Origin of the sequence: Spiroplasma endosymbiont of Labia minor, from assembly GCF_964019845.1 — a bacterium.
In the GTDB taxonomy this organism is placed as follows: domain Bacteria; phylum Bacillota_I; class Bacilli_A; order Mycoplasmatales; family Mycoplasmataceae.
In genome coordinates this window covers 749,730-865,072 of record NZ_OZ026465.1, presented here as the reverse complement: position 1 = coordinate 865,072, position 115,343 = coordinate 749,730, and the positions used below count along the sequence as shown (strand labels likewise).

Here is a 115,343-nt window from a genome sequence, read left to right as displayed (position 1 = left end):
ATTATAAATGTTGAGGTCAAATGGGTGGTTCTGATCAATGAGGCAATATTACATCTGGAATAGATTATATATCATCACAAATAGGTCATGAAAATTCTAACGCATTTGGATTAACGATGAATCTACTAACAAAAAAGGATGGCATGAAGTTTGGTAAGACAGAAGCAGGCACTGTTTGACTGGATAAAAATAAAACTTCATATTATGATTTCTATCAATTTTGATTTAATCAAGAAGATGATGATATTGAAAAATTATTAAAATTCTTCACTTTTATGAATAAAGAGGAAATAGATGCAATAATAACTGCTCATAAAAAAGAACCATTCAAGAGAATTGCTCAAAAAGAGTTAGCAAAAAGGGTAACTCTATTTGTTCATGGAGATAATGGATTAAATGAAGCTGTAAAAATAACAGATGCAATATTTTCTGGAGATATTCTAGCTCTAGATAAAGATTTTATATCTAAAATTATTTCAACTTTAATTATAGGAGAATCTAAAAAAAATGTAAATGTAGTTGATTTACTGGTTAATTCAACTATTGCATCTTCAAAAAGACAAAGTAGAGAATGAATTCAAGCTAAAGCAATTTCCTTAAATGGTATTATTGTTAGTGAAGATTATGTAATTTCAGATAAAGATATAATAGTTAACGATTTAATATTAATTAAACGTGGTAAAAGAAAAATTATGTCAGTTAAATTAACTAATAATTAATTTAAAGCTAATTGGCAGGTGATTTAAAAAAAACTAATCAAAATAAATTGATTAGTTTTTTTTAAATCATGATTTTTCATACGGATAATAAAAACATCCATCAATCAATCTGTCATAAATTTTTTTATTAATCATATTTTTGTAAATATTAGTTTTATCTGAATCTGGATTATTAAAATGAGAATAAATAACATGATTTAGTACATCGGCAAATCTAATGACATCTGTTTTGGATGATTCCAAATAATATGAAGTAACAGTTCAAGGATGTTCTATAAAATTTGATTTTAATAGAACTTCTAAGTCATTAACTTCAACTTCTTTTAAATTTCTTTCATCTATTAATAACGTTAATTCATCTATTTTATTATCAAAATTCAAACGTTTTTGTCAGAAATTGACTAGGTTATTAACAAAAAAATTATAAGCAATTGATTCATTAATTGTAAAACCCGAAACAACTTGTTTTCTTGAAACAACTGAAAAAATTGGAGTTACGTAAGTATCGTCTAAATTTAATAGTATTGCATTTATGTAATCTGCAATAATATGAGCTGGTGTATTATTACCTTTAATTTCAGAAAAATTTTTTAACTTATATTTTTTTCTTAACGCCATTTCTACAATTCTTATAGCTGATTTAATTTCTTCTTTATTAGAATACATAATTCCACCAATAATAAAACAATCACCAACATCGTTTGCATTAAATTTACCAGATTCGTCTAGTGCGATAAACACTTTTCTATTTAAAAATTCCAATATTTATTCACCTCAAATTTAAATGTAAAAAAAGTATTGAATGTTTAAAATAACCATACAATACTTTTTGCTTCTTATTTAATAAGTCTGTTGTATCATTCAACAATTAATGCTTCATTAATTTCTTGATTTAATTCGCTACGTTCTGGCAATCTTACAAATTCGCCTTGAAATTTAGCTTTATCAAATTTAACAAATGAAACTAATGATGCGTTTGATGCCATAGCTTCTGTAACTATAGTATTTTTTTTCATTGATTCTTTTAATTCAATTTGACTACCTGGTTTAACAATAAATGAAGGGATATCAACTTTTTTTGAATCCACTAAAATATGACCGTGGTTAACTAATTGTCTTGCGCCACGTCTAGTCAAAGATAATCCCATTCTATAAACTACATTATCTAATCTAGATTCTAATAAACATAAAAAATTTGTTCCTGTAATACCTGTAATTTTTTTTGATTTTGCATAGGTATTTCTAAATTGTCTTTCTGTTAAACCGTACATGAATTTAACTTTTTGTTTTTCTTGCATTTGTTGTCCGTAACCAGATAATTTAGTACGTTTTGATCCGTGTTGACCTGGTGCGGTTGAACGTTTTTTACCTTTTGAAAATTCTTTTCCTGATTCCAAAATTGAAAAACCGTAACGTCTAGCTTTTTTAAACGTTGAGCCTGTGTATCTTGACATATAAAAACCTCTCTTAAATATAAAAATGATTGTTACAAAAGTTTTCTTAATAAGTCCTTTATGAATGAGTTTAACTTTTCGTTCTTACTGCTAAGAATTACTATTAAGTTTAAATATTGTTAAACATACAATTACTATAAATACTTATTCGCAGATAAATCTTAAATAACCATAAAAAATTATACATTATTTATTTGTAAAGTTATATATAAAATCAAGAAAACATGAAATTAATAGTTAAACATAGTGTGCTATAATTTCAATGATGGGCGGTGTATTTTTATTTTAATGTTTTTAACTTGACACTTTGAAGATGTTTCGAAATCACCGTTAACTTTACTAATGTTAAGTATTTTTTGCACAGCCTTTTTGTGTGGTGTCGTTTGTTTAATTATTTTGTTAATTTATCGATTAATTATTAAAAATATTACTATTTCATTGGATATTTTAGAGGCTTTGCAAAAAAACCCCTTACGTTCGCTATTATTGAAATTGGCTATATTGGCACAACAAAAATCTGTGATAGAAGAAAAAATAAGAATTTGAAGAACAAAATATGAATTATTATATGAAAAAGAATTTTTAAAATCCGCATTGGATTTAACAGATTTTTTGACAGATAGAAAATTTAGACAACCAACAATTAAAAATCTAATAAAATCAAAAGAAGTCTATTTAAAATTGATGAATATATCGCAAAAAGTATATGAAATTCAACAAGAAATCAAAAATGAAATAGAAATAGAATTAATTATGCGAGATACAGTTATAGATTTCAGCCGCATTTTTATTGATATTAGAAAAGAAGTTGATTTATTAGACATTAATGCTTTTAATCTTGATAAAACAAAATTGCAAGAAACTTTAGATAAAATGGATGCACTTTTTGAAAATTTTTATGATAATTTGGAAAGTGGAGATTATAAAACTGCATGATCAAACATTTCTGAACTTTCGACTGCGATAGCTTTTTTGATTCAACTGTTAGACAATGTACCATATATTATTAATGAAATTCAAAATTTTATTCCAGATAAATTAAATAAATTTAAAAACCGTTTTGTTATTACAAATAAAACAGACAAAGCAGCATCAAATTTAGTAAAATTTAGTGCGCTAGAGAAAAAAATAGATGAATACAGAACAAAGGCTGATTCTTTATTACGTAAATTGCAATTTAAAAAATCGTATAGATTAGTTAGAGAAATTTATCAACTTATAAATATTTTTCAACAAGATTTAGAAAATGTTGATAAGTTACAGAAATTTTTTAACAATAATGAAGTATTAATTAAAGGCTATATCGATGAAAATGTACGAACAATAAATAATTTTGAGCGCAGATTCAAAATTATTACACCCTTAAATAAACAACAACCGAAAGAATATTATGTTTTTCAAGACTTTAAACAAAAATTTGAAAAATCAAAATTGGAAATTGAAAGCATTTACGCAGAAATTGATACGTCTACAATAGAACATAAAATAGATTATTTAAAATTAAAAGATAGAATGATTAGTGCTTTAAATGATTTAGTATCATCAGTTGAAGGTTTTGAGATTACTGAAAATTTTATAGAAACACAAAAAAAATCTGGAGAAGATTTATCTGGAGATATTATTTTTGTCAAATCAATAATTATGCAAGCACAAGTTAAAGTAAATCAATATTTATCAGTGAAAGAGCTTAATGAATATGAAATTTCAATTCAAGTAATTTTAAAAAAATTGGATCAATATTCAACAAAATATTTAGAACAATTAGCAGATTCAGAATATAACTTGGTAAAAGAAGAAATAAAAAATTTAACGCAAGATGCTTGAAATATTTCAAATAGTATTACAGATAAAATTTTTGCAGATTATATGGCCCAAGAAATTATGAATTATATGGAAAGATACACAAAAAAAATTCCAGAGGTTGAAGCTTGAGTTCAACAAATGGAAGAATCTTTTAGAGATCGTAATTTAGATTTTGTTATTAATTTTGGTATAGCAAAATTAAGAGAATTAAAAAAATGAAATAATATGAGGTAGAACATAAATGAAAGTAATTTTAGTACGTTATGGAGAATTAACATTAAAAGGTGCAAACAGAAATGATTTCATTTCTAAATTATTACAAAATTTAAAATTTAAAATTAAACCATATAAAGACGATGTTAAATTTATTCGTGATCGTAATTCTTTAACTTTAGAAGTAACAGATGAAAAGTTGGATAAATTAATTTTTGATTTACAACATACCTTTGGAATTTATTCAGTTTCAATTGTGAAACGATGTGAAAAAAATTTAGAAGATATTAAAAAAGCTGTTTTAGAAATTACTAGAGAATTACCAAATTCAGGAACATTTAAATTGGAAGTTATGAGAAAAGATAAGTCATTTGAAATTACTTCGAGTGATTTAAAATTAATGTTAGCGCCAATCGTACTCAAAAATTCTAATTTAAAAGTAGATGTTCACAAACCAAATTATACTTTAGAAATTATTGTGAAATCTGATGCAGTATACATATTTTCATCAAAAATTAATGCTATAAAAGGATTACCTGTGGGTGTTTCTGGTAAAGCAATTTCTTTGTTATCTGGTGGAATAGATTCACCGGTATCTTCTTATTTAACTTTAAAAAGAGGTATGCAAGTAGATTTTCTTCATTTTATGACACCACCGCATACTTCAGAATTAGCTTTGAAAAAAATTTTTGATTTGGCTGAAAAATTATCTCCATATAATTTGTCAAATTTTCATCTATATGTATGTAATTTTTCTATGTTATTGCAAGAATTGATGCATATACCAGAAGAAGCATACAGAATAACTATTATGCGTAGAATGTTCGTACGAATTACCGATGAATTGGCAAAAATTATTAAAGCAAAAGTAATTGTAACGGGTGAATCACTTGGACAAGTAGCATCGCAAACTATAGAATCAATTAATGTAATTAATGAAGTTTCTGAACTACCGATAATTAGGCCATTAATAACTTATGATAAAGAAGAAATAATAGCAATTGCAAAAAAAATTAAAACTTATAATATTTCAATTCTTCCGTTTGATGATGTTTGCTCAATGTACGCACCTAAAAAACCTGTAACAAAACCAAAATCTTTTGTTGCAAAAAAACAAGAGGATTCAATTTTATGAAAAGAAATGATAGAATGAGCTATTAAAAATTCAATTCAAAAATATTCATTTAAGGATGGTGTATGACATGAAATTAAAAATTGACAAGAAAGCGAAACAAAATAATATTAATACTAGTAAATCTAAATTTGGTGTATTCCATAATAAGGATGTAAATAAAGATGATACTGTAGAAATTAAAGCAGATACTCTAAGTGAATTTCATGATAATTCAATTATTATAGAGCAGACCAAAAGTGATGAAAACAGTAAAACACAAGATATTGTGAAATTAGCTGTTGGATCAAAATTACCAAAGAAAAATAAAAAATCGCCTTTATTATTTAAAATAATTTTTTCAACGGTAATTTTGCTTTTAATTATCTCTTTGATAGTTGTTTTTGCTGTTGGCGGAGTGATATAGTCAATGCAATTTAGTCCTATGATAGACATAAAAACAACTTATAATTTTATGTCATCATTAATTTCCATAGATGATTATTTTAAATTTGCAACTGAAAATAATTTTAAATTTGCATTCTATGCAGAACTAAATTCAATGTACGGGGTTGCGGAATTTTCAAGTAAAGCTAAAAAAAATGGAATTAAACCGATAATTGGAATTACAATAGAAATCGATTTACCAATAAAGTGATCTATAAATGTTTTTGCAAAAAATAGAGCGGGATTTGAAATATTGTCCGATTTTTCATCGTTATTAATGACAAATAGAATTATTAACGATGGTGCCAAAATTAAGTTTATTAATGATAATTTCAATGATAATTTAATTGCGGTTATTAATTATAAAAACAAAATAGATTTTAATCATTTTGATAATATGTCTAAAAAAATGTCAAGCGAAAATATTTTCTTAGGAATTGATAAAAATACTTTTGTTTACAATAATAAAAATCAAATAGATTCGATGGTTAATTTAGTTTTTTATTCATCTGTTAATTATTTTAAGAAAGAAGATTTAATAGTTTATAAAGCAGCGATAGCAACAAAAGAAGGAAAACTTATTGAAGATTTAGATAATATAGAAGAAAAATATTATCCAGATAATAATCAAATAATAAATATTATGAATATTAATGATTATCAAAATAATTTGAATAAAATAAATAATATGATAAATTTCGATTTATTAAATTATACAAAAAAACATTTGTTAGTATATCCATCACCAAATAAAATACCTTCAAAAAATTATTTACAAAAAATAGTTGAAGATTCACTAATGATTTATTTGAAAGAATCGATTGAAAAATTAAATTATAAAATTTATGAGGATAGAATGTATTATGAATTATCAATTATAAATAAGATGCAATTTCAAGATTATTTTTTAATTGTGTGAGATTATGTAAAATTTGCAAAGCAAAAAAATATTTATGTTGGGCCAGGAAGAGGATCAGTCGCTGGTTCATTAGTTTCATTTTTATTAAACATTACAACAATTGATCCAATTAAATATGATTTATATTTTGAAAGATTTTTGAATCCTGAACGTATGACAATGCCAGATATAGATATCGATTTTCAAGATAATAGAAGAGAAGAAGTAATAGAATATATTTTTGAAAAATATGGAGCTTCACAAGTGGCGACAATTACCACTTTTTCAACAATAGGAATTAAGGGGGCAATAAGAGATGTTGGAAGAGTTCTTTCGGTTCCAATTGAAAATGTTAACACAATTACTAAATTAATTGATTCAGAGACAAAAATTTTGTCAAATGATGAATTATTTAAAAATAAGAAATTGGATGTTTTTAAACAAAAATATCCTCAGCTCTTTGAAATTGCTCCAAAATTTATAGGTTTATATAGACAAACTGGAACTCATGCAGCAGGTTTAATAGTTTCTGATATTGAATTGCAAAAAGTTGTACCATTTAAAAGTGGTCCAAACGGTATAAATCAAACACAATTTCCAATGGATTTTTTAGAGCAATTTGGTTTAATAAAAATGGATTTATTAGGTTTGAAAAATTTAACAATTCTTCATGACGTTGTTAGTATGATCAATCAAACTAGAAAATTAAATATTTCTTTACAGAAAATACCTTTAAACGATTCTAAAACATTTCTTAATTTATCAAAAGGAAATACTTCTGGAATTTTTCAATTAGAATCTCCGGGTATGACAAGGGTAATCGAACAAATGCAAATTAAAAATATTTTAGATATTTCAATTGCTTCATCATTGTATAGACCCGGACCTCAAGAACAAATACCAGAATTTATTGCAAGAAGAAATAACTCATCTTTAATAAAATATATAAATAACAGATTAATTCCGATTTTAGAAGAAACTTATGGTGTTATAGTTTATCAAGAACAAATTATGGAAATTCTTAAAGTTGTGGCTAATATGTCACTTTCACAGGCAGATATCATTAGAAGAGCAATAGGCAAAAAAGATATTGAATTAATGAGTCGTTACAAAGAATTATTTATTAAAAATGCTGTTAAAAATAATTATACAAACGATGATTCAAAACAAATTTGGGATTACATTTATAAATTTGCATCGTATGGATTTAATAAATCTCATGCTATTGCATATTCTTACATTTCATATTATTTGGCATATTTTAAAACTAATTATTCAGCAGAGTTTTATGCTGTAATGATAAATTCTATAATTGGTAATGTTAAAAAAACAGAGCAATATATTATTGAAGCGCAAGAGCAAGGAATTAAAATTATTCCACCATCAATCAAAAATATAAATTTAAAATGTATTGGAAATGAAAAAGGTATATATTTGCCTCTAAAAATAATTAAAGGTATATCAAATATATTTATTCAAGAATTATCTAGTATTTATAAAAATGATAAAACGAAATTAGATACAATGTTTAAATTTGCATGTTCAATGATCAATCACGAACTTACAAAAGAAATTTTTATTTCGTTAGCTGCAATTGGCGCTTTGGATTTTTATGGATGAGGCAGAAAATTATTAATAATGAATGTTGATAAAATTATTAATTTTGCAAATGCATATAGTAATCAAGAAATAATTCCAGCATATTCAGAACCTTCACTAGATGAATATAAAGATGATTTCAACGAACTTGGTCAATGAGAAAAAGAATATTTAGGTTTTTATTTACAGATGAATCCTTTAACAAAATATCGTGGCCTTTATAAACTTGATTATTCGTTAACTACAATTAATAAAATATATAAAATTAATATTAATTTACAATTATTGGTTATTGTTGATGAATTTAGAAAACAAATGGATAAAAATAATCATGAAATGGCCTTTTTAAAAATTCATGATGAAACTGGAGAAATATCTTTAACTATTTTTGCTAATTTATTAGAAAAATATCATTCGGAACTTTATCCAGGTGCAATTTTAATCATAGTAGTTAAGGCTCAAGAATATAAACAACAAATAAGTTTACAACTTGTCAATGTATTAAAAAGAATATTATAAATATAAATTAATGAGAGGAATTATTTTATGAAAAAAATTTTATTAGTGGATGGCAATTCACTTTTATTTAAAAGTTTTTTTGGAACTGCGTATACGGGAAACATTTTAAAAACTTCTACTGGAATTCCAACTAATGCAGTTTTCGCGTTCACAAATAGTTTGTTAAAAGTTTTACAAGCTGATAACTATTATGATGTAAAAATTGCTTTTGATAAAGGCAAAGAAACTTTTAGACATAAACATATGCCAGATTATAAAGCTGGTCGAGCAGATACTCCAATAGATTTAATTCCTCAATTCAAGATTGTAAGAGAAATGTTAATTGCGGCAAATATTGAATATTTTGAATTAGATTTAATAGAGGCTGATGACATAATTGGAACAATGGTAGCTAAAATTGAAAATACAACTGATTATTATATAGATATACTTTCAACAGACAAAGATATGTTTCAATTAATTTCTGATAAAACAACCGTGATTAAAACAGATTCAAAAACAAATTCAATCATAAAAACAACAAAATTAGAATTAAAAAATTTATGAGGCATATCTCCAAATCAGGTACCTGATTTTAAAGGTATTTCTGGAGATAGTTCAGATAATATTGTTGGTGTAAAAGGTATTGGTGAGAAGGGCGCTCAAAAATTATTAAATATTTATTCTACATTAGAAAATATTTATTCTCATATAGATGAACTTTCACCAAAAGAAAAAGAGAAGTTCATTCAATCAAAAGAAGTGGCAATCAAATCGAAATATATTGCAACTATAAAAAAAGATATAAATTTACATGTAGAATTTGATGGTGTAAATATTAACAATGAAGCCTTAAAACTTTTTTTTAAGAAATATGAAATGAAAAAATTACTTGCAATTATAGACCAGAAAATAAATAATTTAAATATTGAAAAAATTTCCAATATAGAATTAATTAGCAAATTTAATCTTTCTATGTTTAACGAACATAATTACATTTATCTTGAAACTATGGATGCAAATTATCATACATCAGATGTTATAGGTTTTGCAATTTCTAATCAGACTGGAATTTTTGTTTTTGATGGTGCAAATCATGATATAGATCTGTTTAATTGAAAAGATGAAAAAATAAAAGATGAAGAATTACAAAAATTTTTATTAGATGAAACAAAATTAAAATATACATACGACATTAAAAAAATAATTACTGCTTTCAAAAATATGGGTTATGATGTTGCAGAAAAATCTTTTGTTTTTGATTTTATGTTGGCTTGTTATTTGATAGATGCAAATGTTAAATCTACATTTGCAAATCATGTTAGTTTAATTTCAAATAATTCCATTCAAATTGAGGAATCAGAATTAATTTTTGGTAAGGGTATTAAAAGAACTGCATTCATAGATAAAGAAATTAAAAAAAATTATCTGGGCAATTGTGCTCATATATTAAGAGAATTTATTCAACCAACTTTAAATAGGTTAGATGAATATAATTTACGCACACTTTATGAGCAAATAGAATTGCCATTAGCTTTTTGTCTATTGCGTATGGAACAAACTGGAGTGCTTATTGATAAACAAGAATTGATGCTTCAAACAGAAACAATATATAAACAACTAAATAATTTAACAGATAAAATTAAATTGCAACTAAATGATTTTATTAATGATGATTTTAATATTGCATCACCAAAACAATTGGCAGATATTTTATTCAATAAAATGAAATTGCATGATGAATCTAAAAAACAATCAACGGATTTAGAAAATTTGCAAAAAATTGAAAGTGATACCTTGGTGATTAAAGATATACTTTCATATAGAAAATTGTCAAAATTATATTCTACATATTTAAAAGGATTTGAAAAATACATAAGATCTGATGGAAGAGTACATTCTATTTTTACGCAAGGTTTAACACAAACAGGAAGACTAGCATCTTCAGATCCAAATCTTCAGAATATTGCAATAAGAGATGAATTACAAAAACAAGTTAGGAAAATTTTTATAACAACAAATGATAAAATACTTCTTAGTCTAGATTATTCACAAGTGGAATTGAGAATGATTGCCGAATTAGCTCCAGAATATAATTTAATTAAATTATTTAATGATGAAATAGATGTGCATAAGGATACGGCAACTAGAATATTTAATTTAAAATCAATAGATGATGTCACACCTGTTCAACGTTCAATTGCTAAAACAATTAATTTTAGTATTATATATGGTAAAACTATTTTTGGATTATCACAAGAATTGAATATAAAAATTTCTGATGCAAAAAAATTTATAGATAGATATAATGAATTGTATCCTGATGTAATTCAATATAAACAAAAGCTAATTAATGAGGCTAGACAAAATGGCTTTGCAACTACCATAACATTTAGACGTAGAAATATAGATGAATTGTTTTCCGAAAATAAAAATATTCAGCAATTTGGTGAAAGAGCTGCAGTTAATATGCCTATTCAAGGTGCAGCTGCCGATTTGCTAAAAATGGCTATGGTAAATTTAGAAGACGAATTAAATAAAAATAATTTAAATGCAAAAATGATTTCACAAATACATGATGAAATTATTTTGGAAGTTTCAAAAATAGATTTTGAAAAAACAAAATCAATCGCTATAAATTGCATGGAAAATGCATTTAAAAATATTTGTGAAAAATTTAATTTAAAGATAGATCAAAAAATTAATTTTACAGTTTCTACATCCAGTGGAAACAATTGATATGAATTAAAATAAGAATGGAAGAGTAAAATATGCCAGAATTACCAGAAGTTAGAACAGTTATTAAAATATTGAAATCAAGTATTGTTGGTGAAATTATATCTGATGTACGAATTTTTTGAAATACATTAGTGAAATTTCCAACAAAAGAAGATTTAATAAAAAGGATAATAAATAAAAAAATTACAGATTTAAAATCATTTGGTAAATGAATTTTTTTTATGCTGGAAAATGATGATGTATTGGTATCACATTTAAGGATGACAGGAATGTGATATTTTGAAAAACAATCTGATCAATTTTGAAACCAAAAACATCTTCATGCTGTTATTGATTTCAAAAATGGTAATAGAATTTCTTTTTATGATTCAAGAGGATTTGGCGTTCTAAATTTGTACACAAAAGAGGAATTTAATTTAAAAGGACCGCAAACAAGAATGGGACCTGAACCTTGAGATGATAATTTCACTTTTGAAAATATTAAACCAAAAATTTTTAAATCCAAACGGGCAATAAAATCAATTATTTTAGATCAAAGTGTGATTTCTGGAATTGGCAACATTTATGCAGACGAAATTTTGTTTGCCTCAAGCATTAATCCAGAAAGAAGCGGCGATTCATTGAATGACAATGAAATTAAGCAAATTATAATTCATTCAAAAAAAATTTTAGAAGACGCAATATTGAACGGAGGAACTACAATACATAGTTATCATCCAAAAATTGGTGAAACTGGGGGTTTTCAAGACAAATTAAAAATTCATTTAAGAAAAGGCAAAGAATGTTTACGTTGTGGCAAAATTGTTATGAAAATTCGTGTTGGAGAAAGGGGCACTTACTTTTGCCCTCAATGTCAAAAATAAACGATGTTGTTATGTTGAAAACTTAAAAAATACCATTATTAATGGTATTTTTCCAATTTTGTTTTGTAATTACCTTGTGGGAAACTATTTTTTCTAAAAAATGAAATTAAATTTTAATATCATCATTTTGTAGATATATTAAAAAATGATAATTGAGGTATGAAAATGGAGTTAAATTTTAATCAGAAATATAGTATAAAACTAAAAGAAGAAAAATTAAAAAATAACGAATTTTTGATGCATTATTTATATGGACCAATTGCTGGAATTAGGGCAATTAACCTTTATTTTTTATTGATTTCAGATGTAATTATGCAAAGTAAATCTTTCATTTTCCAACCAACAATAGAAAAGTTATCATTGATCACTCAATTAAAATTACCTGTATTAACTAGACAATTTAAAAAACTAGAAGCATTAAATTTAATTAAAACCTATGAAACAAGTGAGGGTAATTTAATTTTTGTAATTTATCCACCACTGGAGGCTCAGGAATTTAATGATAATAAAATATACAATAATGTTCTTATTTCTAGAATTGGTAAAGAAAATTATGAAAAAATTATGTTTATGTTACTAGAGGATTATTCAACGAAAAAAGAATTAAGAGATGTTTCTTCAACATTTGATGAAGTATATAAAAATGAACTAAATAATAACGATTTCGTTGATGGTAAAAATAATAATTATAATTGACATGCAATTAAAAGATATTTAATAGCACAAAAAATAAACATTAATATAGAAGATTTTAAATTTCAAGAAATAACAGATGAAATATTTTCACTTTATTCTCCCAATCAAGAACAATATGGAGAAATGATTGCGAAATCCTATGATTTTACAAATGCTTATTTTGATCCAAATGAATTGTTAAAAACAGCTAAAAATTTATTTAAAAAGGAAAAACACAATACATCAGAAACATTAGATTTGGATAATAATGAAATTTTGTGCGAAAAAATGACAATTTCAAAACCAGAAAAGTATGTTTTAGAATTAATGAATGAAGAAAATATTACAAAAAAAGATAAAATTTTAATAGACACACTTAGACAAACTCATAATTTAACAGATGATGTAATTAATTGTTTATTACATTATTCGTTTATAAAAAATAATCAAAGAATAGTTGAAAATTATTTATATAAAATAGCTAAAACAATAAATATTATGCAAATAAAAACAGCAAGTGACACTATGGATTATTTTAATTCATTATCGAAAACACCTGTTTATTTAAAAATTAAAAATAAAGCAATTAATAATGTAAATATAATTAGTAAAAATAATTCGCAATTTAATAAAGGGGTTGCGCAAGATTGTCAAAAAATAATTTCAAATTTTGATTACGATGATTTCATTTAAAAATTCTATTAATAGAGGAGAGATGATGATGCTAAAAAATGAAGAAATTATTTCAGATGCATTAAATAATATAGATGTGATAAATTTTTTGAAAAAAAATAATTTATCATCTGAATTTGTTTCTAAAAATTCATTTAAAATTGATGATTTTTTAAATGGATGAGTTAAGTGTTCTTCTGGTCCTTTATCTGAGTGTAAACAACAAACTAAAGGATATAAAAAAATTTTATCCTATGAAAACAATATAATGTATGTGTCTACAACTTTTTGTGAGCATTATTTATTTGAAAATCACAATTATAAAATTATTAAAAATTATATATATGCTGATTTTGATTTAAAGAGTGATTTAAAAACAATGGGTGAATATGCAAAGGAAATGAAAGGCGAACCATTAGAAAATTCAAGATTCAATTTAATTAATGATTTTAAAAAAATCATTAATATTAAAAAGGGGAAAGGTTTTTTTATTTATGGAAAAATGGGAGTTGGTAAAACATTTCTTGCAAAATTAATAGCAAATAATTATGCTTATAAAGGACTCAAAACAGCTTTCATTACTGTTGCGAAGTTAATCAGAACAATTAAAAATGATTTTAACACAACGGATCAAAATGGTACAAAGTTATTAAATTTATTAACTAAAGCAGAAGTTTTAGTTCTTGATGATATTGGTGCAGATAAACCATCTATTTGATCTAGAGATGAATTACTTTTTAGTTTATTGAATTATAGAATGGAAAATAAATTATTAACTTTTTTTACTTCAAATTTAACTTTGTCTCAATTACAAAAAAAATATGCATTTAAAACTACAGATTCAGATGAACAAACACTTGAAAAAATCGCAAATGAAAGATTTATAGAGAGAGTCAAAGCCTTATCTGCACCATATAAAATAGATGGTGTAAACTGAAGATTATCAGAAAATTAAAATATAAATAAATTATTTGAGAGGGAATTAAAATAATGAAGACAAAATCGTTATTAGAAGAATTTATAATAAAACATATGCAACCTTTTGACAAAAAAGGTGAATATTTGGTTTCGCTGCCAATATCTAGAATTTTAAATTCTCCAACTTTGCAAATTGATTTTAAATCACAAAATATTTTAACGGAAAATGATTTTGCTAGAATTTTAATGTTGATATTTAAAAATTCAAAATTATTTTCTTTATTTTGAAATTTTACATCGCTAGTAAATTTTTTGCCAAACAGTAATTTTATATTTTCATTTACAGCAATATTTGATAATATAAATAATTTCAAGGAAATTAAAGTAGAGAAAAATATTAATAACTTTTATTCATTTGATAGTTTGTATAATAATGGCAACAAAAATACAGAAATCAATTTAAATTATGAAATCAATTTAGCTAAAGGAGTTGCTGATTTTTTAGATTCATTAATTTTAAAGATTATAATCAATAACTTGGAAAAATATGGATTAAAAATTCAAGAAATACCAATAAACAGAAAAATACCAAATGCAGAATTAGAAGAAATTAAAGTGCATTCTAAAATGGATTTAAAACATAAACCATGATATTCACTTATTTATTTGGTCGATCCACAATATATGAATAAAATAAAAAAAGATAACAAAAAAATTATTCAAAGAAAATTAGAATTCACAGATGTAATAATTCATAAAGTTGATAATTTTAAAATTGTTGTAGTTCCAAATTTGAAAAAACAAACAAATGCTAAAATTATTTCAATAGAAGATAAAAATATTTGAACATTTGTGAAACAAGTGGGCTTCAAAGGATTTTTTATAGATGCGGATATCATATCAAAAGAAGACATATTTTATATGTTATAAATTTTTTAAAGTATTTAAGAACACATAATAAAAATCAATAAATATATAAAAGAAGACATTTAACTTGTATTTATATATTTATTGATTTTTATGTTGCCTAACATAATACATTCTAATACACTCAACATGTGTAAATATTATAATTTTATTAAAACCTCTTGTTTAATGAATAAAAAGGTAGTATAAATATATAGTATGGAGGAATAAAAATATGAAAAAAGTCGCAATTAACGGTTTTGGACGCATTGGTCGTTTAGCATTCCGTCAATTATTTGAATTAAAAGATGTAGAAATTGTTGCAATTAACGATTTAACGTCACCAGCTACACTTGCTTATTTATTAGAACATGATTCAGCACACAGATGATTCCGTCGCGGTGAAATATCTTCAACTGCAGATTCAATTATTGTTGCAGGTAAAACAATTAAAATTTATGCAGAAAAAAGTGCTGCAGATTTACCTTGAGGTAAATTAGGTGTAGATTTAGTTGTAGAATCTACTGGTTTTTATACAGATAAAGATAAAGCTATGGCACATATTAATGCCGGAGCAAAAAAAGTTATTATTTCAGCGCCAGCAAAAGGTGATTTAAAAACAATTGTTTATGGAGTAAACCATGAATCACTAACATCAAGTGATGTAATTATTTCTGGTGCATCATGTACAACAAATTGTTTAGCACCTATGGCTAAAGTTTTAAATGAAACATTTGGAATTGAAAGAGGTTTAATGACAACAGTTCATGCTGTAACAAATGATCAAAGATTATTAGATTTACCTCATTCAGATTTACGTCGTGGACGTGCTGCTGCATGAAACATAATTCCATCATCTACAGGAGCTGCAGTTGCAATTGGTTTAGTATTACCAGAATTAAAAGGGCGTTTAGATGGATTATCACTACGTGTTCCAACAATTACAGGTTCAATTGTAGATTTAACAGTTGAATTAAAAAAAGATGCAACTATTGAATCTATTAATAAAGCAATGGAAGATGCAATTAAAAAAGATGCGAATTTAGCAAAAGCGTATTTGTATAACAAACAAGAAATTGTATCAGTTGATGTTATTGGTGAAACACATGGTTCAGTATTTGATGCAACAATGACTAAAGTTATTGAAGTTGATGGTAAAAAAATGTACAAAGTATTTGCATGATATGACAATGAAAATTCATATACATCACAACTTGTTAGAACTATTCAACATTTTATTTCTTTATAGTATCAGTAAAAAATCACTTTTTAGAGTTAGAAATCTCTATTATAAAGTGATTTTTTATTTAAATTATCATAGTTTACTATTTATTTTTGCTATAAAATAAATATGTGAAAAGAGGAAATATTATTATGAATAAAAAAACATTAAATGATGTTCAAGTAATAAATAAAACTGTTCTAGTTCGTGTAGACTTTAACGTACCATTGGTAAATGGAATAATTACAGATGACAATAGAATTCAAGCGGCATTGCCAACTTTAAATTATTTAATTAATAACGGGGCAAAAATAGTATTATTGTCACATTTAAGTAGAATTAAAGAAGAAGCAGATAAAGCAAAGAAAAGTTTAGCACCTGTTGCGAAACGTTTACAAGAAGTTTTAAATAGAGAGGTTAAATTTGTACCTCATACTCGTGGTTTAGAATTAGAAACAGCTATAAAAGCTTTAAAACCAGGAGAAGTTTTATTAATGGAAAATACTCGTTTTGAAGATGTTGTAAATGGGGAACTTGTTAAAAATGAATCAAAAAACAATGATGCTTTAGGAAAATATTGAGCATCATTGGGAGAAATATTTGTAAATGACGCTTTTGGCACTGCGCATAGAGCACATGCGTCAAATGTAGGGATAGCATCAAATATTAAAGAAAATTGTGTTGGATTTTTAGTTCAAAAAGAATTGGAAATGCTTTCACAAGGTATTGATAATCCCGAACATCCATTTGTTGCTATTATTGGTGGTGCAAAAGTTTCAGATAAAATAGGAGTTATTGATAATTTATTAAAAAAAGCAGATAAAATTTTAATTGGTGGTGGAATGGCTTACACATTTTTTGCAGCAATGGGACACAATATTGGTAAATCATTATTAGAAGAAGATAAAATAGATCTTGCAAAAGAATATTTAGAAAAAGCTAATGGAAAAATAATTTTACCTATTGATTCTGCAACTGCTGAATCATTCGCTGATGTAAAAGCAATTTTCACAGACGGAATTGATTTACCAGATAATTTGATGGGTCTAGATATTGGGTCAAAATCAATAAAATTATTTGAAGATGAATTAAAAGATGCAAAAACTGTTGCTTGAAACGGCCCAATGGGGGTTTTTGAATTTGAAAATTTCAAAACTGGAACAGTTGCAATATGTGAAGCAATTGCAAAATTAAAAGATTCGTTTACTTTAATAGGTGGTGGCGATTCAGCAGCAGCAGCAATTCAGTTGGGATTTAAAGATAAATTTACTCATATTTCAACTGGTGGTGGAGCTTCTTTGGAATATATGGAAGGTAAAACTTTACCAGGAATAGAAATCATTCAAACAAAATAAAATATTTCAAATTATTTCATTTTACTAAATTAATACTCTTTTTAATCAAATGCTGTGATTAATAATTATTACAGTTAATGAATTAAAAAGAGTTTTTTATGTTCAAAAATTGAAAATAATTCAAAAATATATAAATTTATAATTATTATATTAAAATGATAAATTAGAAAATATCGCATTGAGTTTCATCTATATTAAATATTGACTTTATTTTCTAAATATGTTTAAATAATTATGCAAGATATTTTTTTGATTATTTGATTGCGTTCTTTTATTATTATTACAAAAAGCATTAAATTTTAAAATTAAAGGCAAATTATATTACAAATATTATAGTTTGAAATGTATGTATGAAAAAAATTTTAATTTTGTTGTTTTCAACAAGTTTTGGTGTAACGAGTACACCAATAATTGCAGAGGAAATTTCTACTCACAGAATTGAAAATGGTCATATTGTAGATGATAAATTTAGTTTATCATCTTTTGATATGGAACATTTTGATTCCATATTGTCAATGTCAAACGATGAAAAATTGGAAAAAATTATTCATGATGGTGTTAGTGGATTAAAAAAATCAAGATTTTAAATCTGATTATGGTATTTTTGATTCATCTTATAATGAAATTCCTCAAACATTTCAAATTAAATATAATACTTGTGATTTAAATGATAATCATAAACATGATTGTTCATTGACTGTTTATGCTAAAGCAGAAAATCAATTATTTCCAGGCGTTATAAATCTTGATGTTACAGTTAAATATAATGTGATAGTTGATTGATCAGCTTTGAATAATTTATTGATTTCATTAGATTTGAATATTAATGCAGAAGACCCCACAATAAACGATATTATAAATAAACAAGATGTAATTTATAAAAAAATTAATAATGAAATTAATCAAATAAAAAATAGTGATGTATTTTTTGATGCGTTTAATAGTTTAAAATGAAATATTGCGTATCCTGACAGAATTTTATCAGATAACAACGGTGTATATAAAGTTAATCAAGTTAATTTTAGTGCCATAGGAAATGATGAATATAAAGATGCTACATTTAATATCAATTTAGTTATTTATGTGATTAGAGACAATATAAAATATAATGAAAATTATGAGGGAACATTATCTGAATCTTCAAATCGATCAAACAAAAATGAAAATTTTCAGAAAGCGGCTATTTAAAAATTGTTGATATTAAAAAATTGGATGAAAATCAAGGAAATGATACTGTATTTAATAATTTTAGCAAATTGGAAATTAATTTTAATTTAAATGATAATTTACGTTATTGAGATTATAATGGTAATTTGGTTGAGCAAATTAATTCTGAAAATTTAGAAATGATAAATATAAAAAAATCTGTTGGTGATGGAAGTGCAATTGATATTGTAAATGCTAGTTCGCATTCGGGTTTGGCTTATTGAGAAGTTCAAATTTCAGTTATTTTCAAAATTAAAAATGATGCTTTATATGTAAATTTTAAAAATAGAGTTAAAATTAAAATCATAAGTTCTAAAATGCATACAATAAAATTGCAATATGGCCTAGATGATTTAGAATTTTTGCAATAAACAAAAGTTATTTTTCAAGAGATAGTTACCTATCTTTTTATTTTTAATAATGTCAAATTTAAATACGCTAATTTAAAAACGATATACATTAAATATTTGCGTTATAATCACATTGGTGATAATGTGATAAAAGATGAAAGGCACACAATAATATTAAATTATATTAATAAAAGAGAATTAAGTTACGTTGAAGATATTGCAATAGATTTAAATATTCCTTTAACAACTTTAAGGCGAGATTTAAAGGATTTAGAAGTTCAAAAAAGAATTATAAAAGTACATGGTGGAGCAAAGCCAATCAAAACTAGTATTGTTCAAGAACAAGATTTACAACTGCGATTAACAGAAGATAAAACGGCTAAACAAATGATAGCAGAAAAAGCAATAAAATCATTAAGTAGGGGTTCAACTGTATTTATAGATGCTGGTTCGACAACATACTTTCTATGCAAAGCAATTATGCCAGAATTTGAATTAACAATAGTTACAAATTCTTTTGAACATATTAAAGTTTTACTTGGTAATGGAAATGAAAATATTTATTTGGTTGGTGGTAAATATTTGCAACGAACAGGAGCGTTTGTGGGATCTGAAACTTTGTCCTCACTTGCTAGATATACATTCGATGTTGCTTTTATTGGAGCAAATGCTTTGGACGATAAAAAAAACATATACACAACAAATATTTATGAAGGACAGGTAAAAGAATTGGCAATAAAACAATCACAAAGAGCTGTAATTTTAATGACTTCAAATAAATTAGATAAAAGGGCATTTGTTAAAATAGCAAATTTAAATGATGTAATTCTTATGACTGAAAAGAAAGATATTTATTAAAAATAATAAAACTGAAACATGGAAAATAAAGAATTAAAAATTTTAAAAAACAGAATTTTTGAACATTCGTCATGAGTCACTAATTTCTGATTTGTAAATAACAAACTTTTTTTAACAGAAGGTAATTACAAAAAAATAGATAATCATTTGGCATCTATAGATGTTGAAACGCTAACCGAAAATCTAAAAATAAAGAATAATTTAAATAGAAATTTTATAGCCTATCCGTTAGAACTAACATTGGGCGTAAATGCTATTTCGGATACGGATGTGAAAATTAATTTTAAAAACGATAATGTTGTACAAAATATAATATATTTTAATAATAATTATTTAATTACATTTTTATGACAAAATGATAGCGAATTAGCTGCGCAATCATTTTGATTTGATAACGAATTTCAGCAAAAAGAAGAAATATTACAATTAAAAAATAAAGTTATTATTGGCCAAAATTTTGATACACTTTTTTTTGCCAATCCAAATGATTTTATTTGTGGTTCATTTGACATGAAAAATAATATGTTTGAACAGTATTTATTTTTAGCAAAGAAAGTCATTAGTGTAGGTAGTAAAATTTTAGTGTTAGATATAAATGATTGTATTTTTGAGTTAATTGATAAAAAATTAGTAAATATTTTAAAATTACCAATTGGATTAAAATACATAGAAACTTTGGATTTAACAAGTTTTTTAATATCCATTATTGATGATAAAAAAACTTATTATTATTCTTTTAAGGATAATGAATTGCATTTGTTTTCAAATAAGGTTTTTTTTAGAATGGCAGTATATAAAAAGAAAATATTTGTAGGCAAACCTTTATTGAATGACGATGGCAATATTAACTATTATCAAGCTTTAGAAATAATTTATTAGAATGTAGGTGTTTGAACATTGAATAAAATAATTTGATTAGAGGATACAACTTATCTGTCTTTACTAATAATGATAATTTTTTTGAGCTGCTTATTAGGCTTTTTAATTTTTAACTATATTTCAAAGTTTTTTGTGAAATTAATTAAAACAGATTACAATGGTGAAACCTTATTTAAATTAATTGTAGTTGATCTTGATTTGACTTCCTTTAAGTTAAAGCCAACAAGGAGAAGGGTTTTTAGTAGATTAGTTTATCCAAAAAAAAGAGATGAAAATAATTTTATACATATTTATGAAAAGAGAATGACAAGAACAGATATAGTAAATATTATGTATATACTGCAATATTCAGTTCTAGTTAATCATAAAATTAATTTACAAGATAATTTAAGAAAAAGGCTAATTTTGTTTTTTTCAATTGGCTGATTTGGCTTCTTTTTTGGCATTTTAACAATTTGTTTAATTTTTGTTTATCCAATAACAGATGAATCTCATGTTGTTTTATCAATAATATTACAGTATTTTGCATATTTAGTAATTTTGTTAATAATTATTGGATATATAGGTTGAACTAGTGTTCAAGAACAATTTCGAGCTGAAATAATTAAATTGGCATCATTGTACTTTGAACAACAAACGCTTTCTAAATTGAATAAATTATTATTATTTGACTCATTTTGCTTTTCGGCAAAAATGATTTAGTAATATTATTAGGACAAAATAAAAATCTTAAAAGTAATAAATACTTTTAAGATTTTTATTTATTCTGAAAATGATGTTTCGCCAATTCGTTTATTTTGCATTTCTTCCATTCTTTTAAAAGATACAATTGTTGCTTCGTTATTTCTTGTTCACATACCTTTGATAGTTTCTACAATAATTCACATTACAAATATAATTGAAATAATGGTAATTAAATTTATAATGGCGTTTAACATTCCAAATAAAATTCCTCTTTCTCTGCCATTTGCAAATATGTCTATTAATAAAGATATAATTCTAATTACTGATCAAATTAACATAATGATTAATTCAAATGTAATTACAATAGCATTCAAATAGCCTAAAAAGTTCATTAAACTATTTTTATTATTATATTTTTCATACGCATTTTTTTGGAAAAATAATAACGTACTTAATAATCCATATAAAGAAGAACCAGCTAAAAATGATATCAACACAATAGAACCAATACGTACATATTCATTAGCATTTGAATTGAATAAATCGCTCAAATTCAAACCATTTTTAGATGTACAACCTAAAATTATTCCAAAGAAAACAATTAAACCTGTAACACCACCAATTAAAGAGTGTAAACTAATTGCTCTTGATGTTGAAAATCTTGGTGCAATAGTTGAAACAACATTTTCACTTCTTAATCTAGCTAATATAAAAGGTGTAAAAATTCCACCAACTGTAAGTGATAAAGCCGCTAGTATGTATCTATTATTCGATATTTCCTCGTCACTGTTTTTTACTAAGAAATTTATTAGATAAATTCCAAAAATTATTGTTTGCATTGAAATAAATGTTGTTATTGCGCCTAGAATTGCAATTATTCCATAGTTTTCAATTGGAATGGTGTTAAAAGTATTGTTATCAATAAATAATTGCATATAAGCAAAAAATGCAATTAGTCCTACAACACCAGAAACAATTCCAAAAATATTGGCTATAATTATTCAAATTTTTATTCCGCCCATATTGCCATAATAATTCATGATGATCCCCCCAATCAAGTAATATTTTACTCTAATTTAGTTATTTTTAAGTTTCTTTTGAAATACTTTTTTAATTTTTTTAATATCATCTAGTTCATCTTCTTTTTGTTCTTCTTTAATGTGTTTATCTAATTCGTATTTAGTATAAAAACGGAAAGGTTCATTCAAAAGTTTTAATTGTGTCAATCCTATTTCTGAAGTAGACAATTTTTTGATTTTTTTCATGTAATATGCGTAATATATTGTTACTACAAATATTATTAATAATCCTCAACCTATAAATAGCATTAATGATGACAATTTTTCTCGAACTCAATTGGCATCTATGTTTGTTCATTTGATAAACATTAGATTGTCTATTTGATTTATAATGTAATTTATTCATGCATAGATGATTATTAAATAAGAAATCATAATTCAAGAAAATTCTCAAAAAGAAAGTTTTAGTCTTCCTTTAAAGGTTTGTATAAAAGTTCCAGTTATAACAACAATATGCATTTGCAATATAAAAAAAGAAACCATTTGTGAAAGTTGCAAATATTCTAGACCAATTTTTTGTTTTGTAATACCTTCAATAATATCTGGAAGAATTAAAAATAAAATTATTGCAACTGTTGTTATTATTGTGTTCAATCATATTGCTTTAGTTGCAATACCTTTTTTATTTGTATAACTAAATTTTTCATTAATATATCCTTGCATGGAAATTGGTTGTGTAATAAATGAATTGATAAATGTTATTTGTAAAATTGAAACAAATCTTAATAGGAAAGTTGTGATTACAACTATTATAATTCCGCTTGTTCTCAAAAAAGTATTGCCATCGCCAAACATATTGTTATTTGGATTCCTATCTGCATTTACGCTCGATGTAGTTAATAATAATATTGTAAATATTATATAAAAAACCATAGTTGAAAACATAATAATTATTGAACCAACAGGTAATGATTTAATGTGATTTTTAATTCTATTTCCAATAATAATGAACGATTCTAAACCAGAAAAGGCAAAAAACATAGATGTAAATACTTGACTAAACGCTTTATATGATACAGTCTTTATTGAAGATGTATAATTATTTAGGTTCATACTACCAACCTCTATAATTCTAATGATGGCAAATGAAATTATAACAGCTGTTAAGATTCAAACGGCATATATAGCATATTTAACTATTTGTTTGTATTTGTTAAAACCTAAATAAAAAAAAGCAACTATTCCTAAGTAAATAAAGTAAGCTATTAAATCTCAAAATAAATCTGTTCAAGATCCAATGAATTGACTGTCACCTTGAAAATTAACAACTAAATCTGTGAAATTATTTTTGAACATTGATGTCAAATAGACAACTACAATAAGAGGAAACAAAATATAGTTTAATATAGCCGTATAAAAACCCCAAAATCGGCCTAAAGAAGTTCTGACAATTTGAAAAGCACCACCATTATATTTTGGAAGCATTTTAATATTTTTTATATAAGCATAAATGGCCCCAGATACAACAAAAAATTCTACAACAAATAATCAAATAATATTTAATCCTATACCACCAGTATCCTTATCAGCGGTAGATTGCATCATAACTACAACGTTAAAACTAGCTGTAAAAGTTATTCCAGCTACAAAAGTAAATCCCATTCAAATATAACCTAAAAACGAAATTTTTTGATTATTCATAGATATCACCTGATTTCTTTGTTAAACTAGTTAATTTTACCAAATAAAAAGTATTAGTCATTAACTAATACTTTTTATTTTTCTTTTTTTGTTATCTATAAATTTTTGATATTTTTCTTCTGCCGTTAATTTTTTTGTTGGATAAATAATATTTAAAACCCAACGTGATTTTTCATCTTCGATATTATTTTTTGCCAATTCAATTTCGTTAATAAAACTTGACAGTCCTCATATTACAACTAATATAATTAAGAAAATAGATCTTAATTTATCATCCAAAGAAGGTTTTGCAAATGATGCGAATATATCATAATATGTATAAACTAACGAAAGGATAAGTGTTATTGCAGAAAAATACATGTAAAACAATCCGCCTTTAATTTTATTTACATCTACTCGTTTTTTATAGCGATTATCAATTGCAGCTATAATTAAAATTAAATAAATTGTAAATGAGAGCGTGACTCCTGCGTTTGACATTGTATTTAATAATCAAAGCACAACATCTGATGCAGACATTGCACTTTCTTCTAAAAACATTGAATCTTTTTTAGCAAAATATGAAGTTAACATAAATATAACACCAACAGCTAATGATATTGCAAATGAAATAGAATTTGCTTGCATTCTAGTAAATGGTACTTTTTGATTTTTCTTTGCAATTAATCCCATTTCAGATGATGATACTATGTTAACTCATCCGAAAACAGACATTGCCAAAGCCGAACCAAATGCCATTATTGCCACAAGCATTTGAATTATATTTCCAGCAATTATATTATTGTTGCATATTGTCATAATTAAACCAAATGCATCGCCATTGTCTGTTCCAAAAAAAATTGATATAGACATTATTAAATAAAATAATGTAAATGCAGCAACCGCTGTAATGCTTGCCTTGCTTACAATGTGTTTATTTTCTATTTCTCTTTCAATTGCAATTGAACCTAAAAAACCATCAATTGAAAACACAACCATTGGAATTGCAATTAAAGTACCTGACATAGTAAAATCACGACTCGATGATGATAAATTACCATTTTCATCTAAAAATGATGAAGGAGTTGCCATAACAACAAATCCACCAATTAAAACTAAACATAAAGGAATGAATTTAGCCAAATTAATTATTGTAATTGATCATTTTGCAGCATTTGGTAAAAAATTATTTAAAATATAAGTTAAACCAATTTGTAAAATGGTTATTAACATTATTAGCATTACTTCTGTATTTGCATTTATTCAACCTTCACCAAGTCAATTATTTAGTGTTGTAAATAAAAATACCGATGCTGATAAGGGCAGTGTAGCATTCATTATTGGTGCATAAATAATTAAATAAAATAAAGATATTAATGATCCAGCTCTTCTATTCATTATTGCACATGATCATGCAGCTAGATTTCAAGCACCTTCTTTTTTTGCCGAAGCAATTTCTAAAAACGATAGTAACATTGTCATACAAGTAATACCAATTATTACTCATAAGCCAATAATCACGAATGGATTTTTGGCGCTTTCTAAAAGTGATGAATTTTTAATAAAAATACCAACCCCGACGGTTGTTCCAAAAACAGCAGCAAAAACAGTTAAAAATTCAAAAATTACCTTTCGCTTGGAATTTTTAGTATCATATTTAGTATTAACATTACTAATTGTCATAATATAGTCTTCTCTTTCTTATTTTTTATTTAAAATTACAGGTATTATAAGAGGGTTTCTTCTTTTATATCTAAAAATAAAAGGTGACAGTGATTGTTTTATTGTTTTCTTTATAGCTCCAAATGTAGGTTTGGGTTGTTTTAGAATTTCTAGAACTGCGTTAGCTACAATATTGATAGCTTCTCCAATTATATTACCATTTTCTCTAACGTAAAATGAACCCCTTGAAATAATTTTTGGTTGAGCAAGTAATTTGTTTGTTTGTGAATCTATTGTGACTATTACTGCAATCAAACCATCTTTTGAAAGAATTTCTCTTTCACGAATAACATTTGGTGCTTGTCCCGTCATGTCTTTTCCATCTATATAGACAGCATCGGCTGCAACACGTATACCTTGTTTTGCTGTACCATTCAAAAGTTCTAATTGGTCTCCATTTGCTAAAACAAAAGTATTTTCTTTTTTCAAATTAACACTTTGCGCTGTTTCGACATGAGTTTTTAGCATTCTAAATTCACCATGCATGGGCATAAAAAATCTGGGTCTCAACAAAGTGAATAATAATTTTTGTTCTTCTTGTGATGCATGTCCTGAGGTATGGATTTTTAATGTAGGTGAATTTTCAATAACTATTGCACCTATTCTTGTTAATTTATTAACAACGTCTTCCACATCTGCTTTATTTCCTGGAATTGGTGATGATGAAAAAATTATAGTATCACCTGGAATTATTTTAATTGATTGATGTTGTTCATTTGCAATTCTTGATAATGCAGCCATAGGTTCTCCTTGAGAACCAGTACATAAAATCATAATTTCATTTGGTTTATATTGATTAATTTCTGCAACTTTTATGAATGCTTTTTCAGAAATTTTTAAATGACCAATTTGTCTAATCATTTTAATTATTCTTTCAAGCGATCTTCCAATCACAACAATTTTACGATTGTATTTATTGGCAGTTTCCACAATATATTGAATACGGTGAACATTTGATGCAAAAGAGGCAATCATAATTCGACCTTTAGTTTTTAAAAATAATGTGTCAATGTTAGCTATTACTTGTTTTTCACCTAATGTATAACCTTCAACTTCAGCGTTTGTTGAATCTGCCATTAAAAGTTCTATTCCACTAGCACCCATTTTTGATAATTTATTTATATCAACATTATGGCCTAAGGGTGTTCAATCAAATTTATAATCTCCTGTTGAAAAAATATTTCCGTTTGGCGTTTCAACTAAAATTCCGAAAGCATCTGGTATTGAGTGGTTAAGTGCACAATATGATATTCGTAAATTTTTCGAAGATCAAACATCGTTATCTTTATATTCTTTTACGATAGTGTTATTTAACAATTTGTGTTCTTTTAATCTATCACGAATTAAAGCTGCTGCAAGTTCTGGAGCATAAATAATTGGTACATTTAATTGTTTAACAAGATAGGGTATTCCACCAATATGATCTTCATGACCATGAGTAATAAATAGGGATTTTAATTTATGATTGTTTTCTTTTAAATAAGAAAAATCTGGAATGACTGCAGAAACACCAAGCATAGTTGGATCTGGAAATTTTACACCAGCATCTATCATAATAAGTTCATCTTCATGTTCTATGCAGTATGTATTTTTTCCAATTTCCTCAAGACCACCTAAAGCAAAAACTTTAGTTGGTGATTTTGATGAATATTTTTTAAACATTGAAGTTTCAAAAACATATTTTTCTGAGATATCTAAATTTCTATAGTCTCTTATATTTTCATCTGTTGATTTTATTTCATTAGTATTTTGTAAATTCATTTTAAATCTCCTTGTAATTTATTAATATTTTTAATGTTTTGAAAGTAATTTTTTACATATTAATATAAGTGGAATAGCTTTAATAAATTATTAATATAGACTTATTGTAAAATAATTGAAACATTAAAACTTTATTATAAATTTACATTTATTTTATCAATAAAAATCAAAAAATAAACATTTTTTGATTTTTTATATTATTTATATCAGTTATTAATTTTTTATATTATTTAAATGTATATCCAGTCGTGATTTATTTCTTCTGGCGCTTTTTTATTTATTCAATCATAATATAATTTTCCATTTATATGATCTAGTTCATGTTGAAAAACAATTGAATGGTAACCACTGAATGTTTTTTTAATATTTTTTTTAGTAAGTCAATCAAATCCTTCAAATTCTATTTTGTAGCTTCTAGGTACAAAACCAACGTAGTCTTTATCAACAGATAAACATCCTTCGCCACTTTCAATCGTAATTATTTGAACAGATTTAGAAATTATTCTTCCGTTAATAATGGCGTATTCTTCACTTGAATCTTCTTCTTCAAATCTAATAAAAAACATATTAATATTTGCACCAATTTGTGGTGCTGCTAAACCAACTGCTGGTCTTAAATAATCTCCATTGTCTTTTTCATTAATCGATGGATCTTGAGAGTATCTCACAAAATCTATCAATTTTTTCATTATAAGTTCATTTTCAACAGATAAAGGTAATTTGATATCTTTTGATTTTGCTCTAATAATTTTTGCATCTGTATCTTTTATTAATCATTTATTTGTTGGGGTCTCTTTTTGCAACAAATCTTTTGCTAAATCTAATTTCATCTTTTGCTATAAACCCTTCTAAATTCTATAAAATAATATCATAATTTTTGTTAATAGTTGATAAGACTAATTTCATTTTTTTGTGTGCATTTTTAAGTTATTTTGTATAATAGAAATAAAAGGAAAAAACATGAACGTTATCTCAGGAAAATTTAAGGGCAGAAAATTAATTGCTTTAGAAGGAAGAAATACTCGACCAACGATTCAATATATCAAAGAAGATATGTTTAATATATTAGATAATTGATTTTTTTTTGAAAATAAGAAATCATTAGATCTATTTGGCGGTTCTGGTGCTTTGTCATTAGAAGGAGTATCAAGAGGCATTTTACATGCATATATAAATGATTTATCCAAAGATGCAGTTAAAATTATTGAACAAAATTTCCATGATATTTCAAAATCATGTTATAGTCTATTTAATTTAGATTATAAAATTGTATTAACTTGCTTACTTGAACAAAATATCACAATTGATTTAATATATTTTGACCCACCATTTGCAAATATAGAATTTTATTATGATTTTTTTGAATTTATAAAAACCAGTAAATTACTTAATAATTTTGGGGTGATAATTTGCGAATCGCCAATATTATTAAATGAAGATGAGATTTCACAGTTTGTATTGCTAAAATATAAAAATTATAAAAATAAACATTTATATATACTAAGGAGAGAGGATGAAAATAATGATTAATACAAAAAAAAGAGGCAAAATTATTATTCTATCTGGTCCATCTGGAGTTGGTAAAGGTTCTGTTAATAAATTTTTATTTGAAGATAAATTATTAAAATTAAATTATTCTGTGTCAATGACAACACGTAGTAAACGACCGGGAGAAATAAATGGTGTAAATTATTTTTTTGTTTCAAGAGAAGAATTTTATAAAGCCATTGAAAATAATGATTTAATAGAATATGCAGAATTTATTGGTAATTTTTATGGAACACCAAGAAAATATGTTTATGATAAAATTGAAAATGGTGAGAATGTTGTTTTAGAAATAGAAGTTATTGGTGCGACACAAGTATTAAAAAAGGAAAATCCAAATGATATAATTTCTTTATTTTTAATGCCACCAAGTTTATCAATTTTGCAAGAGCGTTTATTTTCTAGAGGAACAGAGGAAGTCGATGTTGTAAAACAAAGGCTTGAAAAAGCTCTTTTAGAAATACCATTAAAATATAAGTATGATTATGTTATTGAAAACGATAATTTAGAAAATACCATTGCTAAAATTAAAGATGTTTTGCAAAAAGAAAACATTACAAATTACAATACATTAGAATCTGTGTTTAATAAATTGCGCAAAATTATTACGACTATAGTTGAAGTAAAGTATATGTTTTTTGTGGAAAATTGGCGTTTCAATTTAGATTTATTAGGTGAAAATAAAGAACCATCAGAGAGAACGATGGAAGAAACTTTGGCTTTAAATGACGATGAATTTAAAATAAAACTAATAAATACTTTAACAGATGCTGCTTATCACGAAATTTTAGCGCATGGCAAATTAGACAATTTATTAAATAAAGAAATTATTGAGCAATTATGTGAAAGATTAATGCTAGAGATTAATTTTTTCACAATTTAAAATCATTAATGTTCACCTAAGGGAGTATAGTTATGTCATTACGATTAGAAGCTTATAAAATTTTAAAAGGTGTCGTACTTGAAAAGAAATATTCAAATCATTTATTGAATAACATGCATAAAGAAAATAATTTTTCTGGGTTGGATCAAAAAAATATTACAAGAATTGTTTTGGGTACATTGCAAAACGCAAAATATTTGGATTATGTTACAACTAAAATGATTTCAAAAAAAGCAACCCCCAAAAAAATTCAAATTTTAATATGAATGAGTTTATATCAAATGAAATTTATGGAAAGAGTTCCAAATTATGCGATTATCTCAGAAGCAGTAGAAGTTGCAAAAAAAGAATTTAGTAAATTTGCGGGTCTAATTAATGCTGTTTTAAAAAACGCAATTGCAAATGAAAAAGAACGTTTTAATATAACAGTAAAAGGTAATGAGCGATTATTGATTAAAACAAGTTTTGAAACTTCTTTATTTGAACAGATAAAAAATGATTTTTCAAGCGAAGTTGCCATCAAAGTTGCTGAGGATTCACTAAATATTCCACCAATTTCTTTGCGAACTAACACATTGAAAATTTCACGTGAACAACTTCTTGAACAATTTACCGAAGATTTTGATTTGGTTTCATCAAATATTTCAAAGAGTGGAGTTATTTCTGCAAGACCTATTATTACATCTGAGATGTTTAAACGTGGTTTTGTTAATGTACAAGATCAAGCCTCTATACTTGTTGGCGAAGTTTTAGATCCAAAACCAAATGAAGTAGTTTTAGATATGTGTTCGGCTCCGGGAGGTAAATTAACGCATCTTTCAGCATTGATGAATAATACAGGTTTCATAGATGCTTATGAACTTGCAGGATATAAAATAAAATATATAGAAGAAAATATTGCAAGATTAGATTGTAAAAATATCAAGTTATTTAATGTGGACGCAACAAAAATTAATGCTGTTGAAAAATACGATAAGATTTTGCTTGATGCACCTTGTTCTGGTTTTGGTGTTCTAAAAAGAAAACCAGAAATAAAATTGGTAGGTTTGAATCGAACTAAAATAAATTCTCTAATAAATATCCAAAAAAATTTATTAAATAAAGCCTATAATGCTTTAAAAATTGATGGAATATTAGTGTATTCCACTTGCACAATTAGTAAAGCAGAAAATCAAAATCAAATAGATAATTTTAGATTAGATCATCCAGATATGGTGTTGTTAGAAGAGCATCAATTTTTTGGATATGAAAATAATACAGATGGTTTCTATATAGCCAAATTAGCAAAGTTAGATAATTAGTAGAAAATACCCAAAAAAATTAATTAATTTTTTTGGGTATTTTCTGATTTCCGTTACGATTAAATTTAAAAATTGTCCCAAAAAGCATTTAATTAATAAAAAAATTACATATTTGTTTGGAGGTATAAAAATGAGAAAATCTTTATTAATTTTATGATCATCAATTTTATCTTTATCATTAATATTGTTGACAAAAACAGAATTACAAATTGGTGATGATAGAACTACTGAAAATATTAGTCTGTATGACATTAATTCTGGTGGTTTTTCACAGGAAAAATTTTCTGATGATATTCATTTAGAAAAAAGTGCAGATGCCGGTAGATGTACATGAGCATGAGAAAAATCAGATGACACACAAATAGATGAAAAAACTATAACTGTTGATGTTACTAAATTAATTACAAATTATGATTCTGCAAGGTTAGATCAAATAACAATAGACTCAAGCATGGAATTGAAGGCTACAGATCCAGCAGCAGCAACATCGGATAGAATTTTACAAGTAACAATGAGAATAGGAGAAAAAGAAGCTCAACAAGATTACGGTCGTGAATCAAAAAATGGAGATTTTGTAGAACAATGAGCATATGTTTCGATTAATCTTGAAGATAATAAAATTGTAAGTTTAACTGTAAAATTAGTAGAACACGCGCATAACGGTGAAAATGGAAATTTTAATAGTGCAGGGAAAGGAATGGCAACATTAGATTTTAGAAATTTACAAATACATATCCCTAAATTGATTTTTGATTTAACAAGTTTGAATACATTGAAATTAACTAAAACGATAGTTGTTGATAAATCTACTATAATAGATTTTTCACAATTAAAAAACGAAATAATAAATTTGATTGTAGAAAATTTACCGAATTATTTATCTAATAATGATGATTATACTATAACTGGGTTAACAGATTATGTATTAGAAAAATTAATAAATTGTTCAAATCAAATCCAAAATAGTGTTTTTTTACAAATAAATTCATTGCCAAATTCTGGTGCAATAGGAAATTGTCAAATTGAATTTAAATTATTTAGAAAAATCAATTTAGCCCAATTAGAAATTCCAGATTTGTTTTTAGAAGATACAACCATTGAAAAAATTCATAGCGATATAATTGAGTATGCAAGTCTTCAGTTAAAAAAATTTAATCTTTATATAGATGATGTAAAATTAGACTTAAATGCAACAAAAGAAAGAATACTAATTCTAAATTGAAATATTTTAGAATCCGAAACTGTTAAACACAAATTGTTGAAGTTTTATCAGAAAATAATAGCATTGTAAATTGTACGCATTTTAAAATAATTAATATAATAAAAAATACAAATAATGTAAATCAAAATGTTAATTTGGATGATTATAATACAATGTATTATGAAACAATTGTAAATGATAAAGAAAATTTCAAATCATTAGTTGGAAATGCTATAAACACTTTAAATTGCGAAGCTCAACTAATTTTAAATCGAAATATAGTAATTAACAATGAAAATGAAATTACAAATGAGGAATCAAATTTTATTAACGTAAAATTAGATTCCATAAAATTAAATATTATAGGCAAAGATAATGTAACAGGCAATTTAGAAGTTAATATTAAAAATTCTCAATATAAAAATATTGAAAAACAAAAAACAAAATCATTTTACAAACAAATTTGATTCTATTTTCTATTATGTTCTTTAATAATTGCATTATGAACGATTTCGTTAATCGTCTTAAAAATAATTAAAAAAAGAAAAATTAGAAAAATATTTAATAAATAATTATATTTGTCATTCATTGCTGTATATATAAATATTCATTATAAATTAATGATATAATTTAAAATGGAGCGAAGTTATGACAAATATTTTTAATTACACATTAGCAGAATTAGAAAAAACTCTGATAGAATCAGGTTATAAAAAATTTAATGCAACTCAAATATTTGAATGAATATATGATAAATATGAATTAAATTTTGACAAAATGTCAAATTTATCAAATGATTTAAGAAAATATTTGCAAAAAAATTTCACAAATGAAACTTTTGAAGAATTAGTAAATCAAACATCAAGTGATGGAACAATAAAAATTTTATTTAAATTATCAGATAATAAGACTATTGAAACTGTTTTAATGCCGCAACAATATGGTAATACCATTTGTATAACCACTCAAGTTGGCTGCAATATGGCTTGCACATTTTGCGCATCTGGTTTGATAAAAAAACAACGTAATTTAGATGTATCTGAAATTGTACGACAAGTTTGAATTATGAATAACATGCTAAAAAATACCAACGAAACTAATAGTGATTTAACTAGAATTAGTAATGTTGTTGTAATGGGCATAGGTGAGCCTTTTGACAATTATGATAATGTTATGAAAGCATTAGATATTTTGAATAATGCAAAAGCATTAGCTATAGGATCACGACATATAACTGTTTCAACTTGTGGGGTCATTCCAAAAATAATGGAATTTTCAGAAAGAAAAATGCAAATAAATTTAGCAATCTCATTGCATGCACCAAACAATGAAATAAGATCAGAGATAATGCCAATAAATAAAGCATTTCCGTTAGAAAAATTAATGCAAGCTGTTGATTATTATTTGGCTAAAACCAATCGCCGCGTTACTTTTGAATACATTTTGATAGATAAAGTTAATGATTCAAATGAAAATGCAAGAGAACTTGCAGAACTAATAAAAGGCAAAAATGGATATGTAAATCTTATTCCTTATAATGAAATTAATGAGAATACGTATAAACGTTCAAAAAATATAGATAATTTTTTTAGAATATTAAAAAAATCAGGAATTAATGCAGTAGTTCGCCATGAATATGGTTTAGATATTGATGCAGCATGTGGACAATTAAGAGTAAAACGTGAAGGAGTATTAAATAATGCATTTTAAATACGCCAAATTAACAGATATCGGAAACTTTAGAAAAGCAAATCAAGATTATTTAACTTTTTCAACGAACAAATTTGGACAATCTTTTGGTATTGTGTGTGACGGTATGGGCGGGCATGCTCATGGGGAAATAGCTTCAAAAATAGCTGTAGATTCTTTTGTAAAAATGTTCGATTCATATGATTTTAATAATTTGAATAATTCGGAAATTAATAAATGATTGAGAAAGTCAGTTAATGAAATTTTAGAAAAAATGATAGACTATGCCTCTATTCACAAAGAAACATTAGATATGGGTACAACACTTACGGCAATTCTATTTGCAAATAAAAAAGCTTATGTTGTAAATATAGGAGATTCTAGAACTTACAAACTTGTTAATAATAATCTATTTCAAATTTCACAAGATCAAAATTTATGAAATTCCACGCCAGAAGAAGATAGAGATGAAATTAAAACCAATAATAATATTTTTGGTAAAACATCAGATGTGACTTTTTGAAAAGTATTAACTAGCGCTTTGGGGCCATCAAAAACTTTAAGAATAGATACTTATTTTTTAGAAGATCCATATGGTGTTTTTATATTAACTTCTGATGGTGTGCATGATTATTTTGATGAAGAAATAGTTGTGGCGACGTTGCAGAATCAAAAATTAAAATTAAAAGATAAGGCACAATTGATTATTTCTGATGCAAAAGACAATATGTCAACAGATAATTTATCAATTTTAATAATAGAAGTGAGTGTATAAACTCGCTTTTTCTTTTTTTTTGATATCATAATATTAGAAAAAGAGTGATTCAAATGGCAGAAGATGATAAATATGCTTTAAATAGCGGAGATATTATTCATAAACGTTATGAAATAATTAAACGTTATGGTCAAGGCGGTATGGCAACAGTTTATAAAGCATATGATATAATGACTCAACGAAATGTTGCTTTAAAAGTTATTAATCCAGATGTGATTTTAAAAGAGACCGGACCAAAAAGATATGAAATTGAGAGAGAATCTTTGGCGCGCCTTGCGGATCATCCAAATGTTGTGCCACTTTATGATGTTTTTCAGGATCAAGGATTTTTCTTTATTGCAATGGGTTTGTTAGAGGGCGGAACATTAAAAAATAAATTTAATGATTTTGGTATTATGACAATTGAAGAATTACAATATTATTTTGGAGAAATAGCTAACGGTCTATCTGCAGCACATAAATTAGGAATAATACATAGAGATATAAAGCCAGATAACATCTTAATCTCTTCGTCTGGTGATGTAAAAATTTCAGATTTCGGAATTTCAATTATGATAGACAACAAATCTGGTGAAGAACAAAAACCAGTTGGTACACCAAAATACATGTCTCCAGAGCAAATATTAGGATTTGAAGTAAATAATCAAACCGATATTTATGCTTTGGGTGTAATGTTATATGAATTTTCTACAGGTGTAGCACCATTTTTACATATGATGCCTAAAGTTTTAGCTACTATGCATATAAATAAACCAGTAATTCCACCAAGAGAATTAAATCCGAATATTCCTCAGGCATTAGAAAATATAATTATGAAATCAGTTGCAAAAAATTTAGATGAAAGATATAAAACTATTGATGAATTTGCAAAAGATTTAAAAAATGTTACTAAAAGTGTAAATGATAAACCATTAGTTTTTAGACAAACATTTGATTATTTTAATGAAAAAAAAGGAAGAATTATTAAAAGGCCAGCAACAAGTCACTTTAATTCATTGCGTAGATATTTAAAACCATCGTATACTTTTTTATATACATTTTTGTTTACAATAATGTTAATTGCATTAATAATTTTATTAATAATTTTGTAAAGGTGTGTTGAATGTGATTTTAAACGGTTTAGTAACACGAGTGATTTCTGAATTTTGTTCAGTTAGAGTAAATAAAAATAAAATTTATGAATGTAAGGCAAAAGGTATTTTTAGATATAATAATTACAAAATAACTGTAGGAGATTATGTAGAATTCGAAATAACAGATGATAACTTTAAAATGGGTAGTATTACAAAAATATTTGATAGAAAAAATGAGTTATATCGACCCAGAATAGTAAATATAGACAGAGTTGTTATAGTTACAGCAGTTGCAAATCCGACTTTTGCATCTTATCTTTTAAATAAATATATAGCATTTGTAAAAATATTAGGTACGGAGCCTATTTTAGCTTTTACAAAAGTAGATTTACTACCAACTAATTCTCCAATTAGAAAACAATTAGAGTGATATAAAGATCTAAATTATGAAATTTATTATATAAATAATAAATTGAAAAGAGCAAATCTGGAATGAATGAAATTTAAAAGCATGTTAGAAGAAAACAAGATTACTGTTTTTACAGGACAAACGGGAGCTGGAAAATCAACTACTTTAAACCATTTAATGCCAAAATTGCAATTGCAAACTCAAGAAATATCTAAAGCATTAAATAGAGGTAAACACACCACAACAAAAAACGAATTATATGAATATAAAAATGGTTTTATTGCAGATACACCTGGATTTTCATCTTTTGAACTAAATGATGTGACAAGCTTCCAACTTTCAAGGGCTTATAATTTTTTTAACGAACGTTATATATATTGTAAATTTAAAAATTGCTTACATATTAATGTAAACATTGACGATTGTGCAATTATTAATGCTGTTAAAAAAGGTGAATTTCCTGAATTTATTTATAATGATTATGTGAAAATTCAAGAGGAAATTAAAAAAAATGAAAGGGAAAAATATTAATGTCAAAAATTCAAATTTATCCAAGTATAATTTCGGCCAATTTTCTAAATTTAAAAGCAAACTTAGAAAATGCGATAAATAATGGAATCAAAACTATTCACTATGATGTTATGGACAATAATTTTGTTCCAAATATAACGATGGGACCAAAAATCTTAGAAAATATACATAATCAATTTCCGAAATTAAATATAGATATTCATTTTATGATTTCACTTAAGAAAAAAAGTATAGTTTCTTTTTTACAATCATATTTAAATACTGGTGTTATTCAAATAGCTTTTCATTTTGAAGCTTTAAAAACTAAACAAATTTATCATTTTATAGAGTTTTGCAAAATTAATAATATCAAATCCTTTTTAGCTGTAAATCCAAATACAGATTGAAAAAAAATAAAAAAATTTTTAAATAAATTAGATGGAATTTTATTTATGACGGTTTTCCCCGGTTTTGGTGGTCAAAAATTTATCGTTGATGTTGTAGATAAAATTAATAGTTTTAATAATTTTAAATTAAAAAATAAATTGAATACAGAAATAGAAGTAGATGGAGGAATTAATTCTGATACATTTAAAAATTTGAATAATGAAATTATAAATTATGCTGTTGTAGGATCATATTTATTTGGTGAAAAAGATTTCTCCACCAAATTTAAGAGGTTAATTGATGCAAAATAACAAAGCTTTAATAGTTGCTGCAGAAAATAATTTAAATTTATCTTATTATAAAAATTTTTATAAAATTGGCGTTGAAAGAGGATGTTTAGACTTAATTAATAAAAATATGATTTTAGATTTAGCAGTTTCGGATTTTGACAATGTTTCTAAGACAGAAAAAAATATAATTGAACAAAAAGCGAAAAAATTTATTCAACTTGATACTGAAAAAGATTTTTTAGATGGAGAAATTGCAATTCAAAATGCTATTAAAAATAATTGCAATGAAATTATTATGATTGTAAAACCTACTACTCGCTATGATATGAATTTATCTGTATTTGATTTTATTTTTCGTTATGATGTTAAAATTATTTCTGAAAATTCCATTTCTTTTAAATTAGAAAAAGGTGAAAACATTTTAAGTTTTAGTAAGTTTCAAGAATTTAGATATATATCTTTTTTTTCAAAAAATAATACAACTGTAACGATAAAAGGTTTAAAATTTGAAATAAATTCATTTTTATTGGAACCATTTAGTACAAGATTAATTTCAAATACTTTTTTCGAAAATAAAGATGGCTGTATATTTGCGGATAACTTTTTAATTTGTGTAATTTCAAAATAAAAAACTCCAATTAATTGGAGTTCTATAATAATTTGGTGCCCTCTATCGGAATCGAACCGATACGGGTTACCCCGCCAGATTTTGAGTCTGGTGCGTCTACCTATTCCGCCAAAAGGGCAAGCACATATTTATTATATGTGAAAAATATTATTTGTATAGTTTTTTTAAAAAAAAGTTAAAAAAACTATACAAATAAATAATATTTGTTATAATCTATTTGGTCTTCCCAAGGATGAGAAGATAAAATGTGATGCGCCCGTAGATCAATTGGATAGATCGTTTGACTACGGATCAAAAGGTTAGGGGTTCGAGTCCCTTCGGGCGCGCCATTTAAAAAATTCAGCTCCCAATTCGGGGGTTTTGTTTCGGGAAGTGGCTCAGTTTGGTAGAGCATTCGGTTTGGGACCGAAGGGTCGCAGGTTCGAATCCTGTCTTCCCGACCATTTACTTTTTGGGCCTGTAGCTCAGCTGGGAGAGCACCTGCCTTGCACGCAGGGGGTCGTCGGTTCGATCCCGATTAGGTCCACCATTTTTATTTATTTACGGCGGGATAGCTCAGTTGGTTAGAGCGTTCGGTTCATACCCGAGAGGTCAAGAGTTCAAGTCTCTTTCCCGCTACCATTTAATTTATATTTCAATTGGACCTTTAGCTCAGTCTGGTTAGAGCATCCGGCTCATAACCGGACGGTCATTGGTTCAAATCCAATAAGGTCCACCATTTTAAATTTTTATAGGTGTAAGATTTAGATCGGATTTATTGGTAGAGTATAGAATGTGTTTATACGGAAGATTACCCAAGTCTGGCTGAAGGGGTCGGTCTTGAAAACCGAGAGTCGGGGAAACCCGAGCGGGGGTTCGAATCCCTCATCTTCCGCCATTTTTTTATTATCGCGGGATGGAGCAGTTGGTAGCTCGTCGGGCTCATAACCCGAAGGTCGTAGGTTCAAGTCCTACTCCCGCAACCATGGCCTCATAGCGAAGTTGGTTATCGCGCCTCCCTGTCACGGAGGAGATCACGAGTTCAAGTCTCGTTGAGGTCGCCATTTGGTTTCGTAGCTCAGTCGGTAGAGCAGTTGATTGAAGCTCAACGTGTCGGCGGTTCAATTCCGTCCGAAACCACCACTATAATTCAAAAAGCGTTTTTAAAGTACGCTTTTTTATATTTATAGTAATTAAAATACTATTTTTGCGTTTATAGCTTAATTGGATAAAGCATTTGATTCCGATTCAAAAGATTTAGGGTTCAAGTCCCTATAAGCGCGCCAATTTATTGATAAATTTATAGATATTTATTGATAATTTTTATTTTCAATTCAATGATTTTTTGTAACAAAATTTATTAAATAAATTAATTTATTAAATTTAAATATAAAATAATTTGTAGGTGAATGAATATGTTTTTTAAAAGTTATCTAAATGTGAATTTCTATATTAAAAGATCCAATTTTTTAATATACTTTGATGAACAAAATGTATTAAAAAAATCTAAACATTATATAAGAAAAATCGTAAGATTAGAGTCTGTGAATTTAAAAAATTTTTATATATTTAAAACTTGAATTTTGTGAAGATGAGTGGTAAATAATTTTTCACTTTCGGATATATTTATTAATAATTTTAAAAAAATTGTTAATAAATTAGACTATAAATTAACAGCAAATGAACAAAAATTTATTTTTGATATTGAAGAATTAGTTTTTGCTATATGGCGTCCATTAAAAGAGTTGCCCGTTAAATTTGATTTAGTAAAAAATGAGCAAATTAATTTTATGCAAAGCAAAGTTAATTGACATATATTAATTGCAAAAAATGATAAAGAAAACCCAGAGTTTTTTGGTTTATTAAATATGTATTATTCAAAAAAAAATATTTATTTGACAGACGATAAACAAATAATTAAACACATAATACCAATTCATAAAATTTCAAATTTTGAATCAAAAAGTTATGGTACTACATTATTTTGGGATAACCAAAAGTATTTAGTTAGAGGACATAACAAAATGTTGACGTATATTATTTTAAATAGAATAATTAACAATAATACTAATATATTAAATAAATATCCAAATATTATAGGAAATTTTGAACTATTTTATAAATTCTTAAAAAAATTTAATTAATTAAATCGCTATAATAAAAAAAGGAGACAAGAAAATGAAAATAATTAAAGTTAAAACAATTGAAGAATTAGGTGTAACTGTAGGTAATTTGTTTATTGCAAAAATAAAATCAAAACCAAATGCAGTATTGGGATTGGCAACCGGTTCTTCGCCACTATCGACATATAAATATATTGTCAATGACTATAAAACAAATAATACAGACTGATCAAAAGTAGTAACTTTTAACTTAGATGAATATAAGGGATTGGATGGGACACATAAAAAATCGTATAAATATTTCATGAATAATGAGTTATTTGACTATATAAATATAGATAAAAACAATACACATATCCCTGATGGAAAAAATACCGACAACCCAGCAAAATATGATGAAAAAATTGCATCATATGGGGGTATAGATCTTCAATTATTAGGAATCGGTATAAATGGACATGTCGGTTTTAATGAGCCTGGTACATCATTTGAATCTTTAACAAGCATTGTTGATTTAACGCAATCTACAATAGATGCAAATGCAAGATTTTTTGCATCAAAAGGCGAAGTGCCAAAACAGGCTATTTCAATGGGTTTAAAATCAATTATGAATGCAAAAGAAATAATTTTGATTGCAAGTGGAGAAAATAAACAAGATGCAATTTTTCATTTAGTTGAAGGAAAAGTATCTGATCAATGACCTTGCTCAATTCTTCAAAATCATCCAAATGTTACTGTAGTAATTGACGAAGCAGCTTCTAAAAAATTAACAACTGTATAATTTAAAATATGATAAATAATTATGATAATACAAGAATTGCAAAGCAAATATTAATAGAATCTTTTAATGAACAAATTTATTATTTAATAGATATTATAAATAAGGTTGGTTATTCAAAAATTTTAGATACATTTGTGTCAGATTGTGCTGTAGTTGACATAGCAGAACTGAATAAGGCAATTAATAAAGTTGTAAATGAAATAAAAAATTTAGAATTGCTTACCAGAACTAATAATACTTTTGATGTTTATAAATATTTAAAGGAATCTATTAATTCATTTGATGCTTTTACAGATTTAATCGGCATGTTTAAAAATGATAATTTTTTTGAATTAATTAGAGTTGATAATTCAAGGCCAGAAGAATATATAGCCCATTTAATTTCTAAGAAATTTTTTGAAATTAAGTCTTCAATGCCAGAAGAAATTTTAGAAGAATTAGGTCCCGAGTTAAGAATAATGTTTAGAAATTCACAATCAAATAATATATGGGTGGTATTATCTACAGCTGTTCAATTTAGAGAGTTGAATGATACAATTTTATCTAGAGTGGATAAAAGAAGATTTATTGATTACCCAAATTTATTTTTATTAATTTCATATTCTGCTTATTATATTAATGTTATTGCGAATTTTTGTTTAAAATTTGCACAAGAAATAGATGTAGATTTAATAAATATTGCAAATGAATATTTCAATTAAAATATAACTCATGTAAATGAGTTATATTTTAATTTACATGAGTTTTAAAGTGATATAATTTTATTTATATGAGAGGTAAATTTATGCGTAAAAAAATTATTATTGGTAACTGAAAAATGTTCAAAACCAATACAGAAGCTTTAAAGTTTATTAAAGAAGTGGATGAAAAAATTATAAAAAATGAAAATATAATTGCTGGAGTTGCTATTCCGTTTACAGCTCTTTCAGATGCAAATAAAATTGCAAAAAATTTAATAATTGCGGCTGAAAATGTGCATTTTGAAAAAGAGGGTGCATTTACTGGCGAAATATCAATACCAATGTTAAAAGATTTGAATATTAAATATGTTGTAGTGGGCCATTCAGAAAGACGCCAAATGTTTAATGACACAGATGAAATTGTTAATAGAAAAGTTAAATCTTTATTGGAATCTAATATGATACCTGTTTTATGTTGTGGTGAATCATTAGATATTTTTGAGGCTCAAAAAACAACTGAATTTGTTTCAAGACAAATTGAAAAAGCATTAAACGGAGTTTCTGCACAGGATGTAAAAAATATTGTTATTGCCTATGAGCCAATTTGAGCAATTGGAACTGGGAAAGTTGCAACACCAGAAATAGCTGAAAACGTAATTCATGAAATACGTAAAAAATTAATTTCATTGTATGGAGATTCTGTTGCACAAGAAATTTTAATTCAATATGGTGGTTCAGTAAAACCAGATAATATAAAAGAAATATTATCACAATCAAATATTGATGGAGCATTAATCGGTGGAGCAAGTTTAAAAGCAGAATCTTATTTAGACTTAGTGAATTATAGTGCAAAATAATATAAAAATGCTAGTTCTTGATATGGATGGAACTACATACCATAGAATGGGAACTATTATAGAAGAAAATATTCAACCAATTTTAAAGGTAATGGACAAAGGTATACAAGTTGTTTTTGTAACAGGTCGACCAATTTTTGCTTCTCACAACCAGTTAATTCAACATGGTTTTACAAAAAATCATTCAATTATAGTAGGTTATAATGGTGGATTAATGTACGATCTAAAATCAGAAACAGAAATATTAAAACAATCAATAGATACAGCTACAGTTAATAGAATTTTTATAGAAACTGCAAAACCAGAAAATAGCCAATGTAGCATATGAGCGTACTCTGAAAATTTAAATGAAGTATATACATTGAGATTTGGAGAAAAAACTCGTATAAAAGCGGAAGCAACATTTTTTGAGGGCAAGATAATTTATTGGGAGAATTTGACTAGAGGAATTAACAGCGAATGCTTAAAATTATTAGTTTTTAATCCTACAAATTCTATTTTGGAATTGATGAATTCGTTGAAATTAGAAGTTCACAGCGGAACTTTTAGTGAGAATTATGAAGTTAATGCAGAAGGTGTCAATAAGGGTATGGCTGTTCAATGGCTGTCTCAACATTTTAATATAAATCTAAAAGACATTATGGCCATGGGAGATGGCGGGAATGATTATCCAATGATGAAAATTGTAGGCTTGCCAGTTGCTATGAAAAATTCAAGTGATGCAATCAAACAAATTTCTAAAAAATATATAGATTTAAATGCTGAAGATGGTGCTGTAAAAGCAGCGATACAGCAATTTATTTTAGAAGAGGAAATTTAATAAATATGAAAGCAAAAAGACCAATTTTATTAACAATATTAGATGGATGAGGTGTAGCCAAAGATTCTAGTGGAAATGCTATTACACAAGCGAATATGACATTTGTTGAATCTTTGAAAAAAGAATATCCATGAGTTGAAGCACATGCTTCTGGAGAATGAGTTGGTTTGCCGGAAGGACAAATGGGTAATTCAGAAGTTGGACATATTCATTTGGGCGCTGGGCGAATTAAATATGAATCACTATCTTTAATAAACAAAGCTATTAAAGATAAAATTTTTGAAAATAATGAAGAATTAAATTCAGCAATGGATTTTGCAATCAACAATAACAGCGCTTTGCACATTATGGGTTTATTTTCTGATGGTGGAGTCCATTCTCACATGAACCATATGTTTGAGGTTTTAAAATTAGCAAAGAAAAAAAATTTAAGTGAAGTCTATTTACATTTGTTTGGAGATGGTCGTGATACAAAACCAATGATTATTCAAGAATACATTGATTTATTGCAAAAACTAATAGATCAATTAAATTTAGGAAAAATCGCATCTATAATAGGTAGATTTTTTGCAATGGATAGAGATAAAAGATTTGAAAGAACAGCAGCAGCATACAAAATTTTGACTCGTCATGACGGTGCACATTTTGATAATGTAAATAACTATATCAAATCAGAATATGAATCGCATCATGATGATGAGAGTTTAACGCCGGCATTTAATACCGAAACACCAAACGGTTTTGTAAAAAAAGGAGATGCTGTAATTTTTACAAATTTTAGGCCAGATAGAGCTATCCAAATGGCATCTATTTTTACAAATAAAAACTATATGGGATGACAAGATGACAGTTTTAAATCTGAAAAATTTCTAGGCGACCAAATTTATTTTGTATCAATGATGAAATATGCAGATTCTGTTAAATCAAATCATATTGCTTTTAAATCAATAGAAGTTAAAAATGGTTTAGGTGAATGATTGTCTAAAAAACAATATCGTCAATTACGTATTGCTGAAACTGAAAAAATTGCACATGTAACATTTTTCTTTGATGGTGGTAAAGATTATTTTAAAAATGGTTTAGCAACACAATATGAAATAACTTTAGCTGGTGCATCAGCTGATTTAATTTCATCACCAAAAGTAGCAACATATGATTTAAAACCAGAAATGTCAGCTGTAGAAATTACAGATAAATTAATTTCAGAAATTAAAAAAAATGAATTTGATGTAATAATTTTGAATTACGCTAATTGTGATATGGTTGGGCATACAGGAAAATTAGATTCAGCAATAAGAGCGGTTAAAATTCTGGATGAACAGTTAAAAAGAGTTTATGATGAAATGCAGAAAGTAAACGGAATAATGATTATTACTGCAGACCATGGTAATGCAGAAATTATGATTGATACTGATGGGGGACCAAATAAAAAACATACATCTCAGCCAGTTCCTATTATTATTACAGATAAAAACATTAAACTGCGTGAAAAAGATGCTGCTATTGCAGATGTCGCTCCAACAATTTTGGATTTATTGAATGAAGAAATTCCAACAGAAATGACTCAACAATCATTAATTCTAAAATAATTTGTTATTGAACGCAGCAATTTGCTGCGTTTTTAATTAAATATGGTATATGAAAGAATTAATTAAGTTTATAAAGAAAACTGCTGTTTTAACAAATGCGGAGATTAAACAATTAGAAAATGATTATAATGAGATAAAATTTTTACATGAAAAAATTCATTCAAAAACTGATGAATTTTTGAATTTAAGAAGAAATGATCTTGACTTATTTTTTAAGAATTTAATTGCAACATGTGATTTTTTTACAAATTTTATTTTTGATAAGAAAAAATTAGAATTTTCCGGAGTATATATGATTTGTGCGTATGCAAATAATGAATTTATATTAGGATACATTGGAGAATCAAAAAATATTTATAAAAGATGAATTTATCATAGTAAAAAAATCAATACAAAGAATTCTTCATCGCAGAGAGTACACAAACAATTAAATAAATTATTGAGAGAGAATAAAATTACAACAAATGATATTTATTTTATAAAAATTGCTGAAATTAATAATTTGAGAGAACGAATTTTCCACGAAACAGAATTAATTTTGAAAACTAAGTCAATAAAATTGATGGCCAACAATAAAAATATTTTGCGTTTAAAACTTTGCCCAATTTGTGATGGCGTTTTAAACGCAAAGATTGATGTTATATTTAAAAATAATAGACTATATAATATTTATATTATTAAATGTAAAAATAAACAATGCATGTATGAACATATATTTTAAAAGGAGAATAAAATGATTACTTTAAATAAAAAAGACAACGAAATAACACTAAATGCCATTAACAAGAAAAATATAACTAATAATTTAATTATAAAAACAGAAGGAGAATTGACTTTAATATCCGAAGAAAAAATTATATATTTAGTTATTGAAAAAGAAAAATCTAGAGAAAAATTAATAGAATTATTTAGAAAAGCTTTTTCAACAATAAAATATTCAGTTAATATAAATTTTGAATCATTTATCGAATTTTGTGATGAACCAGAAGACATTTTATTTGGTAATATGGTAGAAACAGTTGCGTATATAAATCATAAAGGTTTATCATTTAAGAAAAAGGAAGAAAATAGTGAAATAAATATTAACTTTATTGTGAATAATTTTGATTTTGAAAAAATATTTCAATTAGCCTTAATAAAAAGTAAATGAGTAAATTTTGCAAGAGACCTTCAAGATACACCACCAAATATAGGAACAGCAACTTATTTTGCAAATAAATTTTCTGAGATTGCAAATAAATTTTCTAATATAAAATTATCAATTTTGACAAAAGAACAAATCAAAGATAAAAAAATGGGATTATTATTAGGGGTTAATGCAGCATCTTATGAAGAACCAAGAATTGTTGTGATTGAATATAATAAAAATACTTCAAAAACAAAAACAGGTTTAGTTGGTAAAGGAATTACATTTGATTCAGGTGGATATTCTTTGAAACCATCAAATTATATGGAAGGAATGAAATTTGATATGACAGGAGCAGCAGTTGTATTGTCAACTGTTTTAGCGCTTGCAGAAGCAAATGCAGATGCTAATGTTGTTGGTGTTGGTGTTTTCACAGATAATAGAATTGGTGGACATGGTACATTGGTTGAGTCTGTGTTAACTTCTTATAACGGTCAAACAGTTGAAATTTCAAATACTGATGCCGAAGGTAGACTAGTGCTTGCAGATGGAATTACTTATGCATTAAGAGATTGTTTTGCAAATAGAATAGTGACAGTAGCAACTTTAACGGGTTCAATAGTAATTGCATTAGGCAAATGAGCAACAGGGGCATTTACAAAACAAGAAGATTTTTGATTAGAAATGAAAAATGCATCAGCATCAGCAAATGAATCAATTTGAAGAATGCCGCTGCAAGATTATCATTTGGAAGTTATGCAAAAAGGATCGAATATTGCAGATTTAACCAATGCAGAAAAAGGCAAAGAAGCAGGTTCTTCGACTGCTGCAGCATTTTTGGATTCTTTTGCAGAAAACAAACCATTTATTCATTTAGATATAGCTGGTACTGGTGATTTTGAAAATAGAGGTACTGGAGTGTTATTAAAAACTTTATTTGAAATGTTAAATTAATAATTTTTTTAATTTATTTTTTTAGTATTATATTTGTGTAGAAGGAAGATGGTTTTTTGCATCGTACAAAATACAACAAACTACTAAAAGAAAAACTTGTACATTCGATAGTTGAAGATGGATCAACATATAGAGAAGCTTCAGAAAAGTATAAAGTTCCTATTCCAACCATATTTTCATGGGTAAAAGAATATAAGGATTCAATGGAATATTAAAATAAAATCAAAAAAATACAATTATAAAGAACAAAAATCTTTATAATTGTATTTTTTTATTAAAATTCTCCTTGATTTTTAAGCAATTCAATCAGTGTTTTTATCATAACACCATAGCCTTCATTTGAACTATGTGCGGTTCCGGCTACATCTAAATGAATAAAAGGTATTTTTTCTGCAAATTCTGCTAAAAAGGCCGCAGCATTTGATGAACCTCCATTTGCTGTTTCTGACATATTTGAAATATCGGCTATTTTTGAACAATGCATATTGGAATGATTTACTCTATGAATTGGCATTCTTCAAATTTCTTCGTGTGAATGCTTTGTTGCTTCATAAAATTCTTCATAAAATTCATCATCTGTTGCAAAAACTCCTGTGTAATTTGTTCCTAAAGCAATTTTTATAGCACCTGTCAATGTTGCAACATCTAAAATTCTTTTTGCATTTAATTGTTTTATAGCATAAGTAATTCCATCTGCAAGCACTAGTCTGCCTTCTGCATCTGTGTTATTTATTTCGACTGTTTTTCCAGAGTAAGAAGTAACTACAGAATCATTTAATATTCCATGTCCACCAATTCGATTTTCTGTTAAAACAGCTATTGCTGCAACATTAACTCTTGCAGTCATTTTTGCTAATCCCATTACTGCGGCTGATACTATTGCTGCACCTGACATATCATATTTCATGCCTTTCATGAATGCAGTTGTTTTTAAAGAATATCCGCCTGAATCAAATGTAATTCCTTTACCAACAAACACATTTTTTGGTGCACTAGGATTTCTATTATATTCAACAATGACTACTTTGGGTTCTTCATGAGAAGCTGCATTTACTGCAAGTAATAACCCCATTCCAAGTTCTTCTATTTCTTTTTTATTTAAAATAGTAACTTTGATTTCAGTTGATATTTCCTTTGCTTTTTTACTGATTTTTTCGGCAATGTATTTTGGTGTTGCTATATTTGGTGGTGTGTCTTGAAGATCTCTAGCTCAATTTGTATATTCCATTTTAATTTTTTCTGTATTTAATCTTCTCTCGTAACGACCATCACCTATAAGATTTGTATGAAACTTAATTTTATTTGATATTGAATTATCTGTTTTTAATGAGTATGTTTCATGTTGTGTATACATAATAGATTCGATAATTGCATCAAAAACTATTTCTTTATCCTCTTCTGAAGCTACAAGATTCAAAAAACTATCTAAATCTAAATTTCAATTTCATCTTTGTTTTTTCGTTGCATCTTGAATATTTGCATAAATTGTATAGTATATATCCTTTTCAATTTGTCCTTGAAAAGTTAAGAAAGCAGTTTTGGTTTCTGATTGCATTGAAATATCACCATGTTTTGGTGAAATGAATTGTGAGTCAATATCATCTGCTTTAATTGCCTTTAGTGTGATATCAAATTCTGGTTTATTATTGTATGTAATCATATTAATAATTTCCTCCTACAAAATACATTATATCACTTAGTTTTTTTCAAAATAAGATATAAACAATATAAAATATTATTAGGAGAGTAAAAAATGAAACGTAGTGAAGCCCAAGAAAAATATAAATGAGATTTCAGTCATTTATACAAAAATTCAGATGAATGAAAAGCAGATTTAATAAAAGTTGAAAAAATGTGTGAAGAATATAAAACTTTTAAAAATAAGCTAGATGATTTTGAAATATTTAAAAAATATTTGGATTTAGAAAATGAGACAGATAAATTATTTGCAAAATTAGCGCAATATTTACATTTAGCTGATATTGATCAAACAAATAACGAATTTAAAGAACTTGAAATAGTATTTGTCAACGCTTATCAAAAAATAAATCAATATACATCATTCATTGCCCCACAACTTAAAAGTATTGGTGAGCAAAAAATTATGCAATGATTAAATAGTGATCAAAAATATTATAAATATATATATGGAATGAAAGATTTTTTTGAACATGCAAAACATATTCTTTCAGATCATGATGAAGAATTATTATCAAAAGTTTCTAGATCAAGAAGTTCAATTGACGGAATGTATGATAGTTTAGCATATGCAGATAGACAAGAAGAATTAATTAATTATGATGGTGTAGAGCAACCACTAACTACCACATTATTTATGAAAATTATGGAAGATTCTGATCCAATAAAAGATCAAATGTTGCGAAGAGAAGTCTCTCAAATTTATTCTAAAAATTTTTCAACAAAGAAACATACTTTTGCAAAAATTTATGATTCAATTTTGCAATCAACTAAAGAATCATTAAATTTGAGAAATTGAAACAATTCATTAGAGGCTGCATTAGCAAGTGATAAAGTTAGCTCAGAAATTTACAAAAATTTATTATTAGTTGGTAAAAAATTTATTGATCCTTTTAAAAAATATAATTTGTTAATTAAAGAAAAATTTGGATTTGATAAATTTTATGTAACAGATAGACAATTAAAATTAACAAAAGAATATAATAAAAAATTTACAGTTGAACAAGCGCAAGACATAATAAAAAAATCACTTTTATTGTTAGGCGATGAATACTTGCAAAAATTAGCAATTGCTTGATCAGATAATCGCATAGATTATTTTGAAGATACAAATAAAAGAGATGGCGCTTATTCATCTGGAGGAAGCGGTGTTGATCCGGTAATTTTGATGAATTGAGATGACAAATTAAATTCTGTAAACACATTAGCACATGAATCTGGGCATTCTGTTCATACTTTGTTGGCAAATGAAAATCAACCGTATCCGTTATCTGAATATCCAATAATATTGGCAGAAGTAGCTTCGACAATAAATGAACATTTGTTATTTGATTATTTATATTCAGAAACAACTGACAAAAATGAAAAAATTTATTTATTGCAACAAAGAATATTTGACTTATCTTCTACTTTTTATCGTCAAATACAATTTGCAGATTTTGAATATAGAGCACATATGCAAGTAGAGCAAGATGTACCACAAACTGCAGATAGTTTAGCTGCTTTATTTAAAGATGTGGAATTGGATTACGGCTATGATATATTTGAAAAAACAGATAAATTATCTTATGGATGACCTAGAATTTCTCATTTCTTTCATTCACCATTTTATGTTTATAAATATGCAATAGATTGTGTTGCCTCATTTAAATTATTTAATGATATAAAAAATGGAAATAAAGATAATTTACTAAATTTTCTAAAAGCAGGTGGACACAAACCCCCATTAGAAATATTGAAAGATGCTGGTGTAGATTTTTCAAAGGACGAAACTTATTTGCCGCTAATTAATGCAATTGATCAATACATTAATCAATTGAAAGAATTAATAATAGAATAAAAAACTTTCACAAGAATTCTTGTGAAAGTTTTTTATTTATACATTTTCTCCATTCAAAAGTTTTGTTAGATAATCACCAACTCCACCTTCATCATTTGTTAAAAAAGTTATTCCTGTAGCTATATTTTTTAAATCTGGATTCCCATTTTTCATTGCGATTCCATATCCTACTGCTTTTAACATTTGAAAATCATTCATTTGATCTCCAAAAGCAATAACATCTCGCATATCACAATTATAATATTGTGCCAGTATTTCAGCAGAATAAGCTTTAGTTGCTAATTTATTAGTAAGCGAAATCATTGGTAAATCTCCACTTTGTTTTAACTGTCCATAAACTCTGCCTGTTTGAATTTTTATTGTGTTGTGATATTCTTCAAGCGATCTTAACACATGATCTAATGCATTTTGTGACTTCAATTTTAGAACAATATTTGTTGAGGGTCCGTCTCATTTATTAACTTCATCAACAAAATATTCATCTCCTTCAACATCATCCAAATGAAAAAATGTTTCTAATGATTGGTCATTCTGCGATGCGATAGCTTTTGTTACATATTCTAATAAAATAGTTTCTGTGTTTTCTTTAATTATTTTATTATTAATTATTTCTTTAGTTATTTCTTCTGAAATGGGAAGAATTATACGTTTAAATTTTCTTTTTTTTGGATCGTGGATATGAGCACCATCAAAATTAGTTAAAAGAGTATCTAATTCTAATTCGCTATAAAATCTTTTTGAAGCTCTGTGAGGTCTACCTGTTATTATACAAACATTATGGCCGTCTTTTTGCGCTTTTATTAAGGCATCCCTTGTAATTGGGTGAATTTTTGTTCCAGATTCATCTAGTACTGTGCCGTCTAAATCAACTAATATTAAACGTTTTTTTACTTTTCTATCTAATTTCATTTTTACCAACTCCTTGTGCTTTGACCTAATCATTGTATCCTTATTTTTATTGGGGTGTAAATTTTTTAAAATTATATGTGCTACAATAGGAATGTTTAATTTAGGAGAAAAAATTATGAAAAGTATGAAATCAAATGAAATTAGGAAAATGTGAATAGATTTTTTTATTTCAAAACAACATCATTTTATTCCACCGGTATCACTAATTCCTGTAGATGATCCTTCATTATTGTGAATAAATTCAGGTGTAGCAACATTGAAGCCTTATTTTGATGGAAGAAGGACACCTCCATCAAAGAGGCTTACAAATTCACAAAAATCAATTAGAACAAATGATATAGAAAATGTTGGAATTACAGCACGTCATCAAACAATGTTTGAAATGCTTGGTAATTTTTCAATTGGGGATTATTTTAAAAAAGAAGCTATTCATTTTGCATGAGAATTGTTAACCTCAAGTGAATGATTTGCAATTGATAAAGAAAAATTATATATAACTGTTTTTGAAGAAGATCAAATTGCATATGATATTTGAACAAAAGAAATAGGAATAGAAGCAAGTCATATTTTTAAGGGCACTAGAGATACAAATTTTTGAGATGTCGGTCAAGGTCCATGTGGACCAAATACTGAGATATTTTTTGATCGTGGAGAAAAATGAGATGAAAAAAAAATTGGAACAGATTTATTAAGTAAAGATATTGAAAATGATAGGTATATTGAAATTTGAAATATAGTTTTTTCTCAATTTAATAATGATGGACATGATAATTATGAAGAATTACCACGTAAAAATATAGATACTGGTGCAGGATTGGAAAGAATAACATCTATTTTTCAAGATACGCCAACCAATTTTGAGACAGATCTTTTTTTCCCAATAATTATGGAACTAGAAAAAATGGCTACAAATGGAGCTAAATATTCAATAGAAAATTATTTCAAACCAAATTTTGAACAAACTATTTTAAATACAGCTTTTAAAGTAATAGCAGATCATGTTAGAGCTGTTACTTTTGCAATAGCAGATGGTGTTTTTCCAGGTAATAAAGAAAGAGGATATATAATACGTAGATTAATAAGACGTTCGTCTATTTATGGAAGAAAATTAGGGATAGAAGAACCTTTTTTATATAAATTGGTAAATAAAGTAGTTGAGGCAATGTCTGAATTTTATTCATATATAATTCCAAAGATTGACATAATTAAACAAGCAATCAAGGAGGAAGAAATTAAATTTGCTAAAACTTTATCAAAAGGTTTAGATCTACTAAATGCAACAATCAATAAATTTAAATATATTTCTGGGAATACAGCTTTATTACTTTTTGAATCGTATGGATTTCCAATTGAATTAACCATTGAAATATGCAACGAGAAAAATATTATTGTAGACAAACAAGAATTTTACAAATTGCTTGAAAAAAATCGAGAGTTATCCAGATTGTCTAGAAAAAATATTAAAGCTTGATCAAAACAAAATGAACTTTTTACTAAACTAACTGTTCCATCAATTTTTACAGGTTGAGAGGAAGAAGAACACAAAAATTCAAAAATAGTGTTTATGTTTTCAGATGGTAAAGAAGTCACAGAAGTAAGCGATGGGGAAGTTTTTCTAATTCTTGATAAAACTCCATTCTATGCAGAGAAAGGTGGTCAAGCAGCAGATAACGGTATTTTAGTTAATAAAGATGGCGTAACCTTTAAAGTAATAGATGTTCAAGAAGGACCAAATCATCAAAATATTCATCATGTAATTTTAACTGGCACAAAATTATCAAAAAATGATATTGTTGATGCAATTGTCAATTTTGAAAAGCGTTTTTATACAATGAAAAATCACTCTGGAACACATTTATTGCATGCTGCATTAAGAGAAGTTTTAGGAAATTCAGTTATGCAATCAGGATCATATAATGATGAAAATGGATTAAGAATGGATTTTAATTTTGAAAGAAATATAACAAATGAGAAAATTAAGTTAATTGAAAATGTTGTTATCAGAGAAATAACTAAAGCTGTTCCAAGAGAAATTTATTTTACATCTATGGATGATGCTGTAAATAAATATAAAGCATTAGCATTTTTTACAGATAAATATGACGATATAGTCAGAATAGTTCGTTTTGGTGAATTTTCATGTGAACTTTGTGGTGGGACTCATGTTTTAAATACAGCAGACATAGAAGAATTAATGATTACAGGAATAGAATCTAAAGGTTCTGGAATATTTCGTGTTCATGCATTAACATCAACACAAGCAATTCTAAATTATGTAACTGAATTTTTTGATAACAAAATGGAAATTGCATCTAATGTCATGTCAAAATACAATAAATTTAAGGAATATCAAATTAATGAAGAAATAGAATCAGAATACAAAAAAATAATTAATTTAGATGTTGTTAAAAATAATATGAATTTGTTATTAATTTTATTAGAAAAATTAAACTCTAGTTATAAATTATTTGAAAAACAAGTTAAAAATATTATTGCAAATCAAAAAATTGATAAATTTAATAATTTTGATGTTGTCAAAAATTCAACGGGTACAAATATGATTAAATTAGAAACAAATTTGGATATCATTGAATTAAAATTATTGGCAGATAAAATTAGAAACAAACATAATGATGTTCTAATAATAATAACAAATACGGAAAAAAAATTAATAGTTGTTGCTGTCGGAAACAATTTAAAAAATATATCAGCAATTAAAGAATTCAATAAAATGCCAAACGTAAAAGGTGGGGGAAATGATACTTTTGCGCAAGGAATAATAATATAAAAACATAATTTTTATAAAATAGACTTCTTATTTATAATAAGGAGTCTATTTTATTTAAAAATTTTAAGTAGCTCCATTAAAAGTCAATAAATCTGTGATATAATTAACTAAATGAATACAATAAATAAAAAAATTACTTATTTATCTATAGAAATTAAATTTATGCAAATATCAAATTTTGAAAGAGGGTATATTTAATGGATTACAGAGATAATAAAGCGCAAAATAATGATCATAAACAAGAAAGTTTTTTAAATAAGACTCAAAAAACCAATTTAAATGTTAAAAATACTTTTGTAAATGCGAATGAATTAATAGACTTGGAAATGCGAATTAATGGTGGAATTCCTCTTGAAAATAATTTACCATCTGAATTATTAAGTCAAAATTTAAATTCAGAAATTAAATTAGATGATGTTTCAAACAATTATTCTTTGATGGACAAATTAGCAAATATTGAAAAAAATGTTGAAAAAGCTTTGATGCTAAAAAACTATCATAAAAATGCTAAATTAAAAAATTTTAATGATGGTATGAAAGAATTACAAAAAAAATTATCTTATTTAAGTGACGAAATTAGATTTATAGAATTTAATACATCTGGTAAAACTGAAAAATCAGATGACATGGCGATTAGACTAAGTAAAGGTTTTTCATATAATGGAGTTCCCTCAATAAATAAAAATAGAAATACACTAAATGATAATTCGCATTCCTTAAAAGTTTTAGGAAATGGAATTTTAATATGTGAATATTGTGGCAAAAAATTTAATTAAATATTGATTTTTTGCCTTAGTAGATATATAATAATTGCTTAAATGTTCAATATATGATATAATCTTAGTGAAATATGTTTAAAGTGGTGATTTTATGCAACCAGATATGATTCTAAACAATAATAAACAAAAAAAAACTAAAACAATGTTGGCAATGCATTGTTTTTCTGTAATTTTTTCTTTGCTGGCTGCCGGAGTTTATTGCTTTATTGTTTATGAAGCATCTTTGGTTTATACGATCGATTCTTCAGATGGCATAATGAATGGTTTAGCAAAATCTCCAGCTGCATCTAACATTTGATTTGTAACTAATATACTTAATATCTCTTCAACTCAAATAGGACTTCTAATTAGTCCGTTATATATATTAATTAATTCTATTTTTGTTTTGTCTGTTTTATCAATTATTTTTGAATCTATTTCATTAGCGATTGCATCAAAACAAAAAAATAAAAAACAATTAGTTATTTCTTCATTACAAATTACTATATCTTTATTAGTTATTGGCTCTGCTTTTTATGTTTTTAAATGATTTTATTTAATGGAAAGTAATGTTTCAAATAATTTAGGTGATCTATCATCTTCTATTTTATATCAATGAGGTCCATTTGATTTAAACGATGACCAAATAATAAAATGATCAGAATCAAAAGTTGATGTTATAAATCCATTTCAAATAATTGTAAGTAATAATGGAAATCACTATATTGTTTCAATGGTTAATCCAAAAAGCACAAATTATTTATTTTTATTTTTATATCTTGGGCCGGTTATTTATTCTAGTGGGTTGTTTTCAATTGTTTTTGCCATAGTGCCTATGTTTAAAAAAAGAATTAAAGTTAAAATGGCAAAAACAAAAAAACAAAAAAACAAAAAAGTAAAAGCCACAAATAAATTAGATGCCACAATGAGTGATGAAAAAGCAATAAACAATAATGACATGGATGATTTAGAAGAGATTCCACAATTGCAAAATTTTCCTGAAGAACAACATACTAAAAATTCTTTTTCTGAAATCGATAATTTAAATAATAATTTAACTGAATCAAATCAACTAAACCAGGAAACGATTGAAAATAATAATTTCTATCAATATCAACCACAACAATCACCAGAATCACTAACGTCAGAAGATCAAATGATTAATTCGCAATATTATGAACCAATAGTAGATAATAGTTTTTCGTCTTCGAATATTGAACTACAACAATCATCTTTATCATCAATTCCAATTACTGATCAAATGATTATTTCACAACCTGATTTAATGACAAATAATAATTTCACTCAATATCAACCACAACAATCACTAATGTCAGAAGATCAAATGGTTAATTCGCAATATGAACCAATAGTAGATAATAGTTTTTCGTCTTCGAATATTGAACTACAACAATCATCTTTATCATCAATTCCAATTACAGAACAAGTTAAAATTTCTCAACACGATGAACCAACAGTTGTAACAGATTTTTCGCAATTTAAGCAACCAAACTTGTCTTCATCACCAGTTATGAGTGAAACAAATAAAAAAAATAAAGATTATTTAAGGAATTTAAGAAAAAACAAAAAAATAAATAAACAATTAAAACAAAATGAAATAAATAAAAAAGATAAATTTAATAATGTAAAAAAAGTAAATGAAATAAATAGTTTTTCAAATCAAAAACGTGGACAAAATTTATTGGCAGATGAAATAAATAATATTAATAAACACATTCAAACAGAAAATAACACAAATAAATTATTGAGTGATAAAATAAATAGACTTGAACAAATAATGTTATCAATAATGAAAGAAAGATATGAAGATGTTTTATCAAAAAGACAATTATCTATAGAAGAAAGATTAAAAGAAATTTCAAATCGAGTAGGTATAATGAATGCGGAAGTATTTTTAGACAAAGCTTCTAGAAATAGTAAATTAAAAAGTTATGTTTACAATTCTCCACAACCAATGAGAGATGCAAATCAGCATTCTCACATAAGAAAGATTTTGCCAAATGGAATTACAATTTGTGAATATTGTGGTCAGAGATTAGAGTAATAATTTTTTAATTATTTATAATAAAAATGCGTTTTAGTTAAAACGCATTTTTATTTAATTGATTCTTTTTAATTTTGTTTCAAAAATCTATTACTAATATTTTATTTAGTGGTTTTATTGAAATGTGAAAGCCCCTAAATGAGAAACGACCATTATTTTTTATCGCTATTCTGCTTATTCCTATTGAACATAGCTCGTAATCGTTTTTTATAAAATCTTCTATAGAATTATTTTGAAATGTAATTGACAGCTTATTTGCATATAATTGGGTTGCCAATTCCTCGTAGTCTTTTTTATAACTAATTGCTAAGTGATGAAAAAGTTCATTTAAAAATAAAATACTCTTTTGGCTAGATGATTTAAGTACAGGTAAAATTTGTTTACTAAATAAATTTGTAAAATAGTTTTCTGCTGATATTAAATTATTGAATAAGTTTTGAGTCTTTAAACCAAACTCTGGATAACAAACATGAATTAGATATCATTTTTCTTCGTTTGAAAATTCTACATTACCAAATTGATTTGATGTTAATTGATAAACTTTTTCTGACATTTATGTTCACCTCATTTGTATTATAACATTTTTAGAATGCATGTGATTGTTGCCCTACATTGCTTAAATATTGGTTATTTTCTAATAATTTACAATTCATCTATCTTATATTTTATTATTAAAAAAAATATAGATAAATAGTAAAAAATTATCTGTTTTTAAAAAAATTTGTTGAAATTAAATGAAAATGGTTTATAATTTAAATCGCATGTGTATTTTGTGTGAGTATTTACAACACACAGGAAAGCGTTGTCTTTAAAGAAGAACACTTGTTTATAAAAATATAGGAGGACTAGTAATCTTGGCAAATCAAAAAGTTCGTATTAAACTTAAAGGATATGATCACGCTTTAGTTGATCAATCAATTGTTAAAATTGTAGAAGCTGCTCAATCAACGGGAGCTAAAATAAAGGGGCCAATTCCCTTGCCAACTGATCGTGAGGTAATTACCATCTTGCGTTCTGTGCATAAACATAAAGATTCACGTGAACAGTTCGAAATGCGAACACATAAACGTTTATTAGAATTAGTTGATACCACACCAAAAACCATTGATAATTTATCTAGAATTCAATTACCAATAGGTGTGGAAATTGAAATAAAACTTTAAAAACAATTTTTATTTTCAAAATACATGTGATTATTAATATTTTATAGGGGGATATTATGAAAGGAATCTTAGGTCGTAAACTTGAAATGACACAAATATTTTCTGCAACAGGGGAATTAATACCTGTTACAGTTATTGAAGTATTACCAAATAGTGTTTTACAAATTAAAACACAAGAAAAAGATGGTTATACAGCTTTACAATTAGGTTTGCAAGACAAACGTGTTAATTTGGTTAATAAACCAAATATGGGACACTTTAAAAAAGCTAACTCTGCTCCTAAGCGCTTCGTTAAAGAAATTCGTAATATGGATGGATATAATATAGGTGATGTAATTAAAATGTCTGACTTATTTATAGAAGGCCAATTAGTGGATGTAACTGGTGTTTCAAAAGGAAAAGGTTTTGCAGGTGTAATTAAACGACATAATTATCAACGTGGGCCAATGGGACATGGATCTGGTTATCATCGTGGAATTGGTTCTATGGGAGCCATTATTAATCGTATCTTTAAAACTAAAAAAATGGCTGGACATATGGGAGCTGAAAGAGTTACAATTCAAAATTTGGAAATTATAAAAATTAATGAATTGCGTAATTTAATTTTGATTAAAGGATCAATCCCTGGACCTAGAAAAGGTTTTGTTGTTATTAAAGAAAATATCAAAGGATTAAAAAATGTTGAAGCTGTAAAACTATTAAATAGAAAAGATAATGTTGCAGAAGCAACTGAAGCTTAAAAGGGAGTTTACATATGAAATACAAAGTATTAGATATGCAAGGTTCAGAAATTAAAAATATTGAATTAAATGATTCAGTCTGAAGCATTAAACCACATACTCAAGCAATTTATGATACAGTTATAGCTCAACAAGCAGCTTTAAGACAAGGAACTAAAAAAGTTAAAACTCGTGCTGAAGTAAGCGGTGGTGGAAGAAAACCTTGAAAACAAAAAGGAACAGGGCGTGCTCGTCAAGGATCAATTCGCTCACCACAATGACGTGGTGGAGGGATTGCTTTTGGACCTACACCAAATATTAATTATAAAAAATCAGTAAATAAAAAAGTTAGAATATTAGCTTTTAAATCAGTATTATCTGAAAAAATTAAAGAATTGAACTTAATAATTATTGATGGATTTAATTTTGAAACACCATCAACTAAAGCAATGTTGAAATCATTAACAGATTTAAAAATTGATAATCAAAAAACACTTATTGTAACAAAAACACCAGAAGAATCACTTGAAAAATCAGGTAGAAATATTCAAGAAATTAAAATTATTGATGTGCAAAAATTAAATATTTTTGACATTATGAATGCAACTAAATTGATAATTACAGAAGAAGTTGTTAAACGTGTTGAGGAGGTTTACGCATAATGCATATCACTGAAGTTATTAAAAAACCAGTTTTATCTGAGAAAACTTATATTGGTCATTCTAATGGTATTTATACATTTTTGGTAGATCGCCGTTCAAATAAAACACAAATTAAAAAAACTTTTGAAGAAATTTTTAAAGTTAAAGTAGATTCAGTTCGAACTATGAATTATGATGGTAAAGCCAAAAAAATGGGTCGTTACGAAGGTGTTACAAATAACAGAAAAAAAGCAATTATAACTTTAAAACCTGGTGAATCATTAAGTATAATGAATGATTTATAAAATAATAAAATATAATAATTAATTAATTTAGGCGAAAAATAAGGGGGAAAATTATGCCAATTAAAAAATACCGCCCCACGACAAACGGTAGAAGAAATATGACAACTCTTGATTATAGTATTCTAACAACTTCAAAACCTGAAGCATCATTGTTAGCACCAATCAACGAAAAAGCTGGTAGAAATAATCATGGTCATATAACTACACGTCATAAAGGTGGAGGACACAAACGTAAATATCGTATTATAGATTTTAAACGTAATAAACGTGATATTTTAGGTAAAGTGGTTTCAATAGAATATGATCCAAATCGTAATGCATTTATTTCATTAGTGAATTATATAGATGGAGAAAAACGTTATATATTAAATGCAAAAGGAATGTCAATTGGTACTGAAATCGTTGCATCAGAAAATGCTGATATTAAAGTGGGTAATGCCGCACCATTGAAAAATATTCCAGAAGGAACATTGATACACAATATTGAATTGCGCCCAGGTAAAGGTGGACAAATGGCAAGAGCCGCAGGTTCATCTGCTCAAATTTTAGGTAAAGATGATGATGGTAAATATGTCACTATCCGTTTGACTTCAGGTGAAGTTAGAAAAGTTTTAGCTGAATGTTATGCAACGATTGGTGAAATCGGAAACGAAGAATACAATTTAATTAATTGAGGTAAAGCAGGACGTAATAGATGAAAAGGTATTAGACCAACTGTTCGTGGTTCTGTTATGAATCCAAATGATCACCCTCATGGTGGAGGAGAAGGTCGTGCGCCAATTGGTCGTAAAGCGCCTTTAACTCCTTGAGGTAAAAAAGCATTAGGTGTTAAAACTAGAGATAAGAAAAAAGCATCTACAAAATTAATCATCCGCCGTCGCGGTAAATAGAAAAGGAAAAATATGTCAAGATCATTAAAAAAAGGACCGTTTGCAGATGATTACTTATTGAAAAAAGTAGAAAAAGCTGCAGATAAAGAAGTGATTAAAACGTGATCACGTCGTTCAACTATTTTCCCTACTTTTATCGGTAAGACTTTTGGTGTACATAACGGGAAAATTTTTATTCCTGTATATGTTACAGAAGATATGGTAGGCCATAAATTGGGCGAATTCTCACCAACACGTAAATTTGGTGGACACGGTGATGACAAGAAAAAGAAAAAATAGATAAAGGACTAAGCAAATTATGGAAGCAAAAGCAAAATTGACAATGATTCGTTTGGCGCCTCGTAAAGTTCGTCTTGTTGCGGATACCATTCGAAATAAAAAAATTTCTGAGGCACTATCTGTTTTGCAAAATCAAGATAAAAGAGCATCGCAGCCAGTTATTAAGTTGTTAAATTCAGCAATAGCTAATGCCGTAAATAATAATGGTATGGAAGCTGACCAATTATATGTTAAAACAGTCTTTGTAAATGAAGGACCAACATTAAAACGTTTTAGACCAAGAGCGCATGGACGTGCGTATGAAATTCTAAAGCGCACAAGCCATATTACAATTATTGTAAGCGACGATAAATAGGAAAGGACGGGTAAATCAAATGGGACAAAAAGTTTCTCCAAATGTTTTACGTATTGGTGTTATTCGTACATGAGATAACAGATGATACGCTGAAAAAAATGAATATGTTAAGTGATTACATGAAGATATTAAAATTAGAGCTAACTTACTAAAAGCATTAAAAAATGCTGCAATTGGTAAAATAGAAATTGAACGTACCAAAAAAGAAATTAAAATCATTATTCGTACTGCTCGCCCTGCTATTGTATTGGGGCAAGAAGGAAAAAATATTGCAAATTTAGTACTAAATATTAAAAAAATAATTAAAAATAAAAATGCAAATATCAAAATTAATGTAATAGAAATAAAAAATCCAGATAAAGATGCAGTTTTGGTTGCGCAATGAATTGGTGAACAAATTTCAAATCGTGCATCATTTAGAACTGTTCAAAAATTGGCAATTAGAAAAGCGTTACGTTCAGGTGCAAAAGGTATTAAAACATCTGTTTCAGGTCGCTTGGGTGGTGTTGATATGGCACGTACTGAAGGGTATTTAGAAGGTTCAGTACCATTATCAACTTTGAGAGCCGATATTGATTTTGCTTTGTATGAAGCAAAAACAACTTATGGTCAAATAGGTGTTAAAGTTTGAATTAATCATGGTGAAGTATTTACAGCTGAAGATTCAGAAAAATTAAGAAATTCAGGACCAGTATCGCGTAATGATCGACCAAATAGAAATTCAGCTGATGGTAAAAATTCATCATTCAAACCTAGAACGACTACAAATGATCAAAGACCCACAAAAACAGTTACTGTTAAGGAGGGTGAATAATTATGTTGATGCCAAAACGAGTTAAATATCGCCGCCCTCATCGCGTTAGTTATGAAGGAAAAGCCAAAGGTGCTAGTGAAATTAACTTTGGAGAATATGGTTTAAAATCTCTTGAGGGTGCATGAATCACTACTCATCAAATTGAAGCAGCTCGTATTGCTATGACACGTCATATGAAACGTTTTGGAAAAGTTTGAATTAGAATTTTTCCTCATATGGCAAAAACAAAAAAACCTTTAGAAGTTCGTATGGGATCTGGTAAAGGAGCACCTGAAGACTGAGTTGCAGTTGTAAAAGATGGAACTTTTATGTTTGAAGTTGCTGGCGTTTCTGAAGAAGTTGCAAGAGAGGCTTTACGCCTAGCTATGCATAAATTACCAGTGCGTTGCAAAATTGTTAAAAGAGGTGACAATTAATGAGTAAACATACTGATTTAATGTTGGAATTACGTACAAAATCAATTGATGAATTATTTCAAATGGATGAAGATAGACGTGCTGAATTATTTGGATTAAGATTTCAAGCAGCTATTGGTTCTTTGGGTCAAACACATCGTATTACAGAATTACGTCGTGAAATTGCTCGCATTGAATTGTTAATATCTGATTTAAAACGTAATGGTCAAAAAACAAGCAAAAATATAAAAGCTGATTATGCAGAAGCAGTTATAAAAGCTGAAAAAGCAGGTAAAGAAATACGTAAACAACAACGTGAACAAATTGAAGAAATGCAAAAAGCACAAGCAGGTAATTCAAGTTTAGATTCACCAATTGATGAAGATATGATTGCAAAAGCAATGGCAGCAGCTTCTGGTGAAACTGAAAATGCAGAAATAATTTTAGATTCTAAACAAGAAAATGAGGTTGAAACACCAGTTGTCAAAAAACCAACTGTAAAAGAAACAAAAACTCAAACACCAGTTGTCAAAAAACCAACAACAAAAACTGTTTCTGAACCAAAATCAATTGATAGAGGTGTTGCTATTGGAACTGGAGTTGGCGATGCAAGAGCAAGAGCAGCAGCCGCAGCGGCGGATGCAGCAAAAAAAATTAATAGAGATGCAATTAAACATGAAAATGTTGAAGAAATTAATTTGCGTTTAAAAACAAAAGATGAAAATGCAAAAACTTATACATATGGATCTAATGTTGCAGACGCTAAACAACAAATAGAAGCTGGAATTAGCAAAAATTCTAAAAAAATTACTTCTACAAAAAGTGATGCAAATAATAAACCAAAAACAACAACGACAAAAAAAGGAGCGACTAAATAATGGAAAAACGTAATAGTAGACGTGTTTTATCTGGACGTGTAGTTTCAGACAAAATGGATAAAACAATAACAGTTTTAGTTGAAACTTATAAAAACCATCCAACATATAAAAAACGTGTTAAATATTCAAAAAAATACAAAGCACATGATGAAAATCAAGAAGCACGAATTGGTGATGTAGTAGAGATTATGGAAACTAGACCTCTAGCTGCCACAAAGAATTTTCGCTTAGTTAGAATTATTTCTAAAGCTGTTTTATAAGAGTCAGGAGTAGATAGTATGATACAAAATGAGTCGTATTTAAAAGTTGCAGATAATTCGGGTGCTAAAGAAATTTCAGTAATTCGTAATTTGGGTGGATCAAAACGTAAATTTACAGGAATAGGTGATATTGTGGTTGCAGCTGTTAAATCTGCAACTCCTGGTGGAACCATTAAAAAAGGTCAAGTTGTTAAAGCGGTAATTGTAAGAACATGCCGTGAATTAAGAAGAAATGATGGAACTTATATTAAATTTTCAGAAAATGCCGCTGTGATTGTCAAAGATGATAAATCGCCACGTGGTACGCGTATTTTTGGGCCAATTGCTCGTGAAGTAAAAGATGCAGGTTTTGTAAAAATAGCATCTCTTGCTCCAGAAGTACTTTAATTTTGAGGGGGACAATAAAATGATTAAATCACGTATTGTAAAAGGTGACGTTATTAAAGTTATCTCAGGTTCAAATAAAGGACATTCAGGACCAGTAATTAAAGTTTCAAAAGATAAAACACGCGTACAAATTGAAGGATTAAATCAAATTAAACATTTTAAACCAACACAATCTGATTCAGAAGGTGGAATTCGTGAAATTCCAAAACCTATTCATATATCAAATGTGGCTGTTGTTGATCCAAAAAATAAAGATTTAACAAGCCGTGTTGGTTATTCAATAACTGCAGATGGAAAACATAGAATTGCCAAAAGAAGCAATTCTAAACTAAAATAATAAGGAGGAATGTTTAAGTTATGGCAAAAGTAAAAGAATATAAAAATAAATTGCAAGAAAACTATAAAAGCAAAATTGCTCCTGAATTATTTAAAGAACATGGTTATAAATCAATTATGGAAGTGCCAAAGGTTTCTAAAATTGTTATAAACATGGGTATAGGAGATGCAGTTCATGATTCTAAAAAATTAGATAATGCTGCAAATGAGTTAATGCAATTGACAGGTCAAAAACCATTAGTTACAAAAGCTAAAAAATCTTTGGCTGTCTTTAAATTACGTGAAGGGATGCCTATTGGTATTAAAGTTACTTTAAGAGGACAAAAAATGTATGACTTTTTAGTTCGTTTAATAGATGTAGCGTTACCTCGTGTGCGTGATTTTAGAGGTGTCTCAAAAAATGCGTTTGATGGTCAAGGCAATTATACTTTGGGAATTAAAGAGCAAATAATTTTTCCTGAAATAGATTATGATAAAGTTCAAAAAGTCAATGGTATGGACATCACATTTGTGACAACTGCAAAAACTAATAATGATGGGTTCTTATTACTACAAAAAATGGGTTTACCATTTGAAAAATAAGAAAGAGGTTCAATGAAATTATGGCAAGAAAAGCATTAAAAGTTAAACAAATCAAAAAGCAAAAATTTACTGTTAGAGAATACACAAGATGTGGACATTGTGGAAGACCACATTCAGTTTTACGCAAATTCAATTTATGCCGTTTATGTTTCCGTGACTTTGCTTACAAAGGGCAAATTCCTGGAATAACAAAAGCTTCATGATAAAAATTATAAAATTGAAATAGAAAAGGAAATGAAGATAAATGACAGATGTAATTGCAGATATGCTTACTCGCATTAGAAATGCAAATCAAAGATATCACGAAACTGTGTTAATTCCAGGTAGTAAACTAAAACACGAAATAGCAAATATTTTAAAAGGTGAAGGTTTTATAGAAGATTTTTCAGAATCAAAAGATTTTAAAAAAGATATTACTGTGAAATTGAAGTATCAAGGTAAAGCTCGTGTAATTCAAGGATTAAAACGTATTTCAAAACCTGGTTTACGTGTTTATTCAGAAGCGGCAAATATTCCTAAAGTTTTAAATGGATTAGGAATTGCAATTGTTTCAACATCAAAAGGTATTATGACAGATAAACAAGCACGCCAACAAAGTGTTGGTGGAGAAGTGCTTGCATTTGTTTGATAATTTAGGAGGTTAATTATGAGTCGTATTGGAAATCGTATTTTAACTGTTCCTAATGGTGTTGAAGTTAAAATTGAATCAAATAATAAATTAGTAATTAAAGGAACCAAAGGTGAATTAACACAAACTTTTTCGCCATTAATAAAAATAGTTATTGAAGATGGTAAAGTGTCAACTTTACGTCAAAACGAATTAAAACATACAAAACAATTACATGGAACAACAAATTCATTAATTCAAGGTATGTTAGTTGGTGTGTCTGAAGGATATGTAAAGGAATTAGAAATTGTAGGTGTTGGTTATCGTGCTGCACTTGCTGGTGATAAATTAAATTTATCATTAGGATATTCACATCCAATTGCATTTGAAATACCAAAGAATATTTCAATTGAAGTTCCAAAACCAACTGAACTTAAAATATCAGGAATTGACAAACAATTGGTAGGAGAAGTTGCTGCGAATATTAGAAAATATCGTCGTCCAGAACCTTATAAAGGTAAGGGGATTAAATACAAAGGTGAAAAATTGATTAGAAAAGAAGGGAAATCAGCCGGAAAATAATTCGACTGAATGGGTTTTAAGATTATGAAATATTCAAAACAAGAATCAAGAAAACGCAGACATTTCCGCGTTCGCAACAAAATTGTTGGTACATCAACAAGACCAAGACTTAATGTATTTAAATCGAACACTAATTTTTATGCACAAATTATTGATGACAGTAAAGGAATTACATTGTTATCAGCATCTACATTGAAAATGCCAATTAAAAATAAATCAAATATTGCAGCAGCAGAAGTAGTTGCAGCAGAAATTGTAGCTAAAGCTAAAACAGCAAAAATTTCAGAAGTTGTTTTTGATCGCGGAGGCTATTTATATCACGGAAAAGTTAAAGCTTTTGCTGAAGCTGCTCGTAAAGCAGGTTTGGTATTTTAATAGTAGGGAAAGGTAAAATAAAATGAGTATAGAAGAAAAAAACTCAACCACTCCTGTAACTGCAGATGCCAAAACTGTAGTTCGTCCATCTTATGCTGGACAAGGGCCAAAAGGTCCTCGTGACAATAAAAGTCATGATGGGAAATTTCGTAAAGATAGAACAGATCATCGTTTTGATAAAGAAAATGATCCTTTTGAAGAAAAAGTGGTTACAATTAATCGTGTTACAAAAGTAACAAAAGGTGGAAGACATTTTAGATTTGCAGCAGTAGTTGTTGTAGGCGATAAAAAAGGTCGTGTTGGATTTGGAACCGGAAAAGCAAATGAAGTTCCAGATGCAATTAAAAAAGCAATCAAAGAAGCACGTAAAACTGTTCAACGTATTACTTTGGATGGTACAACAGTGCCACATGAAATTATAGGTCATTTTGGAGCTGGAAGAGTTTTGATTAAACCAGCTAAAAAAGGTACTGGTGTAATTGCTGGTGGGCCTGCACGTGCGGTTATTGAATTAGCAGGTGTTGCAGATGTTTATGCAAAATCATTAGGTTCAAATACACCAATTAATATGATCCGTGCAACAGTTGCTGGATTGAGAAGTATGAAATCTGCAAAAAGAATTTCTAAATTACGTGAACCAGTTAATATTATTTCAAAAGAAGCTAGAATTGCTCCATCAACAGAATTAAAAAAAATAAGATCAAAAGGGGTTAATTAAGTTATGAAATTGCATGAATTAAAATATACTCCTGGAAGTCAAAAAGATGAAACTAGAGTTGGTCGTGGAACTGGATCTGGAAGAGGTAAAACTTCTACACGTGGACACAAAGGACAAAATTCTCGTTCAGGTGGAGGAGTTCGCCTTGGATTTGAAGGTGGACAAACCCCTCTATTTAGACGTTTGCCAAAAATAGGTTTTGTTTCAATGAATAAAAAAGATTATAAAATTTTTAATCTAAATCAATTAGAAAATTTGGAATTATCTGAAATTTCACATCAAACTTTATTTGAAAAACATCAAATTAAAAATTTACGTACTTTGATTAAAATTTTGGGTAATGGAGAAATTACAAAACCTATTAATGTAAAAGTTAATAAAATTTCAGTTTCTGCAGCAACAGCAATTAAAAAAAGTGGTGGAACAGTTGAGATAATTACAAATTCACCTGAAAAAAATAAATTAACAAATTATTAATTATCTTTAATTAATAATTTTTTTTATTTTTTATAGCAATTTATATATTTAATGCTAAATTATTCTTTATTATGAATGTTTATGTTATTCTATATAAGTGTAAAATGTCATTTTAGATATTTTTATATAAGCATTGGTATTTATATTGTAAAGAGGTGTATCCGCTGATTATGGTTCAAAAAGATTTGGTCAAAAAACAAAAAAGACTATTTAAAAACAAAAAACAAAAAAATACTACAGCAATTATTAAAGGTAATTTTTTTGTTCGTAATAAAGATTTAGTATATCGAGTTTTATTTACATTGGGAATATTAGTGCTTATTAGAATGGGTACATATTTAACTGTTCCGGGTATAAAATTATCAGATAATTTTCAATCAGGAGTTGAATCTCAACAATTTTTCCAATTACTTTCAACACTTGGTGGTGGTTCAATTGGTAAATTTTCAATTTTAGCTTTAGGTGTTTCACCATTTATTACAGCATCAATAATAACTCAATTATTATCAACTGATGTAATTCCGGTTTTAACAAGATGAGCAAAATCAGGTGAAAGAGGTCGAAGAAAATTAGATAGATTAACTAAATTTTTAACAATACCATTTGCTTTAATGCAAGGTATTGCAACGATATTTACTTTAATTCAACAAGGATTAATCACACCAAAATGAAGTGCAACTGATTTAGGAATCGGGCCAAGTTGATTTTATTATATTTTGGTCCCAGTTGTATTACTTGGTGGTACTTTTTTAATGCTGTGATTGGCAGACGAAATAACTACTAGAGGAATTGGAAATGGTGTTTCGATTGTTATTTTTACTGGAATCGTAGCTCAAATGCCAAATAATTTTCAAGCCACATTTAAATTTTGAGTTGGAACAGGAGAATCATCAAATATTTTATTTGATGGAATCTTAAAATTTATGATTTATATAGTTGGATTCTTTTTAGTAATTTTCTTTTTAGTTATTATGAATGAAGCTGAAAGAAAAATACCAATTCAACAAACGGGTTCGGGCCTGGTTGATGCAAAAGATCACACCCCTTATTTACCTTTGAAAGTTAATAATGCTGGAGTTATACCGGTTATCTTTTCATCTGCGATAATTTCCACGCCAATAACTATATCGCAAATTTTACAAGCTTCAAATCCGGAAAATGGATTTGTATTATTTACAAATAATTATTTATCTTTTTCAACATGATGAGGAATAGGTATTTATGCTGTATTGACAATTCTATTTACCTTTTTATATGCACAAGTGCAAATTAATCCAGAAAAAATCGCTGAGAATTTTCAAAAATCAGGAACATTTATCCCTGGAGTTAAACCCGGTAAAGATACGCGAGTTTATTTAAGAGGTGTAGTTAATAGACTTTCTTGAGTTGGTTCTTTTGCGTTGGCAGCAATTGCAATTTTGCCATATATTATTTCAAAATTAACTAATTTACCATCATCATTAGCCATAGGTGGTACAGGTTTAATTATAGTTATCTCTGTTGCCTTACAAACTTATGCACAAATTAAAGGACGTATTATTCAACAATCATTTATAGATAAAAAATCAGAAACATTTGGTGACACAACTAATTTAAATGAAAATAAAAATTCACATATTTGATAATGTGAAATATGAAAGTGTAGGATTAAAAAATGAACATTATTTTATTAGGTGCTCCTGGATCTGGCAAAGGTACGCAAGCAGAATATTTAGTTGAACGTCAAAAATTTATTCAACTATCTACTGGAGATTTAATGCGAAAAGCTATGTCAGATAAAACATCTTTAGGAATAGAGTGCGAAAAATATATCAGTAATGGTCAATTAGTTCCAGATTACATAACAAATGGCATAGTTAATGAATATATGCAAAAAGTCAATGATAATTTGATTTTTGACGGCTATCCTCGTACTGTTAATCAAGCTGAATTTTTAGATGAGATGTTAAATAAATTAAATAAAAAAATCAATTTAGTTATATTTATAGATGTTGAAGAAAGCATTTTGGTTGAAAGAATTTCAGGAAGAATAGTATGTCCAACATGCAAAAGGTCATATCATAAAATTAATAAAATGCCAAAAATTAAGTGAATTTGTGATTTTGACGCCACTCCTTTGATTGTGCGTTCAGATGATTCGCCAGAAAAAACAAAAACAAGGCTAGAAGTATATTCAAAACAAACCAAAACATTAATTTCATATTATGAAAAAAGAAATATTTTAAGACAAATTCATGCAGGAAACAGAAGTGCTGACGATATTTATTCAGAAATAGAAAAAGAAATGGAACTTATCAAATAAATGTCAATTTCAATTAAAAATAAATCACAAATTGAAAATATGCGTGTTGCTGGTAAGGTTTTGGCTGAAGCCTTATCATATATTACAATGTTAGTTAAACCAGGAATAAATTGTTTAATGATAGATAAAAAATTTGGTGAATTTATCAATGAAAAAAAATGTAAAGTTTCATTTAAAGGTTATGGTGGATTCCCAAATAATATTTGTATTTCAATTAATGAGCAATTAATTCATGGTATTCCAACTAATCGTATACTAAAAGATGGAGATATAGTTTCTCTAGATACTGGTTGTACTTACAACGGTTGACATGCCGATTCAGCATTAACAATTATTTGTGGTAATTCTAATTCAAAATATGATAAACTAGTAAAGGTCACTCAAAAATCGCTTTATCTTGCTATAAAACAGATAAAACCTGGTGTAAGGTTAGGCACAATATCTAATACTGTCCAAGAATATGTTGAAGGAAATGGATATTATTTGCCAACAGATTATGCTGGTCATGGTATTGGATCTGAAATGCATGAAGATCCAATTATTTCAAATGTAGGTTTGAAAGATACTGGGATGAGATTGGCTGCGGGTATGGTTATATGTATAGAACCAATGGTTCAAGTTGGTACTGCAAAAACCCGTGTTCTTAAAGATGATTGAACAGTTATCTCTCAAGACAAATCAATGACTGCGCATTTTGAGCACACCATTTTGGTTACTGAAGATGGGTATGAAGTTTTAACCAAACGTCAAGAAGAAAGTGAGGAAGATTTTTAATGGCAAAAGAAGATTACCTTGAAGTTGAAGGTACAGTTACAGAAGTGTTGCCAAATGCCACTTTTAAAGTAGAACTTGAAAATGGTGCTGTTATTTCCGCCAACGTGTCAGGTAAAATCAGAATGAATTACATTCGCATTTTACCTGGAGACAAAGTAACAGTCAATATTTCTCCTTACGATATGACACGTGGGCGAATTACTTATCGTTTTCGATAAACAGAATTTTAATTTATTTTTAAATTAAAGAAATTAATTGTAAAAAAGAAAATATAATGTAAATTATTTTTTCACAATATTTATGGAGGCAAAGATGAAAGTAAGATCATCAGTTAAAAAGATCTGCGATAAATGTCGTGTTATTCGTCGGAAAAGCCGTGTAATGATTATTTGTGGAAATCCAAAACATAAACAACGTCAAGGATAAGGGGAAAAAATATGGCTCGTATTAGTGGAGTAGAAATACCAAATAATAAAAGAGTAGTTATTGCTCTTACTTACATATATGGAATTGGATTATCGACATCACAAAAAATTTTAAAAAACACAGCTATTTCGGAAGAAATTCGTGTACAAGATTTATCAGAAGATCAAATTAAATCAATTACCACTGAAATTTCAAAATATAAAACAGAAGGTGATTTAAGACGTGAAGTTCAGTTGAACATTAAACGTTTAATGGAAATTGGATCATACCGAGGTATGAGACACCGTAAAGGGTTACCAGTACGTGGACAATCATCAAAACAAAATGCACGTACAAGAAAAGGGCCACGTAAAACTGTGGCTAATAAGAAAAAATAGATAGGTAGGAAATATAACTTATGGCAAATCCAAAAGCAGGAACTGCAAAGAAAAAAGTTAAAAAAAATATTGCTAAAGGTATAGCACACATTCATTCTACCTTTAATAATACAATAGTTTCTTTATCAGATGAAGCTGGTAATGTATTGGCTTGATCAAGTGCGGGTGCACTTGGTTTTAAAGGAACAAAAAAATCAACGCCATATGCTGCACAATTAATTGCAGAAGCAGCAGGTAAAGGTGCAATGGAACACGGCTTAAGAACAATTCAAGTAGAAGTTAAAGGACCAGGACCAGGAAGAGATGCAGCTGTGCGTTCCCTTCAAGGAATCGGATTAGAAATTACTTCAATTAAAGACACATCACCAATTCCACATAATGGTGTACGTCCACCAAAACGCCCAAGAGGTTAATTATAGATGAAATTATTTACAAGACCAGAATTTAATTTATTGGAAGAAAAAAATGGTCGTTCATTTGCTAAATTTGAAGTTGAACCATTAGAACGTGGATTTGGAATTACATTAGGAAATGCATTACGTAGAACTTTATTAGAAGCAACTCCAGGAGCTGCTGTTTATGCAATAAAATTACGTGGTGCTGCACATGAATTTACTTCAATTGAAGGAATCGTTGAAAATGTTAGTCGTATTATATTAAATATTAAAAATATTGTTTTGGAAATAGATGAAAATATGTTTCCAGAAGAAGAAACTGTTGAATTAAAGTTAGTAAACAATACTCCGGGTGAAATTAAAGCCGGGGATATTGATGTACCGACTGGTGTAAAAGTTTTAAATGAAGATTTACATATTGCAACATTAGCAGAAGGCGGAATTTTTGATTTAACTTTATTTGCAAAATATTCACGTGGATATAAATCATTTAAAGATAATAAAAAAGAAAAAAATCTAATTGCGGATGCAATTACAATAGATTCTAATTATTCGCCAGTTGTCAATGTTTCTTATGAAGTTGAACCAACAAGAATTGGTAGAGCTATTGATTTAGAAAAATTAACTTTAAGTGTTACTACTAATGGTTCATTAACAGCTACTAATGCTGTAGCATTGGCAGCTCGTGTTTTGACTGCTCACTTAGAAGCATTTATTAATTTAAATGAAACTTTAGCCTTAATGCCAATTATTGGTGAAAATGAATCAGAAGATGATAAAGAATTAGATCGCGCAATAGAGGATTTTGATTTTACACAACGATCATTAAATTGCTTGAAACGCGCAGGCATAAATTTATTGCGTGATTTAGTTTCTAGATCTGAAGATGAAATACAAGAAATTAGAAACTTAGGTAGAAAATCATTTAAAGAAATTAAAGATAAAGTTGCACAATTAAATTTGACATTTAGAATTATGAATTAATTATAGGAGGATAAAATATGTCGTATATTCAAAAACGTGGTAAAAACACTGCATGAAGAACAGCTTTGATGCGTAATTTAACTACTGAATTAATTGTTTCAGAACGTTTAGAAATTACAGAAACACGCGCAAAAGAATTACGTACTCATTTTGATAAAATGATTACTTTAGCTAAGCGTCAAGATCTTCATGCTAGAAGACAAGCTGTTGCTTGATTGCGTGACATTGATGCTAATGCAAAAGAGACAGCGCTACATAAATTATTTACAGATTTAGCCAAACGTTTTAAAAATCGTAACGGTGGTTACACAAGAATTTTAAAATTGGACAATCGTCGTGGTGATAATGCTCCTATGGTAATTATTGAGTTAGTTTAATTTGTATGTAAATTATTATTTAGTATAAGCATTTCTCCGTTAAAATATTTCAAAATAGTGTTTTTTGATTATTTTAATGGAGTTTTTTATTTGCCAAATAAAAAATCTGTATTTGGATTTATTCAAATTAGTTATTATTAAAATTTAATTGTAAAAAAATTTAAAAAATGGAAAAAATATTTACATTTGCTTTTTAGGTTGTATAATGTTAGTGAGTAAGTGTATTGAAAACAGAAAATTGAAAATGAATGATATAGTTACTCAAAACATTTCACATAGAATTGAGGGTAAAATTATGAATCAACCAATCAATGTATTTTCAGAAATCGGTAAATTAAAAACTGTTTTAGTTCACCGACCTGGTAATGAAGTTGAAAATTTAGTACCAGATTTACTAGAAAGATTATTATTTGATGATGTTCCTTTTTTGAAAGTTGCAATTGAGGAACATGATAAATTTACAAATCATATGAAAGACAATGGAGTTGAAGTGCTGTATATTGAAGAATTAGCAGCAGAAGCTTTGGACCAAAATCCAAATTTGAGAGACCATTTTATAGACCAATTTATTAAAGAAGGAAATGTTAAATCAGGTCATGTTGCTAAATTTCGTGAATTTTTAGCAAAAATGAATAATTTAAACATGGTAAAACAAATGATAGGAGGTACAAAAAAACTAGAATTAAATATTGTAGACGGTGACAAATATCCGTTTGTAGCTGATCCATTGCCAAATGTGTTGTTTCAAAGAGATCCTTTTGCATCCGTAGGTCATGGTGTTACTTTGCACAGGATGTGATCTGTAACCCGAAGGCGTGAAACATTATTCCCAGATTTTGTTTTCAAAAATCACAGTCGTTTTAAAGAAAAAGTTCCATACTTATACGAAAGAGAATGAGAACATAATATTGAAGGTGGAGATATTTTAGTTTTAAATAAAGAAAATTTAATAATTGGTGTATCTCAACGTACACAAATGGAAGCAATTGAACAAATGTCAAAAAGATTATTTGTTCAAAGAGATGGATATAGTAAAATAATAGTTCTTGATTTACCAAAAACAAGAAGTTATATGCATTTAGATACTGTATTTACAAATATAGATTATGATAAATTTATAGTGCATCCACTAATATTTGATGATATTAATGAATTTAAAATTTATGAAATAACACCAACAGGTAAAAAACAAATAAAAGAAGGACTTGTTGAGTATTTATCAAGTGTTTTAGGCAAACCAGTAACATTTATTAAATGTGGTGGTGACGACCCAATTGCTGCTGGTCGTGAACAATGAAATGATGGTACAAATGTTATCACATTAGAACCAGGTAAAGTAATTGCTTATGAACGTAACTGAGTAACAATTGATTTACTAAAAAAAGCAGGTGTACATGTTATTACAACACCATCAAGTGAACTTTCAAGAGGACGCGGTGGGCCAAGATGTATGACAATGCCACTTATTCGAGAAGATATATAATATATGTCAACCGTATTAATATTTAAAAAAATAGAAATTTTTAGGAGAATAAATTATGGCTGTAAATTTAAAAGGGCGCAGTTTAAGGACATTATTAGATTTTAGTCCAAGAGAAATTAATTATTTGCTTGATTTGGCAAGAGATTTAAAGCGAGCAAAATATGCTGGTAATGAGGCAAAAAATTTAAAAGGTAAAAATATTGTTTTGCTTTTCCAAAAAGACTCTACTCGTACTCGCTGTGCATTTGAAGTAGCTGCTCTAGATCAGGGTGCTCATGTAACATACTTGGGCCCATCAGGATCACAAATGGGGAAAAAAGAATCTATCAAAGATACTGCTCGTGTTTTAGGTAGAATGTATGACGGAATTGAATTTCGAGGCTATAAACAAAATGATGTAGAAGAATTAATTAAATATGCTGGAGTACCTGTTTTTAACGGGCTTACAGACCAGTATCACCCAACTCAAATTTTGGCAGATTTTATGACCATTATTGAACAAAAAAAATCTTTAAAAGGTAGAAAATTAGTATTTTTTGGCGATGCAAAAAATAATATGGGTAATTCATTAATGATTGGTGCCGCTAAAATGGGAATGCATTTTGTTGGGTGTGCGCCAAAAGAATTATGACCGGATCAAAATTTGATAAATCAATGTAAAACAATAGCAAAAGAAACTGGAGCTATAATTGAATGTGAAGAAGATCCAATGAAAGCATCAAAAGATGCAGATGTTTTATATACAGATGTTTGAGTGTCAATGGGTGAACCAGATGAAGTTTGAGCACAAAGAATTAAACTTTTAACACCATATCAAATTAATATGAAATTAATTAAAAATGCCAAAGAAGATGTATCATTTATGCATTGTTTACCAGCATTTCATGATTTAGAAACTACAACAGGTCAAGAAATTCATGATAAATTTGGTTTATCTGAAATGGAAGTAACAAACGAAGTTTTTGAATCAAAACATTCTATTGTTTTTGAAGAAGCTGAAAATCGCTTGCATTCTATTAAAGCAATTATGGTTTCAATGATATAATAAACACTAATGAAATTTATTTCAAAGAAAGAGAGGTATATAAAAGATGGCTGAAAAAGTTGTATCACAAACAGCAGAAGTCAATATGCCACCATCAAATAAAAAAAAATCAACAGAAACTCGTAAAAGAAGAAAATTTAAATTACCTACTGCTTTTACGATTTTAGCAGCAATCATGTTATTGATTGTTATAATATCTTGAATTCCAGGTACAACAATGAAAGATGGACTTGGTGCTGATGGGCGGCCAGATATAGGTGAAACTCCAGTTGATGGTTATAATCCAGCTGGTATTCTAGATATTCTTCTAGCACCAATGTATGGGTTTGCAAATAAAGTAGATATTATTATATTTATATTAATTTTAGGTGGATTTTTAAATATTATTATAGAATCAAAAGCTCTTGATGCTGGAATTGGTCGTTTAGTTAATAAACTAAAAGGAAAAGAAATTTGATTAATTCCAATTATTATGATTCTATTTTCAATAGGCGGAACAGTATATGGTATGGGAGAAGAAACAATTGCCTTATATCCTGTTATTATTCCAATATTTTTAGCAGCTGGTTTTGATATAATCACACCAGTTTTAACAATCCTAATAGGTGCAGGAATAGGATGTTTGGGTTCAACATTAAATCCATTTGTTGTTTCTGTGGCTGTTAGTGCCGTATCAGATAGTGGTATTACAGGTTTGGTTTCATCAACAGGTTTGGTATTTCGTGCAATAGCCTGGGTATTAATGACTGCTCTTGCAACAGGATTTGTAATATGATATGCACTACGAATTAGAAAAAATGAACGTAAATCACCATTGTATGATGATAAAGAAATGTATTTAAAATCGTTTGCAGTTTCAATTGAAGTGCCAGAATATACTAGAAAACGCCAAGCAATTATGGGTCTATTCTTTGTAGCCTTTATATTAATGATTATTTCATTAATATCTTGGGGCACTTTCGGTGTTACTATTTTTGGAAGCGATGAAGGTGGATTAAATTATTTAATTCATAAAAATGTACCATGATTCCAACATTTCTATAGAGATTTGGGCGAATGGTATTTTATGGAAATATCAGCATTATTTTTCGGTTTTGCGTTAATAATTGCTTTTATTGATTGAAGAGTGCCAGACGCAGATAACGAAAAAGGCGAAGCAAAATTTGTTAAATCATTTATTCGCGGATCTGCAGATATTTTATCTGTCTGTCTAATAATTGCGTTTGCTGCAGGTATTGGATGACTATTTTCAAGTACTCATATGGTAACTGTTTTGATTAACGCTTTAACAAAACCTTTAAGTTCATTGTCAATTGCTGGTTTCTTAATAATTGGTTTTATTTTCTTTTTAATAATATCAATTGTATTACCTTCAACGTCTGGTTTTGCACAAGCTGTTTTCCCAATCATTGGACCTGCTGCATACGCAGCTGGTGGTAATTCATTGGGATGAATTTCAAGTTCAATCACTTCATTTTCTTTTGCAAATGGTCTTGTAAACTTGATTTCTCCAACTTCAGCAATTTTAATGGCTGCATTATCAATTGCTAAAGTTCCATACGATAAATTTATGAAAGCTTCATGGCCTTTAATTTTAGCAATAATTGGAATATCAATTATAATGCTTGGTTTAGGATCGTTTGGAGTTTCAAATGGTGCAAATTCAATTGTTTAATATTTAAAAAACAAAATATAATAAAGATACACATTATTTTTATGTGTATTTTTTAGATAATTAATATTTTAAAAGGAGTTAAATTATGGCTAAAATAGTAGTAGCTGTTGGGGGAAATGCCTTAGGTAATAACCCTGTAGAACAAAAAGAAATTGTTAAAATTACCGCAAAAAATTTAGTTGATTTTATTCAAAATGGGGATCAACTTGCAATAGTTCATGGTAATGGACCACAAGTTGGAATGATTAATTCCGCTTTTGAAACTTCAAGTAAAATTGATGAAAAAATTCCATCAATGCCTTTTTCAGAAGCTGGATCAATGTCTCAAGGTTATATTGGATATCATATGGTTCAAGCAATGGATGCTGAGATAAGTAAAAGAAAATTAAATGCAAGTGTTGCGGCTTTAATAACACAAACTGTTGTTGATATAAATGATGCTGGTTTTAAAAATCCAACAAAACCAATTGGCGCTTTTTACACTAAAGATGAAGCAGATAAATTAAAAAAAATTAATCCAGATTGAACAATTGTAGAAGATGCGGGCAGAGGTTATAGACGTGTAATAGCATCACCAAAACCAATTGAAATTATTGAAGCAAATGCAATAAAAGCTTTGATGGATGCAAAAATAACTCCAATTGCAGTCGGTGGTGGAGGAATTCCTGTCATTAAAAGTGCAAATGGACAATTAGAAGGAAAGGCTGCTGTAATTGATAAGGATTTAGGTGCTGCATTGTTGGCAGCGACTATAGGTGCTGAAAAATTAATAATTTTAACTGCAGTCGATACAGTTATGATTAATTATAAAAAGGAAAATCAAACTGCATTGACAAATATGACATTAAATGATGTTGAAAAATACATAGCGGAAGGTCAATTTGCAGTAGGTTCAATGTTGCCAAAAATAGAAGCAGCAGCTTCATTTGTAAAGGCTAATCCAACCAAAATTGCAATCATTGGTTCTTTAGAAAAAGTTGCTGATGTTTTAACTGGAAAATCAGGAACAATAATTAAGGCAAAATAATTTTTTCTAAGTGTATTTTATAATTTATAAAATACACTTGTATTTTGTAAATTAATGCGTTATTTTTTATATGGAAAGAAGACTAATTATGAAAGAAATAATTCAAGAACCATTTTTATATAGAAGCAAAAATGTAACATTTAAAAATCGTATCGCTCAAGCGGCAATAAGTTATATGGCATCAAACACTGATGGAACTTTATCTGAAAGTGATTTTAATTATTACAAAAAACGCATTGATGGGCAAGGCTTGGTATATACACCAATGCTATATGTACATGAGTCAGGAAAAATATGGCAAAATCAGCCAGGAATATCTGATGATTCACATATACCTGGTTTAGCTGAATTAATAAAGATGATTAAAAATCAGAATAAAGATGTGAAAATTATTGCACAAATATCGCATGGAGGAGCAATTGCGAATCCTATTTTTTGTGACAATAATCTTCTTGCACCTTCACCTATTGTTGATCCATATTCAATAACTGGTGTTATGCCAAGAGAAATAAATTTAAACGAAATAAAACAGGTAATTGAATGATTTAAACAAGCAACAAAACGTGCAATTGAGGCCGGATTTGATGGTGTTGAAATTTCTGCAGCTGCTGCTTCTTTGATTAAAGAATTTATAAGTCCTAATACTAATATAAGAACAGACGAATACGGTTACGTTGGTGTTAGTAAATATAAATTTGCAACAGAAATTGCAAATTCAGTAACTGAAACAATTAAAAAAAATGCAGATAAATCATTTTTACATTCATGAAGTACACGTTTAACAGATCAAAAATATGAATTGGATTTAGAATTATCGCAACAATTTATCCAAGCAATTTTGCCTTATGGTGTTGATATGATATCACTTACTAACTACTCATCTGAAACGATTCATGAGTCACAATTTGGTGATGATGGTATTCAGTTGATATCTTGAATGGCAATGCAACTTTTAGGAAGAACAATAATAGCATTTTCAGGTTCTATAAATGGACTTAGTCAGATGGAATATTTAAAAGATGTTGTAGATATCTTTTCAATAGGTAGAGGTTTTATTTGTAATCCAAATTGATTTACAAATTTAATAAACAATATACCAAATGTTGATTATATAAAGCTGTCTGAAATAGAAAAATTAGGATTAGACCCCAAAATGTCATTATTTGAAAATAATGCAGTAAAAATTATTGATGATTTAAAAGCTTAAATACTACAATTATTTATATTTTCAAAATCACTCTATTAACAGAGTGATTTTTAATTTTAATGCTAATATAATTAAAATATGTTAATATCATTTGTGGATTGATAAGAGGTGTTTTTTGTTGTGGCGTTAACGCAAAAAGAGTTAAATGAATTTAAATTAGAGTTAAATGATTTAAATGATAAAATGGTTAGAGCTTCAAAAAAGGTTATTATTGCAAAAGCTAAATTAACTGATCATTCAATTACAAAAGAAGAAGTTCAACAAAAAATTGCAAAATATAATGAAACAAAAGCAAATTATAAAAAAGCTGCAAATGCTAAAAAATTTCTTGATAATTATAATGATTTAATAAAAAAAATGTCCACAATTTCTAAAACAGATAGTAATTTTTTTGAAATAAAAAAAGAAACTCAATTTGCAAAAAATTTATATAAAGAAGCAAAATGGACTATTAAAGAACGCGGTAAAACGGCTCACTTATCAAAATTAAATAATATTGCTTTAAAAATTAATCACTTAAAATTTAAATATAGTGATGAATTTCCTTGAGCTGTTAATGATGTCTCCGTTTCGATAGAACATGGTGAATATGTAGCAATTATTGGGCATAATGGTTCTGGTAAATCGACATTATCGAAAATAATTATTGGTGTGTTGCAACCCCAAGAAGGAGCTATGGAGGTTTTTGGGAATCACGTTACAGAATCAAATCTATCTTTAATAAGACGTTTTTTGGGAATAGTTTTTCAAAATCCAGATAATCAATTTATAGGGTCTACTGTGAGAGATGATATTGCATTTGGACTTGAAAATAGAAGAATAGAACCTAGCTTAATGGAAGATAAAATTATTACAGCGGCTAAAAAAGTTAGAATGGAAAAATTTTTAGATAATGAACCTTTAATGTTATCTGGCGGACAAAAACAACGTGTCGCAATTGCATCTGCTTTAGCTTTATCTCCGGACATAATTATTTTTGATGAAGCAACATCAATGCTTGATCCAAAAGGAAAAAGAGAAGTTAAAGAAATTATGATTGAACTTAGAGAAACAAGAGAAAAAACGATATTTTCTATTACTCATGATATGGATGAAATTTTAAATGCAGATAAAGTTATGGTTATGAATATGGGCGAATTAGTTAAATTTGGTACACCAAGTGAGATATTAAGTGATAAAAATTTTTTACGCTCTATACATTTGGAAATACCATTTGTGGCATTGGTGGAAGAGGAATTGTCAAATGTGGGTATAAATATAGAACCTTCAAAAACAATTGATGAATTGGTGAATAAATTATGCAAATAAGCGAAAAATTGAAAAACAAAGAAAGTGCCCGTAAAGAAAGAATACTTCAAAAACAGTATCTTAAGGAATTACAACAAGCAAGAAAAAGCAAAAAGGAATTTGATTATTCAGGAGACATAGTTTTTGAAAATATATCCTATACATATTCAAAAAATACTCCATTTGAATTTAAAGCTTTAAATGGTACCAATTTAACTATTAAAAAAAATATTGTAACAGCAGTAATAGGAACTACTGGTTCTGGCAAATCTACATTAATTCAATTGACTAATGGATTGTTAAGAACCGAAACAGGAAGAACTATTATTGGTGACTATTCAATTCCTGCCTTTGGTAAAAAAATTAAGGAAGTAAAATCATTACGTCGACAAGTAGGCTTAGTTTTCCAATTTCCAGAATATCAATTATTTCAACATACAATTGCAAAAGATATTTCTTTTGGACCAATAAATTTAGGTTTAGATAAAAAAGAATCTATAGCACAAGTTCCAAAATTATTAAAAATGGTAGATTTACCAGAAGATTATGCAGATAGAAGTCCGTTTGATCTTTCTGGGGGCCAAAAAAGACGTGTTGCCATTGCTGGTATAATTGCTATGCAAGGGAAAACTTTAGTTTTAGACGAACCTACTGGTGGTTTGGATCCGCAAGGAGAAGAAGGTTTTATAAATTTATTTATAAGATTAAACAAAGAAGAAAACAAAAGAATTATAATTGTAACTCATAATATGGACCATGTATTGCAAATTGCTGATGAAGTTGTTGTAATGAAAGAGGGTCAAGTAATAAAAGTTGGTTCACCATTTGAAATTTTTTCAGATAATTTGTTATTGGAACAATTAGAAATAGATCCACCGAAACTTTATCAATTAGCACATAAATTAAAAGATAATGGTTTAGATATTACCGATAAAAAATTTAGAACAATTAAAGAATTAGTTCAATTTATTAAAGAAAAAAAATAGTGAGGAGTTGTAAATAATATGCGAATGTCATTTGGGCGTTATATGCCTTTCAAGTCACCCATTCATAATATGGATTCTAGATTGAAAATATTTTCATTATTAATAATGATTGTTGCGGTATTTTTCCCTATTGGATTTACGGGTTATTGTTTACTTGGTGGAATTGTGATAATTACATATATTTTATCTAGATTGCCATTACGTATGTTATTTAAGCTAACATCTCCAATAGTTGTAATATTTTTGATATTAGTAATAATTAACATAATCATGTATCATCCTTCAAGTGACGCTGTTTTTTCAAATGGTGGAGCTGGTTATGATGATCCAAGCATCAATTCAAATGCGGTAGGATATTTTTATAATTGAAAAATATTTACATTTTCAGAATTGGCAGGATTTAATGCTTTATTTATGGCTTTGAGAATTTTTATAATGATAACTATTACAACGATTATTACTGGAACAACTCAACCATTAGAATTGTCAATTGCTATAGAAGATTTACTTTGACCATTAAAACTTATAGGAATACCTGTGCAAATACTTGCAATGGTAATTTCAATAGCATTACGTATGATTCCTACTTTAATTGATGAAGCAGGAAGAATAATTAAAGCACAATCATCACGTGGTATTGATATGAAAAATGGTAAATTTAAAGATAAAATTAAAGGTATGACATCTTTAATTATTCCATTATTGGTTTCTGCATTTCAAAGAGCAGATGATTTGGCAAATGCAATGGATTCAAGAGGTTATGATCCAATAGCAAAAAGAACAAGATATAGACAGGTTAAATTTAGAATGTTAGATGTTGTCTTTTTTGTTGTTTTTCTAACAATTGCAGCTTGCTTGATTGCATATTCTTATGTTTGACCAACAAATCAACCATTTATGCATATTCCTCATATTGATATACTATTGAAATTTTAAATTATGAATAATTTTTATTTAATGTCTATTCAATATGATGGAACTAATTTTTCTGGTTGAGTAAAACAAACCAATAAAAAAACTATTCAAGGAGAATTAGAAAGTGCATTTAGTAAAAATGCCAAATTACCAGTAAAATTATTAGGTGCCTCCAAAACAGATGCTGGTGTTCATGCGTTAGATCAAAAAGTTTGAATAGAGTTAGATTATACACCGAATTTAACAGGTTTAAAAAATACCTTAAACAAGGCGTTACCAAATCAGATTTTTATAAATTCAATAATAAATGTTGATAATAATTTTAAAGTACGTAATGTAAAAGAAAAAACTTATATTTACAGATTGCGATTTGAAAAATATGATGTGTTTAGACAATATTACACTTATTTTTGAAATTTGCCTAAATTTGAATTATCAAAATTAAAAGAAGTATTAAATTTATTTGTTGGCACTCATGATTTTTTGAATTTTTCAGGTTTAAAAATTAATGAAATAGATAAAATATCACCAATAAGAACAATAAACGATATTCAAACAAATATATTAGATTCTGAATTAGAAATTATTTTTAAAGCAAAAGGATTTATTAGATATCAAATAAGAACAATAATGGGTTGCGTATTTGCTTATTTAAATAATAAAATCTCATTACAAGTAATTAAAGAAACATTAGAATTAAAACATCCTAAATTGCCTTATATTGCAGATGCAAAAGGTTTAACTTTAATATCAATTGACTATTAATTACAAAAGGTATATTATCTAATTGTGAGCAGTATTAATAACAAATTAAAACAATGTCAAATAAGATTTTTTAACTGATAAAAGTGTCAATATTGTTGCATAGTTTTTACAAAAAGGCAAATTATATTCTTATCATTTAAGAAAGTGCTGTTCATTAAAAAATCGACAAATAATGTCGATTTTTTAATGGCTTAATGCAATCTTTTATTTTTTTAATTTATCTCTTATTGTATAATCAAAATATGATATATTTGTAAATACAGTAAAATCGTAATTGTAAATATGATAATAAAATTTTAAAAAGCATTCAATTGAATAATATGCGAGAGGAAAAATACAGTGTTTTCATGTTTAAAATCTGCCTGATCAGATAAAAAATTTTTAAAAGAAGTTTTCAAATTAATGATTCCTGGAGTTTTACAAGGTTTTTTTATTGCATTAGGTAATTTGATTGTTATTTTTATTTTGGGAATTATTACAAAAGATAACGCAACAGAAATAGTGGCAGCCGTTTCTTTATCTGCCCAATTATTTTCCCTATGTTTATTTGTTGTAACGGGAATTTCTGTTGTTGGTAATATATTTGCAGGACAATTTATTGGTCAAAAAAATATGGATATGGTTCAACAAACAACAAGATGAAAAGTAATTATGTGTGTTGGTGTATCATTTATTTTTATAATTTTAATTTGTGCAATTTCGCCACCCAGAATTTTGTCATTTTTAGATGGTGGCGGTTCTGGTCAAACAAATACCGCATTATTAAATAAATATGGGGCGCAATATACCTGAATTTCATTACCGACTTATTTTTTAATTGCCATTATTATTCCTTTTATTTATACATTAAACGTAAATAAAAAAGCCCATATAGCATTGATATTTTCAACTATTGCCATATTTATTGATTTAATTTGTGATGTTTTGCTAGGAATTTGTGCAACAAATTCAATAGTTCCTGCTACAATGGGAAAATTAAATATTGATACAGCACAAGCGATGGCAATAGGAACTAATATGGGTAGAATAACAGAATTTATGATTTATGTTGTGTATTTTTTAATTAAAAAACCTGAATATTTATTTGGCAAAAAATGATGTTATGTTTCAGATTATATTTGAAGGAAATGTTGTAAAACTGCTGCATTATTAGTTCCTGGAGAATTATTGTACCAAGTTTATGTCATTATTCAATCAATAATAATAGGTCATATTGGTGGTGATCCAGGTTCAAGAACAGACAAAAATCAAACTGCTGTAAATCTTGCTGGGGTTAATGTGGTTTTAACGATTATGGAATTATTTTGAAGCATTTTGCAAGGATTTTACATTGTTGTACCTATATTCATATCACAATATTTGGGCACAGATCAAATAAAAAAAGCAAAAGATAATGCTAAAAAAATTGTGGGAATTTCAATTGTGTTATCTTTTATTTTAGGTTTAGTAGTTATTTCGCTATCTTTTTGAGTACCAGATATAGTATTTTCAAATTTGGACAAAAATGCAAAAATTATTGCTAAATATTATCTAATTGGAGTAGGAATAAATGCAATGCTTTATATGCTGTCATTTCAAATTATTGTTATTTTAAGAGCAGGGCCTGGGCAATTATTGCCAACTCTCTCAGACCAATTACCGTTTTATTTATTTTGATTACCCATGCTAGTTATTTTACTTTTATACACCAATTTAGAAGTTAAATGGATAATGATAATTGTGTGTTCAACGGGAATTTTTCAAATTACTACAGCCACTTTATTATTTAAATATTCAAATTGAGCACAAAATATAACCAACATAAATATGAAAAATGAGAAAAAGAAAAACATTATCAATAATTAATTATTTCAACCAAAAATAAAATAGAAAGAATAATTTTAGATGAAAGATTTTAAGAAACTAATTAAGCAAAAATATTGTGCTATATGTAAGAATGATTTTTTATTAGATAATAGAGAAACTATTTTTACAAAATGAAAGATTCATAAAAAATGTGTTTGAAAACTGATTTTAGTTATTATGGGATTATTAATTGCAGTTATAGGCATAATTTTTGCGATTGTATTTTGATTTTTTTCTTTTAAACATTAGTTAATTTGTGTTTATTTGATTCAACTAAAGTTATTTTTATTTTTTTATAAATTGTTATTAATTGCTATATAATATACATGCTTACAAACTTAGCCCCGGAAAGTCTAAGGAGAAATAAGTATGAGACAAACAACACTTATCAAGATGTCAGAAATTGACAAAAAATGATATATAATTGATGCTCAGGGATTAACAATGGGACGTATGGCAACTCAAGTAGCTGTACTTTTAAGAGGTAAACATAAACCAAATTTTACACCGAATATTAATAATGGTGATCATGTTATTATTATTAATGCAGATAAAGTAGAATTTACAGGTAAAAAAGAAAGTAAAAAATTATACTTTCATCATACTCTTTATCCTGGCGGACTACGTCAACGTAATGTGGCCACACAACGTAGTTTGAATTCAACAAAAATGGTTGAACATGCAGTTAGATTAATGTTGCCTAAAAATGTTCAAGGTTCTTCACAATTTAGAGCTTTACATGTTTATGCAGATTCTACACATCCACATCAAGCACAAAATCCAGTAGAATATAAAATCATTAAAAAAGGAGAAATCAAATAATGGTTGTTAAAAAAAATTCATCAACAGTAATGTATCGTGGAACAGGAAGACGTAAATCTTCAACGGCACAAGTTATTTTGATGCCAGGTAGCGGACAAATAACAGTTAACGGATTACCAGCATTAGATTTTTTCCCTTATGCTACATTAGTGCAAGATATGGAACAAGGATTAGTTGCAACTGGAACGAAATCAGATTTTGATATTCGTGTTCAAGTTCGCGGTGGAGGATTTTCAGGTCAAGCTGGAGCTGCTCGTTTAGGAATAGCTCGTGCTTTACTAGAAGTTACTGCAGATTTTAGAACTCAATTAAGAGCATTGGGTCTATTGACACGTGATGCGCGAATTAAAGAGCGTAAAAAATATGGTTTACGCGGTGCACGTCGCGCTCCACAATACTCAAAACGTTAGTTATATATTTTTGATATTTAAAATCAAGTCTTGGACTTGATTTTTTATTTTTTAATTGATATTTGGGTTGCAATATTTTGAAAAGACACCATGAGTAGTAGACAAAATATAAGCTTCTTTTTTATGATATAATAGTAGTATTGAGGTGATAATATGGCTTTGATTAAATCAACAGAAGGAGCTCACTATCCATCTTTATTTGGTAAATTCATGTTAACTGCATTTCAAGATCAAGTTTCCGGTTCTCAGATTCCAGTTTTATATAAAAATAATATAAATAATTCACAAAATTTATTAGTTCGCATTCAATCAAAATGTATTGGGGATGTATTTTCTGCATATAGATGTGATTGTAGGGAACAATTAGAAATGTCACTTGCACAAATTGAAAAAGAACAAATTGGAATGCTTATCTATTTAGATCAAGAAGGCAGAGGGATTGGTTTATCGAATGAAATTTTGGCATGAGAACTGCAAGATCACAGTAACCAAGATACTGTACAAGCAAATGCAACTCTAAATTTGCCAACTGACTTACGTGCATATAATGCTGTGAAAGAAATTTTGCAATATTATAATATAAAATCAATAAGATTAATGACAAACAATCCGGCAAAGGTAAATGCCATTAAACAGTTAGGTATAAATATTTCAAGTATTATGCCTGTTGTAGCAACTGCAAATGAACACAATTTTAAATTTATGGAAACACTTCGTGTAAAACTAAAACATAAGTTATAATTTACTTGTACGATTTGAAAGGAGCTTCAAACATGCAAATGCCAAAAATACTAGATGGTAATGGTAAAGAATTGTTTATTGATTTCTTTTTTTTGCGTCAGAGTTACAAAGATCAATTAGATAGATTAGATTTTGAAATAAAAAATTTAAATATTAAAACACTAAAAAATTATTCAGATTTGGATAATTTATTTAGAAATAGATTTTTAGAAAAAGTGTTTATATGTTTAGTTTCAGGTGATGCAAACATAAAAAATAAACGCAATTTTTTTAATACTATTATTAGAATTCAATTCACAAAAATAGATCAAGATGCTTTTCCGGAAGGATTGATGCTAGGACTAACTGGAGATATTGATCCAGAACAAAATGTTTTAAATGTTAAAAGTTTTTTTTTAACACGTCAAAAAGCAATACCATTACCATTTGAAACATTAATAAATAATATTAAATCACAATCATTTAATTTAAAAAATTTTTCAAAAGAAGAATTAGCAAGAAGAAATATAATAAATTCAGATTCAATAGACAAGATAGGAATAATGTTATCTGGATTTGAAGAAGAAAAATCAAAATGAATGAATTATATTAATTTTAAAAATGATTTATCACAGTTGAGAAAAAATAATTCGATTCCTTATTTTTTAAATAAATATTATGATGATGTCTTGAGAATAGAAATTAAAAATATCAAAAAAGAATATGTACAAATTTTTAAGGAAAATTTAATTGCAAAATCTAATACAATGATATATTTGAAATCAAATTTTGAAGAGCAACTTGATAATTTTTCAATTCCATTTGAAAAAGTGTCAATAATTTCTTTAAACGCCGTTATACTGAAAGAAGATAAAAATATTAAAGAGCTTTTAAAATTGGGTGCTCTTTCAATGAACCCAATGTCTATGAATAAAAATATTACATCTCTTTCAGAATTAAAAGCTAAACCAATTTTGGCTATGCAAGTAATTTTTTCCGAAGATAAAACTCAATATAATTCGATTAATTTATCAGAATATATAACAACAAATAAAAATGAATTTTTATTTGTGGATTTCTGAAGACAACAATCAAATTTCATTTTAGGAAACATGCCAAAGGAAAATGATATTTCTAAACAACAATGATTGAAAGATTCAAAAATAAAGATAATTTGATTTGAGATATCCGATGATTTTGATGAAAATATTTTAGATGATTACACTTTAGAAGGTTTAAACGCTGGCTATTTAACAGTAACAAATATTGGTGATGATATATTAATAGATAGAAATGCAAAAATATTAACGAGAATTTCTAATGGACACGTAAAAAATCCGTATCTTGCAAATTATTTGTTTAATACTAGTTTGATTGATGTAAACGATAATAATGCTTTAGATAAATTAAATATAGATTTCCATTTTAATTTAAATGAGATACAACAGTTAGCAGTTAGAAAAGCTTTGTCATCAAAAGATATATTTTTATTGCAGGGTCCTCCGGGTACTGGTAAAACTCAAGTTATTTCAGAAATTTCATATCAGCTCATTAAGATGGGAAAAAAAGTTTTGATTTCATCACAAAATCATGAAGCTATTGACAATGTTATAGAACGATTGCCATTGGAACCAGACCTTATAAAAATTAGAATATTAAGTGAATTTAAAAAACAAAAAAATAAGTTTCAAGAATTTTCACCTGAACGTTTGACATATAATTATTATCGTTCAATAAAAAAAATTATTGATGAAAATTTAAGTGAGGCAAGTGAAATATTTAAAGATGCGGTTTCAGAAGTTTCTCACTTAGATAAATTTAATGCAGATTTTTTGTCAATGCAGAATGTTAGAAATTTATTAATAAAATATAATGATGAATTAAAGAAAATTAATGACGCTATTTTAAATATAAAAAATATCGAAAATGATGTAATAGCTGAAAACAATTTAATTATGGAAGAAATATATAATTTAGAAAATTTAATGTGAGTATTTTCAAATTATAATTTTGAAATGGGTATTATCAATAATGATCTTGTAAAAGAAATTCTTGTAAAAAATACACCCCAAGATTTTCATAATTTATCTATAAAATTACTTAAAGAAAATTATAGAAATGATAATTTATTAATAACTTTTAAATTAATGGAAGCGTATTTTTATAAAAATAATGATAATTACAAAAAATTTAAAAAGTTGAAGTTCAAAAAAAATTTACAAGAAAATGTGGAAGATGATGATGAAATAAATTTTGAATTAATTGAGTCAGAAAATTTTTTAGAAAATGATGCAGATTATGTAATTTTTAAAAATGCAACAATTAAAATTTTGAATTTAATTAAAATTACAATTAATAGCCTGAAACAAAAAAACATTTCATCAAAAAATACTAAGAATGAAATTAACGAATTGGAAATTAAGAAAAACGAAATAGAAAAATCAATTTCTGATTTGAAAAAAAATTCTATAATCTCTTTAAAAAATATACAAGAACAATTAGATGAATATAATTTTAGATATAGAACAAATTTTAATTTAGGTGATGAAGATCTTTTAATTGATTTGCAAAACAATCTAGATGAATTTGAAAAATTGAAAAATCAATTCATAGAAAAACAAAATTTATTAAAGCCAATATTTAAAAATATAGATTTTTTTTTACAAGAACGTTATAAAATAGCAGATGATTTTATAAGTTCTGATAAATTTAGTTCAAATATGAAAATAGATTCAAAAAGATATAATAATGAAATGTTAAATGAAATGGCGAATTTATTTGCATTCACTTTAACAAGTAAAACACGTTTTGATTACAAAAATAAAATTGAAGAGCAATTAGGAATTTCAGATTTAAATTTAGATTTTTTGGATGTAGATACTGTAATTATAGATGAGGCATCAAAAGCAACGATGTTAGAATTGATAATGCCGCTAGTTTTTGGAAGAAATTTAATATTAGTTGGAGATTATAGACAATTACCACCAATTTTTGGAATTAGACCAGAAGAAGTAGAAATAGTAAATGAGGCAAAAAATTTAAATTATGATTTTGAAGAATTTGAATCATTATTAACTAATTCTGTATTTAAATGATTAATTGTCAACGCAAATGATTCAATAAAAGAAATGCTGAAAATTCAATATAGAAGTTCGCAACAAATTATGGAAATTGTTAATTTCTTTTATGGTGGTGAATTGACAATGGACTCTTCAAATGAAATCAATAAACAGCATTTTTTGGATATTAGATCTTCAATAAACAATCAAATTATTACACCAGAAAATTCTGTTTATTGAATTGATTCATCAAAAAATAAAAATGATGAATTTGTTTTTGAAGGTAATGATGAAAATTCCACTAGTATTTTTAATCAAAATGAAATTGATATAACAATAGAACTTATCAAAAAAATAAATAATTCTTTAGAAAATTCAAATCATTTTGCAAAGCCAACATTGGCAATAATTTCTTTCTATAAATTACATGTTTGAAAAATAAGAAAAGAATTTTCAAGAATCAAAAAAGAAATTAAAAACATTAATATAATTATAAATACAGTTGATGATTTTCAAGGTAAGGAAGCTGAATTTGTTATTGTTAATATGGTCAGAAATCCAAAAAAATTATCAAATTCAAGTAGAGAATTTATAAAAAAATATGAAAGAATTAATGTAGCATTTTCTAGAGCTCAAAAATTATTAATAATTGTCGGTTCCGAAAGGGCGGTTGCAAACGTTAAAGTGGAAATTCCAAATATTAATGATCCGTCATTGATAGATACATTTGCAATATATGACGATATAATTTCAAGAATTAAACATTGAAATTCATTTTTAATCACAAAAGATATATTTGAATAGAGGCAAAATAATGAAAATTGATAAAGTAAAATTAGGTATTAAACTGCAAATTTTGCCTATTTTAATTACTTATGTTACAACAAGACATCCAAGTTTTTTTGAATATCTCATAATTGAAATTATTTTGAATCATCCAGATAAAAATAAAAAAATAATAGATATTTTAAGAGATGATTTTAAAATATCTAAAATCATCATTTTTGATAGAGTAATAAGAAATTTATTATTTAATAAAGTTATTAATTACAATGAAGTTGCTTCATTGACAAACAAGGCAAAAGGAATATATTCTCCATTGAGTTCATTTAATATATCTGCTCAAATTGTTGATTCGTTTAAAGAAAAAAAATACACAATTTCTGTTACGACAAAAAATAAAAATGCCTATCTTATTTATAATCCAATTAATAAAGAAATTACAATGTCATTAAAGGATTTGAAGACTAATCATTTACAAAAATATTCAATTGGGTATTTAATTGAATCAAAATTGGTAGATAATTTAAATCAACAGATAATAATTAATCAAATAAATATATTGATAAAAAATAATGAAGATATTTTTGGTGGCGATTCAAAAATAGTAGATGCCTCAATATCAAATTTATCAATAAATAAAAATAATAACATTACTATTGCAAAATTTTCAACGCAAATTACAGATATTATAGATGCAAATTTAGAAGTTTTCACAAATAAACTTCCAATAATAACAACAGATGATGCTAAAACTAATGAATATATAAATAATAACCGTGAATTAATTACTGAAATTTCTATTAAATTAGTGGAAAAATATAATTTATTTGTTGAAAGTGATTTTGCATCTAAAAGAGGTAATTATGATATAACATCATATTCTGATTTAGCTCTAACATTAAACGATATTTCAAATACACTAGATTCTGATATTTTATTTATAAATAATGACGATGTAATATCAATTGAAAGAATTCTAAAAAATTATAATATAGTTAAAAATATTAATTATATAATTATTTACAATTCTAAAGTTAATAATAAGCGTTTTGATTTTGACAATAATAGGACAATAATTTATTTAAATAATATCAATGATAAAATCTTTAATTTAATCACATTAGGTTATTTGACAAACAAAAATAAATTAAATGCATATGGTTTATTAGAAAATCAATTGAGAATGCTAAATTTAAAAACAAATCTATTTTTCGAAATAAAAGATTCAACAAATATAGATTTATCATTGTTATTATCACAACTAATAGATGAAATAACAGAAAGCTTTTATTCGATATTGGATCAAAAAGCTTATGACAAAGTAATTCATTTTTATCAATTAATGATGAGAGTAAACAAAGAAAATGAATTAGATTTAATGATTGAAAATTATTTGAAAAAAAATATATCCAATTCTAATGAATATAATTTATTAAGAGAAGGTATAAATAGAAATGGATCTTCAATTTTATTGAATAAAATAGAGATCATTTTAACAAAAATAGGTTTCGAAATAATTCAAAAAGATAATGCAAATGAAATAGTTAAATTTTTTGAAAATTACAAATTTACAGATTCAGAAAATATTATTTTACTTTCAAAAAAGGCAAAAACATTGTTTAATTTTGAACAAGTCTTTAAAATAGCGAATTCATTGCAAATTAATGGAATGCATTCATGAAGGAAAAATTTATTTAATTGTTCATCAATATTATTAGAATATTTTAATAACAGTTTAAATCCTGGTGAATTCCATAATTATGTATCAAAATCAAAAGTATATAATAATTTAATTAATTTCTGTGATAAATTTGGTTTAATGTATAAAATGTTATTGTTGAAACAATTTGATGAGGCAAGAAAACAGTTCAATGAAGTATATGAACAATGTAATTTATTATTTGAATTAATTCCAGAACAAATACAGGGGGAAAAACGTTTTCTAATTTCTTTATGAAACATTATGTCTCTGTATTATAAACAGATAAGTGAGATAATGTATAAACGTATTGAGACAAAAACCAACAATTCAAATAAATTTTTGGGAGCTTTTAAAATATTAAATAATATCGCAAAATTAACAAATGAATTAAAAAAATATGTACCTGAAAAATTTTCAACAATGCAAGTAGAGTTTTTATATCAATTAGCAATAATGGAAGAAAAAACTGTTAATATTGCAAATAAAATTATTTCATCACAAAAAATAAATTTAATAGATCAATTAAAATTAGCATATGGAAATTATGAAAAAATTCCAGAAGAGCAATTAAATAAAATTATATCTGATATTTAATTTGAAAGGGCAAACAATGAGTAAAACAGCAAGAGAAGTTTTGATGGACTATCAAAGAAGTGTAAATCATATAACAAGAGATATTAATTTATTAAGAGAAACAATATTAAAAATTATTTCAGAATGTAAAGAAATAGATAATTCTAAACTTTCTGTAAATGAATTAGAACAATTACTTATAGAATTAAATCTTTTTGATAAAGAAATTAATGAAAAGGCATATGATAAGAAAATTCCAAGTGACACTCATATTGCTGTTGAAACTTTCAAGGAAATAAATAATTATTTGCAAAGAAAAGTGGATGATATTTTAAATATAAAAGTAAAGGCACAAGAAATAAGGAAAAATGTTTTAGCAAAGGAACGTGAGTTAATCTTAAAAAAATATAATGATATATCTTTGAATAATTTCAAAAATATATTTGAAAAAATAATTCTAGAATTTAAGAATTTGAATCAAAAAAATATTGCACAATTATTTTTTGATCAAAATATGAGTAAATTAATAAATATGAATACAAATGAAATAATGTATGAATTAAATGAGTTTATAAAAAATCAAGAGGCAAAGGATTCAGCAGAAAATATTGTTAAAGAATTAGTAAATAACTATAAAGATGATTCAGATTCTGTAAATTTAATTAAAAATGAGGCATTAACTTTTGTTAAAAAAATTTCATCAGATAATTTTTCAATGTCATATAAAGAATTCATTAAAGAAACAGAGAAAAAAATAACAGATGAAGAAATTAGAAAAGATATAGTTAGAAAAATAATTATTTCAATTAGAAATTTAGGTTTTAATGTTGAAAGAGAGAATGTTTTAAAATCACAAGATGGTAATAACATAATAATTCGCGGTGAAAAAATTACTGGAGAAACAGCAACATTTAAGGTAAATTTAGATGGTTCATATATTTATGATTTTGATGGCTATGAAGAACACGAACATGATAAAGATAGCGATGCATTTATACAAAAATTGCGTGATTTTGGTTTGGGAACATCAAATGAATTTGAAAAAGTATATAGACAACCCACATTTAAAAATAAGAATGCTTCTGCTAAAATATTAAAGAATAACAAAAATACAAAAAAGAATTAAGGTGTATTTATGGATAACAAAGATAATGTTTTTAGTCAAATAAAAAATTTATTAGGAATAAAGAAAGCATTAATAATTGATGGCAATGTTGATGATATTTATTATTCAGACAGTGGATATGAAAATATTGAAAAAAAAATATATGAACTTTCAAAAGAGAAAAAATTTGATGATGTATTTTTATGAGATAAGGTTGATGGTTTGCATTTAGGAAATCGTTCAAATTTAGTTTTAAATAGTGAATCAAATAAAAATGTAGTAGAAAATTCATCCACGTATGATGATGTAGCAGATTTATTTGATTCAAATAATGATTCTTCGATGCAACAACAATCTGCAGATAAAGACATTAATTTTAAAAATCCTCTTAATTTTTTTGCGTTATTAAAAAGAAATTTAAATACAGAAATAAATAAAAAGTTATTATTCATAGTTGATTATACGGATTTTGTATTTTCAGACATGCAATTATCAGATGATGATAGAAACTCATTAACTTTTTTTGCCAAATCATTAAAAGAAGGCAAATTTAGAATGACGAATGTAGCTAAATTATCAAGTACAGTTATTTTTATTACAAAACAAATTACACAATTACCACCCGCAATGTATTTAAACAATCCGGAAATATTTACAATTACAATACCAAAGCCAGATCGAAATGCAAGAAAAGCATTTATGAATACAATTAAAAATCAATTTCTTATTCCAGAAACACAATCAGAATCACAAATGCAAAAAATTTATGATTCACTAGATGGATGAACATTAAAAGAGATAACACATTTAATTAAATTTTCAGCCAATTTAGGACAAATGCATTCTTTTGAGAAATTGCTTAATAAATTTTTATATGGAGATCATCAATCGCCATGAGAAGACTTAGACTATTCTAGACTAAATAAAGTAGAACAAGATTTAAAAGAAAAAATCATTGGTCAAGATGAAGCTGTTTCGAAAGTTGCCAAAATTATTTATAAAGCCTATACTGGTTTAACTGGAATAGCATATTCAAGCAAAAGAACAAAACCAAAAGGAACACTGTTTTTTGTAGGTCCAACTGGTGTTGGTAAAACAGAATTAGCAAAAGCTATTGCTAAATTTGTTTTTGGTGATGAATCAAATCTTATTAGATTTGATATGTCTGAATACTCACAATCAAATAGTGACCAAAAATTAATTGGTGCACCTCCTGGATATGTTGGTTTTGAAGGCGGAGGACAATTGACTAATGCAATCAAAGAAAAGCCCTTCTCTGTTATTTTATTTGACGAAATTGAAAAAGCAGATTCATCTATTTTTGATAAATTCTTGCAAATATTAGAAGATGGAAGATTAACAGACAATACAGGTCAGACTGTTTCTTTTAGTGAATCGTTTATTATTTTTACATCTAATTTAGGAGCTGCTCAAATTAATCCAAATTCAAATAATTCTGATGTCCATAAACAATTTATAGATTTTGTTGAAAATTATTTTACAAATACATTAAACAGACCAGAAATTTTAGGACGTTTTGGAAATAATATAGTGCCATTTAATTTTATTCGTGATAATAATTTAAAAGCTAAAATTATTCAACAAAAACTAAAACCAATAATTTCAATGGTTTATGAGAAATATCGTGTCAAATTGAAAATAAATATTGATAGTGCATTTATTTCGTTGATTTTAAAAGATGTTAATGATCAACGTGGAGGTCGAGATATTTTAAATGCTTTAGAAAAAAATTTTGTTGATGAATTATCTGTTTTCATTTTTGATAATTTGCCTCGTTTAAAACAAGGCAATCAAATTTTAATCAATGCAATAAATAATCAAATGAATTTTCAATTAGATGAATCAAACAATTAATGGCAAATTTAAATATTAATAAATTTATTGAGAAATCAGAAGTCGAGGGCCCAGGCAATAGATTTGTTATCTGATTTCAAGGTTGTACAATTAATTGTTTTGGATGCTGTAATCAAGAATTAGTTCCATTAGAAAAAAAAATGTTTATGTCTGTAGATATTCTTGTTGAAAAAATTCTTATTTCAAAAAAAATGTATAACCTAGAAGGAATAACGATAATTGGTGGTGAACCTTTTTTACAACCAGACGGATTAGAAGAGTTAGTAATTAAGTGTCAAGAATATGAATTATCTGTAATATGTTTTACAGGTTTTACATTTGAAGTATTAGAAAATCATTATTGACAAATTTTGAGTCAAATAGATATTTTGATAGATGGACCGTTTATATTATCAAAACTTGATAAAAAAAGACGTTTGATTGGTTCAACAAATCAAAGAGTAATTAAAATTACAGATAAATATAAGGAATCCAATTATTTTGATGAGCAAAATCAAGAATTAGAAATTTTTGTTGAAAATGGTTTTATAAATATTAATGGTGATGGTGTTTTAACGGAAAATTCGATTGGAATTAATAAATTTAAAGTAAATGATGAACACAAATAGTATTTTATATATATAATTATTTTATTGAGAGGATATATAAAAATATGGCAGAATTTAATCCAACCCCGACAAATATAGAAGAAAACGTACATTCAAGTTTTTTTGGAAAGTTCTTTGTTTATTTTTGATTTATATTGATAATTCCTATTTTCATTTACATTGGAACTAGAAATAATTTAATAAGAAATAGAGAAAAAATAGAAGAAACAGCATCAGGTATAGATGTGCAATTAAAAAAAAGAGTAGATATGTTGACTAAATTAGTTGATTCAACTAAACAATATATGAATTATGAAAAATCAACATTAGAATCAATTGTTGCATTAAGAAGTAAAAGTTCATCTTTAAAAGCAAATAATTTTGAAGAATTAAATGATTCAATCTCAAACCAAGTTGGCAAAATTAATGTATTACTAGAAAACTATCCAGATTTAAAGGTAAATACTACTGTTGTTGAATTGCAAAAAGGTATTAAAGATTGCGAAGATAATATTTCGGCTGCAAGAAGATTTTATAATTCATCTGTACGTAGTTTTAATTCAACAATAAAAACTTGGCCATCAAGCGTTGCAGCATCAGCTCTAAAAATGCACACTTATTTATATTTTGAATCATCAGATCAAGACAGACAAGATGTTAAAATTGATTTATCATAGGCAAATTTTATGGACAAAAAATGAAAAGAAGAAGTTAAATTACAATTAGATAATGTTTTATCGAAATATTCTAAAAAATCATTAAACTTTGTATCACTTTCAAAGCAATGAAATATACAAATTACTATTTATATTATTGTTGCGATAATTTTTATAGCCTTGGCATTTGAAGTATTTGCACAAATTATGGGAATTGCAGGAGTTATTCTTGGTTTAGTTATTTTTTTTGTATTCATAATTACAGCTATAGTTATGACGTCTATTACCATAAAAACAAAAAAAATAAAGAAAAAAATTTTGACTGAAATTAACGTTAATGATATTTATAAAAATGCTTTTGAAGAAGAAAGTGATAATAAAATTATTGTAACATCAATTTCAAAAAATTTTGATGTGCCTATTTTATCGTTATTACCAACAGTAGGAAAAAATTATAATGATATTATAATAAATATGGAAATAAGAGGAATTAAATATTCGCTTGGCTCTGTTACAAATTGTGTAACAACTACATACGTAGATTCAAAAGGACGTACTATAACAAGAACTACTTTTACTAGATACCCATTTTTAACAATAGAACTCAACGAATCATTAAATATTGAGACCACAATCAAAAGCCTAAAAAAACCATTTTTAGGTATTTTTAAACATAAAGATAATACAGAATTAGAATCAATGGATTTTGAAAAAATGTACTTTGTAAATGCAAACGATCAAATAGCAATACGTAAATTATTAACACCAAAAATTATGGCTGATTTAATAGATGAAGGAAGCAAAAGACCCATTCCAAAATTATTTATAAAAAATAATTTCTTAACTTTTTCATTTCCAGAATACATTGTTGATTCACTAAAAGCACCAAATGGTATTTTTACAGTACTTAACTTTACAAATAAAATAGATAAAATGTTTGATGAAATTTGTGATAAGATTTTGGGTGATTTTCAAACATTTAAAAATTATAAGCGTTGATTTAATATTTATCAGATAGAAACATAAATTTATTATTAAATAATTAATTTCTAATATTATCCTGAAATCTTACAATTAATAAAAATCAATTATTAATACATTTAATTTCAATAGTTTTTTCAAAACTATTGAAATATTATTATTCATAATGTATAGTAATTATTGGTTTCGGAGCATAGCTCAGCTGGTTAGAGCGCACCCCTGATAAGGGTGAGGTCGGTGGTTCAAGTCCACTTGTTCCGACCATTTTTATTATTAAAAGCAGCAGTATATGCTGTTTTTTTATTTTCTCATCTAGTTTTAATTTTCCAATAAATACTTATTTTTGGAATTTTTTTAAAAAATTAAGTATACTATTTCTGGGAGGATAAAAAAATGGAAGTAAATTTTAATTCAAAAGCAATACTTATTGACATTGATGTTAAAAATCAATATGAAGCTTTTGAAAAAATTGCAAAAATAGCGAATAAACTTAATTATATTAACGATGAGAAGTTATTAATAGATGGTTTTCTAGCACGTGAACATGAATCTACAACTGGATTTGAAGATGGAATTGCAATTCCACATGCCAGAATTTCGGCAATAAAAAAAGCCGCAATAATATTTGCGCGTTTTAAAGCACCAATTGAATGAAATTCATTGGATGGTGATAAAACTCAAGTGGCTGTTGCATTATTAATACCAGAAAATGAATCTGATAAAGGATATTTAGATGTATTAGCAAATTTATCTCGTAAATTATTGGATAAATCATTTAGAGATTTTCTGAAAAAAGAGCAAGATCCACAAAAATTAATTGATGCAATGAAAGAAGAAAAAACAGAAATTTTTTCAAATGTTTCAATGAATAGTAACGCTATTAAAATTGTCGCTGTATCTGCATGTGCAACAGGAGTTGCGCATACATATATGGCAAGAGACAGTTTAATAAATGCAGGAAATGAATTGAATTGAGAGGTTAATGTAGAAACACAAGGACAAAAAGGTCAGGAATTTAAATTAACACAAAAACAAATTGATGAAGCAAATGTAGTTATTTTAGCAGCTGATATTGTAATTGAAAAGGATCGCTTCGTTGGTAAAAAAATTTACCAATTGGGAACAAAACAAGTAATGGCAGATCCAAAAGGAGCTCTTCAAAAAGCTTTAGCAAAAGGACAGATATTAGCATCATTAGATGGCGATGTAAATGCATTTGATGTTAAGTCGGGTTCAAATATTGTCAAACATATAATGAGTGGAGTATCTTATATGATTCCATTTATTGTATTTGCGGGTATTACCTTTGCGGTTGTTACTGGTTTAGGTAAATTAATTTTTAATGAAAAACAATTAGATTATTCTGGTAGTTTTAGTTGAAAAACAATGGATTATATTCAAGCAATTTCAAGCGGGGCTGGCGATCCAATAACATTACATGGTTTTGGTATTGGATTTATGTGAACATTAAATAAATTTGCAGGTATTGGATTTACAGTCATGATGCCTATAATGGGTGCATATATTGCATATTCTGTTGCCGGAAGAAGCGCAATTGCACCAGCATTTATTTGTACATTTATGGCAAATGATCCAACAATGTGAATGACATGAGGTCCATTTGCACATTTTGGACCAGATGATCAAAATTTAATGAAAGGTTTATCAATTTTCGGAGCATTATTATTTGGCTTTTCTGCCGGATATTTAGTGAAATGAATCAATACAAAATGAAAAATAAATAAATATATTCAACCCATTATGCCAATTATTATAATTCCTTTATTTGTTACTTTATTTTTAGGATTAGTTTACATGCTTTTATTAGGTAATATTTTTGGGATAGCAATAGGATATCTATATTACGGAATTAATTGAATTGAAAATTCAAAAATAGGTATGGCAGCAGTCGGACTGCTACTTGGATTAATAGCTGGAATTGATATGGGTGGACCAATAAACAAAATTGCTTCATTTTCAGCAACAGCATTAATTTATGAAGATGCAGGACATGCAATGGGAGCTGCAGCTGCAGCATTTGCAATAGCACCATTAGGTGCTGGAATTGCTACATTGGTTTTTAAAAATAAATTTGAACAAGACAAACCATTAGGTATTAATGCTGTTATTTTGGGATTTATGGGCATCTCAGAAGGCGCAATACCATTTGCTATAAAATACACATGAGCAGCTATTGTACCAAATATTATCTGTTCTGGAATAGCTGGTATGTGCGCTGGTTTATTTGATGTATCTGGGTGAGTAGGTGCCTGAGGTGGTCCTATTATTGCCATATTTGGTGGAGTTTCATCTGGTGGATGAGATATAAATTATATTGGTATTTTGTGGTATTTAATTGCAATTGCAATTGGTACTGCATGTCATGTAGTTTTATTTAGAATATTTGTTGAAATTCGTGATAATCGTGGTAAAAAAATTACCAAAGATCAATTTAAAGCAATGTTCAAAAGAAATACAACAAAAATTGCAAAAGCTTAAAATTGAATCTATATAAAAATAAAAAACTTGTTAAATTATCTTTTAACAAGTTTTTTATTTTTGAAAATTTTATCAATTAATATAAATATTTTTTAATTAATTTATAATTTATTATAAGATTAGGGCATTATGAATGAAAGGCAATGACATGGATTTAAAAGTTAAAAAACCAAACATTTTTTTTGCATCAAAAAATTGATATAAAATTGCATTGCCAATTATCATTTGAGCAGTTTTTCAAGAAATAATAATGCAGGCAACAGATATAATAGATAATATTTTTGTAAATTATGTAAATGATGTTGATGGATTAGCAGAATTGCATAATATGATTGAAAATTCTGGTTGATTAAATATATCACATTCAACATTATCTGAACTAGGACTTGGTGGCTATTATGGAAATGCCATGAACTATAATGCGGGTCAATTATCTGTTAATGGAACATCAGCATCAAACCAAATATATACAATTATGTTTGCGTCAATGTCTGGTTTTTGTTATGGAGCTGGAATTTATTCTGCACAGTATTTTGGCGCAGGTAAATATGAAAAATTAAGAGAAGTTACGGCAATTAAAATTTATATTACAATTACAATTGGATGTATTTTTGCTTTACTAGCTTTACCAAACATAACTGAAGTTTTAATTGGATTTACAACAAATAATAAAATTATAGAAAAGCCAGATTTTATTTTGTCATCTACATCAAGTGAAAATGAGATAAGACAATGATTTGCATATATTCAATCAAAAGCTGCGAATATATCAACAAATATAGGATCTGATTATTATCGAATAATTTCCTCATCATATATTTTTTTGGCCATTAATGAATCATTAATTACTTCACTAAGGGATACTAAACGACCATTTTTTTCATTTTGAATGTCTGTTATTGCATTAATTACAAATGGAATATTAAATGTCTTTCTAACAGCACCAAATTTCTTAGGTAATTTTAAAGGCTTGGGTGTAGAGGGTTGTGCAATTGCTACATACTCTTCTAGAATTTTACAATTAATTTTTGTAATTTCTTTATGTTTAATTAAGCGATTTGAATTTTTGCCACATAAAGAATCATGATTAGTTTCTAGGTATATTTCAAAAAAAATTTTTTCAAAAGCATTACCAATATTATTGAATGAAATTTTATTTTCTGTTGGAGTGGTAATGCAAGTTAAAATGAGATCAATGTATTCTGTAGAATCTTTAACGGCAAATGCAATGTTCTCAACTGTGCAAGGGTTAATATTTTTTCCTTTATACCATGGTTTTTCTGCTGGTGTTTCTATATTCGTTGGAAATGAATTGGGCGCAAATAGGATGGATGTCGCCAAAACTAATGCACATTATTTATTAACATTAGGCTTAATTACAGGTATTATAGCTGGTTGAACTTTTGCAGGAATTTCGTATTTTATTCCTAATTTGCTATTTTCAAATTCAAATCCAGAAGCTAAAAGAATAGCTTTTTGATTTATGTTTATTTATGGGATTATTTATCCATTTATTATGGTTACAAATTGTTGTTATGCAACAATTAGAACTGGTGGTGCTGTTTGATCTGCATTGATAATGGATTCAGCATTTGTGTGAATTGTTCAAATTCCTGTTTTATCTGGTTTGATACTTGCACAAGTCAATAATTTAATCAAAATGGATATTGTGTATATTCAAATGCTTCTGATGAGTTCTGAAATTATTAAATTTATTTGAGCATTTATAGTTTATTCAAGAAAAAAATGAGTTCGAAATTTAACAATAGAAGAGCACACAAAAGAAATTAAAAAAATGCCTAATTAAAATATCTTGATAATTATTTTTTTCTGATGTGGGTACTGTAATATTTATGTGCATTTTTAGGGTATAATATATATAGAGTTTTTAGGAGGGTGTATGGAATTTTCACATAAGGCTATTGAAAAAAAATGACAACAATTTTGGGAGGAAAACAATACTTTCAAAACTACTAATAGTCATAATCAGAAAGCTTATATACTAGATATGTTTCCATATCCATCTGGGTCAGGTTTGCATGTAGGTCATCCGAAAGGTTATACAGCAACAGATATTTTTGCCCGTATGCGAAGACTGCAAGAATATGATGTTTTACATCCGATAGGATGAGATGCGTTTGGCTTACCAGCTGAACAATATGCATTAAAAACAGGCAATGATCCGCGCGAATTTACAGCTAAAAATATTGATATTTTTAGAAAACAATTGAAAAATCTAGGTTTTTCTTTTGATTATAATAAAGAAATAAATACTTCACATCCAAATTATTATAAAATCACTCAATGAATTTTTGAACAATTATATAAGAATAATTTAGCAGAAATTAAAGAAGTAGATGTAAATTGGTGCGAAGAATTAGGTACAGTTTTAGCAAATGAAGAAGTAATTATTGTTGATGGTAAAATGTTATCTGAAATTGGTTTGTTTCCCGTTGTAAAAAAACCAATGCGCCAATGAATTTTAAAAATAACTAAATATGCAGATAGACTGTTGGATGGTTTAGAAAATTTAGATTGACCAAATTCTTTAAAGGAATTGCAAAGAAATTGAATTGGTAAGTCAATTGGCGTTGAAATTATGTTTGATATAAAAAATAATAATAATAAATTAAATGTTTTTACAACAAGAGCAGATACAATTTATGGTGCAACATATATTGTACTTGCACCAGAGCATCCAGATGTTTTAAAAATTATTGAAGATGAATTTAAAAATAATATTTTAAGTTATATTGAAGAAACCAAAACAAAAACGGATTTGGAAAGACAAGATACAAAAAAAATAAAAACCGGTTCATTTACAGGACGTTATGCCATTAATCCAATTACAAAAGAAGAAATACCTATATATATTGCAGATTATGTCTTAAAAGATTATGGTTCTGGAGCAGTTATGGCTGTTCCTGCTCATGATGAAAGAGACTGAGAATTTGCAACAAAATATAATTTACCAAAGAAATTTGTTTTAGCTGCTAAAACAAATGATAAACCATTTATTGGTGAATCTATTCACATAAATTCCGAATTAGTAAATGGTTTAGAACGTGAAAAAGCTATCGAAGTTATTGCAAATTGATTAATTGCAAACAATAAAGGTAATTGAAAAACGAATTATAAATTAAGAGATTGATTATTTTCAAGACAAAGATTTTACGGAGAACCATTTCCAGTATTATTTTTAGAAGATGGATCAATAGCTTTAATTCCTGAATCAGAATTACCGTTGCAATTGCCACAAACAGATTATATTAAGCCATCTGGAACTGGAGAATCGCCATTAGCAAATGTAAGTGATTGAGTAAACACAACATACAACAATCTATCAGCAAAAAGAGAAACTAATACTATGCCTCAATGAGCTGGTTCTTGTTGATATTACTTAGCATATATATTAGCTGTTAAACCAAATGAATTTATAGATATTAAATCTGATGAAGCAATGAAATTGTTTAAAAAATGACTACCAGTAGATTTATATATCGGTGGTCAAGAACATGCTGTATTGCACTTGCTTTATGCAAGATTTTGACATCAAGTTTTATTTGATTTAAAAATAGTACCCACTCCAGAGCCATTTTATAAATTAATAAATCAAGGAATGATTTTAGGCCCAAACGGTGAAAAAATGTCAAAATCAAGAGGAAATGTAATTAACCCAGATGACATTGTTGCATCACATGGTGCAGACACATTAAGATTATATGAAGCGTTTATGGGTCCAATTGATGCAACATTACCTTGATCATATGATGGTTTAGATGGTTCACGTAAATGACTTGACCGTGTTTATCGATTTGTTACTAACAAAAAAATGATTGATATAAACGACGAAAGTTTAGATTTTGCGTACAATGAGATGGTATCTAAAGTAACAACTATGATAGAAACGATGCATTTTAATACAGCGATCTCACAATTAATGACTTTTATTAATATTGCAAATAAACATGAACAAATGTATAAAAAATATGTAGAAGGATTTATTATTATGTTATCTTGCTTTGCACCACATTTAGCTGAAGAATTATATTCAATTTTAGGACATAAAACTTCTGTTGCATTAGCAAAATGACCTAGTTTTGATGCTTCAAAAATAATAAAAAAATCTGTTACAATTGCTATTCAAATAAACGGTAAATTGAAAGCAACGATAGATGTTGATAAGACTACTCCAAAAGATGAATTGTTAAGACTTTCTAAAGAACAACCAAATATTATTTTAAATTTAAAAGGAAAAACTATTTTAAAAGAAATAGTTGTTATAGACAAAATAGTTAATTTCGTTGTTCAATAAAAATATTTTGAGAAAGTATTTAGAGGATTATTATAATGAGAAAGATTACTAAAAACCTTGTTACATTGATGTTTATAGTAGTATTATATTTCGGTTATTCTGCTTGATTAGGTCAAGAGGCGGCCGCACATTCCACTGAAGTTTGATATTCAATTTTAGACCCATTTAAAACTATTTTATTGGTTTCTTTATTTGCAATGATTGTTCCAACAGTTAAATCAATTTTCTTTGGAACATATATTGGTATAAGAAGATATCGAGCTGCAAGAAGAGACAATATTTTATTTAATTATGAATCAGCAATAGATTTTTTTACAAAATTTAATGGTTTTGTAAAAGCTGGTGATTCAAAATCTGCAAAATCAATGTTGCCAGTTTTTCAAGGTTTAACTTTTAAGCCTACATTTGCAAATAATTATATACAAGATGTTACAGATAAAATATTAGTTGATAAAAGCATAGAAATGTATTATCAAGCTGGTGAGTATGTATTAAGTTCAATAAAAGAAATGTTCGAAAAAGAGAAAAAATTCATTCGTGGAGAAACAAACGAATTCTTATTTGATATAAAAAGAGGATATGACTATGTTTCATTTGGTTCAAAATATGCAATTAATTATTATTGAAAATTTGAAAATAACGCTTTAACTCAAAGACAAATTGGTTGAAAAATATTTTCACTTGAAATGTTTAAATTTTATGTTTATGAAATTATTTCACTTTTTATTACAGCTATTGCTTGTGCAATTTTTCTTCCAATTATTGCTGCAGAAATACCAGAATGAGATTATGGTAAAATTGCTCCAATAGTTATTATTTCAATGTTTTTTATAGTTGCGATTGTATTTCATGCAGTTTCAATATTTGCAAAAAAACATTCCGAATTTAAAAAACGAAATCTTATAATTCCAGCAATTATTTATTACTTCTTATTATTCATTTTAGCTTTAAATATAGTTTTTGGTTATGCTTTAATTCCATCAATTACTGGTCAAAATGAAGGTTCAGGATTGCAATCAACATTCTTTATTTTTCTATTTTCAATTCTATATGTAGTTTTATCTTCATGTTTAATATTATATGTTATTTCAACATTAATGGATGCATGAAAAAATGGAACAATGCAAAAAGGAATTTTATTTGAAGGTATTATTATTCCGATGATAATGTGAATTTTAACTGCAGGTTCAAGATTCTTTGGAGCTGCAATTAGCTCTGATGGCCCATTGCAAGACACGATTGCTTATTTAATTAGTATTTCAATATTTGTTTTAATAGGTTATTGAGTTGTATTGTGAATTACGGAACCATTAATTTCTAATTTATTTACTATGACTCCAAAATCAAAAAACAAAAAACAAGCCAAACAAATACAAGCTATTGAAATGGAATTAAAAGAAATTAAAAAAGATTAGTGACAAATAAAAAATGATTTTTGATTTACAAAAATCATTTTTTATTTGGTAATGTATTTTAAACCAATAAATATTAAATCTTCAATTAATTCATAATTTGCATTTTTTAGCAATTCATTAAATCTTCATCAATTTCCTCCAGTACACACCACTATTAAATCTTCAAAATCTTTCTTAAATAAATTTACAAAAGACTCCAACATATTTCAATGTCCATTGATAATCCCAGTAGAAACAGCTTTTTTGGTAGTTAAATTGTATAAATTGGATTCATACTTTATGTTAAAGTCACTTGGCAAAGAAGTATTTGCAAGTAATGATTTTAGTGATATTTCAACTCCGGGTGCAATAATTATAGATATAATTTTAGAGTTATTAATTAACATTAAAGTTGTTGCTGTTCCTAGAGAAATTAACAAGACAACTTTATTTGGTTTTATTTTCTTTATGGCAAATAAATTAGCAACAAAATCTGCGCCAATTTCTTTATAACTATTTTTCAATTCAGATCCAATGTCTAAATTTAAATTTTTTATGTTAATTAAATTACATTTTAATTCATTTTTTAAGTCTATTAATTTAATATCTCAATTTGGTACAACACTAGAATAAATTATTTCTTCAATATTTAATGATTTAAGTTTATTGTATAAAACATTTACAGAAAAAAAATAATCATTTGTTGCAAATCTGAGTAAAGGTTCAAATTTATTTTTTGCATAAAATCTGATATCTACTGTTGAATTACCTATATCGATGAAAATTTTCATATGTACCTCTTATATTTATATAAATAAGTTTATTACAAAAAAGTCTTTCTATCTAATTATTTTTATAAGAACTATTTGATATAAAAAGCATTTACGTATTTCATATATACATTGTTTTTGTGTATAATTATTCTGTGTTAATACAAATAAATATTTCAAGGGGGCATTATAATGTTAGAACATATTAAATTTAAAAATGATGATTATGTTAAAGGTGTTGTTGAGAAAGTTTTTGTGAACCACGGTCAAAAAGTTGCAGCAGATCAATCATTAGCTATGATTTCTACACAATTTAAAACATACAATATAATAGCAGAAAAACCCGGTATTATAGAGGATATTTCAATAGAACCTGGTATGGTTATTAATTATAATAGTAGAATTTTTAATATTAATGTGCGACAAGATTATTTATCTAATTTTGAAACAGAAACTATTTTTGATGAATTCTTCATGGAAACTTTAGGTGATGATTTAAAGTATGGAACAGATAATACAATATTTAGAACTAAACCATCAAATAAAAATAATAATAATGAAAAAAATGTAATAAATGAAAATTCAAGTATTATTGAAAATAATGTTATAAAGGATTTAAATGAAAAATTATCTTCAAAAAATTATCAACATGAAAATAGTGAAGGTATTAAAAACAAGAATACAAATAATAATGATTCGGTAGAAAATGATTTAAGAGAGCAGATTACATTTCAAGAATCTATAAATAATGATATTGGTTTTTCGGAAATTGCTGATATATTAAAACCAATAATAACTAACGAAAAAGAAATAGAAAATATAGATAATGAGCAAAATTTATCAGTGCCCGAATCATTTTCAAATAAAAATGAAAATGAAAATGATTTAAATTATGCAAATATAACTAATGAAAATAATAGTCAAATGCAAAATAATGTCGAAAACTCTATAGTTTTGAATTCTGAAATTGAAGAATCAAATAATAACTATGAACTTTTAAAAAGTGAATTTAAACAAACTCTTGATTTGGTGAAAAATTTTCAGTCAAATTTACAAGTTAAAGAACCCGAAAATAATGACCAAATTGTTTTAGAATTAAAAAATGAAATAAATGATTTAAAAAATATGATTAAAGAATTAAAAAGAAATTACAACGTTATTAATGTGACAAATAAACATTTAAATCAAAAATTGAATAATGAAAATAAACAAGATATAAACTCAAAGAATTCTAAAATTATAAATGAATCGATAAACAATAACAAAAATAAATCCGAAAGTCTTCAAAACGAATCAAAAATAGTTAAAATAGATAAAACAAATTCTAAAAATAATTCATCAATAAATCAAATAGAAGCAGAATTTGATATAACTAGTTTGCAAACATTGTATGGAGTAATGAATGAGGCATACGCAAATAATAAGACAAATCTACCAATTGAAACTTTTTATATTTTAGCTTTGACAAAAGCTTTGAACAAATATTCAACTTTTAATTCTACTTTTGACAACCCTAAAGAAAAAATGATAAATAATGGAAACATTAATGTTAATTGTTCAGTTTTGATTGGTGCATCAATTCACTATGTCTTAATTGAAAAAGCTGAATTATTAGGTACTCAAAATTTGGCAAAAAAAATTAATCAAAAAATTAATGATGCGAAAAGAATTATAGATAACAATAGAAATTTTATTTTGAATGGTGGATCTATTTCGTTAACAGATTTTAATGTTTTAGGAATTAATTTTGGAAAAATAAATTTAATTAGCGATCAAGTTGCCCATATTGGTATTGGTGTAAAAAATAAAAGAACAATAATCATAGATGGTAAAATGACAGATAGAATATTCGCAAATATTAGTTTAGCGTACAACGAAGATTTAATTAATTTGGCAGATGCGGCAGCATTTTTGTTACATTTTGGTAAAATATTAAGTAGCCCAGGATTTTTGATTTAGAAATAATTAAAAAATATAATAAATAGGACGGATGATATAGAAAAATGCAAATTTTAAACATTAACGATAAACAAAAAGGTGCACAAATAAAAATAATCGCAAGAATTGAAAGAGCAATTTCAAATGTGGGTTCTAATGGCTTAAATTATTTAATTCTTCATTTGATTGACTCAACAGGAAGAGTTGAGGCGAGATTATGAAGTGCATCAGAGGAAAATAAACAAGAATTAATTCCGGACTTAATTGGTGAATTTACATGTATTGTAAATATATATCACAATCAAATTCAATTGAAAATTGAAAATTTCAAAATTTTTTCAGCGGATGAATTAAAAGAAAAGGACATTTCAATTGCAGATTTTGCAATATCAGCACCAATAAATTCTGATAAAGTTATTAAAAAAATGCAAGAATTGTTTGCTACTTTTAAAAATAAAACATATAAAGGTGTTGTTCTTGGGGTAATAGAAAAATATAAGAAAATTCTTACAAAATTTCCTGCTGCAATTTCAATTCATCATAATGTTATTTCGGGTTTATTGTGACATTCAACATCTTTAGTTGAAGCTGCAAGAGGATTAATTTCTGTTTATAAATATGCTGAAATAGATTGGGAATTGGTTCAAATTGGCGCTTTTTTACATGATATAGGTAAAATATTTGAAATAACTTCTGTAAATGGATCAGATTATTCACTCGAAGGAAAATTACTAGGTCATATTTCAATTGGAAATGCAATGATTATTAGTGTTGCAAAAAATAGGAAATTATATTATTTAGATGATGAAAAAAATATAAATCCTGATTTTGTTTTATTGCAACATGTTATTTTATCAAGTCACGGTAAAAAAGATTTCGGTTCACCAGTCGAACCGAATTTAATAGAAGCTGTAATAGTATCTACATTAGACAATTTAGATTCTAGAATTTATAAAATAAATGATGAATTAAAAAAAGTTGAATTAAATACATGAACTTCTAGATTAATGACAGAAGATGGTAAGATGTTTTATAAACATTTAAAAAATGATACTACCAAGAATGGTTAGTATCATTTTTTATTTAATTATCTTATTTAATACATTATCAAAATTATCATTTGTTCACTTTGTTTTATCAACAACTTTACTTAAAATATATCCTTCATTTTCTACATATTTTGGAATTATATGTTCATGATAATGAAAGACAACTTGATAGGCAATTGAACCTTGATTTGAAACATAATTAATTCCACTTGGTTTTAATTTAGTTAATAACATTTTAGCCACAATTTTTTTTGTGTTTATAACTGCTTGCAAATAGTCGTTATCACAATCTGTTAAATTTTCAAAATGTTTTTTTGGTATAACTAATGTGTGACCATCAGCATTGGGCATTACATCTAAAAAGGCCAATGTTTTTTCATCTTCATATATTTTTCTTGAACCAATATCTCCCTTAACAATTTTGCAAAATATGCAATCTTCTTTATTAGGCATAGTCTAATTCCTTTCAAAATTCTTACATAATAATTATATTATAAATAAAAAAGTATTAGTAATTAACTAATACTTTTTTATTAATTATCTGATTTTATATATTTTCCTATTTGATCATAAAGACCTTGTAAATAAATGTCTTCTTCATTTAAATAATATGAATAAAGGACAGTTTTAGCATCATCTGAAATAGTAGAATCTTGAGAAACAATGTATTGAAGTTGTGCTAATAAAGAAGTTCTTGATTCCAAATCTAAATTTTCAATATCTTTTGAATGTTTAATTTGATTTTGATTTTGATTTCAAATGTCTGAGTATTGGCTTGGATTACTTGCATTTGGTCCAAGTTTTATTGTGTGATTTTCTTCTAATTCAAAACTTGTTAAAACATCTACCATATAAATGGGCAGCACAACAGTTATTACTCTTTCTTTTGTATTTCTACCTTGGAAATAGGGCGTATTTATACCACCCATAATTACACCTGGATTAACTTGACTTGCTATTTTAGTTTTTAATGTTGAATCAATTGAATCATCTAAAGAATTATCACCAAAAATGCTGTTATCTTTTGTTGCGATAAATCCCTTGAAACCACCTATACCAAAATAAGGATCGTTACCTGAATTAATTGTAGTGGTAATTGAAGGTAAATCATCACTGATTGCTTTTGTAACATCATTAATAGAAACTTGGTTATTTTTGAATTGTCCAGTATTTGTTGCTATTAAATCTTTTAAAACGCCAGTTGTTGTTATTTCAGTTCAATTCATTTTTGTTGCATCGTCAACTGAAATATAATATTGTCAAACCATTTTTGCATTAGTTGTTCATTCAACGGCATTTGAAGTTCATGTTTGCATTAATGATGCAACAGGAGAATATTTGTTTAAATATGCTTCAATAGTACCTGCAGCATCACTTCTGAAATTATACATTTGACCAATTTCATAAGTCATTGTCAATAAATTTTCTATTGTTTCAGATTTAACACTATTTATAAAATAATCCTGGAATCTTCATTGAAGTGCTTCTTTTCCTGAAAGATTATTTAATTCAACAACTTTTCCATCACTATTTTTTGTATATAAAGTTTTAGTTCCATCGCTTGTTACTGCAAAATTATTTACAGTTAAATTTTTTCCTTCTGGAATATTTTGTACATACGGATTTGCTGTATCTTCAAATAAAGCTTGTCATTTTTTGCCACCAAAAGTAGTTATTGCTGTTCCGTTAAAAGCAGTTTCACCTTTGTCATCTACAAAAAGGTTTTCATTTGCTCCTAAAGAATATCCTTGTTTACGAATAGAATAATCCAATGGAGCTTTTTTATTTAGTGAATTAGTATAAGTTGAATAAAATTTATTTGCTGCAACTTGATTTCCTAGTTCATTAAACATTTGAACATAATCTTTATTGGGATTTTCGATTCCTAATTGATTTTCTTGATATTTAATGTTATTTTTGTAGTTATTTTGTCCAATTGCAGTGTTAATTAATTTGACAGCAATATTGGTTAAATCTCCTTCAGAAAAAATATCTTGTAATGAAACTCCAAAATTGGCTAAATTACCACTTCCACCAATTATTTGAGCTATCAATTTTTCGATATAATCAGGATTTAAATCTGCGTTACTAATTCTTGTTGGACTAGAGCAGGCAACAACTGTTGATGCACCTGTAACTGTTAAAGAAAATGATGATAATAATGTCAATAATTTGCGCATTATAATTTACCTCCAATTAAATCAACATTAAATGAAATATTAAATATTTCTAATTTAGTTAAGCTTTTTGCATCAATAAATTCTCAAATTGAATTTATTGATGATTTTGTATTTCCACCAGTTTCTGTGTTTGCAAAATCACCAGGCTCTAAAATTGGTGACATGTCACTAATATCAACTAAACCGTTTGGTTTTCCTGGTTCAAAATTATTTGTATCTTCCACATAAGAGTTATATTTTTCAACAAAAGTTTGTCCTGGGTTTGATTTTACAGCAGCTGATGCTGAAACCACATGATTGATAAATCAATCTTCAAGTGATCAATTTTCACCATTACCCAAATCACTAGGCATATCATTAAATTTCAAAAAAGTTTCTACAAAATCTTTATCGTTAGTGATATTCATTATTTGTTTAAAATAATCATAATAAGCTGTTCATCAAACATAAACACCAGTTTCTGTTGATGGTTCAGCTACCGAAATATAAGAATTCAATGATTTTATAACATCAAATTTTTCAATAGATTCTGATAAAGATGAAACAATTGAATTATTTACTAAAAATTTTAAATATGAATTGTCAGTAAATTGTGAATTTAAACCACTATAAGTTACAGAACCATCATCTGATATACCACTACCTTGCATAACTGCGACTTTTTCTGTGTCTGATAAATTTTTAAAATTATTAAACATATTTAATTCAGACATTTCTTTTGAAATTGAGTTATCTTTATTTGCTGTTAAATCTGTAGTATTTTTTGCAGCTATTTGTGCATAATTATCAATTCTTACTAAATTCAAACCAGAATCATTAATAAAAGCAATAATTCCATTGTCATTAACAACTCCAAACATATTAGTATTTGTAGAGCGATTAATTGGATTTACAACTTCATCAATTGAATTAATATTTGTCAACGTCTGTCCTGTTGCTGCATTATTTATGTAAGCATAAACGGTTGCGCGTGTTAAATCATCGTATGTTGAAGTATCATCAAGTGTTAATAAAGTAGAATTTGCAGCAACAGTACCGTTGCCGTTTTCTGTAAATGCAGTAGTAGAACCAGCCGATAACATTTGATCTCAGGCTTTTAAACCAGCATCACCATTAGATACAGTTTTCATTACACTAACAATATCATTTGCAATTGCAGGATTTGTATTATTTGCTGTAAAATCTCCAGCACCAATTCCATCGGTTCATTTACCACCATCTGAAAAAGCAAATTTAATAGTCGAAACAGATAATGGTTTTTCGTTTTCAAAATAATGATTTAAGAAAAATCTTTGTGAATTTGAAATCATTCCTGTTGCATTTGAACCTTTTGAATATTGAGTAACATCTTGAGGAGCATCATTGATAATTTTGCTTGATCAA

110 protein-coding genes, 12 tRNA genes and 1 pseudogene (2 of these 123 cut by a window edge) are annotated in these 115,343 nt (G+C 26.9%); 108 read left to right on the top strand and 15 right to left on the bottom strand.

Annotation, left to right across the window (positions count from 1 at the left end; all coding sequences use genetic code 4):
* Nucleotides 1-719, top strand: partial view of a tyrosine--tRNA ligase gene (tyrS, locus tag AACK85_RS04405; protein WP_338969599.1) — the 3' portion only. The gene continues 532 nt to the left of window position 1, outside the view; only the last 719 of its 1,251 coding nucleotides appear in the window; its start codon lies off the left edge, out of view; its stop codon occupies nucleotides 717-719.
* A 51-nt stretch (nucleotides 720-770) separates the two neighbouring features.
* Here tyrS and AACK85_RS04400 read toward each other — a convergent pair whose 3' ends face one another.
* Both AACK85_RS04400 and rpsD read right to left on the bottom strand, forming a co-directional pair.
* Entirely contained in the window at nucleotides 771-1,481 is a 711-nt protein-coding gene (locus tag AACK85_RS04400; protein ID WP_338969597.1) for a DUF3800 domain-containing protein, read from the bottom strand.
* A 74-nt stretch (nucleotides 1,482-1,555) separates the two neighbouring features.
* A complete protein-coding gene (gene rpsD, locus AACK85_RS04395; RefSeq protein ID WP_338969595.1) occupies nucleotides 1,556-2,173 on the bottom strand; it encodes a 30S ribosomal protein S4 in 618 nt (205 codons plus the stop codon).
* Between the two features lie 288 nt (nucleotides 2,174-2,461).
* Between rpsD and AACK85_RS04390 the strand changes: the two genes are divergently transcribed.
* The 17 genes from AACK85_RS04390 (at nucleotide 2,462) to AACK85_RS04310 (ending at nucleotide 22,087) form a co-directional block, all read left to right on the top strand.
* Nucleotides 2,462-4,210 (top strand): hypothetical protein, encoded by a 1,749-nt coding sequence (locus AACK85_RS04390; protein WP_338969593.1) that lies wholly within the window; start codon nucleotides 2,462-2,464, stop codon nucleotides 4,208-4,210.
* 7 nt (nucleotides 4,211-4,217) lie between these two features.
* Nucleotides 4,218-5,429 (top strand): tRNA uracil 4-sulfurtransferase ThiI, encoded by a 1,212-nt coding sequence (gene thiI, locus AACK85_RS04385; RefSeq protein ID WP_338969591.1) that lies wholly within the window; start codon nucleotides 4,218-4,220, stop codon nucleotides 5,427-5,429.
* Nucleotides 5,392-5,727, top strand: a complete 336-nt coding sequence (locus tag AACK85_RS04380) for a hypothetical protein (RefSeq protein WP_338969589.1) — start codon at nucleotides 5,392-5,394, stop codon at nucleotides 5,725-5,727. The genes thiI and AACK85_RS04380 overlap by 38 nt, the downstream gene beginning before the upstream one ends.
* A 3-nt stretch (nucleotides 5,728-5,730) precedes the next feature.
* Nucleotides 5,731-8,763 (top strand): DNA polymerase III subunit alpha, encoded by a 3,033-nt coding sequence (dnaE, locus tag AACK85_RS04375; protein WP_338969587.1) that lies wholly within the window; start codon nucleotides 5,731-5,733, stop codon nucleotides 8,761-8,763.
* A gap of 27 nt (nucleotides 8,764-8,790) precedes the next feature.
* Complete coding sequence (gene polA, locus AACK85_RS04370; RefSeq protein ID WP_338969585.1) at nucleotides 8,791-11,496, top strand: DNA polymerase I; 2,706 nt, start codon at nucleotides 8,791-8,793, stop codon at nucleotides 11,494-11,496.
* A gap of 17 nt (nucleotides 11,497-11,513) precedes the next feature.
* Nucleotides 11,514-12,344, top strand: coding sequence for a DNA-formamidopyrimidine glycosylase (mutM, locus tag AACK85_RS04365; RefSeq protein ID WP_338969583.1), 831 nt, complete (start codon nucleotides 11,514-11,516; stop codon nucleotides 12,342-12,344).
* 165 nt (nucleotides 12,345-12,509) lie between these two features.
* On the top strand, nucleotides 12,510-13,712 hold the full coding sequence (locus AACK85_RS04360) for a DnaD domain protein (RefSeq protein WP_338969581.1): 1,203 nt from the start codon (nucleotides 12,510-12,512) through the stop codon (nucleotides 13,710-13,712).
* A 28-nt stretch (nucleotides 13,713-13,740) separates the two neighbouring features.
* Nucleotides 13,741-14,646 carry an ATP-binding protein gene (locus AACK85_RS04355; RefSeq protein WP_338969579.1) on the top strand — a complete coding sequence of 302 codons (906 nt, stop codon included), beginning with the start codon at nucleotides 13,741-13,743 and terminating at the stop codon, nucleotides 14,644-14,646.
* Between the two features lie 35 nt (nucleotides 14,647-14,681).
* A complete protein-coding gene (locus AACK85_RS04350) occupies nucleotides 14,682-15,539 on the top strand; it encodes a hypothetical protein (protein ID WP_338969578.1) in 858 nt (285 codons plus the stop codon).
* A 211-nt stretch (nucleotides 15,540-15,750) separates the two neighbouring features.
* Nucleotides 15,751-16,764: a type I glyceraldehyde-3-phosphate dehydrogenase gene (gene gap, locus AACK85_RS04345; protein ID WP_338969576.1), complete on the top strand. Its 1,014-nt coding sequence runs from the start codon at nucleotides 15,751-15,753 to the stop codon at nucleotides 16,762-16,764.
* 125 nt (nucleotides 16,765-16,889) lie between these two features.
* Nucleotides 16,890-18,092, top strand: coding sequence for a phosphoglycerate kinase (locus tag AACK85_RS04340; protein WP_338969574.1), 1,203 nt, complete (start codon nucleotides 16,890-16,892; stop codon nucleotides 18,090-18,092).
* A 350-nt stretch (nucleotides 18,093-18,442) separates the two neighbouring features.
* On the top strand, nucleotides 18,443-18,679 hold the full coding sequence (locus AACK85_RS04335) for a hypothetical protein (RefSeq protein ID WP_338969572.1): 237 nt from the start codon (nucleotides 18,443-18,445) through the stop codon (nucleotides 18,677-18,679).
* Nucleotides 18,680-18,785: 106 nt separating this feature from the next.
* Complete coding sequence (locus tag AACK85_RS04330) at nucleotides 18,786-19,280, top strand: hypothetical protein (RefSeq protein ID WP_338969570.1); 495 nt, start codon at nucleotides 18,786-18,788, stop codon at nucleotides 19,278-19,280.
* 20 nt (nucleotides 19,281-19,300) lie between these two features.
* Nucleotides 19,301-19,669, top strand: a complete 369-nt coding sequence (locus AACK85_RS04325; protein ID WP_338969568.1) for a hypothetical protein — start codon at nucleotides 19,301-19,303, stop codon at nucleotides 19,667-19,669.
* Nucleotides 19,670-19,792: 123 nt separating this feature from the next.
* Nucleotides 19,793-20,506: a DeoR/GlpR family DNA-binding transcription regulator gene (locus AACK85_RS04320; protein ID WP_338969566.1), complete on the top strand. Its 714-nt coding sequence runs from the start codon at nucleotides 19,793-19,795 to the stop codon at nucleotides 20,504-20,506.
* 18 nt (nucleotides 20,507-20,524) lie between these two features.
* On the top strand, nucleotides 20,525-21,385 hold the full coding sequence (locus AACK85_RS04315; RefSeq protein WP_338969564.1) for a hypothetical protein: 861 nt from the start codon (nucleotides 20,525-20,527) through the stop codon (nucleotides 21,383-21,385).
* A 132-nt stretch (nucleotides 21,386-21,517) separates the two neighbouring features.
* Nucleotides 21,518-22,087, top strand: coding sequence for a hypothetical protein (locus AACK85_RS04310; RefSeq protein WP_338969562.1), 570 nt, complete (start codon nucleotides 21,518-21,520; stop codon nucleotides 22,085-22,087).
* Nucleotides 22,088-22,146: 59 nt separating this feature from the next.
* Here AACK85_RS04310 and AACK85_RS04305 read toward each other — a convergent pair whose 3' ends face one another.
* The 5 genes from AACK85_RS04305 to def form a co-directional block, all read right to left on the bottom strand.
* Nucleotides 22,147-23,109: a hypothetical protein gene (locus tag AACK85_RS04305; RefSeq protein WP_338969560.1), complete on the bottom strand. Its 963-nt coding sequence runs from the start codon at nucleotides 23,107-23,109 to the stop codon at nucleotides 22,147-22,149.
* A 36-nt stretch (nucleotides 23,110-23,145) separates the two neighbouring features.
* Complete coding sequence (locus AACK85_RS04300; RefSeq protein WP_338969558.1) at nucleotides 23,146-24,789, bottom strand: APC family permease; 1,644 nt, start codon at nucleotides 24,787-24,789, stop codon at nucleotides 23,146-23,148.
* 60 nt (nucleotides 24,790-24,849) lie between these two features.
* Nucleotides 24,850-26,451 (bottom strand): amino acid permease, encoded by a 1,602-nt coding sequence (locus AACK85_RS04295; protein ID WP_338969556.1) that lies wholly within the window; start codon nucleotides 26,449-26,451, stop codon nucleotides 24,850-24,852.
* Nucleotides 26,452-26,469: 18 nt separating this feature from the next.
* Complete coding sequence (locus tag AACK85_RS04290; protein ID WP_338969554.1) at nucleotides 26,470-28,251, bottom strand: ribonuclease J; 1,782 nt, start codon at nucleotides 28,249-28,251, stop codon at nucleotides 26,470-26,472.
* Nucleotides 28,252-28,481: 230 nt separating this feature from the next.
* On the bottom strand, nucleotides 28,482-29,081 hold the full coding sequence (gene def / locus AACK85_RS04285; protein ID WP_338969552.1) for a peptide deformylase: 600 nt from the start codon (nucleotides 29,079-29,081) through the stop codon (nucleotides 28,482-28,484).
* A 130-nt stretch (nucleotides 29,082-29,211) separates the two neighbouring features.
* Here def and AACK85_RS04280 point away from each other — a divergent pair, with 130 nt between their 5' ends.
* From AACK85_RS04280 to AACK85_RS04230, 11 genes are all read left to right on the top strand, one after another.
* Nucleotides 29,212-29,781 carry an RsmD family RNA methyltransferase gene (locus AACK85_RS04280; RefSeq protein WP_338969550.1) on the top strand — a complete coding sequence of 190 codons (570 nt, stop codon included), beginning with the start codon at nucleotides 29,212-29,214 and terminating at the stop codon, nucleotides 29,779-29,781.
* Nucleotides 29,774-30,679, top strand: a complete 906-nt coding sequence (gene gmk, locus AACK85_RS04275; protein WP_338969549.1) for a guanylate kinase — start codon at nucleotides 29,774-29,776, stop codon at nucleotides 30,677-30,679. The genes AACK85_RS04280 and gmk overlap by 8 nt, the downstream gene beginning before the upstream one ends.
* 32 nt (nucleotides 30,680-30,711) lie before the next feature.
* Nucleotides 30,712-31,980, top strand: coding sequence for a 16S rRNA (cytosine(967)-C(5))-methyltransferase RsmB (gene rsmB, locus AACK85_RS04270; RefSeq protein ID WP_338969547.1), 1,269 nt, complete (start codon nucleotides 30,712-30,714; stop codon nucleotides 31,978-31,980).
* A 130-nt stretch (nucleotides 31,981-32,110) separates the two neighbouring features.
* Nucleotides 32,111-33,271, top strand: a complete 1,161-nt coding sequence (locus tag AACK85_RS04265) for a hypothetical protein (protein ID WP_338969545.1) — start codon at nucleotides 32,111-32,113, stop codon at nucleotides 33,269-33,271.
* Nucleotides 33,272-33,354: 83 nt separating this feature from the next.
* On the top strand, nucleotides 33,355-33,753 hold the full coding sequence (locus AACK85_RS04260) for a hypothetical protein (RefSeq protein ID WP_338969543.1): 399 nt from the start codon (nucleotides 33,355-33,357) through the stop codon (nucleotides 33,751-33,753).
* Nucleotides 33,754-33,829: 76 nt separating this feature from the next.
* A complete protein-coding gene (gene rlmN / locus AACK85_RS04255) occupies nucleotides 33,830-34,891 on the top strand; it encodes a 23S rRNA (adenine(2503)-C(2))-methyltransferase RlmN (RefSeq protein ID WP_338969541.1) in 1,062 nt (353 codons plus the stop codon).
* A complete protein-coding gene (locus tag AACK85_RS04250) occupies nucleotides 34,881-35,645 on the top strand; it encodes a PP2C family protein-serine/threonine phosphatase (protein WP_338969539.1) in 765 nt (254 codons plus the stop codon). Before rlmN ends, AACK85_RS04250 begins: the two co-directional genes overlap by 11 nt.
* Before the next feature lie 53 nt (nucleotides 35,646-35,698).
* Entirely contained in the window at nucleotides 35,699-36,736 is a 1,038-nt protein-coding gene (locus AACK85_RS04245) for a serine/threonine-protein kinase (RefSeq protein WP_338969538.1), read from the top strand.
* A gap of 13 nt (nucleotides 36,737-36,749) precedes the next feature.
* Nucleotides 36,750-37,658, top strand: a complete 909-nt coding sequence (rsgA, locus tag AACK85_RS04240; protein ID WP_338969536.1) for a ribosome small subunit-dependent GTPase A — start codon at nucleotides 36,750-36,752, stop codon at nucleotides 37,656-37,658.
* The gene (locus tag AACK85_RS04235) at nucleotides 37,658-38,335 is read left to right on the top strand and encodes a ribulose-phosphate 3-epimerase (RefSeq protein WP_338969534.1); all 678 of its coding nucleotides are present in this window, start codon (nucleotides 37,658-37,660) and stop codon (nucleotides 38,333-38,335) included. Before rsgA ends, AACK85_RS04235 begins: the two co-directional genes overlap by 1 nt.
* Nucleotides 38,325-38,942 carry a thiamine diphosphokinase gene (locus AACK85_RS04230; protein ID WP_338969532.1) on the top strand — a complete coding sequence of 206 codons (618 nt, stop codon included), beginning with the start codon at nucleotides 38,325-38,327 and terminating at the stop codon, nucleotides 38,940-38,942. Before AACK85_RS04235 ends, AACK85_RS04230 begins: the two co-directional genes overlap by 11 nt.
* Nucleotides 38,943-38,975: 33 nt before the next feature.
* Here AACK85_RS04230 and AACK85_RS04225 read toward each other — a convergent pair.
* Nucleotides 38,976-39,060 (bottom strand) — tRNA-Leu (locus tag AACK85_RS04225).
* Nucleotides 39,061-39,194: 134 nt separating this feature from the next.
* Between AACK85_RS04225 and AACK85_RS04220 the strand changes: the two genes are divergently transcribed.
* The 19 genes from AACK85_RS04220 to AACK85_RS05020 all read left to right on the top strand — a co-directional run bounded on the left by AACK85_RS04220 (nucleotide 39,195) and on the right by AACK85_RS05020 (nucleotide 48,066).
* A tRNA-Arg gene (locus tag AACK85_RS04220) sits at nucleotides 39,195-39,271 on the top strand.
* Between the two features lie 37 nt (nucleotides 39,272-39,308).
* Nucleotides 39,309-39,385: transfer RNA gene (locus AACK85_RS04215), tRNA-Pro, on the top strand.
* 10 nt (nucleotides 39,386-39,395) lie between these two features.
* Nucleotides 39,396-39,471: transfer RNA gene (locus AACK85_RS04210), tRNA-Ala, on the top strand.
* Between the two features lie 15 nt (nucleotides 39,472-39,486).
* Nucleotides 39,487-39,563, top strand: a tRNA-Met gene (locus AACK85_RS04205).
* 19 nt (nucleotides 39,564-39,582) lie between these two features.
* A tRNA-Ile gene (locus AACK85_RS04200) sits at nucleotides 39,583-39,660 on the top strand.
* Between the two features lie 66 nt (nucleotides 39,661-39,726).
* Nucleotides 39,727-39,819, top strand: a tRNA-Ser gene (locus AACK85_RS04195).
* Between the two features lie 12 nt (nucleotides 39,820-39,831).
* A tRNA-Met gene (locus AACK85_RS04190) sits at nucleotides 39,832-39,907 on the top strand.
* Between the two features lies 1 nt (nucleotide 39,908).
* Nucleotides 39,909-39,985: transfer RNA gene (locus AACK85_RS04185), tRNA-Asp, on the top strand.
* A gap of 3 nt (nucleotides 39,986-39,988) precedes the next feature.
* Nucleotides 39,989-40,064: transfer RNA gene (locus tag AACK85_RS04180), tRNA-Phe, on the top strand.
* Nucleotides 40,065-40,130: 66 nt separating this feature from the next.
* A tRNA-Arg gene (locus tag AACK85_RS04175) sits at nucleotides 40,131-40,207 on the top strand.
* Between the two features lie 258 nt (nucleotides 40,208-40,465).
* Entirely contained in the window at nucleotides 40,466-41,065 is a 600-nt protein-coding gene (locus tag AACK85_RS04170; protein WP_338969530.1) for a hypothetical protein, read from the top strand.
* 34 nt (nucleotides 41,066-41,099) lie between these two features.
* The gene (gene nagB / locus AACK85_RS04165) at nucleotides 41,100-41,825 is read left to right on the top strand and encodes a glucosamine-6-phosphate deaminase (RefSeq protein ID WP_338969528.1); all 726 of its coding nucleotides are present in this window, start codon (nucleotides 41,100-41,102) and stop codon (nucleotides 41,823-41,825) included.
* An 8-nt stretch (nucleotides 41,826-41,833) separates the two neighbouring features.
* The gene (locus tag AACK85_RS04160) at nucleotides 41,834-42,526 is read left to right on the top strand and encodes a hypothetical protein (protein WP_338969526.1); all 693 of its coding nucleotides are present in this window, start codon (nucleotides 41,834-41,836) and stop codon (nucleotides 42,524-42,526) included.
* A gap of 83 nt (nucleotides 42,527-42,609) precedes the next feature.
* Entirely contained in the window at nucleotides 42,610-43,362 is a 753-nt protein-coding gene (gene tpiA, locus AACK85_RS04155; protein ID WP_338969524.1) for a triose-phosphate isomerase, read from the top strand.
* Nucleotides 43,352-44,182 carry a Cof-type HAD-IIB family hydrolase gene (locus AACK85_RS04150; RefSeq protein WP_338969523.1) on the top strand — a complete coding sequence of 277 codons (831 nt, stop codon included), beginning with the start codon at nucleotides 43,352-43,354 and terminating at the stop codon, nucleotides 44,180-44,182. The genes tpiA and AACK85_RS04150 overlap by 11 nt, the downstream gene beginning before the upstream one ends.
* 5 nt (nucleotides 44,183-44,187) lie before the next feature.
* On the top strand, nucleotides 44,188-45,771 hold the full coding sequence (gene gpmI, locus AACK85_RS04145; protein ID WP_338969521.1) for a 2,3-bisphosphoglycerate-independent phosphoglycerate mutase: 1,584 nt from the start codon (nucleotides 44,188-44,190) through the stop codon (nucleotides 45,769-45,771).
* Between the two features lie 49 nt (nucleotides 45,772-45,820).
* Nucleotides 45,821-46,492 carry a hypothetical protein gene (locus tag AACK85_RS04140; protein ID WP_338969519.1) on the top strand — a complete coding sequence of 224 codons (672 nt, stop codon included), beginning with the start codon at nucleotides 45,821-45,823 and terminating at the stop codon, nucleotides 46,490-46,492.
* 12 nt (nucleotides 46,493-46,504) lie between these two features.
* A complete protein-coding gene (locus tag AACK85_RS04135) occupies nucleotides 46,505-47,851 on the top strand; it encodes a M17 family metallopeptidase (RefSeq protein ID WP_338969517.1) in 1,347 nt (448 codons plus the stop codon).
* A 56-nt stretch (nucleotides 47,852-47,907) separates the two neighbouring features.
* Nucleotides 47,908-48,066 (top strand): transposase, encoded by a 159-nt coding sequence (locus AACK85_RS05020; protein WP_422397526.1) that lies wholly within the window; start codon nucleotides 47,908-47,910, stop codon nucleotides 48,064-48,066.
* Nucleotides 48,067-48,125: 59 nt separating this feature from the next.
* On the opposite strand, the gene AACK85_RS04130 is transcribed toward AACK85_RS05020, so the two are convergent.
* Entirely contained in the window at nucleotides 48,126-49,511 is a 1,386-nt protein-coding gene (locus AACK85_RS04130) for a M17 family metallopeptidase (protein WP_338969515.1), read from the bottom strand.
* 93 nt (nucleotides 49,512-49,604) lie between these two features.
* On the opposite strand from AACK85_RS04130, the gene pepF reads away from it, so the two are divergent.
* Nucleotides 49,605-51,389: an oligoendopeptidase F gene (gene pepF, locus AACK85_RS04125; RefSeq protein ID WP_338969513.1), complete on the top strand. Its 1,785-nt coding sequence runs from the start codon at nucleotides 49,605-49,607 to the stop codon at nucleotides 51,387-51,389.
* Nucleotides 51,390-51,425: 36 nt separating this feature from the next.
* On the opposite strand, the gene AACK85_RS04120 is transcribed toward pepF, so the two are convergent.
* Nucleotides 51,426-52,298 (bottom strand): Cof-type HAD-IIB family hydrolase, encoded by an 873-nt coding sequence (locus tag AACK85_RS04120; RefSeq protein WP_338969511.1) that lies wholly within the window; start codon nucleotides 52,296-52,298, stop codon nucleotides 51,426-51,428.
* A 115-nt stretch (nucleotides 52,299-52,413) separates the two neighbouring features.
* Here AACK85_RS04120 and alaS point away from each other — a divergent pair, with 115 nt between their 5' ends.
* The 3 genes from alaS to AACK85_RS04105 all read left to right on the top strand — a co-directional run bounded on the left by alaS (nucleotide 52,414) and on the right by AACK85_RS04105 (nucleotide 57,909).
* Complete coding sequence (gene alaS / locus AACK85_RS04115) at nucleotides 52,414-55,086, top strand: alanine--tRNA ligase (RefSeq protein WP_338969510.1); 2,673 nt, start codon at nucleotides 52,414-52,416, stop codon at nucleotides 55,084-55,086.
* A gap of 197 nt (nucleotides 55,087-55,283) precedes the next feature.
* Complete coding sequence (locus tag AACK85_RS04110) at nucleotides 55,284-55,862, top strand: hypothetical protein (protein WP_338969508.1); 579 nt, start codon at nucleotides 55,284-55,286, stop codon at nucleotides 55,860-55,862.
* Nucleotides 55,863-55,956: 94 nt separating this feature from the next.
* Nucleotides 55,957-57,909, top strand: coding sequence for a hypothetical protein (locus tag AACK85_RS04105; RefSeq protein ID WP_338969506.1), 1,953 nt, complete (start codon nucleotides 55,957-55,959; stop codon nucleotides 57,907-57,909).
* A gap of 37 nt (nucleotides 57,910-57,946) precedes the next feature.
* Here the strand turns inward: AACK85_RS04105 and AACK85_RS04100 are convergent, their stop codons facing one another.
* Nucleotides 57,947-58,462, bottom strand: coding sequence for a hypothetical protein (locus tag AACK85_RS04100; RefSeq protein ID WP_338969504.1), 516 nt, complete (start codon nucleotides 58,460-58,462; stop codon nucleotides 57,947-57,949).
* A 301-nt stretch (nucleotides 58,463-58,763) separates the two neighbouring features.
* Between AACK85_RS04100 and rpsJ the strand changes: the two genes are divergently transcribed.
* From rpsJ to AACK85_RS03830, 54 genes and pseudogenes are all read left to right on the top strand, one after another.
* Complete coding sequence (rpsJ, locus tag AACK85_RS04095) at nucleotides 58,764-59,072, top strand: 30S ribosomal protein S10 (protein WP_338969502.1); 309 nt, start codon at nucleotides 58,764-58,766, stop codon at nucleotides 59,070-59,072.
* A gap of 56 nt (nucleotides 59,073-59,128) precedes the next feature.
* Entirely contained in the window at nucleotides 59,129-59,812 is a 684-nt protein-coding gene (rplC, locus tag AACK85_RS04090) for a 50S ribosomal protein L3 (protein WP_338969500.1), read from the top strand.
* A gap of 14 nt (nucleotides 59,813-59,826) precedes the next feature.
* Nucleotides 59,827-60,453: a 50S ribosomal protein L4 gene (gene rplD, locus AACK85_RS04085; protein WP_338969499.1), complete on the top strand. Its 627-nt coding sequence runs from the start codon at nucleotides 59,827-59,829 to the stop codon at nucleotides 60,451-60,453.
* The gene (gene rplW, locus AACK85_RS04080; RefSeq protein WP_338969497.1) at nucleotides 60,453-60,737 is read left to right on the top strand and encodes a 50S ribosomal protein L23; all 285 of its coding nucleotides are present in this window, start codon (nucleotides 60,453-60,455) and stop codon (nucleotides 60,735-60,737) included. The genes rplD and rplW overlap by 1 nt, the downstream gene beginning before the upstream one ends.
* Nucleotides 60,738-60,790: 53 nt before the next feature.
* Nucleotides 60,791-61,627, top strand: coding sequence for a 50S ribosomal protein L2 (rplB, locus tag AACK85_RS04075; protein ID WP_338969495.1), 837 nt, complete (start codon nucleotides 60,791-60,793; stop codon nucleotides 61,625-61,627).
* 12 nt (nucleotides 61,628-61,639) lie between these two features.
* Nucleotides 61,640-61,906 carry a 30S ribosomal protein S19 gene (gene rpsS / locus AACK85_RS04070; protein ID WP_338969493.1) on the top strand — a complete coding sequence of 89 codons (267 nt, stop codon included), beginning with the start codon at nucleotides 61,640-61,642 and terminating at the stop codon, nucleotides 61,904-61,906.
* Between the two features lie 19 nt (nucleotides 61,907-61,925).
* Nucleotides 61,926-62,261 carry a 50S ribosomal protein L22 gene (rplV, locus tag AACK85_RS04065; RefSeq protein ID WP_338969491.1) on the top strand — a complete coding sequence of 112 codons (336 nt, stop codon included), beginning with the start codon at nucleotides 61,926-61,928 and terminating at the stop codon, nucleotides 62,259-62,261.
* A gap of 19 nt (nucleotides 62,262-62,280) precedes the next feature.
* Nucleotides 62,281-63,075: a 30S ribosomal protein S3 gene (gene rpsC / locus AACK85_RS04060; RefSeq protein WP_338969489.1), complete on the top strand. Its 795-nt coding sequence runs from the start codon at nucleotides 62,281-62,283 to the stop codon at nucleotides 63,073-63,075.
* A 2-nt stretch (nucleotides 63,076-63,077) separates the two neighbouring features.
* Nucleotides 63,078-63,491 (top strand): 50S ribosomal protein L16, encoded by a 414-nt coding sequence (rplP, locus tag AACK85_RS04055; RefSeq protein ID WP_338969486.1) that lies wholly within the window; start codon nucleotides 63,078-63,080, stop codon nucleotides 63,489-63,491.
* Nucleotides 63,492-63,511: 20 nt separating this feature from the next.
* Nucleotides 63,512-63,895: pseudogene (gene rpmC / locus AACK85_RS05015) on the top strand (50S ribosomal protein L29); the annotation flags it as partial.
* A 452-nt stretch (nucleotides 63,896-64,347) separates the two neighbouring features.
* On the top strand, nucleotides 64,348-64,608 hold the full coding sequence (gene rpsQ, locus AACK85_RS04045; protein ID WP_338969484.1) for a 30S ribosomal protein S17: 261 nt from the start codon (nucleotides 64,348-64,350) through the stop codon (nucleotides 64,606-64,608).
* Nucleotides 64,609-64,626: 18 nt separating this feature from the next.
* Complete coding sequence (rplN, locus tag AACK85_RS04040) at nucleotides 64,627-64,995, top strand: 50S ribosomal protein L14 (RefSeq protein WP_338969483.1); 369 nt, start codon at nucleotides 64,627-64,629, stop codon at nucleotides 64,993-64,995.
* A gap of 19 nt (nucleotides 64,996-65,014) precedes the next feature.
* On the top strand, nucleotides 65,015-65,332 hold the full coding sequence (gene rplX, locus AACK85_RS04035; protein WP_338969482.1) for a 50S ribosomal protein L24: 318 nt from the start codon (nucleotides 65,015-65,017) through the stop codon (nucleotides 65,330-65,332).
* A gap of 20 nt (nucleotides 65,333-65,352) precedes the next feature.
* On the top strand, nucleotides 65,353-65,913 hold the full coding sequence (gene rplE / locus AACK85_RS04030; protein ID WP_338969481.1) for a 50S ribosomal protein L5: 561 nt from the start codon (nucleotides 65,353-65,355) through the stop codon (nucleotides 65,911-65,913).
* A gap of 20 nt (nucleotides 65,914-65,933) precedes the next feature.
* Nucleotides 65,934-66,119 carry a type Z 30S ribosomal protein S14 gene (locus AACK85_RS04025; protein ID WP_338969480.1) on the top strand — a complete coding sequence of 62 codons (186 nt, stop codon included), beginning with the start codon at nucleotides 65,934-65,936 and terminating at the stop codon, nucleotides 66,117-66,119.
* Nucleotides 66,120-66,157: 38 nt separating this feature from the next.
* Nucleotides 66,158-66,544 (top strand): 30S ribosomal protein S8, encoded by a 387-nt coding sequence (gene rpsH, locus AACK85_RS04020; RefSeq protein ID WP_338969479.1) that lies wholly within the window; start codon nucleotides 66,158-66,160, stop codon nucleotides 66,542-66,544.
* A gap of 15 nt (nucleotides 66,545-66,559) precedes the next feature.
* A complete protein-coding gene (gene rplF / locus AACK85_RS04015; RefSeq protein WP_338969478.1) occupies nucleotides 66,560-67,102 on the top strand; it encodes a 50S ribosomal protein L6 in 543 nt (180 codons plus the stop codon).
* A 24-nt stretch (nucleotides 67,103-67,126) separates the two neighbouring features.
* On the top strand, nucleotides 67,127-67,477 hold the full coding sequence (gene rplR / locus AACK85_RS04010) for a 50S ribosomal protein L18 (RefSeq protein WP_338969477.1): 351 nt from the start codon (nucleotides 67,127-67,129) through the stop codon (nucleotides 67,475-67,477).
* 22 nt (nucleotides 67,478-67,499) lie between these two features.
* Nucleotides 67,500-68,195 carry a 30S ribosomal protein S5 gene (gene rpsE, locus AACK85_RS04005; RefSeq protein ID WP_338969476.1) on the top strand — a complete coding sequence of 232 codons (696 nt, stop codon included), beginning with the start codon at nucleotides 67,500-67,502 and terminating at the stop codon, nucleotides 68,193-68,195.
* A 3-nt stretch (nucleotides 68,196-68,198) separates the two neighbouring features.
* Nucleotides 68,199-68,672 (top strand): 50S ribosomal protein L15, encoded by a 474-nt coding sequence (rplO, locus tag AACK85_RS04000; protein WP_338969475.1) that lies wholly within the window; start codon nucleotides 68,199-68,201, stop codon nucleotides 68,670-68,672.
* Nucleotides 68,673-68,842: 170 nt separating this feature from the next.
* Entirely contained in the window at nucleotides 68,843-70,297 is a 1,455-nt protein-coding gene (gene secY, locus AACK85_RS03995) for a preprotein translocase subunit SecY (RefSeq protein WP_338969474.1), read from the top strand.
* A 29-nt stretch (nucleotides 70,298-70,326) separates the two neighbouring features.
* Nucleotides 70,327-70,974 carry an adenylate kinase gene (locus AACK85_RS03990; RefSeq protein ID WP_338969473.1) on the top strand — a complete coding sequence of 216 codons (648 nt, stop codon included), beginning with the start codon at nucleotides 70,327-70,329 and terminating at the stop codon, nucleotides 70,972-70,974.
* Nucleotides 70,975-71,748 (top strand): type I methionyl aminopeptidase, encoded by a 774-nt coding sequence (gene map, locus AACK85_RS03985; RefSeq protein ID WP_338969472.1) that lies wholly within the window; start codon nucleotides 70,975-70,977, stop codon nucleotides 71,746-71,748.
* A complete protein-coding gene (gene infA / locus AACK85_RS03980; protein ID WP_338969471.1) occupies nucleotides 71,748-71,966 on the top strand; it encodes a translation initiation factor IF-1 in 219 nt (72 codons plus the stop codon). The genes map and infA overlap by 1 nt, the downstream gene beginning before the upstream one ends.
* 94 nt (nucleotides 71,967-72,060) lie before the next feature.
* Nucleotides 72,061-72,174, top strand: a complete 114-nt coding sequence (rpmJ, locus tag AACK85_RS03975) for a 50S ribosomal protein L36 (RefSeq protein WP_338969470.1) — start codon at nucleotides 72,061-72,063, stop codon at nucleotides 72,172-72,174.
* Nucleotides 72,175-72,185: 11 nt separating this feature from the next.
* Nucleotides 72,186-72,551: a 30S ribosomal protein S13 gene (gene rpsM / locus AACK85_RS03970; RefSeq protein ID WP_338969469.1), complete on the top strand. Its 366-nt coding sequence runs from the start codon at nucleotides 72,186-72,188 to the stop codon at nucleotides 72,549-72,551.
* Between the two features lie 20 nt (nucleotides 72,552-72,571).
* On the top strand, nucleotides 72,572-72,964 hold the full coding sequence (gene rpsK / locus AACK85_RS03965; RefSeq protein WP_338969468.1) for a 30S ribosomal protein S11: 393 nt from the start codon (nucleotides 72,572-72,574) through the stop codon (nucleotides 72,962-72,964).
* Nucleotides 72,965-72,970: 6 nt separating this feature from the next.
* Nucleotides 72,971-73,930 (top strand): DNA-directed RNA polymerase subunit alpha, encoded by a 960-nt coding sequence (locus AACK85_RS03960; protein WP_338969467.1) that lies wholly within the window; start codon nucleotides 72,971-72,973, stop codon nucleotides 73,928-73,930.
* A 17-nt stretch (nucleotides 73,931-73,947) separates the two neighbouring features.
* A complete protein-coding gene (rplQ, locus tag AACK85_RS03955) occupies nucleotides 73,948-74,307 on the top strand; it encodes a 50S ribosomal protein L17 (RefSeq protein WP_338969466.1) in 360 nt (119 codons plus the stop codon).
* 295 nt (nucleotides 74,308-74,602) lie between these two features.
* Entirely contained in the window at nucleotides 74,603-75,790 is a 1,188-nt protein-coding gene (locus tag AACK85_RS03950; protein WP_422397547.1) for an arginine deiminase, read from the top strand.
* Between the two features lie 55 nt (nucleotides 75,791-75,845).
* Nucleotides 75,846-76,835 (top strand): ornithine carbamoyltransferase, encoded by a 990-nt coding sequence (gene argF / locus AACK85_RS03945; protein WP_338969464.1) that lies wholly within the window; start codon nucleotides 75,846-75,848, stop codon nucleotides 76,833-76,835.
* Between the two features lie 46 nt (nucleotides 76,836-76,881).
* On the top strand, nucleotides 76,882-78,510 hold the full coding sequence (locus tag AACK85_RS03940; RefSeq protein WP_338969463.1) for a YfcC family protein: 1,629 nt from the start codon (nucleotides 76,882-76,884) through the stop codon (nucleotides 78,508-78,510).
* Between the two features lie 85 nt (nucleotides 78,511-78,595).
* The gene (gene arcC / locus AACK85_RS03935; RefSeq protein ID WP_338969462.1) at nucleotides 78,596-79,537 is read left to right on the top strand and encodes a carbamate kinase; all 942 of its coding nucleotides are present in this window, start codon (nucleotides 78,596-78,598) and stop codon (nucleotides 79,535-79,537) included.
* An 88-nt stretch (nucleotides 79,538-79,625) separates the two neighbouring features.
* Complete coding sequence (locus tag AACK85_RS03930; protein WP_338969461.1) at nucleotides 79,626-80,744, top strand: hypothetical protein; 1,119 nt, start codon at nucleotides 79,626-79,628, stop codon at nucleotides 80,742-80,744.
* Nucleotides 80,745-80,864: 120 nt separating this feature from the next.
* The gene (locus AACK85_RS03925) at nucleotides 80,865-82,052 is read left to right on the top strand and encodes an energy-coupling factor transporter ATPase (protein WP_338969460.1); all 1,188 of its coding nucleotides are present in this window, start codon (nucleotides 80,865-80,867) and stop codon (nucleotides 82,050-82,052) included.
* Complete coding sequence (locus AACK85_RS03920) at nucleotides 82,043-83,017, top strand: energy-coupling factor transporter ATPase (protein WP_338969459.1); 975 nt, start codon at nucleotides 82,043-82,045, stop codon at nucleotides 83,015-83,017. The genes AACK85_RS03925 and AACK85_RS03920 overlap by 10 nt, the downstream gene beginning before the upstream one ends.
* A gap of 18 nt (nucleotides 83,018-83,035) precedes the next feature.
* A complete protein-coding gene (locus AACK85_RS03915) occupies nucleotides 83,036-83,953 on the top strand; it encodes an energy-coupling factor transporter transmembrane component T (RefSeq protein ID WP_338969458.1) in 918 nt (305 codons plus the stop codon).
* A 3-nt stretch (nucleotides 83,954-83,956) separates the two neighbouring features.
* Nucleotides 83,957-84,697 (top strand): tRNA pseudouridine(38-40) synthase TruA, encoded by a 741-nt coding sequence (gene truA, locus AACK85_RS03910; protein WP_338969457.1) that lies wholly within the window; start codon nucleotides 83,957-83,959, stop codon nucleotides 84,695-84,697.
* Between the two features lie 339 nt (nucleotides 84,698-85,036).
* Nucleotides 85,037-86,542: an MATE family efflux transporter gene (locus AACK85_RS03905; protein ID WP_338969456.1), complete on the top strand. Its 1,506-nt coding sequence runs from the start codon at nucleotides 85,037-85,039 to the stop codon at nucleotides 86,540-86,542.
* Nucleotides 86,543-86,911: 369 nt separating this feature from the next.
* Nucleotides 86,912-87,364: a 50S ribosomal protein L13 gene (rplM, locus tag AACK85_RS03900; protein ID WP_338969455.1), complete on the top strand. Its 453-nt coding sequence runs from the start codon at nucleotides 86,912-86,914 to the stop codon at nucleotides 87,362-87,364.
* Nucleotides 87,364-87,774 (top strand): 30S ribosomal protein S9, encoded by a 411-nt coding sequence (gene rpsI, locus AACK85_RS03895; protein ID WP_422397525.1) that lies wholly within the window; start codon nucleotides 87,364-87,366, stop codon nucleotides 87,772-87,774. Before rplM ends, rpsI begins: the two co-directional genes overlap by 1 nt.
* Before the next feature lie 153 nt (nucleotides 87,775-87,927).
* Nucleotides 87,928-88,515, top strand: a complete 588-nt coding sequence (locus AACK85_RS03890; protein WP_338969454.1) for a GTP cyclohydrolase II — start codon at nucleotides 87,928-87,930, stop codon at nucleotides 88,513-88,515.
* 32 nt (nucleotides 88,516-88,547) lie between these two features.
* The gene (locus AACK85_RS03885) at nucleotides 88,548-92,357 is read left to right on the top strand and encodes an AAA domain-containing protein (protein WP_338969453.1); all 3,810 of its coding nucleotides are present in this window, start codon (nucleotides 88,548-88,550) and stop codon (nucleotides 92,355-92,357) included.
* Between the two features lie 10 nt (nucleotides 92,358-92,367).
* Complete coding sequence (locus tag AACK85_RS03880; RefSeq protein WP_338969452.1) at nucleotides 92,368-94,632, top strand: hypothetical protein; 2,265 nt, start codon at nucleotides 92,368-92,370, stop codon at nucleotides 94,630-94,632.
* Nucleotides 94,633-94,648: 16 nt separating this feature from the next.
* Nucleotides 94,649-95,737 (top strand): hypothetical protein, encoded by a 1,089-nt coding sequence (locus AACK85_RS03875; RefSeq protein WP_338969451.1) that lies wholly within the window; start codon nucleotides 94,649-94,651, stop codon nucleotides 95,735-95,737.
* Between the two features lie 9 nt (nucleotides 95,738-95,746).
* Complete coding sequence (locus AACK85_RS03870; protein ID WP_338969450.1) at nucleotides 95,747-97,591, top strand: AAA family ATPase; 1,845 nt, start codon at nucleotides 95,747-95,749, stop codon at nucleotides 97,589-97,591.
* Nucleotides 97,591-98,199, top strand: coding sequence for a 4Fe-4S single cluster domain-containing protein (locus AACK85_RS03865; RefSeq protein ID WP_338969449.1), 609 nt, complete (start codon nucleotides 97,591-97,593; stop codon nucleotides 98,197-98,199). Before AACK85_RS03870 ends, AACK85_RS03865 begins: the two co-directional genes overlap by 1 nt.
* A 44-nt stretch (nucleotides 98,200-98,243) precedes the next feature.
* Nucleotides 98,244-98,855 (top strand): LemA family protein, encoded by a 612-nt coding sequence (locus AACK85_RS03860; protein WP_338969448.1) that lies wholly within the window; start codon nucleotides 98,244-98,246, stop codon nucleotides 98,853-98,855.
* 9 nt (nucleotides 98,856-98,864) lie between these two features.
* On the top strand, nucleotides 98,865-99,860 hold the full coding sequence (locus AACK85_RS03855) for a DUF3137 domain-containing protein (protein ID WP_338969447.1): 996 nt from the start codon (nucleotides 98,865-98,867) through the stop codon (nucleotides 99,858-99,860).
* Between the two features lie 142 nt (nucleotides 99,861-100,002).
* A tRNA-Ile gene (locus tag AACK85_RS03850) sits at nucleotides 100,003-100,079 on the top strand.
* A gap of 129 nt (nucleotides 100,080-100,208) precedes the next feature.
* On the top strand, nucleotides 100,209-102,314 hold the full coding sequence (locus tag AACK85_RS03845; protein WP_338969446.1) for a fructose PTS transporter subunit IIA: 2,106 nt from the start codon (nucleotides 100,209-100,211) through the stop codon (nucleotides 102,312-102,314).
* 148 nt (nucleotides 102,315-102,462) lie between these two features.
* Nucleotides 102,463-104,121, top strand: coding sequence for an MATE family efflux transporter (locus tag AACK85_RS03840; protein ID WP_338969445.1), 1,659 nt, complete (start codon nucleotides 102,463-102,465; stop codon nucleotides 104,119-104,121).
* Between the two features lie 93 nt (nucleotides 104,122-104,214).
* Nucleotides 104,215-106,629 (top strand): leucine--tRNA ligase, encoded by a 2,415-nt coding sequence (gene leuS, locus AACK85_RS03835; protein ID WP_338969444.1) that lies wholly within the window; start codon nucleotides 104,215-104,217, stop codon nucleotides 106,627-106,629.
* Nucleotides 106,630-106,664: 35 nt separating this feature from the next.
* Entirely contained in the window at nucleotides 106,665-108,044 is a 1,380-nt protein-coding gene (locus AACK85_RS03830; RefSeq protein ID WP_338969443.1) for a hypothetical protein, read from the top strand.
* Between the two features lie 41 nt (nucleotides 108,045-108,085).
* On the opposite strand, the gene AACK85_RS03825 is transcribed toward AACK85_RS03830, so the two are convergent.
* Nucleotides 108,086-108,814 carry a type III pantothenate kinase gene (locus AACK85_RS03825; protein WP_338969442.1) on the bottom strand — a complete coding sequence of 243 codons (729 nt, stop codon included), beginning with the start codon at nucleotides 108,812-108,814 and terminating at the stop codon, nucleotides 108,086-108,088.
* A 171-nt stretch (nucleotides 108,815-108,985) separates the two neighbouring features.
* On the opposite strand from AACK85_RS03825, the gene AACK85_RS03820 reads away from it, so the two are divergent.
* Nucleotides 108,986-110,752, top strand: coding sequence for a 2-oxo acid dehydrogenase subunit E2 (locus AACK85_RS03820; RefSeq protein WP_338969441.1), 1,767 nt, complete (start codon nucleotides 108,986-108,988; stop codon nucleotides 110,750-110,752).
* Between the two features lie 44 nt (nucleotides 110,753-110,796).
* Nucleotides 110,797-111,801 (top strand): 3'-5' exoribonuclease YhaM family protein, encoded by a 1,005-nt coding sequence (locus AACK85_RS03815; RefSeq protein ID WP_338969440.1) that lies wholly within the window; start codon nucleotides 110,797-110,799, stop codon nucleotides 111,799-111,801.
* 9 nt (nucleotides 111,802-111,810) lie between these two features.
* On the opposite strand, the gene AACK85_RS03810 is transcribed toward AACK85_RS03815, so the two are convergent.
* From AACK85_RS03810 to AACK85_RS03800, 3 genes are all read right to left on the bottom strand, one after another.
* Nucleotides 111,811-112,233 carry an HIT family protein gene (locus tag AACK85_RS03810; RefSeq protein WP_338969439.1) on the bottom strand — a complete coding sequence of 141 codons (423 nt, stop codon included), beginning with the start codon at nucleotides 112,231-112,233 and terminating at the stop codon, nucleotides 111,811-111,813.
* Nucleotides 112,234-112,313: 80 nt separating this feature from the next.
* Nucleotides 112,314-113,960 carry a lipoprotein gene (locus AACK85_RS03805; protein WP_338969438.1) on the bottom strand — a complete coding sequence of 549 codons (1,647 nt, stop codon included), beginning with the start codon at nucleotides 113,958-113,960 and terminating at the stop codon, nucleotides 112,314-112,316.
* Nucleotides 113,960-115,343 carry the 3' portion of a hypothetical protein gene (locus AACK85_RS03800; RefSeq protein ID WP_338969437.1) on the bottom strand. The gene runs 785 nt beyond the window's last position, so 1,384 of the gene's 2,169 nt are visible here — the last part of the coding sequence; the start codon falls outside the window, past its right edge; the stop codon is at nucleotides 113,960-113,962. Before AACK85_RS03800 ends, AACK85_RS03805 begins: the two co-directional genes overlap by 1 nt.